We start from the raw sequence: 95610 nt of genomic DNA, 5'->3' as shown, positions 1-95610 counted from the left end.
ACATTCAATAGTCTGGCGGCGATGGCGGAGAGGCCACACCTGTTCCCATGTCGAACACAGCAGTTAAGCTCTCCAGCGCCGATGGTAGTTGGACTGACGTCCCGCAAGAGTAGGACGCTGCCAGGCTGTATATATTTTTTAGAAATAAAATTAAATAATGATTGATTTATTAATAGAAATATAAGATAATAGTATCTTACATGGAGAATTAGCTCAGCTGGGAGAGCATCTGCCTTACAAGCAGAGGGTCGGCGGTTCGAACCCGTCATTCTCCACCATGTGCCGGCCTAGCTCAATTGGTAGAGCAACTGACTTGTAATCAGTAGGTTGGGGGTTCAAGTCCTCTGGCCGGCACCATCTCTTAACTAAGAGCCATTAGCTCAGTTGGTAGAGCATCTGACTTTTAATCAGAGGGTCGCAGGTTCGAATCCTGCATGGCTCACATTCAAATATGCGGGTATGGCGGAACTGGCAGACGCACTAGACTTAGGATCTAGCGCTTCACGGCGTGGGGGTTCGACTCCCTTTACCCGCACCATTTTAAAACAGTATTTATTAATAGTATAGTCAGCGGAAGTAGTTCAGTGGTAGAACATCACCTTGCCAAGGTGGGGGTCGCGGGTTCGAATCCCGTCTTCCGCTCCAGTTTAAGCCGGGGTGGCGGAACTGGCAGACGCACAGGACTTAAAATCCTGCGATAAGTGATTATCGTACCGGTTCGATTCCGGTCCTCGGCACCATATTAAATTAAATAATGCAATGCGCCCATAGCTCAATTGGATAGAGCGTCTGACTACGGATCAGAAGGTTAGGGGTTCGACTCCTCTTGGGCGCGCTTATAGAAACGGGAAGTAGCTCAGCTTGGTAGAGCACTTGGTTTGGGACCAAGGGGTCGCAGGTTCGAATCCTGTCTTCCCGACTCTTTTAAAAAATTAAATGTTATAATGGGGGCTTAGCTCAGCTGGGAGAGCGCCTGCCTTGCACGCAGGAGGTCAGCGGTTCGATCCCGCTAGTCTCCACCATTATTTTAAAAAGTCAAAGTTATAGTGATAATCAATTTAACTCGGCGGCGTAGCTCAGCTGGCTAGAGCGTACGGTTCATACCCGTGAGGTCGGGGGTTCGATCCCCTCTGCCGCCACCATTTGATGGACCTTTAGCTCAGTTGGTCAGAGCAAACGGCTCATAACCGTTGGGTCGCAGGTTCGAGTCCTGCAAGGTCCACCATAGCTTAAACTTAATATCGCGGAGGAATACCCAAGTTCGGCTGAAGGGATCGGTCTTGAAAACCGACAGGGGCTTAACGGCTCGCGGGGGTTCGAATCCCTCTTCCTCCGCCATTTTTAATTTAATAATATTATCGCGGGATGGAGCAGTGGTAGCTCGTCGGGCTCATAACCCGGAGGTCGGAGGTTCGAATCCTTCTCCCGCAATTATTTTTATGCAAGCTTATATTAGGTCCCGTGGTGTAGCGGTTAACATGCCTGCCTGTCACGCAGGAGATCGCGGGTTCGATTCCCGTCGGGACCGCCATTTTTTATTTGATAATTTCATACATAGTGGTTTAGTAGCTCAGTTGGTAGAGCATGTGATTGAAGCTCACAGTGTCGGCGGTTCGATTCCGTCCTGAACCACCATTTAAGCCGGCCTAGCTCAATTGGTAGAGCAACTGACTTGTAATCAGTAGGTTGGGGGTTCAAGTCCTCTGGCCGGCATTCTTTACGGAAGGGTAGCGAAGTGGCTAAACGCGGCGGACTGTAAATCCGCTCCTTCGGGTTCGGCAGTTCGAATCTGCCCCCTTCCATTAGTATAGGGGTATCGTATAATGGTAATATAGAGGTCTCCAAAACCTTTGATGTGGGTTCGATTCCTACTACCCCTGCATTTTATTAAAATGGCGGTTGTGGTGAAGTGGTTAACACACCGGATTGTGGTTCCGGCATGCGTGGGTTCGATCCCCATCAGCCGCCCCATTTTTGGGCTGTAGCCAAGCGGTAAGGCAACGGGTTTTGGTCTCGTGACGCGAAGGTTCGAATCCTTCCAGCCCAGTTTTTTTATAGATTTCCTTTGGCGCCATAGCCAAGTGGTAAGGCAGAGGACTGCAAATCCTCTATCACCGGTTCAAATCCGGTTGGCGCCTTAAACTATACTTTCATGCGGAAGTAGTTTAGTGTTTAGAACATGCTTCTTCCTGAAGCAAGACATAGGTTCAAATCCTATCTTCCGCTTTATACTTTTCAACTAATTAGATGACTAATTAGTATTTTTTTTTAATGAGCCACCGTGGCGGAATTGGCAGACGCGTTGGACTCAAAATCCAATTCTCGTTAAGAGAGTGTCGGTTCGATCCCGACCGGTGGTATACTTTAGCACTGTGCTGTTGGCACAGTGCTTTTTTTAATTTTTTGTAATGAAGAGTCATGCAGGATATAATTTAAATGGCTTTTAAATACGATTTAGTGAAAATATTCTCATAAACTTCACAAATGATGTGACTTATTAACAAAAACAGTTCTATTTTGTGTTAAAATAAGTTTTTATTGCTTAAATCATATATAATTTAAAGCAGTAAAAAGTGAGTTAGGAGGATAGCAATGCATCCTAAAGAAAATGACGTTTTAAAACATATAAAAGATAACCCTTTCATATCACAAACTGAACTGGCTAAAAAAGTAGGTCTGACTAATTCTTCTGTGGCTGCGATTGTATCCGAGCTTGTGAAGAAAGAATTTATTCAGGGACAGGCATATGTACTGAATGCAGAGTATCCAATTGTCTGTATAGGCGCTGCTAACCTGGATCGCAAATTCTTCGTTCATGATCAGCTGATACACGGTACTTCGAATCCTATTCAGTCTGCACATTCAGTCGGAGGTGTTGCGCGCAATATCGGTGAGAACCTTGGACGGCTCGGAGAGAGCGTTGCTCTGATTACGACACGGGGAGATGACGGTGAATGGAAAACAATTCACGATTTAACTGCACCGTTTATCAATCTCGATTTTGCTGAGCATATTGCAGGACAGAGTACAGGTTGCTATACTGCATTAATCAGTCATGAAGGTGAGATGGAATACGGTTTTGCCGATATGAACATCTACGATTATCTGACACCGGAAGTGCTGATTAAACAGACATACATATTAAAGCGTGCGAAATGTATTATTGCAGATTTAAACACGCCGAAAGTGTCTCTTGACTTCCTGTGTGCTTATGCAGAGAAGCACGATCTTAATCTTGTGCTGATACCTGTGTCGGGTCCAAAAATGAACCGTATGCCGGATAATTTACATGCAGTCGACTGGCTGATTGTTAACAGAGACGAAACAGAAGCACACTTTAACATTAAAATTCACAGCGATGAAGATCTGCTTAAAGCAGCAGGAATGTGGAATGAAGCAGGTGTTAGTCACGTTATTGTTACAAATGGCGTCAAATCGATAGCTTACAGCGGTAAGAGCGACGGCGGTAAGATATACAGCATAATACCATCGGACAAGGTTGTCGACGTCACAGGGGCTGGAGATTCATTTTCCAGCGCTATCGTGTTCGGCTGGCTGAAGGGCTATCCAATCGATGACATCGTGAAGATGGCGATGATGAACAGCAGTAAGACAATAGAGACAGAATATACCGTACGTCAGGATTTAACAGAAAAACAACTTATTAAAGACATGGAGGAAGCAAAATGAATCATTTAATCGAACTACACCCGGATGTTAAAGAAGCGCTGGAAAGCAATAAACCGGTAATTGCACTTGAATCAACTATTATTTCTCACGGTATGCCTTACCCGCAAAACGTTGAAATGGCTAAAAAAGTAGAAGATATTGTTCGCGAAGGCGGCGCAGTTCCTGCAACAATTGCTATTATGGACGGCAAGATTAAAGTTGGTCTCGATGAAGCTTCACTTGAAAAACTTGGGAACTCTGAAGGTGTAGCGAAAGTTTCACGCCGCGACCTGGCAGAAATTATTGCGACCAAACGCATCGGTGCAACGACAGTGGCATCGACGATGATTTGTGCAGAAATGGCAGGCATTAAATTCTTCGTTACAGGCGGAATCGGCGGTGTTCACCGCGGTGTGGAAGAAACTATGGATATCTCAGCGGACCTTGACGAGTTAGGAAAAACTGATGTCGCTGTTATCTGTGCTGGAGCTAAATCAATTTTAGACCTTGATAAGACGATGGAATATCTTGAAACTAAAGGTGTACCGGTAATCGGCTATCAAACGGAAGTACTGCCGGCATTCTTCACACGCACAAGTGATATTAAATTAAACACTGTGTCTGAAACAACTGAAGACATCGCTGCAATTATTAAAGCGAAGCACGATCTTAAACTTGAAGGCGGTACAGTAATTGCGAACCCTATTTTAGAAAGCGATGAACTGCCAAAAGAGTATATCGACGGTATCGTTATGGAAGCTGTTAAAGAAGCTGAAGAAAACGGCATCGGCGGTAAAGATTCAACACCGTTCCTGCTAGGTAAAATTGTCGAAAAAACAGAAGGCAAATCTCTGGAAGCCAACATTAAATTAGTGTACAACAACGCTAAAGTCGGTACGCAGATTGCTGTAGATTACTTTAATATGCAATAATTATTAATTTAAGCCCTAATCCTTACAATTCTTTAAGGATTAGGGTATTTTTATATATAAGGATTACATAATTAAAAGAGGGTGCCGAAGTGACGGAGTTTACTAAATATCTATCATTGAAATTGGACAAAAGCGAAGAGAATTTATATGTCATCTCAGATGAGACGGGGAAACGTGAACTGCACAGCTACAATTTAAAAAATAAGAGTTATGTCAAAGTGACAAACGAGCAGGAGAACGTTAAAAACTATTGGTTTACAGACGGGGGACTGTTAACGGCAACAGATTTAAAAGGCAATGAACGCGAGCAGCTGATTTACACTAACAAAGAAGAAAAGGTGCAGCTTACGGCGGATGACGATTATTATCACCATTACGGTGTACATATGGATGGAAATTTTATCTTTTTGAGAAACCATAAAGAAGGTAAAATATTTGAGCTGATAAACTATTCGGACGGACAGCAGAAAGTTCTTAGTTCATTTGAAGAACCGTCTTCGATTATTGGGGAATTCGATGATAATCATATACTGATAAGCCAAGCTGTAAATAATTTAGATAAAAAAATCTTTCTCTTTAATATAAAAACAGGAGAATTAACAGATACAGAACTGCCGGCAGGACGGTTTGGCAATTACCGCTCACTGAACGATACGGAAGCTCTATTTACGAGCGATTATTTGGAAGGCCATTTAAATTTATATAAATTAAACAAAGAAACTTTTGAATTTAAAAAACTGACTTATTTTAAATGGGACATTCAGAAAGTAATTGTGCTTGAAGATAAAAATAATATTATTTTCGAAGTGAATAAAAAAGGCTTTTCTAAACTGTTTAAATACGATGTTCAGAATGATCTCCTCGAAACACTTGATTTTTCAAGCTGCGGAGTAGTGCACTCACTGGCTAATTCTAATGATAAGCTGTACGTCCTGTATTCGGATATGGCGACACCGCATGCGGTGTATGAATTTGATTTAACAGACAGCAGTACAGAAAAATTATTCGGCAATGAAGAAATCGATACTCAAATCAATACAACATACTCGACATACCCGTCGTTTGACGGACTCGATGTGCCGTATTATTTATATCAGCAGAACGATAAAGCACCAACCGCAATTCACGTGCACGGCGGGCCGGAATCGCAGGCGCGTCCAGAATTTAATGAATTGTATTATAAGCTCTATAAAGAAGGTTATCAGATTGCAGTACCGAATATCAGAGGATCGACGGGATATTCTAAATTTTATATCGGTCTTGATAACCAGGAAAAACGTATGGATGCAGCAAAAGATGTTGTTGAACTGCGGCAGCATTTAATTAACAAACATCAGGCTGATAAAGACAACATTTTTATTATGGGAAGAAGCTACGGCGGTTTTATGACACTTCTGCTGATTACCCAATTTCCGAAATTGTGGAAAGGTGCTGTCGATATTGTCGGCATTTCGCACTTTACAACACTGCTGTCGAACACACCTGCCTGGCGCCGGGAACAGCGTTCGTATGAGTACGGTTTTATCGGCGAGCACGATGAATTTATGCAGTGCATTGCACCGCTGAACAATACTCAGAGAATACGTTGCCCGCTTAAAATATTTCACTCGCATAACGACGTCAGAGTACCGTACTCTGAATCGGTCCAGATGTATGAAAGAATGAAAGAAGAAAAAAAAGATGTAGAGCTTACTGCATATGAAAATGAAGGACATCAATACTTATACACTGAAAATCAGGATGATATGAATACTAAAATAATTAAATTCTTTAATGAACAGACAAGTAAATAAAAATAAGCCGTTTCACTTTAATTAAAAAGATGAAGCGGCTTGTTTTAATTCATTAAATTATTAAATTTCTGAAGCAGACGGGCAAATTCATCGATATCTTCATCTTCCCATTTATCTATCATTTTTGAAAAACGCTGTTTGCGGTTTTTCCGCGTATGTGCGATAACATCCCAGCCTTTGTCGTTTATATCATATATATATGAACGGCGGTCTGTCCGGGATTGTTTTTTTTCAAGCAGCTCCTCTGTCAATAAGCCGGCAGCTTGTCTGCTGACGGTGGAAATATCGAGATGAAGCTTTTCGGCAATACTTTTGACACCCATCGGTCCGTTTCTTGAGATGAGCAGCAGGATTAAATAGCTGGCACGATTCAGTTCCTGGGCTTCATCCAAATCAACAGTGCGGCTTCGTAAAGCACGGACCATCATAGCAATTTCCAATTCCAGAATTTCTAAAGATTCTTCGTTTACCATTTATAAATTCAGCCTCCAAATTTTTCAGCTTATATAGTTGACTTAAGATATAGTTGTATTATACAATCATTAATTGTGTTATGTCTATGAAAGAAGGAAAATGAATGTCTTTAGAAAATGAAAATAATAATCAGCTCACAGGCAAAAGCAGAACGATATTAATGGCTGTGCTGTTATCGGGAGCATTTGCAGCAATCTTAAATCAGACGCTCCTCGCTACTGCGATTCCTCATATAATGACGGATTTAAATCTGGATGCGGATGTTGCCCAGTGGCTGCAGTCAGTCTTTATGCTGGTTAACGGTATTATGATACCTATTACAGCTTTTTTAATTAATAAGTTCTCAACGAGAACTTTATTCTTCACTGCAATGTCACTATTTGGCATCGGCACGCTGATTTGCGGTATTTCTCCGTCGTTTCCGGTACTTTTAACAGGACGAATTCTGCAGGCGGCAGGCGCAGGTATTGTCATGCCTCTGATGCAGACGATTCTCTTTCTGGTTTATCCGCGTGACCAGCGGGGGAAAGCGATGGGAATGTTCGGTCTTGTAATCAGTTTCGCACCGGCCATCGGACCGACATTATCAGGATGGTTTATCGATATCTATCCTTGGCGCGGTTTGTTCTACATGATTCTGCCAATTGTAGCCATCGATCTTATCGTGGCACATTTTATATTGAGAAATGTGACAGAGAAAACGAACCCGAAACTGGATATGACATCTATTATTCTGTCGACGCTCGGTTTTGGCGGACTGCTTTACGGATTCAGTGCTGCGGGCAACAGCGGCTGGCTGAGCCTTGCGGTGATACTGCCGATAATTATTGGTGCAATCGCCCTTGTACTGTTCATTAAGCGCCAGAATAGACTGGAAGAACCAATTTTAGAGTTTGGTGTATTTAAAGATAGAATATTTACCTTATCTACATCATTGGGAATGATTGTCTTTATGTCTATGATCGGCGGAGCAGTGATACTGCCTATCTTCATGCAGACGATGCTCGGTTTCAGCGCAATGGAATCCGGCATGATGCTGCTCCCTGGCGCTTTGATGATGGGAATTATGAGTCCCGTGACAGGCAGGCTGTTCGATAAGTACGGTGCAAAATGGCTGGCAATTATCGGACTCGGCATGCTTACTGTAACCACGCTGATGTTTGCGACTTTGAATACCGAAACTACATTTACTTATCTTGCCGTCGTTAATACGTTCCGTATGCTCGGTGTCGCAATGGTGATGATGCCGGTAACAACAGCTGGATTAAACAGATTGACAAACAGGCTGGTGCCGCATGGTACTGCGATGAACAATACGATGCGACAGGTTGCCGGTGCAGTAGGGACAGCTCTTCTGGTCTCTATTATGACGAATATGGCAAGACCGGAACAAGGAGTTGAAGGCATGATTCACGGAGTGAATATGTCCTTCCTGTTTGCAGGAATTCTTGCATTTATCGGTTTTATTCTCGCTTTCAGATTGAGAAAAAATGAAGATATGGATTAAATTAAAGCAGCATTCCGTGAAAGCGGAACGCTGCTTTTTTATTATGTTTCTGTATTAGATTGTTTAGATCTGACATACTGTCCGGTAATGATAATAACCAGTCCGATGAACATAAAATACTGAACGATAAACTGGGACAAGCCGTTCAGAAAATCAAAAGGATAAATCATGCGCCCCGTACTGTATATCAGCAGAACGATGAAAATTAATCTGATCGTCCATGAACTAGAAGTGAAGATAAAGTAAAGTGAAGCGGCTGCCACGATAACAAAGACTGTATAAAGCAGTGTGTCGATTAATGAAGCATCGTAAGATGCAATTTTTAACGGACTGAGCGTTTTTGAATTCATGAACAGTATCAATAAATTAGCGCTGACAAATAGAATTAAAAATAAGATACTTGATACCATCTGTTTGTTGCCGTGGCTGGACGACTGATGTTTGATGCCGTGATTCATGAATGGCACCATAGCGAGTATTAAAACAATCACGGCGGGCAGTACAAGCGAAATAACAATTTCCCCAAAGAAAAATATTGTTGCCGAGAACAGTACGGCAAAATACACACCGAGAATTGCAGCATCTGACCAGTAATTATTCCGGTGTTTAGGCAGATGCTTAGAAGCCACGCGGGCAACATCTTTCGTTTTGGCGTTATAGTATTCAACGTAATCTTTACCAGAATCGGTCATTGCAGCTGCCATTATGTACAGCTTTTCAAACTTTGCATCTTCGGTAACAAAGTTTTTATCAAACTCCTTGTTCAGCGATTGAAAAGCCAGCTGATCATCATCTGAGAGTGTGGTAAATATTTTTTGGTATTCTTTTTTATAATTCTTCATAAAAACATCCCCGTGCAATATATGTTACTCATTATTATAGCAGACAATACAAAGCATATAATATTAAATGCCGGTGTTTTCATGAACTGTTTTTGAAAGCTCCAGTTCTTCAGCAACTTTCGATACATCCTCTTTGGATTCGTCAATCACACGGCTGTTCAGAAAGGTAAAGATAATAATAATTAAAGCAGTAAAACTTATACTGTGGATAAGCCAGAAAGGAAGATAATCATATGCAAAACCGTACAGCAGAGTACCTATAGGAGCAATCGAGGAAGCGAACAGTCCGATTGCGGAAAACACTCTGCCTTTGATGTGCTGCGGTACAGTCAGCTGTACAAAAGTGAAAAGCGGTACATTAATCACCTGCAGCATAACCGCTATAGTAAAGCCCATTGCTGCAAAAAATGCAATTGAATATGTGTCAGCCATGCTTGTATACAATGGGAGTAAATACAGCGGTATGGTGAATGTCCAGAGTATCAGCGATATTTTCATCAGTCCTACAGGGTTTTTAAATTGTTTTACCGAGCCTATTACAATTCCTGCGATAAGAACTCCGAATCCGTCAAAAGCATTAATTATGCCAACAGTTTCCGGTGAGAACTTCAGTTCTGTAATCATCGCTTTTTCCGGATAAATGCCCATAAGAGAAGCAAAGAAATTAATAAAAGCAGCCATTATAAACACCCGGAGGAAGACGTATGAATTTTTAATGTATTCTATTCCCTGCCAGACATCATGTTTAAATTTTCCAAAGACTGAAGCGGTCTCGGGTTGACTTGAGTTCACTAAGACATAATTCTCAGGATCGTAATACAAATCAAATTTGATAAAGAAATCTAGCAGGGTGGAAATAGCGTAAGTAATCGTAAATATTAAAATCATGATATAAAAATCAAATAAACCGAATAGCACACCGCCTATTGCCGGACCGATAATAATTGCAGAGGACATAATAGCAGAAACATAGCCCATTACTTTTTGAATGCGCTCCTTATGAAACATCTCGGTCATCGAAGTCTGAAATGTATTTGAAACAAAAGGATTAACGAGGGCGGTTAAGAAAGAGGTAATATATATCGCAAAAATATTAAACCCGTTAAAGTAGGTGAATACCAGAAGACCCGCCATAATCAGTGTCAGAATGACTTCTCCTGATATGATGATTTTCCTTTTATTACCAAGATCACTCATAACTCCGGATAAAGGCAGCATCAGTGTCATAACTACGGAAGTGATTGCTAAATTAATCGCGAAGTAAAGAGCAGATCCTGTGAAATATAAAATGGAGTAGGAAACTGCGAACGTATAAATCAGGCTGCCTAAGTTTAAAGTCAGTCTGCTGAAAATATAAATTATAAAATTTAACTTCTCCCGAGATGGGACCTCCTTAGTAAATAACATAAACAACATCCCCTTTGTTTAATCTGATTAAACTTATCATATAATTATTTAAGATTGTAAGTCAAGAAATAGTTTAATATAATTAAACTAATGTAAATTGGAGTGAGTGATATGGCTTTAGGCGAACGTATAAAAGAATTGAGGAAAGAACAGGGGTTAACGCTTGTTGAACTAGCTGGAGAGAAGATTACCAAGGGCATGCTGTCTTTAATAGAGAATAATAAATCCAACCCGTCAATGGATACTCTTGAGTATTTAGCAGAGACACTCGGGGTCAGCATCAGTTATTTAACACAAGAAGGTGACAGCGAGTGGACAAAGAAAATGCTTGAGCGCAGTGAATTGTATAATTCTTTTGATTTTCCGACAGAGTTAATAAAAGAAGAAATACTTCCTAATATTGATAAAATTGCGCAGTCGAGCGACGGCATGTTAATTTATCATCTAATACGTGTCTACTACAGGTACACCGGCCAGAGGGAGAAAGCTGAAGAAATTACTGATTTAATCGAGCAGTTCTATAAAAATATCGGACTCGAGAATCTGGCTGTCACCGATAAAATGAACAATGCGATATCCATGCTGTACGAAAGAGATTATAAAAGTGCATATGAAACGACAAAGCAGCTGGAAGAAGATGTTGAGAAGTACAAGGAATACGACAGTAATATCTATATAAATTACTTATTCTGGAGAAGCTCGTTTGCTGCAGATTTTAATGAAAAAGATTTTCTGGAATACGGAGAACTTCACTTGCAGGAATGCTATAAAAAAGAGAACTTCAAATATTTTTATCTGCAGAATTTAATACTTGGTTTGTATTATTCACATAAAGGCGATATGGAACAGGCTGAAGTTTATCAGGAAAATTTGAGGAAGTACTTATCGTTTAACCAGTCGGACAAGTATAAATTTGAAGTAGTGGATAAAAACCGTCCGATTAATGTATTTTATCTGCTGAATCAACCTGACAATATTATTGAACTTGTTGAGAACTATCTGGCAGAAATGGAAGCAGTGATTAAAAAAGAAAACGATAATCCAATGGTCAGCAGAGATTATATCAAACAGTATCTGCCGATATTTGAGCTGGAACTGGCTTATTATAGGCAGGATTATGAGTATGTTTTAGAAAACTTTGCTTATCAAATGTATGAACGTCCGCAAGCCCAGCATCCGCTGGACCGGATTTTGTTCGCTGTCAGAAGTCTGGTGTACCCGCTCAGTCTGTTTGAAACAGGGAAAGTCGAAAAGGCGAGAGAATCTTATTCAATCATTGAAGAAACTGTCGAGGATATAAAACATTCAATATATGCTAAAGAAATGCATATGATTAAGGAAATTATATTTGAACAATAAAGAGAGTGGAATGTGCATGGGCATATTCCGCTTTTTTATATTGAAAGAGATGTCGAGTACGACGGAGCTTTGGTGTCGTACTTGAACTTTCTCCCGGATACGACGGTGCTTCGGTGTCGTACTTGAACTCGCTCCCAGATACGACGGTGTTCCCGTGTCGTACTTGAACTTGTTCCCAGATACGACGGCGCTTTCGTGTCGTACTTGAACTGGTTCCCGAGTACGACGGTGCTTTGGTGTCGTACTTGAACTTTCTCCCGGATACGACGGTGCTTCGGTGTCGTACTTGAACTTGTTCCCGAGTACGACGCCATTTCTATGTCGTACTTAAACATCGCCACGGAAACTTTTAAATAAAAAATCGAATCCAGCATCTGCTGAATCCGATTGATTTTTCTCTAATTAACTTTGACTTTTGAATACTTTCTTGGGAATCCAATTAATATCGCAATAATTCCGCTGATAATCAGCAGCATTGGATAAATGGAATACGGCATAATTTCCACAGGCGAGATACCGGCGGCGAGTCCTGAAGCTGCAAGCATTTGTCCGCCGTAAGGAATGAGACCCTGGAATCCTGCAGCGAATGTATCGAGTATACTTGCAGATTTTCTCGGGTCCACTTCATATTCTTCAGCTATGTTTTTCGCGAGAGGTCCCGTCATCATTATTGAAATTGTATTATTGGCAGTGGATACGTCAGTAACGCTGACTAAACTTGCGATACCGAGTTCGGCGCCTTTTTTCGTTTTAATTCTGCCCATAATAGTATTGAGCAGGTAGGTGATACCTCCGTAATGACTGACTAGACCAATCATACCGGCTATTAGTATTGTGATAATTGAAATTTCCTGCATACCTGCAATACCTTCACCAGCCGCTGAAAACAGCGTAAATATATCGAAAGCTCCTGTCAACAAGCCGAGAAGACTTGAAATTGCTGCTCCGCTCAGCAACACGATTATGACATCGACCCCGAGGAGTGCGATAATCAGCACAGAAAGATATGGAATGACTTCAATAAAATTAAAGTCATAATTTCCTGTCTGACTAAGTGAGATGTCGGCAGTCATTAAATATAAAGTAATTATGGTCAGAATAGCGCCCGGCAGCACAATCCAAAAGTTCACTTTGAATTTATCAATCATTTTGACACCCTGAGTACGTGTAGCGACAATGGTTGTATCAGAAATAAACGATAAGTTATCACCAAACATAGCCCCGCCAATAACAGTGGCTAAAGCGAGTGCGAGTCCGATTTCAGTCTGGTCTGCGATACCAATGGCGATCGGTGCAATTGCTACAACAGTGCCTGTGCTGGTTCCCATAGCGAGTGATACAAAACAGCAGATAATAAAAATTCCGCTTAAAAGCAGACTAGGGGGAAGAAATGTTAATCCCATATTTACTGTTGAATCCACAGCTCCCATAGCTCCTGCAATGCCGGAAAAAGCACCGGAAAGCAAGAAAATAACAACTATAAGTATGACGTTTTCCTGTGCTGCGCCTTGAAAGTAAGCAGCTAATTTATCTTTAAACGGTTCTTTAAAATATAAAAAGAAACCTGCAACTGACGCAAGAATCGCTGCTAGCGGAATCGGCATAGCACTGAAATCTCCTGCCAGAAGTCCGGTACCAATGAATAAGGCTACAAATATAACTAGGGGCAGCAAGGATACCGGGCCGCCTTTTTTATTAGACATAATATTATCCTCCTATTAAAAAATCCCCATCTTTTATTTGTAAAGATAAGAGATGGGGAAGTCCTCAGCTTATCTTTGAGCGTCTGCTCCTGGAATTAGCACAGTACCAAATAGTCTGTTGCTGAGGCTTCGACGGGCCAGTCCCTTCACCTCTCTGGATAAGAATTTATTTAATTAATGAGATTAAGGATACACGCCTAACCGATAAAGGTCAATATATTAATACAGAGTGTCAAAAAGGTTTAATTTTCAGATAATGGTAAACTACTTCAATATAGACTTAAATATACAAATATATCAAATTTAATTTATTTTAAGTTTGTTACTTGCTTTTTGTAACTAAGTATATTATCATAATTAATGTGATAGTTCGAAAGCGAAGTATTAACGAAAAACAAAACTATGGAGGATGATTTAATTATGGCTAAATTTACAGCGGACACAGCGCACTCAGAATTAGAATTTCAAGTAAAACATATGATGGTAACTAAAGTTAAAGGAACTTTCGGGGAATGGTCGATTGATGTCGAAGCTGACAATATTGAAGACTTCACAACAGCAAAAATAAAAGGTAAAGCAAATGCAGCAACTATCGACACTAAAGTTGCAGACCGTGACGCTCATTTAACTTCTGCTGATTTCTTTGATGTGGAAAACCACCCAGAAATCACATTTGAATCAACTAAAATCGAAGGATCAGGCACAAAATTTGATGTGACAGGCAACTTAACTATTAAAGACGTCACTAACGAAGTGACTATTCCTGTGGAATACAACGGCCAGGGCGTAAGTCCTTTCGGACCGACAGTTTACGGTTTCGAATCTAAATTCTCAATCAACCGTGAAGAATTTGGCTTAACTTGGAACCAGACATTAGAAACAGGCGGAGTGCTTGTATCTAAAGACGTTAAAGTCAGCCTTGAGCTGCAACTTAACCCGGCGGACGCAGAATAATTAGATTATACAGCTGAAAATGATATAGATATAAATGGGTCAATACTCCCTAATATTCTTAAATGAATATTAGGGAGTATTTTTTATGTTTATAATGAACTTAACTGCAAGAATGGGGGCATAAAATATGAGACTTAAGCAAAATGTATTAATCATTGAAGATGACAATGCGATTAATAAACTGCTGTCAGACATTGTAAAGGAAAACGGTTATATACCACACTCCGCGTATTCAGGCACAGAAGCGATGCTCTATTTCAATCACCAGCATTGGGACTTAATACTGCTTGATATGATGCTACCGGGAATGTCCGGGGAAGAAATACTGAAAAATATAACAGCTGAAGGAACATCGCCGGTCATTATTATTTCTGCCCGGGAAGAGCAGGAGGTAAAAGTCAGTTCTCTCAAACTTGGTGCCGATGATTATATAACGAAGCCATTCGATATCGAAGAAGTATCCGCGCGTATAGGCGCTGTCATGAGAAGGTTTCATCGGTCAGCTGCAGTGATTCCGGATATTCTTACACATAAAGATATTGTGCTGGATATGGATGCTAAAACTGTAAGGGTAAATGATAAAAAGCTGACATTGACTGCGCGGGAATTTACGATTCTTTATACTTTAATGAAAAATCCAGATAAAGTGTTTTCGAAAGCAAATATATTTGAAAGTGTTTGGCACGAGATTTTTCAAGGTGATGACAACACTGTCAATGTTCATATGAGCAATCTTCGCAATAAACTTGCATCTGCAAACAATAAAGCAGATTATATTGAAACTGTTTGGGGAATGGGCTATAAAATGAAAAATTAATACTTTCTTAAGGAATGTTTTAATACTTTCTTATGATTTCTCTTTTACAATCAGTTTATCGATTAAAAAGGAGATTATACTATGAGTGAATATATACTTAGAACTGATGAACTTACAAAGACATATAAAAATTATAAAGCGGTAAATAAAGTAAATATCACTGTGAAAAAAGGAGATATTTACGGTTTTATCGGGCAAAATGGTGCGGGAAAGTCAACAATGCTGCGGCTGGTCACAGGCCTCGGTTTTCCGGACAGCGGAAAAATTGAAATTTTTGGTGCGGATACTGCTAAGGAATTAAATGATGCGCAGAAAAGAATGGGGGCGATTATCGAACAGCCCGCCTTGTTTTTGAATATGACAGCTGAACAGAATTTGGAAGTTCACCGTCTGCAAAAGGGAATTCCCGGTAAACAGTGTATTACAGATACACTGAAACTAGTTGAGCTCGAAAATACAGGAAATAAGAAAGTGAAAAACTTTTCACTCGGCATGAAACAGCGTCTGGGACTTGCTGTCGCATTACTTGGAGATCCGGAATTTTTAATTTTAGACGAGCCGACGAACGGTTTGGATCCAATAGGTATAGTTGAACTGAGAGAATTAATTCAAAAATTAAACCGCGAAAAAAATCTAACTGTTTTGATTTCCAGTCATATTTTAAGCGAGCTCTATCAGCTTGCAACTACCTATGGAATTATTCACGAAGGCAGACTGATTGAAGAATTGAGTCTTCAGGAACTCGATGAAAAGTGCCGGCAACATTTGAAAATTAAAGTTGATGATCATGAAAAAGGCGTGACGGTACTCGAGAGAAAGCTGAACACGACTGATTTCGAAATCACTCCGGATGGATCAATTAATCTGTACAGTCATTTGGAAAATGTGAGAATAGTATCGGCAGCACTCACAGAAAGCGGATTAATTATTGAACACTTGTCGCAAAATGGTGACAGCCTGGAAAGTTATTTTTCAAAACTTGTGGGAGGTAGTTCGCATGAGTAATCTACTGCAGGCTGAAATATTTAAATTAAAACATAATAAATCTTTCTGGGTACTTCTTATAATATCTGCCGCTCTCAGCAGTCTGATGCATTATCTTGTAGTTTCTGAATGGTGGATGCTGACCAATACACCATTTGAAGCGGCAGGAATTCCGGAAATGAATGCCTTGTCGATGTTTATTCTGCCTTTATTTTTTAATCTGATGATAGGAACACTTGCAGCATTTTATATTTCAACAGAATTCGGCAGTACTGGTGTCATTAAAAATCAAATTATAAGCGGAAAACACAGGAGCCTGATTTACTTTGCGAAGTATGTCGTTTATACAGCAGCGGCTGTAATTCTTACGGTAATAATTCCTGTGGGTTCAGGACTTATATTAAAATTGATTATAAGCGGCAGTATATTTAATGGGGACCATCTGATATATTTACTGACTTCATTCGGCTTATTTACCCTGCAGCTGGCAGGTTATACCGCAATCATTACATTAATTGCGATTATGACCGGAGACAGCGGAAAAACGATTATATTTTCAATCGCACTTACCTTGATTATGTTTGTCATAGATCAGATTCCAATGTCTGATCTTATCAGTAAGCTCTACAATTATTCGATATTCCATCAATTCGGCACGGTCATGAATCCGGAAATGACTGCCGGAGATATCGTAACAGCAGTATCGACCGGAGTGATTTCAACAGTTGTCATGCTATTAATCGGTATGTATGTATTCGGCAAAAAAGAAATTAAATAATTTTTCAAAGGCAGGTGTTGAAGTTGATTTTTTTGCTGATAATTTCACTGGCTGGAGCAGGAATTCTCGTTCTCCGTCTATTTGTCTTGAAAAAAGAACTTAAAAATATCAGCAGTCAGCTTAAGGCCTATAACAACTTTTCGACAGGTAAAAAAATCGATATCAGTCTGATAGATAAACAGCTTGAATCCCTCGGCTTTGAAATCAACACGCTGATTGATCATTACATCAGTACAAACCGTGAGAAAATTCGTTCTGAAAATGAATTAAAAGAAAGTATTGCGAATATCTCTCATGACTTGAGAACACCTTTAACATCAATTAAAGGCTATCTTCAAATGGTGAAATCAAAAGATTTACTGGCAAAAGAGCAGCAGGAGTACTTAAATACGGCGCTGGAACGTTCGGTACATTTGGAAAAACTCGTTAATGATTTTTTTGAACTGAGTAAAATAGCTTCCGGCGATTATGTTTTAAAGCAAGAACGGATTAATATTACCCGGCTCACCAATGAAATGGTTTTATCATTTTACAGTGATTTTACGGAGAAAGGTATTGAACCTGCAATGAATATTTCGACTGGTCCGCTGTTCATTATAAATGACCTGGCGGCGGTCAGACGTGTGCTTGAAAATCTGCTGTCTAATGCACTTCAATATGCTGAAGGAGATATTGAAATCGGTGTACGGAAAAACAGGCAATCTATTATATTATGGGTGCAGAACAGTGCGGAAATTACTGCTGAAGCAAATAATCCGGAAATACTTTTTGACCGTTTTTACATTGCAGACAAATCAAGAACCGGAGAGAGCACCGGTCTTGGGCTTTCGGTGACGAAAAGCTTAATGGATAAAATGAATGGTCATATCCGCGCTGACTACGACGGGGATAAACTGACATTTACTTGTGAATGGCCGGCGGCTGACTAAGCACTTAGTTTTTATAACAGGCCGTTAATTGATATTCTTTAAAGAAAAGAGAATACCGATAAATATAATTTAAAGGATGTATTAACTATGAAATTGAGTATACTGGATCAAGCTCCCATTACTAAAGGCAACACAGCAGCAGATGCTTTAAAGAAAGCGGAAGAGCTGGCGGTGCTTGGCGATCAGCTCGGCTACGAACGAATGTGGATGGCAGAACATCATGGCACGTCCGCCTACGCAAGTTCAGCTCCTGAGATTACAGCGGCACATTTGGCAGCTAAAACAAAAAACATACGAATCGGTACCGGAGGTGTCATGATGATGCATTATTCTCCGTTAAAGCTTGCCGAAGTTTTTAAAACACTCAGCGCATTCGCTCCCGGACGTATTGATTTTGGCATGGGAAGAGCACCCGGCGGAGATCAGTTTTCCATTTACGCATTGTCCGAGGGACGTACACCAATGGTGCATAATATGTATGAGAAATTTGATACCGCGCTCCAGCTGATTAATGATGAAGTGCCTTCATCTGATTTATATAACAGAACAATTGCGACACCGTCGAATATCACTCTGCCTGAATCGTGGCTGCTCGGTTCGAGCGGCAACAGTGCGGTAGAAGCTGGCCGGAGAGGCGCGGGTTATTCATTCGCTCAGTTCTTTAACGGACAGCTGTCAAAAGAAATACTCGATGCTTATAAAAATAATTTTGAAGCATCTCCTTTTATGGAAAAATCTGAAATTAATGTATCTTATATGGTTACAGCAGCAGAAACTGCTGAAGAAGCGGAATTTGAAGCTAAACCTCAGGATATATGGCGTCTGCAGTTTATGAAAGGACGAAGCGGACAAGTTTTGACACCTGAAGAGGCACAGGACTTTCCGCTGACAGAAATGGACCGCATGAAAATTCAAGAAGGCCGTAAACTGCATTTAGTCGGTTCTGCCAAAGAAATCGCTAAACGTCTGCAGGAAGAGCAGATTCAGTATGGATTTGACGAAGCGATGATCTGCAGCATTCCTCACTCTCAAAAAGCGCGTCTCAATGTCTATAAGCTGCTGGCAGAAGAACTGTTTTAAAAACGATTCTGGAGGGTAAATATAGATTGATTAATTTTTGAAAATATTAAGGAGATGCTGCGGTTGACACATTTTGATGCAATAATAATCGGTTTCGGCAAAGCCGGTAAAACTTTGGCAGGGGACCTCGCCGGCCGTGACTGGAATGTGGCGCTAATCGAAAAAGATAAAACAATGTACGGCGGAACTTGTATTAATATCGCCTGTATTCCGACGAAGCTGTTAATGCATGATGCATTGAACGGCAGTGAATACAGAGCTGCCGTAGAACGCAAAAACGGGGTCATTGAGAGACTGCGTGATAAAAACTATCACAGTGTTGCAGACTTAAACAAGGCGACAGTATATGACGGTACTGCTGTTTTTATCAGCGACAAGGAAATTGAAGTAGAAACAGAAAACGGCAAAAAAGAAGTACTGAGTGCAGATAAAATCTTCGTTAATACTGGAGCAGAGACCAGCATACCGCCGCTCGAGGGTGATATAGACTCTGATAAAGTTTATACGAGCACAACGCTGATAGACGAAGAAATACTGCCGGATAAGCTGACGATTGTCGGCGGGGGATACATTGGTCTTGAATTCGCAACGATGTATAATGCTTTTGGTTCAGAAGTCAGTGTTATCGTGCCTGCCGATGAAATTCTAAAAGACGAAGATGAAGGTATCAGAAATGAAATTACAAAGGATATGAAAGAGAGCGGCATTAATTTTATCTTCGGTGAGCGGGCAGAAAAAGTGAAAGAAGAAAGCAGCAGTAACATTACCGTTACTTTATCAGACGGGAGAGAGCTGACATCAAATGCGATTTTATTTGCTACAGGCCGAAAACCCAATACTAAAGGACTCGGGCTGGATAACACTTCAGTTCAGCTGACTGAAAACGGCGGAATCAAAGTTGATAATCACCTTCAGACAACTGCTGATAATATTTACGCGATGGGTGATGTAAAAGACGGCTTCCAGTTTACTTACACATCTCTGGATGATTACCGTATTGTAAAAAGTCATTTATTTGATGATGGTGAGTATTCATACGATTCGCGGACAAACGTGCATTACACCATGTTTACAGATCCGCCATATTCCCGCGTGGGGCTGACCTTGCAGGAAGCAAAAGAAGAGGGCTATGAAGCGGATGAAAACAGTATGCCGATGTCGGGTCACCCGAGATCTCACATCAATAATGAACTGCGCGGTTTATTTAAAGCAGTGGTGGATACAGAAAGCGGAAAAATTCTTGGAGTGCATTTATATGGCGTGAACTCAGAAGAACTGATTAACCTGGCTAAACTCGCTATGGACCACGATATACCTTATACAGTACTTCGTGATCAGATGTACAATCACCCTGTAATGAGTGAAGCATTTAATACTTTATTTGATATATAAATAAAAATTGGGACTTGGGGTACACATGACAGTCTTTCATATCAATCCTGAGAGTCTTGGATACACATGACAGTCTGTCATGCCAACCCTAAGAGTCTGGGATACACATGAGAATCTGTCATACCAATCCTAAGAGTCTGGGATACACATGAGAATCTGTCATACCAATCCTAAGAGTCTGGGATACACATGAGAATCTGTCATACCAATCCTAAGAGTCTGGGATACACATGACAGTCTGTCATGCCAATCCTGAGAGTCTGGGATACACATGAGAATCTGTCATACCAATCCTAAGAGTCTGGGATACACGTGACAGTCTGTCATGCCAGCCCTGATGTAAAAGACGGCTTGAAATCAAAATTTTCAAGCCGTCTTTTTGTTTACTCCAAAATTTTATTTAAGCCGCAAATTTTAAAAACCGTATTTCTTTAAGGCTCTGTAGACTTTAGCAAGCGGCAGGCCGACGACCGTATTATAATCGCCTTTTATCTCTTTAACAAAAACTGCTCCAAAAGATTGAATTCCGTATCCGCCAGCCTTGTCATACGGTTCATCTGTCTGAATATATTCTTCGATTTCCTCTTCTGACAGGTCATAAAAAGTAACTTCTGTACTGTCGGAAATAATTTCTTCAAAGTCTCTTGACTTTAATATCACAGCGGAGTACACTTCATGAGTGCTTCCGGATAAAGCCCTTATCATTTGACGCGCGTCTTCAATTGTGGCCGGTTTTTCATAAATTATTTGATTATGGCTGACTACTGTATCACAGGTTAACAGTATTGAATTATCATCTGCCGTCAAAACAGATGCTTTTAATCTTGCAGTTTCGATGACTTTAGTTTCGGGGTCGCTGTCTGTAATCTGTTTTTCATCAGCATCCGGTATAAGGATTTCGTACTCCAGACCAATCTGTGAGAGTAATTCACGGCGTCTTTTAGACTGTGAGCCAAGTATAAGTTTCATAAATGATACCTCCGGTGCGTAAGTTGGGTTAAGATGTCTGATATCCATTGTTTTTAGATTAAAAAACGTTATAATAGCATTAATACAAGTAATCAAAAAAGATACATATAATATATTAAACTAATTAATTTTAATAATAAATAGGTTAAACCTAAATACTAAATAGATAGCCGTTTTAAGAGAGGAGCAATCATGAGAGTAGAATTGACGAAATACAGAGTTAAAGAAGGTAAAAATGAACTGGTAGATGAGTGGATTGAGTATATGCATAATCATATGGATGACGTTCTCATGAATCTCGAAGGCGAGAAAATGTTCGTTGAAACTATCTTCCGTGAAGCTTTTAATGATGTGGAATACTTATACTGGTACAGTGTTCAGGATGACAATCAATCTGAAGATAACATTTCCAAAGCGGACCTTGATGAAAAACATTTAGAATACTGGGAACGCTGTATTGATAAAACTTTCAGACCTGAAGATATGAAGGCTGAAATTGTTATGATACCTGAACGTATCAGACGGGCTATGAGATATAATAACGATTAAAGGCACCCTTTTTGGGATGCCTTTTTTGTATGGACTTTGCTTTTAGCTGAAAAACAACAGAGTACGCCGTTGTCAATCTAATGACTTTTCAAGTCTTTTTTCTTTTGAAGCAAACGCTCGAACTCAGCTTCGAGTTTAGGAGTGGAACCTTCCGACAGTTCACTGAGTACACGGGTAATCTGAGTTTCCAGCACGAGCAGTTCGTCTTTGGAAGAATTTCTCGGCAGGGGAGTATCAGGGTTCACCAGTCTCTGGTCCTCTATATTGTAGGAAGTTTCTGCAATACTGTCCCGGAAACGTTTATCGTGAGAGACTAAAATGATTAGTCCCGGATAACTTTTCAGCATATCCTCGAGTGCTTCAATCGAATGGACATCCAGAAAGTTCGTTGGTTCATCGAGTATCAGCACCTGACTGTTCGACATCAGCAATTTAACGAGCTGAACCTTTACACGCTCTCCGCCGCTGATCACGGAAACTGTTTTATGAACTTCATCTCCTTTAATGTTCAAGCGGGCGAGTGCGGTTCTGACAGTGGTTTCATCGTAATTGCTGCTGTTCTGAATGTTTTTGAGAATACTCGAATTTAAATCCAGAGACTCAAGCTGCTGATAAAAGTAGCCGATATCCAGATTCGAGAACTGATACTTCTCGTAGATATAATTAAGCAGAGTCGTTTTACCTGAACCGTTTTTACCGGTAATACTTACTTTATCGGTTGCTTTTAAATAAAGTGAAACATCTTTTAGAAGCTCTTTCTCCTGTCTTTTTACAGTTTCACGCTCGAGCCGGATTACAGTTTTACCGCCGAGTTTTTCAATGTCCTGAGTATAGAAAATCACCTGTTTTTCTTCTTCGGGTTTTTCTTTTTCTTCCAGCTGATTCAGTCGTGATTCCATACCTGAAGCTACCTGATCTAATTTTTTTTGTAGTTTATTGAAATAAGGCTTAGCTCCTTTTTGTCTAAAATCCGAATCTGTTTTATTTTTGGGTCTATTCGACAAAGCAGCCTGTCTGGATTTGTTCTCAACTGCTTTTTCCAGATGCTGTTTTTCCCGAATGTATTTATCATATTCGAGTTTTGCACGCTGTTTATTATGTGCTTCAATTTCTTTGTAATGCGAGTAGTTTCCCGGATACACAGCGATTTTGGTATCTTCTATCGACCATATCTCGTCTGAAATTTTATCTAGAAAATCCCGGTCGTGGGACGCGACTATTTTAAGAGCTTTCTTTTGCTTCAATTCATTCAACAGCCATGCAGCATTTGTTTCGTCCAAATGCGTTGTCGGTTCATCCAGTAAAATGACACCTGCTGAATTTTTCAGGCCTTCCTGCAGATAAACTTTAGTCGTTTCTCCGCCGCTTTTTTTAAAATCGGCGTTTTTAAGCTGGGGAATATAAATTATATTCTCATTCGTAAGCTGTTCTGCATTATTGGCAATATAATTCAGCAGAGTCGTTTTTCCACTGCCGTTACGGCCAATCAGACCGATTGTTTTGTGTTCCTGTACAGTGATGTTATCAATCGCAAGTATTGTTTCACCGTTAATCTCTAAAGTAATTTTATTAAGATTCATCATAAAAAAGAGCCTCATTTCGTTGTCGAAATAAGGCTCCACACAGTATAATACAATATATAATTATATCTCCTCTTATTATAAACAGAGAAGAGTGTAATTATATGAGGTTATATATTATAAATGAGCTGCAGAGGATTACCCTATTTCGACATAATTTTCGCATAATAAATAAACTTAAATATGTCATAAGAAAAAGGATAATCTACTTCATTGTCCTGCAGTTCACCTCGCACGTGTATTTGTTATTAATAATATAAAACACATTAGAAAATATTGCAAATAAAGGATGGGGAATTATGGACCGTCATGAGTTTAAAAAACGTGTAATTGAATATGCACATACGATTGGTATCGATGATATCGGATTTACGACGGCAGAACCGTTCACAGAGTTTAAAGCTAAGCTTATTGATTATTATAAGAATGGTTATGAGTCGGGATTTGAGACGGGTACGATTGAGGAGCGGACCAATCCGAAAGCGAGTCTCGCCAATGCAAAAAGTATAGTGTCTATTGCGGTCGGTTATCCAAATAAACTGCGCAATGCCCCGAAATCGAAACAGGGTGAACGCCGCGGTATCTTTGCGAGAGCTTCGTGGGGAATGGATTACCATACCTTGCTTCGAACGAGACTGGAGAAACTGGAAGCCTTTATTAGAGAACTTGATCCGTCTATTGATTGTAAATCAATGGTGGATACAGGTGTGCTGAGCGACAGGGAAGTGGCACGCCGGAGCGGTCTTGGATTTTCAGGAAAGAATGGTTTTATCATCAACCCGAAACTCGGAACATATTCCTACCTCGGAGAAATGATTGTAAGTTATCCATTTCCTGCGGATGAAGAGCTGCTGGATTCCTGCGGAGATTGTAATATCTGTGTAGACCGCTGTCCGACAGGGGCACTCGTCGGAAACGGGCAGGTGGATTCTAAAAAATGCATTTCATTTCTTACTCAGACGAAAGGTTTCATGCCGATGGAGTACCGTTCTAAAATAGGGAACCGGCTTTACGGCTGTGATACGTGCCAGCAGGTCTGCCCGCGGAACAAAGGCATCAATACAGAACACCATGAAGATATTGTTCTTGAACCGGAAATTTTAAAGCCTGAACTTACCAGCCTGCTGCAAATATCAAATCGTGAATTTAATAAAACGTATGGCCACCTTGCAGGTGTCTGGCGCGGCAAGAAGCCGATTCAGCGGAATGCAATCATTGCACTTGCGCACTTTAAAGAAACTGCGGCAATTGATATACTGAAACAAGTTGCTGAAACGGATGTGCGTCCGGTAATTAAAGGCACTGCCTACTGGGCAATCGGCCAGATCTCAGGAGATGAAGCTCTTGATTATATTTATGAAAGATACGGCATCGAAACCGATGACGATGTAAAAAAAGAAATGCTTATGGGCATACAAGAAGCGAGTTAGGAAGAAGGAAAAAAAGATGAACCACGTTGTGCTGTACCAGCCGGAAATACCTCAAAATACAGGGAATATTGCAAGGACATGCGTTGCTACAGGCACGCCGCTGCACCTGATCAAACCGTACGGTTTCAGTCTGGAAGACAAATACGTGAAGCGTGCAGGTCTCGATTATTGGAAAGACCTTGAACTTTACGAGTATGAAACAATTGAAGATTTTTTTGAACAGAACAAAGGAAAGTATTATATGATTTCAAAATTCGGTAAAAAGAATTTTACCGATATGGATTACAGCAGTACAGACGAGAGGCATTATTTTGTTTTCGGCCGTGAGACAAAAGGACTGCCTGACTGGCTGAAGGAAAAGTATCAGGAATCACTGATGAGAATCCCGATGACCGATAAGGTACGTTCTCTGAATTTATCGAATACCGTCGGTATACTGGTATATGAAGCATTAAGACAGCAGGAGTATCCTGGACTGAAATAGGAGGATTTTTTAAATGAATGACGTTATTAAATTATTGAATAATCACCGTTCTTTAAGAAAGTTTACAGATGAAAAATTATCTGAAGAGACAATCAGAACACTGGTCGGCGCTGCCCAGAGTGCAAGTACATCAAGCTACGTACAGGCGTATTCTATTATGGGGGTCACTGACCCTGAGAAGAAAAAAGCCCTGCGTGAAATCAGTACGCAGAGCTATGTAGAACATAACGGTCACCTGTTTGTTTTCGTGGTGGATTTTTATCGTCATAAAGAACTTGCAAAACAGGCAGGTAAAGAAATTTCATACGATAAAACAGAAAATCTGATTGTCGGTGTCGTAGATGCCAGCCTGGCTGCACAAAATCTAGCGACGGCAGCAGAAAGTATGGGACTTGGTATTTGCTATATCGGTTCACTGCGTAATGATATTAAGAAAGCGGGAGAAATTTTAGGTCTGCCGGAAGGTGCCTTTGTACTCTTCGGCATGGTGGCTGGTTACCCTGAACAGGGAGAAGACGGTTCGAAAAAAGAACGTTTGCCATTTGAAGCGGTGTATCATGAAAATACGTACCAGAAAATCGACGAAGTTCAAAATGATATCGATGCCTACGACCAGCGCATCAGCGATTATTACAGCAGCAGAACAAACGGCAAACGCGATGATAAGTGGAGCGAACAGGTGACAGAGATGCTCAGTAAAAAACAGCGTCTCGATGTAGATACAGTCTTAAAAGAAAAAGGATTCTTAGGTCAATAAAAATATTTGAGTACACATATGAGTGGTCATATGTGTACTTTTTTAATATCAATTATTAAATTATTCAGAAATTATGTAGACGAACAAAAAGCCTAGTGATATAGTATGATTTAAATACATAGCAAAGAGGTATAATATGAAAACATTTAAAACATACTTATTCACGGTACTGTTTATTTTTGCAGTGGCAGGTTGTTCGGATGACAGCGAAGTTTCATCGGAAATATCAAATGATACTGGTGAAACTGCAGAGAAACTTTCACTTACCCAGTCATTACCTGCAGATGCAGTATCACTGGATCCGCATGGAAGTAACGATTCACCTTCTGAAAAGGTAAGGTCTCATATTTATGAAGGGCTAGTCAGCCAGGACGAGAATCTGGATATCGTGCCGGAACTGTCATCAGAGTGGGAACAAATAGATGATGTAACATGGCAGTTCACTTTACGGGAAGATGTCGAATTTCATGACGGCAGTGAATTTAATGCCGAGGCAGTGAAGGCGAATTTCGACCGCCTGCTTGATTCGAGCCGGGGCTCAACAAGAGCATTCGTTCTTGAGATGATTGAAGAAGTGAATGCAGTCGATGAATATACAGTAGAGATTATTACGGAATACCCATTTTCACCTTTACTCGGTCATCTGACACATGGCGCGGGTGATATGCTATCCAAAGAACTAATCGATGAAGATTATCAGCATGCGCTTGATGAAGCTGGACTTGATATCACACTGGATGAATATTACGAAATACGTGAAGCGGGCGGCAGCGGCCATAAAGAAATTGCAGAACAAATAACTGAACATACAAGTACGGTAGTGGAACAAAATCCGGCGGGAACGGGATATTTGAAATATGACAGCAGAACACCTGGTGAACAAACAATTCTGACAGGAAATGATAATTACTGGAATGGCGACGTCAATGTTGCTGATTTAACATTAAAAGTAGTAAGCGAAGCATCCTCAAGGATTGCGGAAGCTGAGACAGGGCAGTCGGATGTTGTAGCAGATGTACCGCCAAGTGACAAAGATAGAATAACGTCTAATGATGACCTGGTTTTAAATGAAACTCAGTCCGTGGCTCTTGAGTACATAGGCTTAAACACAAGAAATGAGTATTTACAGGATAAACGCGTGCGCCAGGCACTGACACATGCCTTTAATAAGCAGGCTGTAATAGACGGTATATATAACGGCGCCGGTACTGAAGCGGTGTCTCCGCTCGCGCCTGATGTTTTCGGCTTTGCTGAGTCACTTGAACCTTTGGAATATGATATGGAAGAAGCAAAAAGGCTGCTTGAAGAAGCAGGTTATGAAGATGGATTTACATTGACGATGATGGTGAACAGCGATAATGCACAACGTGTGGATACCGCGATCTGGCTGCAGCAGTCTCTTGAAGAATTGAATATTACACTGGAAATAGAACAGCTGGAGTGGGGCACGTTCCTTGAAGCAACAGGAGACGGAGAACATGACTTATATATTATGAGCTGGGGGAACTCAACGGGAGATCCAGACAATGCGATGACACCGCTGGTTCATTCATCAAGAATTGGCAGTCCGGGAAATCGTGCTTTCTTCGAAAATGATGAGGTAGACAGACTGCTTGAAGAAGGCAGCAGAGAGTCAGATGATGCAGTAAGAGAAGAAATATACAGCGAAATCCAGACTATCTTAGTTGAAGAAGCACCGCTGATCTTTATCCTGCACCCGCAAAAATATAATGTTTACAGTTCAGCTTTAGACGGTGTAGAAATTAGTCCTTATGAAGAATTCAATTTTCAAAATGTGAAAAACAAGCAGTAAATTATAATGAAAAATCCGGGGTATCTTTGAAGATATCCCGGATTTTCATATTTATATAATAAAGTGAAATTAATTAGCGAAGAACTGCTCTTTTTGGCTTTCGTGTTTATCGAGCATAATCTGATGATTTGGAATGCCTTGTTTAAGCAGCAAATCGACATTCTGTTTCAGGAACTCATCGCTGCCGACCACATAAAATAGGGCATCCTTATCTTCTGTCAGTTTTTCTGCCTCTTCATAGTACTCATCGCGTGTACTGACGAAGTGCGCAGTCAGATTTTTATCTGCTGAAGATTGGAATATATCAGGAAATAAGTAATTTTTAGATGAATCAATATTTAACGAGTGGATTTTAGCGACATTGTCATTATCATTCAGATAATCCAGAACCAGCGGTCTAAAAGTCGCAAGGCCGACGCCTGAAGAAAGCATATAAATATTTTTACCTTCACGCTTTAAAGGTACATTTGTATGTGTTTTAAATATTGCTGCTTTATCTCCAATGGGCATTTCATTTAAAATCTGTTTAAACTTCGATGCATCTTTTCTGATGCGGGTAGTAATCCCAATCGTGTTTTCGTCTTTCAAGGTAGAAATCGACATATGTCTGATTAAGCTTCTATCCGGCTTTTCTCCAGTGTTAAAACCCTCAAAAGCAAGGTGTATGTGCGAACCTTCTTCCCAGGTATAATCTTCAGGACATTCGAAAACAAAAGTTTTCACTTCGGGTGATTCATTAACAACATCTATCAGTTTACTCCAGTAAATTTGCATAAATATATTCTCCTTAAGGCTGTTATTTATGTATATCATGTATCTGTATTATATATTAACTGATAATTATTCTCAATTAAAAGGATTTTGATGAAAGCTGAAGGGGAAGTGGATGGACAAGGACGACGGTGAATTGGTGTCGTACTCGGGATTGACTTCAATTACGACGGCGAAACGACACCGTACCCGCAAATAAAAAAACAAAAAAACTGGACGGCACGAAGCTGTCCAGTTTAAAAAATTTATTGAATAAGACTATTCTCTAATTTTTGTCTCCCCGTCATCTTTATATCCCCAGTCAGTTTCGCGTCCTGCTGTAAGGATTGAAGTCAGAAAGGCTATACAAACCATTAAAATAAGAAATGCTTTCATTATTGATTTGCCCCCAGTACTTATATTAATTACATTTATTATAAACCATTCTGCAAAGATTAAAAAGGTTTTGTTGTAAAAAAGGTATTTTCTCTTTATTATTTTCTGTTTCTTTTTATGATTACGTTATTTTAATGGCTGTTTGGGGTAAGATAAATATAATATAAGATTAAATTACAAGGCGACGATTATTGGAGGATAAAAATTATGGCAATGAATTTTAAAATATTTGAAACGAAAGAACTTGCGGACATTTTTGCTGCGGATTTGTTGCGTAAGCAGATTCACAACAATCCGGAAAGCATTTTAGCGCTGGATGTTAATGAAGATTTATCACAAGTGTATGAAAAATTTGTCGGTGAAGTGAAAAATCATCCTGCAGACTTATCTGAAATTCAGCTGTATTCAGTAGGCAGAGGCGGTTTGGGTATTTTTAAAAACCTTGATATTCCTTCATCACAACTAAATGAAGGCGGAACAGCCGATGATCTTGATGACAAAGGCAAGAAGAAAGTGAATGTCGCACTTCTCAATTTAAATTCAAATAAAAAAGTCGGCTTTAACAATGACAATGATGAATTATTTAAAGCAAAAGAGCTCTTTATCTATGCAACAGGAGGAGATAAGGAGGAGGTTGTCAGAAGTCTTTACGATGCCAATCTCGAAGGGAGCAGCACGCTCAGCAATATTAAAAACCATCGCATGGTGACTGTCGTAATCGACAAAGATGCAGCAGGCAGATTAGATCATGACATAGTAGAATATTACTCTTATAAGTTTGCATAGTTTTTTCTTAATGAATCCTTTCGCAATATAGTATAGACTAGTAATGAATACTATATTTCGGGGGGATTTTTGTATGTCATTTAGAATTGAACACGATACGATTGGTGAAATTAAGGTGCCTGCGGATAAGTACTGGGCAGCGCAAACAGAAAGAAGCCGTCAGAACTTTCCTGTAGGCAAAGAAAAAATGCCGATTGAAGTTATCGTAGCATTTGCTCACTTAAAGAAAGCGACTGCGATTGTAAACAGTGATTTAGGGAAGCTTTCTCCTGTGAAAAAAGATGCGATTGTATTTGCATGTGAAAAAATAATTAAACGCGAACTGGATGATCATTTCCCGCTTGTTGTCTGGCAGACGGGCAGCGGAACTCAAAGTAATATGAACGTTAACGAAGTAGTCAGCTATGTTGCGAACGAGTATCTTAAAGATCAGGGCAGTGATGAAATTGTTCATCCGAACGACGATGTCAACAAGTCACAAAGCTCTAATGATACATATCCTACTGCGATGTATGTGGCACTGAGCCAGGCAGTTGAACATCAGCTTCTGCCTGCACTTGAAAAACTGCATGGTACTTTTGAAGAAAAACAGGAACAATTTAAGGATATTATTAAGATTGGCCGTACGCATCTTCAGGATGCAACACCGCTTACCTTAGGGCAGGAAATCAGCGGCTGGTCATATATGTTGGAAAAATCAAAAGAAATAATTAACCAGTCTAAAAAACAGCTCAGCAACCTTGCAATTGGAGGAACTGCTGTTGGTACAGGGATTAATGCTCACCCTGAATTCGGGAACAGAGTTGCCGACCAGCTTGCAGAACAAACGGGACTGCCGTTTATTTCATCACCTAATAAATTCCATGCATTGACGTCTTACGATGAGGTAGTATATGTGCACGGTTCATTAAAAGCACTCGCTGCAGATCTGATGAAGATCGCAAACGACGTGAGATGGCTGGCTTCAGGCCCGCGTGCGGGACTTGCAGAAATTGAAATTCCGGCAAATGAACCGGGCTCATCAATTATGCCGGGGAAAGTAAATCCGACTCAGTCTGAAATGCTGACTATGGTTGTAGCTCAAGTATTCGGGAACGATACTGCTGTAGGGTTTGGAGCTTCACAGGGTAACTTCGAACTCAACGTGTTCAAGCCGGTTATTTTATATAATACGCTGCAGTCTATTTACCTGCTGGCTGACGGAATGAGTAGCTTCAATGATAACTGTGCTGCTGGAATTGAACCGATTCAGGAAAACATTGATAAGTATTTAAATAACTCTCTAATGCTTGTAACAGCATTAAACCCTCATATCGGTTATGAAAATGCTGCTAAAATTGCTAAAAACGCACATGCCAAAGGAATCACTTTAAAAGAGTCTGCGCTTGATTCAGGATTGCTGACAGAAGAACAGTATGATAAATGGATTAAACCGGAAGACATGATTCACTCTAAAGAGTAGGAGTTTTTCGATGAACAAAATAAGCTTAATAGATATCGGATCCAACACGATTCGACTTGTACTTTTTGAATACACTAAGACACACGGCTTAAAAGAAATTAGAAACATTAAAACACCTGCACGTTTAGCTCAGTATATTGATGAAGATGGCTACATGGCAGAAGAAGGGATTGCAGCTTTATTAAAAATCCTGAACAGTTTTAAACAAATTTCGGAAAAATATCATATAACTAAGATTTTCCCGGTGGCCACAGCAGCCATCAGACAATCTAAAAACCGCGAGGATATTATCGGGCGCATTAAATCAGAACTTGATTTGGATGCGGTCATTATCAGCGGCGAAGAGGAAGCAACGCTTGGATTTGAAGCGGCTGTCCACACAATCAGTTATTACGATGCCGTGACAATCGATATCGGTGGGGGAAGTACAGAGCTTACTTTTTACGAGGATAAAGAAATCATCTACCGTACGAGTTTATCGTTTGGAGTTGTTACGCTCAGTAAAATGTTTTTTGAAGGTAAAAAACATAATGACAAAGCGGCGATTAAACAGACTAAGCAATTTGTGGAAACTGAGCTGAAAAAAGTGAACTGGCTGCGTGACCGCCGTGTGCCGATTTTGGCAATCGGCGGAAGTGCGCGTAACATAGCGCGTATTCATCAGTCGATGATCAGTTATCCGATAGCTGGTGTTCACGGCTATACTATGGTGCGCAATGATTTACAGGATGTATATAAGCTGTTGAAAAATACGAACACTGAAAACCTGGATGATATCGACGGCCTGAGTAAAGACCGCGCTGATATTATTCTGCCGAGTATCATTGTTTTCAGAACACTGCTTAATATTGTAGATGCCAAGGAATTCAAGTTCAGCCGCAAGGGGCTGCGCGAAGGTATGGCTATGCGCATTTTCAGTAAGGAATATCCTGTTGCTTTTAATAAGTACAGAGTATTTGAAGATTCGATAGAACAGCTGGCCAATGACTTTAATTTGGATCCAACTGATACAGATAAAAGAACAGAAATTGTTGACCGTCTTTACCATGAACTTGAGCGCCTGAATATTTTATCGCTGTCGCGTACAAATAAAATGATTATGAAACATGCTGCTGGGATATATTATTTAGGTGACTTTATCGACCGGGATGCATCGAGTCAGCATACCTACTATTTAATTTCCAACAGCAATATTAACGGCATCGGACATCGTGACCGCGTCAGACTTGCGCTGATAGCCAGTTATAAAAATAAAACACTGCTTGACTTTTATGCGAAGGAAACCGGCTGGTTTAATGATGAAGAACTGGATGAAATTCAGGCACTCGGTTCGCTCGTTAAATTTGCGAATGCCCTGAACATTTCCAATACGGAAATTGTCGAGAATTTACAATTATCGAAATCCGGAGATGCCTTCAGATTGAACATTCAGTACAATGGAGACCCGATCGCAGAAGAATATCATGCAGTCCGTCAGAAAAAGCATATTCAAAAAATTCTCGGCGGAGATTTGTGGATAGAATTTACAGAATCTTAATATTTACACGCTATAATTATGAGAGCAGGAGGATTATAAATGGCTTATAAATTAAACGATAAATCTTATTACAATAACCGCGAACTAAGCTGGTTGCGATTTAATTACAGAGTATTAGCAGAAGCAGGCGACACGCGTAATCCTCTTCTCGAACGATTGAAATTTATAGCGATAACGAGCTCTAATCTGGATGAGTTTTTTATGGTTAGGGTAGCTGGTTTAAAAGACCAGGTTAAGATGAATTATGCCGAGCCTGATACTAAGACTGGTATGACTCCGGAAGAACAGCTGTCCGGAATCGGTGAGCTGAACCGTGAAAACTGCCGTATTCAATACGAAATGTATCACGAACTGATGGAGGAACTGGAAAAGCTGAATGTGTTCCTAAAAAGACCGCATCAGCTTCACCAGTCATTGCAGGATAAACTGGAAAAACTGTTTGATGAAGAAATATTACCGGCTTTAACACCGCTTGGAATCGATGCATATCGTCCGTTTCCTAAGCTGATGAACAAAAAAATTAACTTATTCGTAGACTTATCGAATGAACTGGGCAAACAGACTGCGATTGTGCAGCTGCCGACAGTGATAAAAAGATTTTATGAATTATCACACGAAGGCAAGACCTATTTTGTTCTGGCGGAAGATATTATTGAAGAATATGTGTATAAACTTTTTAACGGTTATCAGATTGACAGAACATTCCCGTTCAGAATTACAAGAAATGCCGACTTAACGATACATGAAGAAGGCGCTGCCGATTTATTAATCGAAATCGAGCGTTTCTTAAAAGAACGTACTAAAGGTGCCGCGGTTCGTCTTGAAATCGACCGGAGCCGTGACATTACCATTAACGGATCTTTCCTCGAGGAGCAGCTTTCACTGCATCCTGAAGATGTTTATCGTTTTGACGGACCTTTGGATTTAACGTTTCTGTTCGAAATGACGGATAAATTAAAGTACAGATTTCCAAAGCTTTTATTTAAACCGTTTTTCCCGCAGCAGCCGAAATTTTTGGGGAACCGTAATGTGTATGAAGCAGCGCTGAAAGAAGATATATTCTTTCACCATCCCTACGAATCTTTCCAGCCGATTATTGAATTTGTGCAGCAGGCAGCAACAGATAAAAACGTCTTGGCGATTAAACAGACCCTTTACCGGGTATCCAGTGATTCGCCGATTATCGAATCATTAAAATTGGCGGCTGAAAACGGCAAACAGGTTACAGTGCTTGTTGAACTGAAAGCGCGATTTGATGAAGAAAATAATGTGCACTGGGCCAAAGAACTGGAAGACGCCGGCTGTCATGTTATATACGGCATGAACTATCTGAAAACGCACAGTAAAATTACACTGGTTGTGAAGAAGGTCAATAAAAAAATTGTTAAGTTTGTTCATCTGGGAACGGGAAACTATAACGATTCCACAGCCAAACTTTATACCGATATGGGAATTATTACGACAGATCCGCGTATCGGAGATGACGCTGTAAACTTCTTTAACTATTTAAGCGGTTATTCGCTTAAACCGGAATACAAGGAACTGCATGTCGCGCCATTTGAAATCAGGGATATGTTTGCTGAACGCATTGACCTTGAAATTGAAAGTCATAAAAAATACGGCAACGGTTATATTTTTGCGAAGATGAACTCTTTAACGGATAAGAGAATAATCGATAAACTGCTGCAGGCCTCTCAGGAAGGCATAAAAGTGGATCTTGTGATTCGCGGAATATGCTGTATGAAGCCGGGGATTAAAGATGTCAGCGACAACATACGCGTTATTAGCGTTGTCGGCAGATTTTTAGAACACTCGAGAATTTATTACTTTTATCATAACGGTGATAAGAAAATGTTCTTATCGTCAGCAGATATGATGACGAGAAATATGATCAAACGTGTGGAAATTTTATTCCCCATCAACGATCCGAGAATTGTAGAAGAACTGATCGAAGTGAATGAATTATTCTTAAGAGATAACGTGAAAGCACGTGTTCAGCTGCCGGACGGCACATATGAATATGTTAAAAATGATCTGCCGCCTTTGAGTGTTCAGGATGAACTCATGAAACGCGCTGTTGAAAACAGTGAGCAGAAGAAAACTGAATTACTGCAGGAATACAGCAACATACTGGAACGAATTAAAAGCCGGTTCAGGAAATAAGTTGTTTGATTTGCGGATTGTGAATTAGTACAGCACCCATTTTGGGTGCTTTTTTTGTTTGAGTGTTGATGGTGGGAAATTGTTGGTTTGATAAAATTCATGGAGTTGTTTGTAAGTACGCTGTTGATTTGACAACGTTCATGGAGCGGTTTTCTGTATGACTTTGAACAATAAAGTTCAAACAATTGTAAACCTCTCGTCATTGATATGGGAAAGCAAACGTATTTGACTGCCCATGTAATTTTGACATGGTAAACTAAACGGCTTTGACTGCCCATGTAATTTTGACATGGTAAACCAAGCGGCTTTGACTGCCCATGTAATTTTGACATGGTAAACCAAGCGGCTTTGACTGCCCATGTGATTTCGATATGGTAAACCAAGCGGCTTTGACTGCCCATGTAATTTTGATATGGTAAACTAAGCGGCTTTGACTGCCCATGTAATTTTGACATGGTAAACCAAGCAGATTTGATTATCCATGTAATTTCGACATGGTAAACCAAGCAGATTTGAATGCCCATGCAGTTTCAACATGGTAAACTAACAGCCGTTAAATCCCCATGTCACTCCAACATGGGCAGTAAAAGCGCAAAACCACCCAAATATTCACTAACACAAAAAAGCTGTCTCACCAATTTTTTGATGAGACAGTTTTAAAATATTATACATCCAGCGTTACACTGATTTCTTCGTCTGTAATCGGATGGTTAAATGAAACTTTGTAGCCGTACAGGTGAAGATAGGGTGACGGCGGGCCGCCGTACAGTTTATCTCCGACAAGCGGGGCGTTTAAGTGTTTCATATGCGCACGGATTTGGTGTGTTCGGCCCGTTTCCAGTTCGATTGTCAGTTCTTCATATTTGTCTGTTACTTTCTTGCTAATAATATGCGTCACAGCGTCTTTGCCTGTTCTCGTGACATGGAAAATATTCGTGTGCGGCTTTTTACCAAGCGGCGCGTTAATTTTCTGTGCAGTAATTTTACTGTTTTTCTTCACGTGCCCCATGTAAATCCGTTTAATTTTATTTTCACTAAGCATATAGTCGAGCATCTTCTTCATATATGCATTTTTTGCCATCAGTACAAGTCCTGTTGTATCCACGTCCAAACGGTGAACTGGTTCAACATATTCGCTCGTAACTGTATTAATCACGTCGTTTACGAGTGTGTTGTGTTCACCGGGTTCGTTCGGATGAACTTTCTGGCCAGGCGGTTTTGATGCGACAAGCAGGTTTTCATCTTCGAAAAGAATAACTGCCTGCTTCGAGCTTTTCTTATAACTGCTCGCTTCACTGAAATCAGGCAGTGTGACTGTATCTCCTGTTTTAAGTTCAGTTTTTACCGGCTGTACTTCACCGTTAATAACGATATCTTTCGACATGCGCAGCCAGTGCATTTCCTTTTTAGGAATATGAAGTGCAATCAGAGCTTCTTCCAGAGTAAATCCATTGAATTTCTCAGGTACGGTAAATTTCATATTATTCTCCCGCAGCTGCTGTCATAAATTCTTCGAAGCCTTCAGCTGATCCCGGATTTCCTTCTAAGCGCTCAACTTCTTTGCCGTCTTCAAAGTAAATAAGTGTCGGTGTAGAGTTAATGTTCCACGTTGCCCATGCATTCTCGTATTCATAAACATTAAGCTGGGTCACTTCACCCTCAACGCTGTCCAGAGCTTCTGTCAGCATTGGTGTGGCTTCCATACAATGCGAGCATATAGGACTCCAGAAGTAAACGAACTCTCCTTCACCTGAATTCACAATTTCTTCAACTTCTGCAGGCGTCTTATTTGCCTGGTAATCTTCGTTATCCAAAAGATCGATTGTCGGACCTGTCAGCTCATCAGGTTCTTTATCAGTGTACGGATAGTATCCTGAGTCACTTAGACTTTCCGGATCCGAGGTCTGATTGTTCATGAAAATGAAAACTCCAATAAATACAACGACGATTAAACCAATAATGCCGTAAAAAATCTTGTTGCCCATAATTAATAGCTCCTATTCTTTAATCTTTTTTAATGAAAAATGATAAAATGAAAATAATGATAAATGCAGTCAGTGCAAGCAGGGGAATGGTAATAAATCCAGCCCAATTTATATATTGTACTGTACAGGATACACCCATACAAGCATTGGCGCTCTCGCCGAGGGCCGGAATTTTCTGCAGTGCGTAGTGATAGGTGGAAACCAGTATCCCAATACCGCTCATTGCACGGACGTATATTCTTACGTTAGCATCGTTTTTAATAAGGCCGATAAACGACAGCAGTACAAGCGGGTACATTAAAATACGCTGGTACCAGCACATCTCGCACGGTTCATACAATCTGATTTCACTAAAGTATAAAGAGCCCAGCATAGCAATTAATGACACGATAAAAATCATTTGCATGTACAGTTTGTTACTTTTCATATCAGCGCTTGTCCTTTCGTTTTAGTTTTGTAACTTACTTTTATATTATAAGTGTTAACAGCTGTATTAAGTGTAACAAATTTCTTACAATTTATTAAAAGGGATGATAACAGTGAAAAGTAAGTTACAGCTTTTAAAAGATATTGCTGAGTTCTTAAATACGGAAACCCACCGCCAGTCGATGATTGACGGGGCATTGAAAATGCTCATCGACCATTCAAATTTTAAAACCGGCTGGATATTTTTTATTAATGAAGACGGCAGGCATGAACTGAGCGCACATTATCAGCTACCGCCTACTTTGCAGTATAACGGTCATACATACCTGTGCAATGACAAATGCTGGTGCGTCAATAAATTTAATAAAGGAGAATTGTCGAATGCGACGAATATCGTAGCCTGTTCGAGGCTCGAAAAGGCTGCGCGGGAAATGCCTGATGAAAATAATAATATTACACATCACGCTACAGTGCCGCTGATTTCCGGTGTGGAATCTTTCGGTTTATTAAATGTGGCGACACCTTACAGTACTGAGTTTCAAAAGGATGAGCTGGATCTTCTGGAGTCGGTGGCCTTTCAGCTCGGTTCTACACTGAAACGGCTGGATTTAACGACGCGGGAAAAAGAAAATATGATTATCAAAGAACGTCAGCGGCTCGCACGCGAACTTCACGATTCGGTTAACCAGATGCTGTTTTCTATCGGTATTACATCTCATGCGGCTAAAGCTTTAAAGGACAGCGAGCAGAGCAGTCTCGCCTTTGAAAGAATAGAAAATACATCGAAATATGCAATGAAAGAGATGAAGGCGCTGATTTGGCAATTAAAACCAATCGGTCTCGAGAACGGTATAATCGAAGCGGTCAATCATTACGCTAAAATTCTCGATTTGAATATAGAAATTACAGTGAATGGTTTTTATAATATACCGGACGAGACAGAAATTGAATTGTACCGTATCGTTCAAGAGGGACTTAATAATATCAGGAAACACGCGGGGACAAAAAATGCAGAAGTACTGCTGGAATTTACTGATGAAGAGCTGAGGCTTGTAATCAGTGACAAGGGCAGGGGTTTTATTCCGGCAGAAAAAACAGGTGTCAGCCATGGGCTGACAAACATGCATGAACGCGTACATAAAATGGGCGGTTCCTTTGAAATTCAGTCCGGCCAAGGGCTCGGAACTGTGTTAATTACACGTATAAAACTTGGAGGCAATTAAATGTATAATATAATTCTTACTGACGACCATCAGGTTGTAAGAGAAGGCATGAAATTTTTATTATCAACAACATCCGACATTAATGTAGTTGAAGATTTTGACAGCGGCCGGGAGACGCTTGAATATCTGGAAGATAATCATGACAAGATTAATCTCGTGCTAATCGATCTCGTCATGCCTGAAATGGACGGGATTGAGCTGACTGCTTTATTGAAAGAAAAGTATAAACACATTAAGGTGCTGGTTCTTTCAAGCTATACGAGCGAGGAATACATTCGTCCTGTCTTCCGTGCCGGAGCGGACGGTTATATTATTAAGGAGATGGATGTGGAAGAACTGATTCAGTCGATAAAAAACGTTATAGAAGGTGACAGGGTTGTGCATCCTGACATTTTAAAAGTTATCGATAAAACAGGCAATCTGCCGCATGAACGGAATATACTGTCGAGAAGAGAGACTGAAGTGCTGAAGGAAATTGTTAAAGGCCAGTCTAACAAGGAAATCAGCGAGGCGCTATTTGTCAGCGAGAAAACTGTTAAAACCCATGTGAGTCATATCTTAAATAAACTGGAAGTGTCAGACCGGACTCAGGCTGTCATTTATGCAATAAAATTCAACATTATTGATTTTTAGTGTAAAATGATAAAAATTATTCATCCTGTGAAAACGCTTAACCATGCGTTTTAGAGCAGTTCATCCATAATCTTTACTTTAATTTTATAGACAAATATCCATTTAGCAAAGTATACTTGAATACATATTCAGAAAGTATTAGCTAAGGGGGATATACATGAAAGTAGGAAATAAACTCACACTCTATATTGTAATCGCTTTAATTGCGGGGATTGCAGTAGGGTCAATATTTAATACAATGGCGGACGCTGCATGGGTCCAATGGATTGATCAGTACATATTTAATGTGCTCGGGCAAATATTCTTAAATCTTATCTTTATGGTAGTTGTACCGGTCGTATTCATTTCGATTGTACTCGGAGTTGTAAGTGTCGGGGACCCGAAAACACTCGGACTTATCGGTATTAAAACAATGGTTTTCTACTTGATAACAACTGCAATTGCAATTTCACTGGCTATTGGAGTTGCATTGATACTTGAGCCTGGTGAGGGACAGGCAGACTTATTGAATACCGAGGAAGTGTCGGAATACCGATCGACAGAACTTGAAGGCGGCGACACACAGCTTGCGATGGAAACAACATTTGATCAGACATTAATTAATATTATTCCTGATAATTTATTTGTTGCACTGGCTGATCAGAACATGCTTCAAATTATTGCTTTTGCAATTTTTATCGGCGTCGGGTTAATTGCCGTCAAAGAGAAAGCAGGCGGAATCATTACATTATTCGAACAAGCTAACGAAGTAATAATGTGGATTGTTCTGGCAATTATGAAATACTTTGCTGCATTCGGTGCATTTGGCCTTGTAGCAACTGCATTTACACAGGCTGGCTTCGGCGCTATTCAGCAGCTCGGAATGTACTTTATCTGTGTGCTGCTGGCATTATTCATACATTTTGCCTTAGTATATGGTTCGGTAGTTCAGTTCCTCGGCAAGAAGAGCTTTGTCTGGTTTATTAAGAACTTTGCACCTGCAATGTCGGTAGCATTCAGTACTTCATCTTCAAGTGCTGTGTTGCCTGTATCACTTGAAACTGCGCAGAACAAACTTGGTATCCGCAAAAGTATCTCAAGTTTCGTACAGCCGCTTGGTGCAACTGTGAATATGGACGGTACCGCAATTATGCAGGGTGTTGCGACAGTATTTATCGCTCAGCTGTCAGGTATCGATTTAACAATCGGACAAATGGCGACTGTCGTCATTATTGCGACAATTGCAAGTATCGGAACAGCAGGAGTACCGGGTGTCGGTCTCGTAATGCTCGCGATGGTATTAACTGCAGTAGGACTTGATCCGGCAGCAATTGGTATTATTCTCGGTATCGACAGACTTCTGGATATGACGCGTACGGTAGTTAATATTACTGGTGATGCAACGATTGCGCTTGTGATCGATCATCAGCAGAATGTTAAAGAAGGCAAGTTCATTAAAGGCAAGAGTAAATATGTTGACGGTGAAATCGTCAATAAGTAATTAAAAAACAAGGAAGTATGACGAGGCAGTATCACACTGTCTCCCGTACTTCTTTTTATTTATTTAAGTAGAATGAAAAATTTTGTTCAATAGTGAATAATTAGTGAATTTTTTCATAATCTCTTTAATTTGTAATAATTATCATTTACAATGTATATCAGGTAAATTGATATACAAGCATAATGGATTAACTTTTAATCGCGGTGCTGTGAAGGGACGATTTTAATGGATAAGCAGGAATTTACAGAGATTCTACAGTCTAAGTTCAAGATAGTTCGAACGGAGGCTGGATACACCCAGGATGCTATGAGCCACACCATTGGATTATCCAAAAAAACGCTGGTACAAATAGAAAAAGAGCGAATATTACCCAACTGGACAACATGTATCTCGCTTTGTGCACTGTTTAGAGATAGTGAAGTACTGACGAATCTTTTTGGCGGAGATCCACTGGAACTTACGCAGGTCTTATCAAGAGGCTCGGCAATATACCCAAATTATGAAAAAGAAAATATTTATTGGGAAACACTTGAATCAAATAATGGCTATAAATTGGAATTCAACAAAACGAATTCAATTTACAGAGTGTTAAATGCAGATAACCAGCCGGTTCATGCATCATATATTGAAAGAGAAATAAGAACTTACTTCGAACGCAAAAGCAATCGGTAAGTTTCAGCACCCGCGAGGGTGCTTTTTCTTTTATTTCTGTAAAAAGTAATATATAGTTATTAAGTTGAATAAGGGGTGAAATAATAATGAATCCAATCATTCAGGTTATGATGATGGCGCTGATTGGTGCGCTGATCGGCGGTCTGACAAATACGATTGCAATTAAAATGCTTTTCAGGCCGTATGAAGCAAAATACCTGTTCGGCAAACGGCTGCCGTTCACACCGGGAGTAATCCCTCTCCGGCGGGATGAGGCCTCGACGAAACTTGGTGAAATTATAACAGGGCATCTGTTAACACCGGAAGTTTTCGAAGAGAAATTAAAAAGTACGGAAACTGATAAATTAATAATGCATTTTATAGACAGGCAGATAGAAACGATAGAAACCGAACGGCTGACTCCGGGTTATTTCCTGGAACGTCTGTCGTCGGGTCTGACAGAAAAAATCGTTACTTCATTTAATGAAGAAATACGTGCAAAAGTCTTTGAAGAAGGACAGAAATTGTACGTCAGAACGATAAATGATATCATGCCCGAAGATGCGCTCCATGCGATTGATAATAAAGTATCTCATCTTGCTTATGATATTAACGATAAACTCGTACAGTATATTTCTTCTGACAAAGGATTTCATGACATTTATACAATGGTTGATGAGTTTACTGAAAACAGAGGCCGTCTTGCCCGCAGTTTAAAATACGTGATGACAAAAGAATCGATGACCGAGCGCGTTCAGACTGAACTGCTGAAACTGATTCAGCAGGAGAAGATGATTAATATTGAAACACGGGTCATAGAAGATGAGTATAATAAACTGAAGCAGAGCGGATTATCTGAACTAGTGACGAGCTCAGACCTCGATAATATCTTAAATAGTATTATAGAAGTGATGCAGCAGAAAATTGATATTAGAAAAATATTAAATACACCGATTACAGACTTCAATAAAGATCTTTTTATCCGCTTTAAAGAAAAAGGCAAATACAAGCTGAAGGATAACTTTATCGAGTATTCGGGCAAGAACATGAGTAAGATAATGAATAAACTGCAGCTTGCAGAAGTTATTAAAAAACAGATTGACAGTTTTGAGCTGGCTAAACTGGAATCTCTCGTCATGGATGTTGCAAATAAAGAATTCAAAATGATTATGATGCTCGGCTACGTACTCGGTGGAATTGTCGGGATTGCCCAGGGCATATTAGTATTGTTTTTCTAAATAGTAAATTTGTGTTAATGTAACACTATCAAACTAAAAGGAGTTTTATATTAATGGCTAATGTATACGATCAGGCAAATGCACTTGAAAGTGCACTGCGCGAATCAGAAGAATTTCAGCAAATGAAGGAACTTTACAGCAAGGTTAACGAAGATGCTGAATCAAAAAAATTGTTTGATGATTTCAGAGATATTCAAATGACATTACAGCAAAAACAAATGCAGGGCGAAGAACTTTTAGAAGAAGAAATTCAAAAAGCTCAAAACTCGGCACAGGAAATTGAAAATGATGAAAACATTAAAGGTTTAATGGAAGCTGAACAGAAAATGAGCCAGCTGATCCAGGACTTAAACCGTGTTATCATGAAGCCTATCGAAGAGCTTTATGAAATTAATAATCAATAAATAGAAAAATTAGTTGAGAGGCCGTGCCGGCCTCTCTTTTTTGTTATAATGTTGAAGAATAGAGTTTTTTCTGAAGGAATGGTGAATCTAATGGTTAAATTTATCCATGCGGCAGATTTGCACCTGGACAGTCCGTTTAAATCCCGGTCCAAGATGCCGAGTAATATACTGGAAATTTTAATGACAAGTACATATAAAAGTGTCACCCGGATGATTGATTTTGCAATTAAAGAGGGTGTGGATTTCCTCCTTATCTCAGGGGATGTATTCGATCAGTCGAACCGTTCTTTGAAGTCTGAAATATTCCTTAAAAAAGAATTTAACAGATTAAAAGAAAAAGGCATCTTCGTTTATATGATCCACGGAAACCACGATCCAATTTCCTCCGGCTTTAAAACGACGTGGCCGAATAATGTGTCCGTCTTTAAAGAGAATGTTGAAACTTATGAAATGCTGAGCTCGAAGGGTGAACGGATTTATCTGCACGGTTTCAGCTATCTGCTGGACGAATCCTATGAAAACAAACTGGATGAGTACCCGACAAATACAGATAACCGGGGTATTCATATCGGTATGCTGCACGGAACATATGCAAAAACAAAGTACGATGCTAAGCGCTATACAGAATTTAATCTGGAAGCACTGAACAGCAAACTGTACCATTATTGGGCGCTCGGTCATATTCATGTCCGGTCGCAGCTGGCGGATTTACCGCAGGTTCATTATTCAGGCAACATCCAGGGGCGTCATAAAAATGAAACCGGCGAAAAGGGTTTTCTCCTTGTCGAAGGGGACGACGTTTCTTTATCGGCAAACTTTGTTCCGGTACAGGAAGTGGTTTTTGAAAATCTTGAACTGGATACAAATTCACTGAGGAAAGAAGAGCTGTATCAGCAGATTGTTGAATTCAAACAGAGTCTGAGAGAGAAGAGCAAGTACATTGTTAATCTTCAGCTGAACTATGACGGAGAAGATGAAATTTCTCAAAGCGACTATAATGAACTGATCGAACTGCTCCAGGAAGATGAAGTGAATATTTCTGAATTCGTCTGGATTGATAATATTAATGTCTCATATAATAATGAAGAGCAGATAGCATTGCTGAAAGATATTAAAACGAGTTACTCAGATAATGAAGAGTTATTCAGAAGTGCGGTTAATACGATGTATATGGATCCGAACATTAACCGTTATCTGCCGCCAATCAGTGAAGTATCGCCGGGCGAACTTCTCAAGATGGGTGAAGATCGTCTAAAAATGTTGATGAGGAAGTAGTGAAATTATGAAAATCCTATCAGTAAATATATACGGCTACGGTAAAATTATTAAACAGGAATTTAATACAAATCAGGATTTCATTCAGATATTCGGTGAAAATGAAGCCGGCAAGTCGACGATGATGTCCTTTATTCATTCTGTGCTGTTCGGTTTTCCAACGAAAAAGGAACAGGAGCCGCGCCGTGAACCTCGTATGCATAACCTTTACGGCGGCAGGCTGACAGTAAAATTTAAAGATGAACCAGAACCCGTGGAAATAGAGAGACTAAAAGGAAAAGTCCAGGGCGATGTGAAGGTGTACTTTAAAGATGGTACAACTAAGGGTGAAGAATGGCTTACTAAAAAAATGAACTATATAGACAAACGTACATACCGTTCTATATTTTCGTTCGATGTGCTCGGACTTCAGGATATTCACAAAAATATGACTGAAGACAAGCTGCAGGAATATCTGCTCCGTGCAGGAGCGCTCGGCTCCCACGAATACGATGAGATGCTGAATGCCATCGACAAAGAACTTAAAATGCTGTACAAGAGAAACGGCATTAACCCGGTTATTAATACAGAGCTTCAGGATTTGAATGATTTAAGCGAAAAAATCCGCGGGCTTGAAAAACATGAAGAAGAATATAAAATGTTTATTAATGAGCAGGTTAAAACGCTCGAAAGCTTAAATTCCAAAAAACATGCATTGAATCAGATGGAAATGATCCGCAAGCAGAAAATGAAAGAAGTCATGTATCACAAAGATATTAAAGACTGGAAGGCGCTTGAGAGCAAGCTTAATATCGAACCGGTCAACTTCCCGGAGCGCGGAATCGAACGTTACGAATCACTGCGTAACCATGTTAAACAGACGGCCAAAGATATCGGTCTCCGTCAGGAGAAACTTAAAACACTGATTGCTGAAATACAGCATGTGAAGTTCCCTGATAAAAATATAATCAGCTATCTTGAAGCACTGCAAAAAGAAGAACCCGAAATTAAACAGCAGAACATGGAAGCTGTACGTTTATCAAACTCGGCAGCAAATCTTGAAAATGAGATTTTAAATCTGCAGAAAGACATCGGCTGGCAGGAAGAGCACCCGGATGTCGACGATTCGAATATCGTTCGTGAGTCCGTGCAGTCACTGCTGTCGAAGTACGATGAAATTATGCTGGAAGAACAGTATTTAATTCGTGAGATTGATCATTTGAGAGCAGATATTAAACAGCTTGATGCCGAAATTGAAGAGTCGGAACGCAATCAGATTGACGATGGCAGAATGAAAAAGAAACGCGAAGTGCTGGATCGTGAATTCGAACTGGTTGAAAAGAAACGCATGTATCAGCTGATTGAAAAAGATTACGAACGCGAAAAACGCGAACGTGACAGAGTAAAGAACTGGCAGGCAGCGCTGATTATTACAATCAGTATTATCGCAATAGCGATCGGTGTTATGTTTATTATCAACAACAGCTACTTATACGGCGGACTTTCGCTTGCTGTGGGTGCGGCAGCGCTGTTTATACTGGTTATTACGAATAATCGCGAACAGGATACGCTGAAGACCGATTATCAGCAGGAAGTTGACACGCTGCAGGATGAAATTAATGCACTCAAAAACGAATATGATATCGACTTTGATATCGATGATGCTAAAGATCTTCGGCAGGAATTAAAAGGCCTGCGCGCGAAACGCAATTCATTTTCAGTTAAACTGGATGATCTGAAAGAAACGCTGTCAGTAAACGAAGCGAATCAGGATCATTTAAACACACAGCTTGCTGAAGTGAAACATAATTTGAAAGTGAATCCCGAACTTGACGATAAATATATCGTCGATGCAATATACACAATACGCCAGATTAAACAGAAGCGTCATCAGATTAACAGAGAACAGCAGGAACTAGATAATATTACTAAAAATCTGAATGATTTTGACACACGTGTAAGTGAAGAAGTGAGCGCGTTCGGTATTCATTACAAGCAAACTTCCATCTTCCATGAAGCAGGTCAGCTGTCGTCGAAACTCCAAAAAGATGAGGCGATGTATTACAACCTCAGAGAACAGGCGGACCTTCTGGAAAATGAAATTACAGTACTGGAAGAGCGGAATGCAGCATCGCAGCGTGAGCTGAATCAGCTTCTGGATTATGTGGAGGCGGACGACGAGGAAGAATATTACTATTACGCGAGAAAACACAGCGAGTATATAAACAATGTCAACCGCTTTAAAGAACTAAGCGACAAACTGGATGAAGAACACTTCGACTATGACCTCAGAAACGAGCTGTCGGGCCGTCTCTTAGCAGATTTGAAAGCGGATGAAGATAATATCGGTGCCCAGCTTGATAATCTGAATGAGCAGATTCAGCTGGAACAAGAGGCACTGGTTAAAATCAACAATGAAATCAAGCTTCTGGAAAGTGACGGCAAGCTGAGTGAACTGAACCACCTCTACGGTATGCGTAAAGGCGTTGTGCAGAGTCTGGCTGAAGAATATATGTCCCTGACATACATTCGTATCTTAATTGAGACGCATATTAAAGCCATCAAAGATGAGCGTCTGCCGATAGTAATAGAAGAGGCGAGGGAAACATTTGAATTTGTAACGAAAGGCCGTTATATTAATGTCATCTACAGTGACGAAGGCATTTTCGTGAAACATAAAAATGGACAGGTCTTCCATCCGCTTGAACTGTCACAGTCGACCAAGGAAATGCTGTACATCAGCTTGCGTCTAAGCCTTATCAGAGCACTAAAAGGCTACTATCAGCTGCCGATTATTATCGACGATGCATTCGTCCATTTCGACAGCGAGCGTACGAAAACGATACTTGATTACTTTAGAAGTAAGTCAGACGACCAGGTACTGTACTTTACATGTAATTTAAATACGAGTATTCCATCTGCTCAAACAATCAAACTAAAAGAAAAAACGAAGTAGGAGGGTTCAGTAATGAATAATATTTCATCATTACAGCCTGGAGATTCAGTGGATACATTCTTCTTAATTAAACGCAGCCAGCAGGGTGTCACAACTCAGGGTAAACCGTACATGACAATCGTGCTGCAGGATAAAACAGGAGAAGTCGAAGCGAAACACTGGAATGTTACGCAGAAAGATATCGATGTACTGTTGCCGGAAACACTTATTAAAGTTAAAGGTGATATTATCGATTACCGCGGCAAAAAGCAGATGAAAATTGCAAACTTCCGTCTTGCGACACCTGAGGACGGGCTGGAAGCGAAAGATTTCGTAGAAAAAGCACCGATTGACGGCGATGAACTGTACGATAAAATTTTAGACTACTGCCTGAAAATCGAAAACGGCAGTCTGCAGCGCATTACGCGCCAGCTGCTGACTAAATACCGCAAAGAATTCTCGTACTACCCGGCAGCGATGACAAACCACCACGACTTTGTGTCAGGACTCGCATATCATGTATATTATATGCTCCGTGTAGCTGATTCTTTATGCGACATTTATCCGACGCTTAACAGAAGTCTGTTATTCAGCGGAATTATTCTGCATGATATCGGCAAGGTTAAAGAATTGAGCGGCCCGATTGGTACGACATATACTAATGAAGGAAACTTGATCGGCCACATCGTGATTGCAACAGAGGAAATTACGAAAGTCGCAGATCAGCTGAACATTGAAGGCGAAGAAGTCATGATACTGAAACACTTAATTCTGAGCCATCACGGCAAACTTGAATATGGTTCGCCGAAAGTTCCGATGATTAAAGAAGCGGAAATTCTGCACTTTATCGATAACATTGACGCACGTATTATGATGATGGACAAACATATTGATAAGGCGGATAAGGGTAAATTCACAGAAAGAATCTTCCCGCTTGAATCACGCAACTTTTATCGTCCGGAAAGTTTTTAATATAATTATTACTGGTAAATCCCCGCAGAAATGCGGGGATTTTTTTGTAATTGGAGTGATTGGAGTGAGAGGTGGATTGATTGGGTGTGCTGGAACCCGACGGCGACTCGGTGTCGTACTTGAGAATATGCTGGAATACGACGGTGCTCCGGTGTCGTACTTTAAAAGATGTTGGAATACGACGGTGCTCCGGTGTCGTACTTTAAAAGATGTTGGAATACGACGGTGCTCTGGTGTCGTACTTTAAAAGATGTTGGAATACGACGGCGCTCTGGTGTTGTACTTGAACCGCTGCTTAACCTCAACGGCGGCACGACGTCGTCCTCCAACGACAAAAAAACGCAAAGCCACAGGCTTTGCGTCAAGTAATATTCAGTATTATTCAGAGTCTTCTTCAGTATCTGCTGATTCTTCACTTTCTGATTCTTCTTCAGCATTTTCTTCAGTTGGAGCGCCTTCTGATTCTTCTTCAGCTGCAGCGTCTTCCTGCTGTGCGTTTTCCAGTGCTTCATCAGCGTTCAGGAATGTTTCTTCAATGTAGGATTGTATTTCTTCGTTTTCAAACGACACGTTGTATTCCTCTAAAAGATCACGGTAACCCTGCAGTGCCTGGCTTGGATCTTCCTGGATTTTCTGGTTTACAAGCTGTGTTTTGATAGTGTCTAATTCTTCTTTAGGAGTGTCTTCAAGAGACACATCTTCGTTAAGAATGATATGGTAGCCGAATTGTGATTCGACAGGCTCTGAAATCTCGCCCGGCTCAAGTTCGAATAGTGCTGTTTCAAATTCTTCAACCATCTGTCCTTTGCTTACATAGCCGAGTTCACCATTTTGCTGCGCACTGCCTGTATCGTCTGAGTTCTCAGACGCGAGTTCACCGAAGTCAGCGCCGTCATCAAGCTGTTTTTTTAAGTCATCAGCTTTTGTTTTTGCTTCTTCTTTAGTCATTGCCGCTTCGTCCTCTTCACCTTCAGCGGATTCAGCATCTTCTTCGCCTTCTTCAGCGAAAGATACGAGGATGTGAGATGATTTTCTCACGCTATCGAATGCTTCTTCATCAGTGATTTCAAAGTAATCAGCAAAGTATAAGTCGTTTAATGCATTAGATACGCGCTGCTGCTTGTATGTATCGACAGTCATTCCCGGCTGTGATTGCTGGAGCATCATTGCGAAGTTTTCCTCGCCGCCGTACTGTTCAATTTCAGCATCGATCTGTTCATTAAGTTCATCCATATTTAGTTCTTCACTGTATTTATCAGTTAAAACTTTATCCAATACTAATTGGAAGGTCTGGTTTGCGACCTGATTTGTTCCAATCTGGTTCAGAACGTCATCAGCTGTAACATCTCCTGCGTCACTCGTAGCGAGAACGCTGCCGAATTCTACATCGCCTTCTTCTGTTGAAGCCGAATCTGTATTTTCTTCGCCATCATTGCTGCACGCAGCGAGACTTACTAAACCTAAACCTAATATAATTGGTGCTAATTTCTTCTTCATTCTCAAACTTCTCCTCCCGGTTGCATATACAAGGCATAATATATCATATAAAAAGGACGGTGCACAAACTTAAACACACCGTCCTGTAAAAATATTCTGTTTTTTTACCAGCTAGTTATTGTCGCTGTCTTCTTTTTTGTCTTCGCCTTTAGCTTCTGACATCGCAGCTTCAGCTTTATTGGAAATATTTTCGATATTGCCCTGGAGCCTTTCGATGTTCGGATTGATGTCCGCCTGGAAGTTTGAAATCATCGATTTTACCTCGTCACCAAGAGTGGAGAAGACCTCGCTTGATTCATGTTTCGTTTTAAGGAAAGAGTTTTTAATTTCTTCTCCTTCGATTTTAAGCTGGTCCATCTGCATTTTTAAATCACCGGAACCTCTTTTTAATGACTGCTGCAGTTCTTTCCCTGATTTAGGTGCATTTAAAAAGGATATGAGCATGCCGCCTGTAATTCCGACTGCGAATCCTACACCGATATTTTTAAGTTTCATATTCATTCACATCCTTTATCTCAAATATAATATACCCTGCTTTAATCTTAATTATTCATTTAATTTATTTTTAATTGCCGCTTCAAGATCGGAACGGATTTCAGGTGTGTTGTTCTCATCTTCAACACTGACCCATTTATATCCGAAGCCGTCGTGTTCTTCTTTGTAGCGCGGAATAATATGGAAGTGAAGGTGAAATACCGACTGCGAAGCATACGCGCCGTTATTCTGTACAACGTTTAAACCGGCAGGCTGAAACGCATCTCTGACTGCGGTTGAAACTTTAGTAATTACACTCATGAGTTTCGCGCCTGTTTCCTCATCAAGGTCAAAGATATTTTCAATCGGCTGTTTAGGTACGACTAATGTATGGCCTTTAACGATCGGGAAGGCATCCATAAATGCAATAACATCGTCATCTTCATATACAATGTTAGCCGGTATTTCTCTGTCGATAATTTTTTCAAAAATTGTCTTATTCATCTCAATATCCTCCATTAAAAACTTATGATATAGTTTTACTTAAGTATCAGTATACAAATAATTAGAATTATTTAAAAGGAAGTCAGACGATGGTATTAGAAATTAATCAGCTTACAGGCGGGTATTCAAAAGAGCCCGTCATTCACGATATCTCTTTTAATATAAAGTCCGGTGAAATTATCGGACTGATCGGTTTAAACGGCGCAGGCAAAAGTACGACGATTAAACACATTCTCGGCCTGCTCAGGCCGCACAGCGGCAGTATTAAGGTAATGGATACTGCGATTGAGACGGATGTTGAAGCCTACAGAAGACATATGGGCTACATTCCGGAATCTCCGATTCTCTATGAAGAACTCACACTCCGGGAACATATCAATATGACGGCCATGGCTTACGGCTTGACTCCGGAAGAAGTGGAGTCGAGAAAAGGGCCGCTCTTGAAACGCTTCCGTCTCGAGGATAAGGAAGATACTTTTCCGAGCCACTTTTCAAAAGGGATGAAGCAGAAAGTCATGCTGATTTGTGCATTTATCGTAGAACCGGATCTCTATATTATCGATGAGCCGTTCTTAGGGCTCGATCCACTCGGTATTGAATCATTGATTGAACTGATGATTTCAGAACGCGATAAAAACCGGTCCATTTTAATGAGCACACATATTCTAGCGACAGCAGAACGCTACTGTGACCGGTACATCATTATTGACCAGGGGCGTAAAATCGCAGACGGCACGCTGAATGAGCTGCGCGAGCTCACAGGGCTCCGTGAAGGGACGCTGGATGATGTGTACATCAGATTGACGGGCGGGAAGCATCATGAGCAGTAAACTGTTTAACACACGTATGGAGGAAGACGTAAAAATAAGAAGCTATTACGGTAAATTTATTTTTAACAGCCATTTTCTCGTCTTCCTGATGATTGCGGGCGGAGTGCTTCTTTATACGCTGCTTGGTTTAAGGGAAACGCTCAGTCCGAGTCTGTATATCGACACACTGTGTGCGCTCTTAATGGCAGCGGTCTTGCTGCCGAAGTACCGTACATTGCTGAAGGAGGCGGATATGCTGTTTCTGCCGCCGTATGAAAAAAGAATGACGGCCTATTTTAAGCGTGCGGATATTTACAGCCTGTCACTCGGTCTTGCCTTGCCGGCAGTTACATCAGTAGCAGTGCTGATTCTCCTTTCAATCGGTCACAATTTAACATCGATTGTCCTGTTTTTTTTAATGGCTGTTTTGTTATATTTCAGTGCCTTTAATATCAGACGTCTCTCAGTTAATACGGACTGGAAAAAGTGGGCTGTCACAGCAGCACTAATTATTATTAATTTTGTCTCGCTGATGCTGGTGCTGATTCAGCCTTACCTTATTACTTTAGGGCTTCTGTTCATCATTATATTCACCGTCATAATGAAGAAGAGTTCTTTTAAAACATTGTCTTGGCTGAATTATGTGCAATACGAAAAAGAAGCACTCCAGCAGTATTACCAGACAGTCAGTATGTTTACAAATGTTAAACGCATCGATAAGGCGTTTAAGAGAAGGCGTTTTCTCGATATACTGCTGTGGGAGCCGAAGGCGGAGAAATTCAATAAGAAATATATGTACGAATATTTATTTTACCGTTCTTTTATGCGCGACCATGATCTGCCGATGATTGTGCTACGCATCATTATATTATTCTTTATTATCATGTTCTGGATTGGCAATCTGTACGTATCGTTAATCTTCAGCTTGTTCGGTATTTATTTAATCGTGCTTCAGATGTCGCAAATATATACAGCGCAGGCTTATCTCCTGTGGCCGAAAGTATGGCCGGTATCGAGAACTTATATCCAGGACAGCTATATCAGATATTCACACAAAGTCGTATTTGTAATTACACTGCTGTTTGCTGTTATGTTTACAATCACGCATCCTGACAAATTCTACTATGTGCTGGCTTTCCCGGTTTGGGGCTATATTCTTAACCGTGTCTTATCGAAAGCCATCTATAAAAAAGAAAGAGAACTCAGCGATTAATCGCTGAGTTCTTCTTTTTCTTCTTCAGTATATTCATTGTCATCAATATTGTAGTAAGTTTTCGATGATAAAAAGTCGCCGAACAGTGATTCTTCATTGCGGAATTTCTTTAAGGCATCGGATGTTAAGTATTTTTTATAAACATCAGTATGTTTAAAGTCATTGTAGATACTCATGTCTGCCCATTTAATCAGCACGATATAATTCTCATCACTAATATTCAGACCGGTTCTGAATGAAACCACACCGTTCGCTGCTTTTAATTCTTCAGAAAGATCGCTTAGGTGACCTCTCAGGGAATAAGTACCGTCTCCTGCAGCAGGTATATAAAACATTGATAATGGGAGCTCTTCATCAAGAGAACCCTGTTCATTCAATATTTTATAAGTCATATTCGTCGAGAAAATCGATTTTTCATTACTATCTTCATAATACAAAATTGCTTCCGGACCTCTTGCACTGATAGATACATGAGGATTATTTTTCTGCAGGGAAGAAAGATAATCAAGCGTTCCCGTAGTTGCGTGTAAATACACTGTGCTTCACCTCTTGTTTTGATATGTTAATCAGTATATACCTGAAATAACAGAATGTTAAACAAATCTCAAATAGAACGATTTTTTGACAACTTGACCGTAATTAATAATTGTTCTAAAGAATATGATAAAATGTATAAATGTATGAACATATAAATATTAGGGGGTACCACTGTGTTTAATGATACACTCATTCGAGCAGCACGCGGAGAAAAGACAGAACATACACCAGTTTGGTTTATGAGACAGGTCGGGCGTTCGCAGCCGGAATATAACAAAGTTAAAGAAAAGTATTCTTTAATCGAAATTACAAAACAGCCAGAACTTACTGCTTATCTCACGGCTACACCTGTAGACAACTATAATGTCGATGCGGCAGTACTTTATAAAGATATAATTACACCGCTCGCACCAATCGGTATTGATGTAGAAATCAAGGCCGGAGTAGGACCGGTAATACATAACCCTGTCCGTACTGAAAAAGACGTTGAAAATCTTGGAGAACTGGATCCGTTTAAGGATTTAGACTATGTATACAAAGCAATTCAGATTTTAACGCAGGAAAAATTGAATGTTCCGCTTATCGGCTTCTGCGGTGCACCATTTACTGTCGCGAGCTATATGATTGAGGGCGGTCCTTCTAAAAACTACCACCGTACGAAAACAATGATGTATTCGAACCCGAAACTCTGGTTCAAATTAATGGATAAGCTTGTTGAAACGAGCATTACCTACCTGACTGCGCAAATTAAAGCAGGTGCAAGCGTGATTCAGATTTTTGATTCATGGGGCGGTGCGCTTAATAAAGCGGACTATAACTATTACCTTGCACCGGGCATGAAGAGAATTATCAGTGCAGTTAAAGCGCAAAATGTACCGGTTATTATTTTCGGTGTCGGAGCGAGCCACCTGGCAACAGAGTGGGATAAGCTCGGCAGTGACGTGCTCGGACTCGACTGGAGAATGTCGATTACTGAAGCGCGTGACTTAGGGATTACGAAAGCGCTGCAGGGTAACCTTGACCCGGCACTCCTGCTTTCGGACTGGTCAATTATAGAAGAACGCGCGAAAAAAATCGTTGAAGAAGGAAACAGAACAGGTCACATCTTTAACCTTGGTCACGGCGTCTTCCCTGAAGTCAGCCCGGACGTTTTAAAACGATTGACAGAATTAGTACACATACACAGTAAAGGATTGTGATTTTTAAATGGCAGAGAAAAAAGCACTATTAGTAATGGCATACGGTACGCCGTATAAAGAATCGGATATCGAGCCGTACTATACGCATATCAGACACGGCAGAAAGCCGAGTGAAGAAGCACTTCAGGATTTAAAAGACCGCTATGAAGCAATCGGCGGTATTTCTCCTCTGGCGGATACGACAGAACGCCAGGCGAAAGCTTTAGTTGATGCTTTAAACGAACAGAGCGATGATGAATTTGAACTGTTTATCGGTTTAAAACATATTCATCCTTTTATCGAAGACTCTGTGAAAGCAATCAGTGAAGCGGGTATTAAAGAAATATACAGCGTGGTGCTTGCACCGCATTATTCAAACTTCTCTGTCGGTTCATATAATAAACGTGCGGAAGAAGAAGCGGAAAAATACGGCCTTACAGTTAAATCTGTAGAATCATTTTATGAGCAGAAGCCGTTTATCGATTTCTGGGTTGATGCATTGGAAACAACTTTCGACCAGGAAATCCCTGCCGACGAAGCTGATAAAACTGCGATTGTAGTCAGCGCGCACAGCTTGCCGGAGAAAATTAAGGAACATAACGATCCTTACCCGGACCAGCTTGTAGAAACTAAAGATTTAATTAAAGCACGCTTTGACAAAGGCCATTATTTTGTCGGCTGGCAGTCGGAAGGCAACACACCAGATCCATGGCTTGGCCCGGATGTTCAGGACTTAACACGCGAACTGTACAACGAACATGGTTTCAAGCACTTTGTATACATTCCGCTCGGTTTTGTGTGTGAACATCTGGAAGTGTTATACGATAACGACTACGAATGTAAAGTGGTAACGGATGAAATCGGTGCGGTATATCACAGACCGGCAATGCCGAATACAGATTCACGTTTCATTCAGGCTATGGTGAACGAATTAATTAAATTGTAATAAGAGAGGCGTTAAGAGTGAAAAGAGTAGCGATAGTAGGTGCAGGAATTACAGGGTTGTCTGCCATGCATTATCTGCTGAAAGAAGGCAGCGGCATGACAGTTGATTTGTACGAAGCGTCGGACCGCGCCGGCGGCAAAGTCAATACTCATATCCGGGACGGCTATACGATAGAGCTCGGACCTGAGTCTTATTTAGCGCGTAAAGAAGTCATGACGGAACTCGCTTATGAAGTGGGGCTTGGTGACACTCTGGTCCGCAACCAGACGGGGCAGGCGTATATCTATGCAAAAAATAAACTGTCACCGGTGCCAAAAGGCACGATGCTCGGTGTACCTATGGAGCTGTCTCCGCTCTTAACGACAGATTTAGTATCCTGGACAGGGAAACTGCGGGCAGGACTCGATTTCCTAAAACCTGCCATGCCGTTATATAAAGATATTTCAGTAGGGGAATTTTTCCGTGCGCGTTTCGGGGATGATCTTCTGGAACATATGATCGAACCGCTGCTGGCAGGGGTTTACGGTACAGATATCGACAAACTCAGCTTAATGTCGACGTATCCTAACTTCAAAGAGACCGAAGAAGAATACGGCAGCCTGATGAAAGGCCTGATGGCTGAGAAAAAAGATAAGCCCGCAGCTCCGAAGAAGAAAACCGGTGCTTTTCTGCAGTTTAAAGACGGATTGCAGTCGTTTATCGACCGGCTGGTCAGCGAAAACGAAAAACGCGGCGGCCAGATTCACTTTAATTTCGATGTCACTGCGATTGAAAAAACTGAAGACGGCTACGACCTTACAGCTGACGGCGGCACGCATCATTACGATGAGGTCATCGTCACGACACCGCACTTCCAGTACAAGCGCTGGTTTAAAGATAAGGAATTTGAGTACTTCAAGCATATGGAAGCAACGAGTGTTGCGACAGTTGTGATGGCGTTTGATGCCGAACAGGTGAAAAATACGATTGAAGGTACTGGATTCGTAATCAGCCGCAATATGGATACATCGATTACTGCGTGTACATGGACGAATAAGAAGTGGGAACACTCGACACCTGAAGGCAAGGCGCTGCTGCGCGCTTATGTAGGGCGCCCCGGTGACTTTATCGTCCATGAGAAGTCGGATGAAGACATCGTCCGTCTGGCACGAGAGGACCTCGATAAAATTATGGATCTCGACGGTGAACCAGAATTCACGATTGTAACGCGGATGATGAATGCGATGCCGAATTATTTTGTCGGACATAAGTATATTATTGATGATATTCAAAAATACGCAGCAGAAAACTATCCGGGACTGCACTTAATCGGTGCCTCGCATTATGCAGTCGGACTGCCGGATTGTGTGCAGACCGCAAAAGACACTGCAGAAAAAATATTGAATAAGTAAAAGTATGATTTTAAGACCTGCTTCCATTATAATGGAGGCAGGTCTTTTATTATGTACCAGGGGGAAAATACAATGAAGTTTATTTCAAACAACGACATCAAAGATCCGATGATTAATCTGGCGATGGAGGAATATATACTAAGAGAAATTCCGACGGATGACTCTTACTTTCTGTTCTATGTAAACCAGCCGTCGATCATTATCGGAAAAAACCAGAATACAATTGAAGAAATTAACGAACCGTACATTAGAGAACACGGCATTAAAGTGGTAAGACGCGTGTCGGGCGGGGGAGCAGTATATCACGACGAAGGCAACCTGAACTTCAGCTTCATTACAGAAGACGACGGCGACAGCTTCCACAACTTTAAGAAATTCACGCAGCCGATTGTTGAAGCTTTAAAAGACATGGGTGTGGACGCTGAACTGTCGGGGCGGAACGATATTGAAATCGAAGGCGGCAAAAAAGTCTCGGGGAACGCGATGTTTACACAAAAAGGGCGTATGTTCTCGCACGGTACTTTAATGCTTGAGAGTGATATTTCAGAAGTACAGAATGCCTTGAAAGTAAATCCGAAAAAAATCCAGTCCAAAGGAATTAAATCGGTCAGTGCACGCGTAGGAAATATTAACGACTACTTAGATGAAAAAATAGATATAGAAGAATTTAAAGAAAGAATACTTGCGAATATATTTGGCGGATTGGAAAACGTTGAAGAATATAAACTGACAGATGATGACTGGGCGAAGATTAACCAGCTGTCTGAAGAAAAATATCAGACATGGGCATGGAACTACGGCAAAAACCCTAAATATAACTACGATAACTCTCACAAATACGATGCAGGCTTGCTTGACGTACGTTTAGAAGTTAAAGGCGGCCGCATCGAACATGCGAAAATCTTCGGCGACTTCTTCGGAGTAGGAGAAGTTGTGGATATCGAAAATCTGCTGATTGGTGTCGAGCACAACCGCGAGCACATTGAAGAAGCAATTAAAGATGTGGATATCAGCCACTATTTAGGACGGATTACGAGAGAAGAATTCTTAGATTTAATATCATAAGAGAGGGATTTGGAGGGACCGGCGCTGAGAAGTGCCGGTTTTTCTATTTGTAAGAACGTTGTGAAAATAACAACGTTCATAGAACGAAATATCTGTTTTTTTCTTTTTATGGTTTTTGGTTTCCCATGTAAGTTTAACAAGGTAATCTAACAGCGTTTGGTTTCCCATGTGAGTTTAACAAGGTAATCGAGCAGCGTTTGGTTTCCCATGTGAGTTTAACAAGGTAATCCAGCAGCGTTTAATTTCCCATGTGAGTTTAACAAGGTAATCTAACAGCGTTTGGTTTCCCATGTAAGTTTGACATGGTAATCTAACAGCGTTTGCTTTCCCATGTGAGTTTAACAAGGTAATCGAGCAGCGTTTAGTTTCCCATGTAAGTTTAACATGGTAATCCAGCAGCGTTTAGTTCCCCATGTAAGTTTAACATGGTAATCCAACAATGTTTGGATTACCATATGCATTTGACATGGTAAACCAAGAGAGAAACAAGTCCATATAACTAAAAGTAAATAAAAAAACACAGCTATAAACCGGCTGTGTTTCCTGTATGTACTCCATTTACAGTTCTTTTAGTAAATTAGTGTACTTTATGAATTTTTCTTCGTCTTTCTCGATGAGTGATTCTTCTATTTTTGCTCTATATAATTGTACATTAAAATGATACATGGATTCTTGCAAAACAAGATCTGCTGATAAGTCATTAATTGTGTTGATGAAGCCTCTTAATTGATTTGCAGGATAAACTGGTCTGCCCATATTGAATTACCCCTCTCGAAACTATCTTTAACCAGATTATATAACACATTCTCATTTAGGTCAATGATAATGAGAATCGTAAAATTGTTTTTTCTGATAATTAACTTTTAACATTTTATATTAAACAATAGACAACATTTAATATTAATAGTTAACATTTTAAATATTCTGTGTTATATTGATTGTAATGAAAAATACAGGGAGGGAAAGTATGAGCCGGCAGCATTATATTATTAATGATGAAACGATGTATATTGTAGCTAAGTCACATGGTCGCTATACAGAAAGTCTGATAGGGGAACTTTACGGAGAACCTATTGAATGTCTTTCTATACCTAATAAAGTTTTGGAGCACAACTGTAAATATCATTTTCAAACTTACGCATCACGTAAAGATTTAACGAGAAGTTTATCTGGTATACGTTCTAAGCATCCAATTATTTTAGACTTATTCGGTTCATATATATATTTCTGCACACATTCAGACCGAGTTAATGAAAACTGCTGGTTTAATCTACGATACATCGACAGTTATTATGATTATAATGGTAATACAAAAATTAAATTTGAAAATAATGAAGAAATGGAAATAGACATTTCCTACAGTTCTTTTAATAATCAGTATCTAAATGCAGTTAAATTACACTATAAATTTAATCTGGCTAAAGAAAAAACTTACCGCAAAGATGAGGCTTCGAAATTTTCTTATGAACAACAGCATCAGGAAATGCAGTATATTAACGAAGCTGCGAGAGAAACCTATTTAAAATACATGCGAGGTATTGATCAAATCAATAAAATCTAAGTATGATAATAGAAAAGGGATAGTTATTTATCAATGTTGTAAATTTAACTTAATAAATATTAAAATACTGTTGATTTAGTTAATATTCGTTGCTATAATGAATAATGTTCGATTGAAACATACATACTATTCCACAGTAGCTCAGTGGTAGAGCTATCGGCTGTTAACCGATCGGTCGTAGGTTCGAGTCCTACCTGTGGAGCCATATGGAGATGTACTCAAGTGGCTGAAGAGGTGCCCCTGCTAAGGGCATAGGTCGCATTGCGCGGCGCGAGAGTTCAAATCTCTCCATCTCCGTTTATATAAGCTCAATCCCAAGAGGGGTTGAGCTTTTTTGTATGAGTATTTCTAATGCTGATAAAACACATCTTAAATCGAACATAATTTAATCAATTGGATATCTAGCATTTAACTTGTCGGTATGAGCTTTAAACACTTCTTCCAGAGATATATCGTATTTATTTGCGATTACAGAAACGTTTCCGAGAACATCCCCAAGTTCTCCTATTAATTCATTTCTATTTTCGATGTATGATTCAGGTTCTTCATCGGGTCTGTCTCGACCTATTTCCAAAGCACGAATGGCTCTGGCGACCTCTCCGGTTTCCTCAGCAAGAAAACCGATTCGCACAAAAATATCTAAATCAGACCATCCTCTGCTTTTATAATATTTTTCTACCCAATCTTGGAATTCAATAGCGTTCATATATACTCCTCCTGCATAATAGTCGAGTGTTATTATATCAATAAGAAATCTCTAAAAGTATACTAAATAGGGGCACATCATGACTTGTTTTTTGACGAGCTTCATTATTCTGGTACTAATCAACGTCCGCCAAAATACATTATAACAATCCATTTCGTAGTGGATTATATATAATCGTTTTAAAAAATTCTAAAGACCAATATAAAGCAGTATTTGAAATGTTCTCCATCTCCGATTACATAAGTTCAACCCCTATAGAGATTTAGCTTTTTTAATACCTTAAATTTAAAATACATAGTATAATATTTTAAGAAGAATGGAGTGATTGAGATAAAGAAGCTGATTGAGACAGTTAAGTCAGAGCATTGGGATATTGTAGTATCGACTGAAACGACATTGACTTTCACAACAGGACGCAGTGAGTATACTATTACCAAGCGGCCGTTAAAGGGTTATAAGTTTACAGAACTGTCGACACACAGCGGTAACGAAGCTGTACATATCTTTGAAAGTCCCGAAGACTTAATTATTTATATTAATGAAAATAAAGCAGCCTGGGAAGAGAAGGTAATTCCCTTCGACCTCGGAGATGCTTAATTTTTAAGCAAGATAGAATAATGTTCTTAATTTATAAAGTGATAAATATTATTTCATAAAAACCGCCCTCTGTTTTATAAAGCAGAGGGCGGTTTTTTCTATCTATTCAGGTTCAATTGTATATCTTACTTTTTCGCTTTTTAATCTCTTGGAAGGTGAAAATTCCAGCTCAAACTCCGATGGTTCTCCCTTTATTTCAAAAGCCCGCTGACCGCTCGCGGTTTCGCCGTCTGCCACCCGGCTCATTAACTTCTCAACTGGGTATGTATTAGTTTTAACACCATCCACGTACAAGTCGATATCGACTCCGAGAGAATAGTCTTTGCCCGAATTGTTTTCAACCGTCAGATCGACGATTAATATAGCATCCGGGTTGGTGTTTGCCGAACGGTTTATTTTATCAGCGTAATATGCATCGTCCACAGTAAGAGAGATGCCGTCGATTGTTGATGTTTCTCCAATATTGAGATTTTCTTCAACTGCTTCAGCTTCAACTTCTCCTGATTCGCCGCGGTCGAATGCTCCGCATGCGGTAAGGAAGAGTAGAGCGATAATACTTCCAAACAAAATATTTTTCTTCAATAATTACACCTGCCTGTCTTTAATAGCTTCCCATACTTTTATCATGCTGTATAAGAGCTTAATCATCAACATCTCATCTTAGCTTTTTAATACTTTTATGTTTTTCTACACTATTAAAAATTGAAGTTTTGCACTTCGCATATGTAAAAATAAAAAACCGCCTGAAAGAGGCGGCTGTATATTATACATTTCTTCTGTCTGTTCTATCTGTTCTGTCTACTCGGTCTACTCTGGGTGCGTTGATTAAACCTAAGAACTTAAGGCTGTACAAGGCTGAAAGTCCTACCAGTACATACACGATTTTAGACAGCAATTCATCTTGTCCGCCGAAAATCGTTGCTACTAAATCAAACTCGAAAAGTCCAACCAGCAGCCAGTTCAATCCGCCAACGATTAAAAGGATCAGAGCAATATTATCTAATGCTTTCATAGTATCCTCCCGTATTGAGACATACTAAATAATTCCCTCGGGAAAATACTTCAAACCAAAAAATAGAAATTATTTCATATAAATGTGAAAAGTTAATTTTAGATTCATTAATTCAAATACTCGTTATTACTAAATATATTCCTGTAAATATCAAAATTACATAAGTAATATTTAAAAATACCTTCTGGGTAATCTTTTTAAATACCAGCCGCCCGAGGGCTACACCTATGAAAAGGGCCGGCAAGGCAAGGGCGGATGATATCCATATTTCCGAATTTGTTTCACCGAATGTTATCTGCATAATCAAACTGATGGTATAGACAAATAAATAGAAGTCGAGCGTTGTGCTGCGCAGCACAGTTTTGTCTATCCGCGCACCAGAAAAGTACAGGAGCAGCGGAGGTCCCGGCACACCGATGCTTGTAGTCAGAAGACCTGACAGACCGCCTGCTGCCGTATCTTTGAATCCTGTTCTCTTTACAGTAAGATTGCTGATTAAAAGCATAGTTAATATCAGTACGATAATTCCAACGCCGAATTTAATCAGTGCTGTGTCCATAAACAGGTAGACAAAAATGCCAGCAAGGAGACCTGCTGGACTGCCGTAAACAAGCCTCTTAAGCAGCGTGAAATCAATTTCATTTCTTGTGCTGTAAATCATTACAGCCGATAAACAGATTGAAAGTATGATGTTAATCTGAATTGCTTCGTGGAATGGAAACACGAGCAGCAGAAAGGGTGTGCCGACGATTGAAAATCCATATCCGGTACTCGTCTGCAGAGATGAAGCAACGATTACGATTAAAAATAAAATCAGCAGTTCTTCAGACAAAGGGAATCACCAGCCCGTTTTAAATTAGTTAATTAACTGAAATTCCAGCTCATTCCATATTAACAAAAGGTTTGCCGAAGTCGAGTTCCCCTTTAATTTTCGTAATATTAATATCTTTTCCGTGCAGCCATTGCTTAAAATCAAAAATCACCGGTTTTCTGTCCAATCCGATAACAAACAGCGCTTTTAACTCTTTCGGCAGATAGACAGACGTATGAATCGTTCCAGCGGAAGCATCGTACTTAGTTGAGGCAATGCCTTCATTAAAACTGTTCATGATTTTAAAAGCTTCATATGCGCTGTTTGTCTTTTCCTGCTTGTCTATAATATTTCTCTCACGCTGGAGGGATTCTTCCTGTCTGTAGCGGTTTTCTTCGTGTAGCATATGGAAGTGATTCGTGCAGACGTTAGACTGCCTGATAGCGACATTTCTCGGTGATGCTTCTATTACGTAAGGAATGTTTCTTTTATCCTGTACAACGTAGCTGAAGGAATGGCGATGGGGGATTTCTTTCAAGAGAGCGGCTGCCTCACTGGTATCAGCACAAGTCTCTAAAATCAGTCTAGCAATCATGCTGCACATAAAGCCGTCCCCGGATTTTTTAGTATGGGTGAAGTTATAACCGATAACGAGACCTTTTTCATTCATGCCGTCAATCCGTCCGGTTATTTGCATAGTCGGTCCCATAAAAGCATAGCCTCTGTCTGTAGGCTGATAAAAAATATATCTGCCTTCATATCCACGGGGATGGCTGTCGTAATTTCGTACGAAAAAATCATTGCCTGCAAAAATCGAACAGCCGCTCCGTGTCAGTTCCAAATAATAGCCGCCGAACTTTTTTAATGCTTCTTTTATATCGAGGGACAGGGCATCAGCGAGTCCGCGAATTTCATCCAGTATTTGGGGTGCAAACTCTTTTAAAAACTTTATAGACGTTTCAGTATTAACGATAAAGTGGCGTTTCTCTCTCGGGCGCCATTGACGTTCCCGATTTGGTAAAATAGGAGAATCTCTCAGCTGTTCTCCCTGGAAGTATCCGAAATCGTAATGACTGCCTCTGAATTGGAATACATCGCTGTAATAGGGTTTCATATAACTCTTACCCCTTTCTTCATAGTAAGATAAGTGTATTATGAAAGCTTATCCAGCTGAAAGTTTAATGCCTGAACATAATTTCTGAAATCCGTCACTACTTTTATATTAGTTTTCTGTTAAAATAATGAAGGCTTAAATTTAATTCTGTATAGAAAATATTATTTACATAAGTTTAAGAAAAAAATATAAATTTGGTGAAGAAAATGAACCATGGAAAAGGTGAAGGTAAATTGATTACATTAGCAGGAACAATTGGCGCAGGGAAGACAGAGTGGGGGAAAGTTATAGCGAGACATTTTGAAGTCGAACTGCTGGAAGAAAAAGTAGACGGCAATCCCTTTCTGGCGAAATACTACGAAGACCCGGAAAGATACAGCTTCCATCTGCAGGTATTCTTTCTGAATCACAGATTCAAAGCAATTAAGAAAGCAATGGCTCACCCCAATTCTGTTTTAGATCGTTCCATTTATGAAGATGCGATGATCTTTGCGAGACTGCAGTATGAAAACGGCTCGATGGATGAAGCGGAATATGAAACCTACCTCGATTTACACGAGAATATGATGGAAGAACTTAATGATTTATATAAACAGCAGGTGCTGTTCAAAAAATCACCGGATTTGATGGTCATGGTCCACGGTTCATTTGATGAAGTTATGAAAAGAATTAAAAGACGGGGCAGAGACTTCGAGCAGATTGAAGGCAATCCCGGTTTATATAAATATTATCAGGATCTTTACAATCTGTATGAAAATGAATTTATCACTGAATACAAAAACAAGGAAATATCTCCTGTCTATGTAATTGATATCGATAAGATGGATTTATTTAAGCCGGAAGATGTGGAAGCGGTTGTTAAAGGCATCGAAGAAACTTTGAAAAGAGACAGAGGATTCATTCATCCGGAAGAGCTGGAGTAAGTTTTAAGGATAAATAAAAAAGATTCTTATAAATAGTTGACATTTACACAAAAGCACTGTATTATATAAAAGGTAGTTCTTAATCAACAAATATTTTAATTGTTTCATTCGTTTGAAAAACTCTTAAAATTTTTACATTAACAATTGCAAATATTTAAGTGCAAAAGCACTAGGAGGTTTTTTCTATGAACGAAGGAACAGTAAAATGGTTTAACTCAGAAAAAGGATTTGGATTCATCGAACAGGAAGCTGGAGACGACGTATTCGTACACTTCTCAGCAATCCAAGCTGATGGTTACAAAACTTTAGAAGAAGGACAAAAAGTTAACTTTGAAATCGAAGAAGGACAACGTGGCCCACAAGCTACTAACGTCACTGCGATATAATATAAAACTTTCAAGAGACAGCCGAGGCTGTCTCTTTTTTTATTTACTTTGATAATCAGCATGAGGTGCACGTTTCTTCAACTCTTCTATAAATAAATCTTTGTTTTCAGGTGATATTTTCACGCTGGCGAAACCAATACTTCTCGAATGTATTTCAAGACCGTCTTTAGAAGTCATAATTCGGTAGCCGGAAATAAAATTGTCTGTCGGATGTACTTTATAAATATCTCTGTAAGGAATTTTACTGCCGAAGAATAATGACTTTGCCTGCAGATAATCATCATGAAAAATATATCTGGTATTAAAAGTCATCAGTATAAGCAGAAAAATTATTGGGATAATAACAATAAGAAGCAGAATGATGGTTGAAAAGGATGCAGATTCACCTAAAAAGAATGGAAAAGCCCCAGCTAATGCTATAACAGCAATTGATAAAAAAATCATTATACTGAAAGGCAGATCAATTTTCGATTTAAAATTCATACAAATGCCTCTTTTCTCAGTTGGTAAACATAATTGTAGCAAATAAAAATAATAAAGAAAAGCCATACCCTGGGTCTGGGTATGGCTTTTATAAATGTGTAAACATAGATTAAAGTAGCTGAAAATGATTTTTTATTAATAAGAGGGGGCCTATTAATTTCTAACTGATAATCATTTTCAATTACTAATATACAATCTTAATGAGAATGAGTCAACCCTAATTGAGAATCTCTTTCAATTATTTGTGACTATTCTGTGTCTGCATTCTGATGTGGTTGCCGGAAGGGTCCACTGTCAGTGTATAACCATCTTCTTTTTCAGCAGTAAAACCGAGGGCTTTAAGTCTTGATACTGCTTCATTCAGAGCTTCATCGGAAGGGTAGACTACAGTATAATAATCGAGACCGATACTTCCTTTTTCGGGGGCAGGAGCGCCGAGCCCATTCCAGATGTTAGCTGCGATATGGTGATGGTATTTCTCACTGCCCATAAATAGTGCCTGTCCGCCAAAGTTCAGGATGACTTCAAATCCAAGTCCTTCTGTATAAAACTCATCAGTTTTTTGAAGTTCACTGACGTGAAGATGAACGTGTCCCATTATAGTATCTTTTGGCAATCCTTTAAAGTCCTCGGGGTCCGGTCTGTTTTTAAGAAGATCTTGTGCGTTCAGCGGTTCAGTCACCATATGCACCTGGTTATCATTCCAAATCCAGTGTTCTGGCTCTCTGTCTCTATATATTTCGATTCCGTTGCCGTCCGGATCTTCCAGATAAAGTGCTTCACTCACATGATGATCTGCTGAGCCTAAAGGTATTTCCTTTGCCGCAAGATGCATTGTCATTAAGGCAAGGTCTTCTCTTTCAGGGAGAAGGAGGGCAAAGTGGTACAAGCCTGCAGAACGGGGATGGGTGCGTTCTTTGTCTGTCTGGTTTAAAATAAGCAGTACATTTTCACCGTCAGCAGTTAATTCGGCGCTTGTTTCGTTCTGGTTAAGGACTTGAAAGCCGATTGTTTCAGTGTAGAATTTTAATGAACGTTCTAAATCCTTTATATTTAATGATACTTTTTCTACATAAGTTGCATTTCCATTATGGAAGGTCATATTGTATTCTCCTTTTAGGTAACTTTATGTAACTAAGTATATATTATTCATCAAGTAATAGCAAGTAATAGATTTTACTTTTATTAGATGCTTTTTTGTGATATTATATTTTAACAAGGAGTGATATAAATGTCTCAAAATGAAATGTGCCCCCGCTTTGAAAAAGCGGTGAATATATTAAGTCAAAGATGGACTGCGCTGCTTATTTATCAGATGCTGGACGGTAATTCGAGATTCGGAGAAATTCAGGCGGCAACGGGTGTCAGCGGTAAAGTGCTGTCGGATCGTTTGAAAAGTATGGAACAAGAAGGTCTTATCAATCGCGAAGTCATTCCAGAAACGCCTGTAGTTATCAAGTATTCTTTAACGGAAAAAGGTTTGTCACTTGAACCTGTGTTAAGGGATATTGAAAAATGGTCTCAAAACTGGATTGAAACAGAAGGCAAAGTAGAAGCTTAAAAAATTAAAACTGGGAATCCGATTCGGGATTCCCAGCTTTTTTATTCTGACCAGATTCCGAGTCCTTCACTTTTAGCTTCATCTTCGGCCTCTTTCAGCAAATCTTCGTATTTGTCATTAGGCGGATGTACATACTCCGCAGTGGCGAGACCTTCCTTAACAAGAATTTCATTGACCATTTCGCCATCGGCATATACATAAGCTAAATAACGGTCATAGTGATCCTGTTTTTCTTCATCAAATTCTACAGTTATTGTATCAGCATTATCCAATAGTTCCTGTGTTCTTTCGAACGCTTCTTCTGCATAAGGTTCATCCTGTTCGCCGTTTCTTCCGATTTCCGGCGTATTGATAATTAGGTATCTGAAGCTTTCGGAATTTCCGTTGTAATTAAAACGCGTCGTATCACCGTCGATATGCTGGTCGACTGTTACCTCGTTATCTGCAGAAACTTCTTCATTATCTTCACCGGCAAAATTATCATTATATACTGTAACCCCGATAAATAGTAAAAGTATTACAATCATTCCCGGAAGGCCCAGTTTTTTCAAATGTCTCGGCCGGATAAATTTATTGTTCTTCCTGTTGTTTTCTGATGCCATTATCGCTCATCCTTTTATAGTAAATACTACTTCTATATTATAGTTTTTACCCTGTTAAAACAATTATAAAATTAGCGTTGACCTTGACGTTGTGTCATAGTTTATACTCAAATTTAAGAGGTGAGGAAATGAAAATTAAAGAACTGGCTGAGCTTTCAGGCGTGAGTGTCAGAACGCTGCATCACTACGATGCGATTGGATTGCTGACACCAGAAACTGATGCTGTGAACGGCTACCGCAACTACTCGGATGAAGATATATCAAGACTGCAGCAGATTCTATTTTTCAGGCAGCTGAATTTTAAGCTGAGGCAGATCAAAGATATACTGGACAGCCCGCACTATATTAAAAGAGAAGCGCTTCAAATGCAAAAGGATATAATCTTAAAAGAACAGGCAAGGTTAGAAAGTATTGTAAAACTGATAGACAAGACAATCAAAGAGGAAAGAGGAGAAATAACTATGACAAATGAAGAGAAATTTGAAGGTGTGGATTTTTCACAAAATCTGTATGAAGATGAGGCAAGAGAAAAGTGGGGGAGTCAATCTGTTGATGAGTCAAAAAAGAATCTCAAAAAGATGGGTGCAAAAGACGCTGAACAGAAGTTTAACAGCATCTATACTGAACTATCAAAAGTGAGACATATGAAAGCTGATTCAAAAGAAGCGCAGGCACTTATTCACGAATGGTATGAATTCTTAAATGAAATAGGGGAGTATACTCCTGAGATGTTTAAAGGGCTTGGAGATATGTATACAAAAGATGAAAGGTTTAAACAAAACATCGATAAATTTGGAGAAGGACTGGCTGATTTCATGCAGCAGGCAATGACTGTATATTATGAAAATCATAAAAAATAATCCCTGAGGAGGGATTATTTTTTATTTGTATGGTCTGATATCAGTATCCAGATTATCCGTTGCCGGTCCTTCAATCACTTTGCCTGTGTAATTAAACCTTGAGCCGTGGCAGGGACAATCCCATGTTTTATCATCATTGTTCCAGTTTAAACTGCAGCCCATGTGGGTGCATCGGTTAGATACGACATAATAAATATCGCCGTCGCGGTAGACACCTTTTTTCGCCGGGCCGTCTTTTGCAACAGTCCCTTCACCCTGATCGAGCTCGAGCGTATCGAAATCCGGATGTGATTCTGCCAAATTTTTTATTTCTGACTCCGCAACATGCACCGGATTTGTTAAGTGCTGCTTTAACTGCTGTAAAGTTCCTTTTTTACGTCCGGGGTCGAGCATTTCTTTATACATATTATTTTTACCCTCTGCCAAGTCGCTGATTATCATCGAAGACAGAACACCATTTGCCATACCGTATTTGTTAAATCCTGATGCGACAAAATAGTTTTCATTCTTTTTGTTAAAATAACCGATAAAAGGCAGGGAATCCGCGGTCATTAAATCTTGTGCTCTGTAAGCATATAAGGTTTTTTCATTTACAGTTTTCTGTCCTGCGTAATGCTCCAGTTCGTCGAGCTGCTTGGCCATATCTTTTTGCTCGTAAGAACCGTGGCTGAGACCGCCGAACAGGAGGAGAGGCAAGGCATTGTTCTTATCCACGATATTCCTGATTGACAATCCGGCGCCGTCGTAACCGCTGAGCGAGATGTTTTCCGGTATCGGAGTCGATGTTTCCGCGACGAGGCCGTAGCCGTAACTGATTTTAAAACTGTTAAAGTAGAAGTTTTCAAGATCGAGAAATGGAAAGTGAGTTGCAATAATCAGGTAATCAAAAGTTATTTTGTAATTATCAACTGTTGAAAGGGTATTGCCGTCAGCACTTTTAGCACGTGTATGTTCATATATAGTTACGTTAAGGCCCTGCAGCACTTCGATGATTCCTTTTAGAAACTTAAGAGGGTGGAATTCAGCCTGGTTTTTCATAACGAGTCTTCCCGCTGTTTCAAATGGAAGATTATTTTGGTCTTTTGATAAGTAGCCATCAATAGAAAGTTCTTTATATACTTTTTCTTCCTTTTCAAGGTCTTTCACTGATTTTTCATGTTCAGCATAAATTACGCTGTCTGTCCGTTTGAAGTCGCAATCTATGTTGTATTTCGTTACAATACGCTCAATTTCTTCGATCGCACTCATTTGTGATTCATAATATAATTGAGCAGTATCGGCGCCTTTCTGGCTTTTCAGCTGACTGTAAAGTAAACCCTGCTGTGCTGTTATTCTTGCAGTGGTATTTTTTGTAGTGCCGCTGACTAATTCATTACCTTCAATTAAAGTTACGTCATATCCTTTTACAGCGAACTGGTAAGCATTCATTAAACCGCTTATACCGCCGCCTGCAACCAGCACATTTGAATCTGTGTTCTCTTTAAGTTCGTGAAACTTCGGCAGTTCAACCGAAGCAGACCAGTACGACTGATTAACATCCTTATTCATGAGACCCCTCCTGTTAAATATTTATAATACTCTTACCCTAAAAATGGCAATTCAACTTTATGATTTCAAAAATTAAGAAAGTGTAAATTTGTTATATGAAAATGATTAAAAAGACTTGAAATATCCGGCGGAAACCTATAGTATATATAACAGACATTAAATATATGTTAAATAATATTAGCGCGGGATGGAGCAGTGGTAGCTCGTCGGGCTCATAACCCGGAGGTCGGAGGTTCGAATCCTTCTCCCGCAATTTTATATTTTTACATAAGAGTGGTCCCGTGGTGTAGCGGTTAACATGCCTGCCTGTCACGCAGGAGATCGCGGGTTCGATTCCCGTCGGGACCGCCATTCAAAATTTTATATAACACGGTTCAGTAGCTCAGTTGGTAGAGCATGTGATTGAAGCTCACAGTGTCGGCGGTTCGATTCCGTCCTGAACCATATTTACTTTATTACCTTCGCGGGTATAGTTAAATGGTATAACCTCAGCCTTCCAAGCTGATGTTGTCGGTTCGATCCCGTCTACCCGCTCCATCTTATTATTCCACAGTAGCTCAGTGGTAGAGCTATCGGCTGTTAACCGATCGGTCGTAGGTTCGAGTCCTACCTGTGGAGTCTGGCCCGTTGGTCAAGCGGTTAAGACACCGCCCTTTCACGGCGGTAACACGGGTTCGAGTCCCGTACGGGTCATACTCAGAAGTGTAATCGCACTTCTGTTTTTTTATTCTGGACAGTTGGCCGAGCGGCTGAAGGCGCACGCCTGGAACGCGTGTAAACGGCAACCCCGTTTCGAGGGTTCAAATCCCTCACTGTCCGTTACATATTATCTTAATAACAGTACAAAAACAGATACGTATTTAATACGTGTCTGTTTTTTGTTTACCTGAATTTTTCATTTTCTTCTGAAAGCAGGGGAGTAAGCAATGAAATTTAAATAAGTTGAAAATGTGAAGTGGACGGACCAATTTATGGTACTTGGCCATTTTTTTACATTAAAGTCAAGTCATAATTATTTCATATTGAAGTTATAAATTTTTTCTGAATATTTTTTGTAGAAAGACAGTAAAAAACGTTGAATTATCAATGCTATCAGTATTTACAGACTAATTAATATAAGCTGGTACTAATAGTTAGTATGAAATTATATAATGGAGAATTTTTAAAAATAATGAAATGAAACCGTTTACAAAAATTGAGCATGGTGGTACATTTGAAAAAGTGAAGGGGATAAATAAAAAAGGATCATATGTTGAAATTTTAAATGAATATAACAAGGTCGGGAGAATAGAGTATGGAGATTATTTCATATGATGATTTAAGGAATATCGTAAAAAGCGGTGATGTCATTTCCATTGCCGCTCTGTCTACAGGAAACTTGCCGATGGAAGTATTAAAGCATTTGGCAGAACAGCATGATGAGCATGGGAATCTCGATAATTTAACCTTTGTCGTCGCGAATGATATCAGCGATTTTGATGATGGTTTTGATCTCGATTCTTTTGTCTCGCGCGGCATGGTTAAAAGAATTATCACCAGTCTTATGGTCGCTTCTCCCGTTACTGTTGAAGCGGTTAAAAACAACGAGATTGAAGCTTATTTTCTGCCGCAGGGTATCATCGCGATTTCTTACCGCGATCAGGCTTTTTCTTCACCGGGGACCATTACTAAAATCGGATTAAATACGGTTGTGGATCCCAGACTTTCCGGTGGGAAAGTGAATGATGCAAGTCGTGATGACTTAGTATCCTTAATGAAGATTAATAATGAAGAGTATCTGCATTACGATTTTCCGAAGATTAACATTGTACTTTTGAGAGGGACATATGCTGACGAGGATGGCAACATTTTCATGACGCATGAGTCTCATCTAGGTGAAGGTTTCAGTGCAGCTTCAGCTGCAAAGAAAAATAACGGCAAAGTAATCGTCCAGGTGAAAGAGATAATTGCAAAGGGGAGTTTCAATCCGCGGGATGTGTTTGTTCCTTCGGAGCTTGTCGATTACGTCGTTATAAACAAAAATCCAAAATATCATAAGCAGGTGATACAGACATATTATGATCCCGCTTTATCCGGCCATCACAGAATTTCGCAAAGTAAGGAGAAGTTTTTGGAGTTCGGCGCGAGAAAAATTATTTTACGGCGTTCGGCACAGTTTTTAAAACGCGGGCATGCGGTCAGCATCGGTTACGGAATTAACAATGAGCTGTCTAATGTGCTGCGTGAAGAGCAAGCTGATCATCTTGTCAAATTGAATATTGATACCGGTATATTCGGGGGGATTATTGGAAGCAGAAATCATTTTGGCATGAACTATAATCTGGATGCAAGAATGCGTCACGATATGACTTGGGATTTTATTTTTAACGGGGGCCTCGATATTGCATTTCTAAGCTTTGCTGAAATAGATAAAGCCGGTAACGTGAACGTTTCTAAGTTTGGGGAGAGAATGAACGGCAGCGGCGGTTTTATCGATATCAGTCAGACAGTTAAAACTTTGATTTTTTCAGGAACGATGGTCGTCGGCAGTGAATCGCACTGTAAAGATAATGAACTGGTAATTGATTCAGAAGGGCATTCCAAAAAATTTGTCGATACTGTTCAGAGTCTGGATTTCAATGCGGATTATTCAAGAGAACTTGGCCAGGATGTCTATTATGTTACTGAGCGCGCTGTCTTTCAGCTGACTGATGAGGGGATGGAATTGATTGAAATTGCTCCGGGCCTCAGTCTAGAAAAAGATGTTCTTTCGCAAATGGATTTTAAGCCAAAGATATCGAAGGATTTAAAAGTAATAAAAAGCGAACTGTTTCAGGAAACCTGGGGGAAATTAGCAGAGACAATTGAAAATAATCATTAACAAAGGGGAAGATGTCAATGAATTATGATTGGATTAAAACAAGATCGGATTACGATGAAGTCAAAGCAGCAGTAATAGACCCGCAAAAAGGGACGGAATGGTCATTTCAGGATTTAAATGCACGGGCGGAAAACCTGGCAAATTATTTAACAGACCAGGGTATTAAAAAAGGAGACGTTGTCGGTATTTTTGCACCGAACGATGTATCGATATTCGACTTATTATTTGCCTGCTTTAAAACAGGAGCGGTTTATATGCCGATGAACTGGCGTTTAAAACCAAAAGAAATTCAAAGTGTCATCTCAGATTCAGGCGTAAAAATGATTTTTTATTCACTTAGACACAAGGAAAGTCTAACCGGCACGCCGGAAGGACTGCTGCATATGGATATCGATTCACCGGAATACGATAAAATCTGTGACCCGGAAAATCATAAACCATTTAAAACTGCAGATGTAAAAAGCGATGAACTGGCTGCATTAATGTATACGAGCGGAACGACAGGACTGCCTAAAGGTGTAATGTTCACCTATGATTCCTTTGTCACGAACCTAATTAATACAGCCTTAACATACAGAACGCATTCCAAACAAACGACAATTCTGTCGACACCGATGTTCCACGTGTACGGTTTAAACGACACCGCCTTACCGTTATTAATGGCAGGTGGAACGCTTGTGTTGCACCGCTACTTCGACGGTGCTGAACTCAACGATCTGATGGCGAAATACGAACCGGATTATTTATCGCTCATTCCGACGATGTATTACGCTATGCTCGTTGCGGATAACTTTAACCTTGAAAGCTTTAAAAATATCGAATATCTCATTCAGGGAGGATCAGCACCGCTGCCGGCCGTTCAGAAAAAATTTGAAAGTATGGGACACACGCTGATTAACGGTTACGGTTTAACGGAAGCGCCGCTCGCTATGGTAAATACGTCGGATAATGCCAAAGTTAAACCGATGAGTATCGGTAAACCGGTATTGTTTACAGATATAAAATTACTCGATGAAGATAAAAACGAAGTAGCACCGGGTGAAATCGGAGAACTTGCGGTCGGCGGCAAACAGGTGACTCCGGGTTACTGGAATAAACCGGATGTAACGAAAGAGTCGTTCTACGGCGATTATTTCCTGACTGGAGATCTTGCGAAGATTGACGAAGACGGAGATATATTTATAGTCAACCGTAAAAAAGAACTGATTATTACCGGCGGGGAAAATGTGCTGCCTTCAGAAGTTGAAGCGGCACTGTCAGAGCACCCGATAGTCAGAACAGCAATTGTTATCGGCTATGAGAGCCCGGAATATGGGGAGTCGGTTTCTGCAGCGATAGTGCTGGCAGAGGAAACTGAGAATTTTGAAGAAATACTGGACAAGCATATCAGAGAACGCATTGCAGGCTACAAGATTCCAAGACTTTATCTCGAGATGAAAGAAATTCCATTGAACTCAACAGCTAAACCGGACCGGCTCGAAATCCAGCGTTTAATGAACGACAAAGCTCAGGAAAACGGCATAGCCCAATAAAAATTTTAACTTTATTTGAAAGCGTTATCTTATAAAGCGGAGGGAAATATTATGACAGAAAAAGAGCAGATGCTTAAAGAATTGTATCCGGAAGATTTAATGAATGTATCGAAAGAATTGACTGAGGGAGAAGTTAAATTTTTAAAACAGCTGGACGAGCTGCTGGAATCGAAATACCGCGATTCAATCAACGATCACTGGGTGAATGCTACAGTACCCGAAGACTTTTTTGAAGAGATGGGTAAATTGAATTATTTCAGGAATCCTCTATTATTTGAAGGCCGAGAAGGAGCGAAAACACCGAGCCAGCTGTTCCAGTTCTTTATGTCCTACACAGTGGCGCGTTTCGATGTATCGCTGGTAACAGTGCTTGGTGTACATCAAGGGCTCGGCCATAACGCCTTTTTATTCGGCGGCTCAAAAGAACAGGTTGCACATTATATTCCTAAACTGCAGTCTCATGAAATGAGAACATGTTTTGCCTTGACTGAACCGGATCACGGTTCGGATGTTGCAGGAGGTCTTGAAACAACCGCTAAGCGTGAAGGTGATGAATGGGTGATTAATGGTGCAAAAAAATGGATCGGGGGCGCCAATGTTTCGGATGTCATTCCACTCTTTGCTGTAGATGTAGAAACTGGAAAGCCAAAAGGATTTATTATCAGGCCGGAACAGGAAGGCGTAGACATCGATATTATCGAGAACAAAATTGCCCTAAGAATTATTCCGAATACAAATATTCGTTTAAATAATGTAGTCGTTAAAGAAGAGGACAGATTGCAAAACATAAACAGTTTTAAAGATATTGCCAAAATACTTTATTCTACTCGTGCAGGCGTATCTTACATGGCTACGGGGGCCATGGCCGGTGCACTCCGCGCAACGCTTGACTACGTCACAGAACGCAAGCAGTTCGGCAAAGAAATCAGCAAATATCAGCTGATTCAGGAAAAACTGGCGATGATGCAGGGGAACCTGTCTCATGCGATGGCCTTGTCGGCTCAGCTTGCGCGGATGCAGGAGAACGGCGAGTACGATGAGGTGGCAACATCCACTGCGAAAATGATGAATGCCTTAAGACTGCGCGAGTCGGTGTCAATGGGGCGCGGAATTACAGGCGGAAACGGCATTCTGGCAGAGTACGATATAGCGAGATTCTTCTCCGATGCTGAAGCTGTTTACACGTATGAAGGCACACACGAAATCAATGCCCTTGTAATCGGCAGAGCCTTAACCGGTGACTCCGCATTCATTTAAGGAGTGTCCGATAAGTTAAAGATAAAATAATTTGGAGGGTTTTTCATGACGATAAGAAAAGCTACAGTGCTTGGCGGAGGGGTAATGGGCAGTCAGATTGCTGCCCTGCTCGTTAATGCAGGCTTAAAAGTAAAATTACTCGATATAGCAATAGATGAAAAAGATCCTAATAAAATTTCCAAGAAAGCTTACGAGATAATCACGGATAAAAAACGGCCGCAGCTGTTTGACTTAAATTTCGCATCGAATTTAACATACGGCAACTTCGATGAAGATCTACAAGGTGAAGATGACGCTGATATTTATATCGAAGCGGTTAAAGAAGAACTGGAAATTAAACACAGTGTCTGGAAGAAAGTAAAAGAAGTTGCAAAAGATAATGCCTTATTTGCAACAAACACATCGGGTATTCCGATTGAATATATCGCTAAAGTATTCAATGATGATGAGCGGAAAAGATTTTTCGGCATGCACTTCTTCAATCCGCCGCGTATTATGAAGCTGGTTGAAATTATTCCGCTTCAGGATACTGCAGAAGAATCGGTAAAACGAGCTCAGCTCTTTGCAGAAGACAAACTCGGCAAAGGTGTCGTGGTAGCAAACGACGTGCCCGGTTTTGTAGCAAACCGCGTCGGTACACAGACGATGAATGATATTATGCACCGGGCAGAAGAAGAAGGCATATCGATTTCCGATACGGATGCACTCACCGGGAGAAGTATTGGACGTCCAAGTACGGGCACCTACGGCTTGAGTGACCTCGTCGGTATTGATATTGCAGTGACAGTAACAAAAGGACTGCAGCAGGTGCCGGGTGAGGAGAAGTTCTTTAACGATACAAAAATAGCCGAGAAGCTTGTTGAACAGAGTGCGCTCGGAAGAAAAACAAAAAAAGGGTTTTATAAAAAAGAGAAGAATAAGATACTCGTATTTGATCCGGAAAAGAATGACTACGTTGAACAGTCAAAACCTGAATTTCCGATTCTCGGTAAATTCAGTAAAGATTTAAAAGAAAATATGGATGTTATTTTTAATGCTGATGATAAAGCCGGCTTATTTTTATGGAAAACCTTGAGAAATAACTTTTACTATTCAGCCTTAAATGTGCCAAAAGCAGCTTCGGATTACAGAGATATCGACCGGGCGCTTGTCTGGGGATTCAACTGGAAAAAAGGACCGTTCCAGCTGTGGGACCTGATGGGCTTCAGCCGGGTTAAGGATCGTATGAAAGAAGAACTTGGAGAGCTGCCTGAATGGATTGAAAAACGCACTGAGTCTTTTTATAAAGATGGAGAGACCATTGAGCGGGTAACACCGGTAAGTGATTTTATCGAGAGTGAAATCTGGAATCGGGAGGATTCCAGGCTCTCGGTAGTTAATACAGACCAGCTCTTGTTAAAACTGCAGAGCGGCAATAACATTATTTCTGACGGTTTTGCCAAAGACTTAATAGAAGCTGTCGATCTTTTAGAGAGCGAAGATTTTTCAAGTATGGTTTTATATGCTGACGGCAGAAACTTCAGTGTTGGAGCCAATCTGTATATGATGAAAAAAGCACATGAAATGAAGCAGGTTGAAGAATTAGTCGGACCAGCTATAGATACACTTCATAAAAGCTTCAACCGCATGAAATATTCACTGAAGCCGATAGTAACGGCTGTACAGGGCAAAGCCCTCGGCGGAGGCTGTGAGTTAGTGCTGCATTCCCCATTTGTTGTTGCAGCAAGTGAAACATATATCGGCATGGTTGAAGCGGGTGTCGGGCTCTTGCCGAGCGGCGGCGGACTTGCTGAAATGTCGGATCGCATATTAAGTACAAATCATAAACACGATGACAAACAGCAGTCGATGAGTGAGGTGCTGACGAATATCGGTATGGCAAAAGTTTCAACGAATGCGTATGAAGCGAAGAGATACGGTTATTTAAGAGATACCGATTCAATTATTCTTAATGTGGAGAAACGCGTGGAAGCAGCTTTAAATAAAGCACGTCTGGAATCAGAAATGAATTACATTCCTAAACCTGAAGGAAAGTATATTGCTCTCGGACGTGACTTTAAAGCGCTGGCAGAAGGAATGCTTGATGCACAGCGTCTCGGTAACTTTATTAGTGATCACGATTACGAAATTACCTTGAAGATTGCAGAAGTATTATCAGGCGGAGATATACCGCGCAACACTTATGTAAATCAGCGCTATCTGCAGAAACTGGAGAAAGAGAGATTTTTAAATCTCCTGCAGAATGAGAAAACTTACGCTCGCATCAGTCACATGCTGGAGACAGGGAAACCGCTCCGTAATTAGTAATATGTACGTACAGAGAGAGGATGAAGTTGAATGCAGGATGCATATATAGTAGCTTACGGACGATCGGCTGCCGGAAGAGCAAAAGGCGGCGCGATGTTCCACGATAGACCGGATGAAATTGCAGCACAGGTTCTTAAAGGTGTACTTGGACGCGTCGACGGTAAATTCAGTCCGGATATGGTAGAAGATGTGATTGTCGGAAACTCATTCCCGGAAGGATTGCAGGGACAGAATATTGCACGGTCAATCGCCCTGCTTGCAGGAATGCCGGATGAAGTGCCCGGACAGACGGTAAACCGTTACTGTTCATCGGGTCTGCAGACGATAGCAATCGCAGCCAATCAGATCATGGCAGAACAGGCTGATGTACTGGTTGCCGGCGGTGTGGAATTAATGAGTGCTGTACCGATGGGCGGCAATGAGCCGACAAATAGTCCAGTATTGCAGGATAAAGATTCAGGAGTGTCATATCCGATGGGGCTGACTGCTGAAATGGTGGCAGAAGAATTTAAAGTTTCGAGAGAAGAACAGGATGCTTATGCAGTACAGAGCCATCAGCGGGCACAGGCTGCGCTCGAAGCTGGGAGGTTCGAAGACGAAATTATTCCGGTTGAAGTAAATAAAGTATCGTATGACGAAAATGGGCCTGTTATAACGAAAGGTGAATTTAAAACAGATGAACATATACGTCCGGATACGAACATGGAAGGACTTGCCAAACTCAGAACGGTATTTAAAGCAGACGGTACTGTTACAGCAGGAACATCAGCACCGCTGACAGACGGTGCAGGCTTTGTTGTAGTGATGTCAGGGGACAAGGTAAAAGAGCTCGGAGTCACTCCAATTGCCCGCTTTGTCGGATTTAAAGCAGTGGGCGTAGATCCTAAGATTATGGGGATTGGCCCTGCATATGCCATTCCTGAAGTACTGGAACAGGCCGGTTTATCGGTCAAAGATATGGATTTAGTCGAGCTGAATGAAGCATTTGCTTCCCAGACAGTCGCTTCAATCAGAAAAGCGGGACTGGATATGGAGAAAACAAATGTAAACGGCGGTGCAATTTCACTCGGTCATCCGCTGGGTGCATCAGGTGCCATGCTGACTGCGAGGCTGCTTGCTGAAATGAAACGCAGACCTGACTCAAAATACGGCATGGTGACAATGTGTATCGGTGTCGGTATGGGCGCAGCAGGAATATTTGAATATGTAAGATAACAAATAACCTCTCCGGATTAAGTTTTGGAGAGGTTATTTTAGTTCAGCAGTAAAAGTAGCTGGTGTATCGTAATAAAATGTTCATTATTTTGAAGAGATATAGACTCAGAATCTTCAAAAATGTGTAGGATTTCAAAACTGTGCTGGTGATAAAATAAACCTATACTTAAGTTTTGGGGGATTATTTATATGAAGAAATTATTGTTACTTTCAGGCCTTACTCTGGCGCTTGCAGCCTGCGGCAACAGTACTGAAGAAGCCGAGGGCGAAGAGGCTCATGAACCGCATGATGAAACTGCAGAGCACCATCACGAACAGGTGCTGGATATTAATTTAACTGTGGATAATGAAGCTGATCCATCGGTCATCAGCGTTGAACTTCTGAAAGAAGATGAAGCGTATGAAGCGGATCGTGTCCGTTTTGAAGTAGAAGATACTGAGACTGAAGAAATTACATGGCTGAATGCTGAAAGTGAAGGTGAGGGCATCTATACTGCAGAAACTGCAGAAGTTGAAGCTGGAGAATACAGTATTACAGCACACATTAACGGTCCTGAAGACCTGCACGAACATACAGATGATATTTTTGATATAGAATAACTGAAGAAAAAACAGGATAAAATTTTATAAAGCGTACACGGCATCAGTCGTGTACGCTTTTTATATCAGCATATTAAAACTTTTTTCAGCGTGATACGGCGAGTAAAATAGCAATGCCCGCAATGATGAAAAGAATGAAGGCAAGACCGATACCGCTTAAGATTTCAATCATAATACCGACTCCTTAACAAGTTACTCTCAATGTAACATAATTGTTTTTACCATACATGTAATGATAAAATTATATAAATGAAATTATTAAGAGAGTTGGGAAATATATGGATCCTTTATCAGTCTGGTTAGAAGTAGTTGTACTGCTGGCTTTATTTATTGCCTCAGTTGCCGGTCTCGGTATTTACTTTTCAAGAAAACGTGCAGAAGTCATGACGACACAGCCGCTCTTGATGATAGATGAAGTCGGCTGGAGAAAAGACGACCGCGGAAAATATATGATGTTCCGTGTCGAAAATAAAAATGATAATCCATTTCAAATTGAGAAAGTTTATATTAAAGGTTATGACTTTACGACAAAATACCATTACATTAAAGAGAAAGAAGAAAATGATGTAGTGATTCTGAAATTTTATATGCAGCCCGATCAGACAATGAACTTCCGCATCCGCATTTTATACAGAGACTTCAATAATAAAGGCCATATTATGATGTCTGTGCGTATGGATATGGAAGGCGGAGAGCTGACATACGAAGCAGAGGGTACGAAGTTTATCCTCACAAAAACAAGATAAGTATTTAAGGACGCCTTACGATGAAGTAAGGTGTTTTTTGTTTCATCAAATTCCAAATCATTTTAAACAAAAAAACAACGCCGTGTCAGGGCGCTGTTTTTAGACTTATTCTTCGTTCTCAGCAGGTGCTAAATCAAGCTCGATTTCATGGTCTAGTGATTCAGTTTCTTCAAGCGGGCTTTCCCGGGCCTGCAGGTGTGTTGCGAGTTCCGGATCAAGCGGACCGTAGGCAACGACTGCCGTTGCACTTTCTCCCGGTTCCACTAATTCATTGGCAGCGGCTTTTCCGTCTGCAAATTCACCGTCGTCTTCAAGGTCCATTGTATAGTTTTCTGTCGGTGCTTCCCCTTCATCGCTCACCTGGCGGACTGCCAGGTCCAGGCTGAATGCTTCAGACGGGCTTGCTGCGCGTTCAGAAGTGTTTGAGAACTCAAACTCAACTGCCACAGCCTGAACCGTTGTGTCGTTGCCTTCAGCGTCAACAGCCGGTACTTCAACCGGTGTAAAGTTTGTGAAAGTGTAATCTCCATTAACTCCGGAGTATGATAATTCTTCCTCTGCCGCTTCATCTGTAGTTTCTTCTGCCGGTGTTTCTTCTGCTGTGCCTGCCTCATCTGTACTGTCCCCATTACACGCGGCAAGCAGAAGCATACTTGCAAATCCTCCCGCGAATAATATACGTTTTAACTGCATGATAAATCCCCCTATATTGTTTGTTTCAACTATATTATATTCTTCACAGAGCTGAAACACAATTTTCAGAAAAATTTATATGCCGGTCATTCCGTAAATAATCAAACCGATAGTTAAGAGCAGTCCCATAATTGTATTCAGTTTGCCCATAGATGCCATGGCTGGAATCAGTTCAACCGGTGTATTGCCTTTACGCATCAGCATAATTGTTTTCAGCGCAAGAGGAATAGACAAGAGCGGGATGAGCAGAAATACCGAGCCCATCGGCGTAAAGAAGGCTATGTATATTAAAAATACATAACTGAACAGGAGCAGGGCTGCAGCAGTCATTACCGCAAAGGGTTTACCGACAAGAATGACATAAGTTTTACGGCCGCTCGTCTTATCTTTTTTACGGTCGCGTATGTTATTTGCCATATTGAGTAAACCTATCGTAATTGCCGGCGGTATGGACATTAATAAAGGAAATACATGCAGTGTGCCTGTGTGAATGAAAAATGTAATCATAATAATTACAGTGCCCATAAAGAAACCTGCAAATATTTCACCAAACGGTGTCCATGATATCGGCACGGGACCGCCTGTGTAAAGATAACCGACTGCCATTGATACAGCACCAACGATAAGTATCCACCACGATGAATTTATCGTAATAATAATGCCGATTACAGCGGCGATGCCGTAAAATATAAGAGCGATTGTCAGAACGAGGCGGGGGCTCATGCCATTTCTTACAATAGCACCTGCGATACCGACGGATTCATGTGAATCCAGACCGCGTTTAAAATCGTAATATTCGTTAAACATATTGGTAGCCGACTGTATTAATACTGTAGCGATCAGCATAAGGAAAAACATTCCCCAGCGGATGTCAGCAAATAACAATACGCTTGCCGTCCCGACAAAAACAGGTACAAAACTCGCTGTCAGTGTGTGTGGACGCGTCAGCATTAAATATTTTTTAAATCCTGTATGTACTTGTGCTTCCTGCATGACTTTCTCCTTTAAAACATGATGGCTATAATTTTATCATATTTAAGTGTTGTCCATACACACGGTAGGTAAAAAATGATAAAATAAAGCTAATTATGATGAAAGTAGTGTGACTCATGAAATTACAATCGTCTCGAATATTTATAGAGAGTATCAGTCTGGATTCCGACAGGCAATATCTTACACTGCATATTCCTATGGATGAGTATAATATTGACGAAGAAAAAATATTTACATACTTTGATGAATCGAAGGGTTCACGCTATTGGTTCAAGTCAAAAGATAACACATATAATGTTGTCGGAATCAATTACATCGAAAGTATGTGGCGTGATAAGTTTCAGCCGGAATCGGCAGCGGACAGTAAGAAAACACTGTTTGCTAAACTGCAGCAGGAGAAGCTCGGTGATAATCTGAAATCGAAATTGAGCCTGTTCGGCGGAACATTATTCGATGATAAGGATACGACTGACGAGTGGAATGACTTTAAAATGATTGAATTTCATTTGCCGGAATGGCAATTTGATCTGAACAATCACGAAGTGTTTTTAACCCGCGAAAAAACAGAATTAAATATGGATGATGTGCTCGATGAAGTTGACGGAGTGCTGTCGGCGATAGAAAATACTGTAATAACCGAGAAAGAAAAACCGGTTGTTAAAAGCAAACGCGATATTTTCCCAAATGAATGGAAAATGCTCGTCGAAGAAGCAGTAAATAATTTAAACGACGAGTTTAAAAAAGTAGTGCTTGCCCGTCAGAAACTCATTACTTTTGAATCGAGAGCAAAACGGCTTTATTTAATCAGACGATTAAAAGACGAAGCGGATACGTACACGATTTATTATGAAAAAGGCAAATCGACTTTCGTTTCGAAAACACCTGAAAAATTATTTTCAATCCGAGGAGAGGAACTGGTTACGAATGCGATTGCCGGTTCAATTCAGCGCGTCGAAGACAGCCGGGAGAATGATTTGCAGAAAGACTTTTTACTGAACGATGAAAAAAATCTTTTTGAACACCGCGTTGTCAGAGAATCAATCGTCAGCGATATCGTGCCGTTTTCAGAAGGGCTGAACTACAAAAAAAATCCGCTGCTGCTCGAAAATAAATATATATATCATTTGTTCACGCCGATTCAGGCTATGCTGAAGAAGGATGCGGATGAGTTTAAAATATTAAAACGAATTCACCCGACTCCGGCAGTAGGCGGCCTGCCGAAAAAGCTGGCGAAAGATTATATTAAAGATCATGAATACGGCACAAGAGGACTGTACGCAGCGCCGCTTGGCATTATTCATGAAGACAAAGAATGTGAGTTTGCCGTCGGTCTCCGTTCCATGCTGATTTCTGCACGCAGCGCGACACTTTTTGCTGGCTGCGGCATTGTGAAAGGCTCGGATCCGGAAGCTGAATTTTTGGAAACAGAAGTTAAATTCACACCGATGCTGAACGTCTTGGAGGCGACTACTAATGAGCTATACGGAAGCACTAACGACACAAACATTTAGTATTATAGATGCACTGTACGAATACGGTATGAATGAACTGGTTATCAGCCCGGGTTCACGCTCAACGCCGCTTGCTATCGCGGCGGAGCTGCATGAAGGGATTAAAACGTACATTCATCCCGACGAACGGGGTGCAGGGTATTTCGCCGTCGGGCTGACTAAAAAAAGACGTCAGCCGGTCGGTATATTATGTACATCCGGCACAGCAGCAGCGAATTATACACCCGCTGTCAGCGAAGCAGGACTCAGTCATCTGCCGCTCATAGTGCTAACCTCGGACCGTCCGCACGAGCTTAAAAATGTCGGTGCGCCGCAGGCGATTGAGCAGCATAATATGTACAGCAATTTCGTACGCTATCAGACGGAACTGCCGATTGCTGACAGTCATGACAGTGCAGAATCATTAATTAACGATAAAGTGCTGCAGGCCAGCCAGTATTTCAACGGCATTAATATGGGGCCAGTGCATTTTAATATTCCGGTCCGCGAACCGATTATGCCGAATGTTCGCCGTCTGGACTTATTTAAGCGGGTACAGAAATCAATGACACCGGCAATAACAGTGCCGGGGGATATTGAAAAACTAAAAGGCACAGGTCTTGTTTTTATCGGTGAAACAGCAGAAGATTTAACACCGCTTGTATCTGTTTTGGAACAGGGCAATCTTATTGCTGTCTGCGATCCGCGGCAGAATCTGCGAACATTTGTTAAAGATGCCATTGTTAATCACGATATGATGTTTTCAAATTTCAGCGAAAACCATCGCCAGTATATCGAAGACAATATTGATTTTATTATCCGTATTGGTGAGCCTGTAACTTCAAAACAGACCAATGCATTCTTAAAACAAACGGCTGTGCCGCAATATTTAATCAGTGAATTTCAGGACATCAAACCCTTCCCGGTCACACCGGATGAAACATATGTCGGCACAATCAATGAAATTTTCCCAAGACTGATTGCTGATAATTTTATGAGCGATGTTAAAAAGCGCTTCACAGACTTATCAAAAGTACTTCATAAGTATATAGATGAGCATATTTCCGGCTTTGACGATGAAGGCAGATATGTCTACGACATTATCAGAGAGACCGATGCGTCCCGCACATTTTTCCTATCCAGCAGTATGCCGATCAGAGACTTTGAGCGTTACGATACACGTGTTGTCCATGATGTATTCGCGAACCGCGGTGCCAACGGTATTGACGGTGTGATTTCAAGTGCACTCGGCCTCGGCACCAAAGAGCCGGTTACTATGCTGATTGGAGACGTATCGATGAATCATGATATTAACAGTCTGCTGCTTGCAAAACTTGAAAATATCGACTTTACGATTATCGTCTTTAACAATAACGGCGGCAATATTTTCAGCTATCTGCCGCAGTATGCACATAAACCGCACTTCGAAAGATTGTTCGGCACACCGCTTGATCTCAATTTTGAGCATGCCGCGAAGCTTTATGATTACGAATATGTTCATATTGAAAATTCGAATGAATTAACAAAAGAAATGCTGAATAAAACCGGGCGTCAGATGATAGAGATTAAAACAGACAGAGAACATAATCTCGAAAGTCATAACGAGCTGAAAGCCCGGCTTAAAGAGCTGGTGGACAATGCTGAATTTTAATTATGAGCTGCTCGATAACAAGCAGGACAAAACGATTATGCTGCTGCACGGGTTTTTATCGTCTAAAGAAAGCATGAGAAGAATCGCAGAAGATTTAAGCAGCCTACGCAATGTAATTCTTGCAGATTTACCCGGTTTTGGCAGTACCTTAAGTACGCCGCATGATTACCGTATGGAAGATGTTACAGGAGGGCTTGTAAATATTGCAGACAGAGAAGGTATTAACACTTTCGATGTGCTCGGCTACTCGATGGGTGGCCGGGTCTCTCTGGCCTTAGCAGCTCACTTTCCAAAAAGAATTGATAAATGCATATTGGAAAGCGCCTCGCCCGGTATCGCTGATGAAGAAAAGCGCGCGGAACGGCTTCGAATTGACCGTGAGCGCAGCAGTTTTATAATTAGCGATTATAATGAATTTCTTCAGTTCTGGCAGGATATGCCGCTGTTTTTGAGTCAGCGTAATGCAGCCCGGTCAGTGCTGAAGGCCCAGCACGAAGAGCGACTGCAGCAGACACCGGCGGAAGCTGCAGACAGCCTGTTAAAATACGGCACGGGTGTACAGCCCTCGTACTGGGATAATTTAAGCGGGCTTGAGAGCAGTTTTTATTTACTGGCAGGCAGTGAGGACAAGAAATTTGTGGCAACAGCTGAAACGATGTCAGAACGTTTGAAAAGTGCTAAACTGAATATAGTTGAACATTGCGGTCACAATATTCATCTTGAAAATTACAAAACGTACATAAGGTTAGTACGAGAGTACCTAGAGGAGGATAACTCATGACAAGAGTTTGGGAAACAGTTAAAGAATACAGTGAAATTAAATATGAATTTTATAATGGTATTGCTAAAGTAACGATCAACCGTCCGGAAGTGCGCAATGCATTCACGCCGGATACTGTTGCAGAGATGATCGATGCATTCACGCGCGCACGGGACGATCAGCGTGTTTCGGTAATAATTTTAACTGGTGAAGGCGACCTTGCCTTCTGTTCAGGCGGAGACCAGAAAAAACGCGGACACGGCGGCTACGTAGGGACAGATGAAGTACCACGTTTGAACGTTCTTGATTTACAGCGTTTAATCCGTGTTATTCCTAAACCTGTTATCGCTATGGTTGCAGGTTATGCAATCGGCGGCGGCCACGTGCTGCACGTTGTATGTGATTTAACAATTGCTGCTGAAAACGCACGTTTCGGCCAGACTGGTCCTAGGGTCGGTTCATTTGATGCCGGTTACGGTTCAGGTTACTTAGCGCGTATCGTCGGCCACAAAAAAGCGCGTGAAATCTGGTACTTATGCCGCCAGTACGACGCACAGGAAGCACTGGACATGGGCTTAGTCAACACAGTTGTACCTTTAGAGCGTCTGGAAGACGAAACTGTCGAGTGGTGTGAAGATATTATGAAACACTCACCGACTGCACTCCGTTTCCTAAAAGCTTCGATGAATGCTGATACAGACGGCTTAGCCGGGTTACAGCAGCTTGCAGGAGATGCAACACTGCTTTATTACACTACAGATGAAGCGAAAGAAGGCCGTGACGCGTTTAAAGAAAAACGTGAACCGAACTTCGATCAATTCCCTAAATTCCCGTAAATTGCATATTTTAAAATATAACACCCGTCTATGATGGGTGTTTTTGAGGTGAAGTTAATGTCATACAAATGGCTGGAAACAGCAAGTTTTACTTATCCTGACAACCTTGCTGTGAAATACAAAGATGAATCTCTGACGTATCAGATGCTGTATATGCATGCACATTCACTCGGTACACATCTGCAAGCCCTTAAATTAAAACGAGTCGGTTTGTATATCGATAATTCATTGGACTCTGTCAAACTGATTCACGGTCTGATGATGCTCGGTGTGGAAATGGTAATGCTGAACACGCGGTTAACTCCGGGTGAACTTAAGAACCAGCTGGAGGATGTGTCAGTCACAACGGTCATTGCGACCTTGCCGGCTGAGATTCCCGGAGTGGAAGTAATTCAGTACGATGATTTGTTTCAGCTTGAAACGCAGACTTTTATCGTCAACAATCCTCAGCCGGATGATATTTTATCGATTATGTTTACGTCTGGAACAACGGGGCGCGCTAAAGCAGTGCCGCAAACATATAAAAATCATGAAGCATCTCACTTAAATTGCCGGCAGCATTTTAATTATGACAGTGACAGCACCTGGCTGATGGTTAACCCGATTTTTCATATTTCAGGACTGTCAATCCTGTTCAGAACTGTAATGACAGGCTGTACGTTAATCGTCGAAAATAAGTTCGATGAGGCGCGCGTATGGAATATTTTAAGCCGGGATAAAGTGACTCATACGAGTATGGTGCCTGTTATGCTGAAGCGCCTGATGAAAATAGAAGGCACACATCATCTCGAAGGACTGCTGCTCGGCGGCGCGAGTACAACACCGTCGCTGCTGGAAAAAGCAATGAACAAAAATCTGCCGGTGTATAACTCATTCGGCATGACTGAAACATGCTCCCAAATTGTTCAAATTTCTTATAAAGATGAAAAGATTTTAAGCGGGACCGTCGGGAATATTCAGGATTATGATATTAAAGTCGACGAAAATACAGGAGAACTGCTGATTAAAGGAGACAGTGTTGCGAACGGTTATTTAAATGCAGATATGAAGAAAGAAGACGGATACTTTAATACAGGAGATCTCGCGGAAATTGACAGCGAGGGTTATCTGTATATTTTAGACAGACGGACTGATTTGATTATCAGCGGCGGCGAGAACATTTATCCGAAAGAAATAGAGGATGCGGTATACTCGCTCAGCGGCGTCGATCGCTGTGTTGTCATTAAAAAAGACGATGAAGAGTGGGGCAGTGTGCCGGTGCTGCTGCTGGAAGAAGAAGTGGACGAGGCATTGCTGCTCAATCACTTAAGTAAGCATTTGGCAAAATACAAGCTGCCAAAGGAAATTCACTATGTCGATAAAATTATTATGACATCGACCGGGAAGATTTCACGCAGTCAGAATCAAAAAATGTTTCTCGGCCGTTAAATACAGGTATGGAGCATTAAAGAGATAATTACTGATGTTTTTTCTTTTCGTTTACAGGCACTGGATCAAAGCCGCCTTCATGAAACGGATGGCATTTTGAAATGCGCTTAGCAGCCATGAAACTGCCCTTCATTGCGCCGTGTTCAGCGAGTGCTTCCAAAGCATAATTTGAACAGGTCGGGTAAAAACGGCAGGTCGGTGGCGACATTGGAGAAATATATTTCTGGTAAAAATGAACGGAGCCGATTAATACTTTTTTCATTACAGCATCACCTTTTAAAATTAATACAACTATTGTAAGCTGATATATGCAAGAGTGCAACTGGGAGGATTCTATATGAAAACATTTACTGATTTTAAAGGCAGACGTGTTACATTGGAAAACAGTTACGTTGAAAATACGAAACATGTACTTATAATCCCTAAATTTAACGGCCAGTTTTTACTGACAAACCATAGAGAGAGGGGACTGGAATTCCCCGGAGGAAAAGTGGAAAATGGAGAAGCACTTGTCGAAGGTGCTCAGCGCGAACTCTATGAAGAAACGGGCGGTCTCGTGGGCGACATGCATTTTGTAGGTACATATACCGTTCACGATGGCGATGAGACATTCAGTAAAGCAGCATTTTGCTGTAATATTGAACGGCTGGATCAGCTGAAACACTATCATGAAACAAACGGTCCAATGCTGGTGGACCATATAGACGATATTCCTGAAGAAGATAAAAGTTTGCTTTTGAAAGACGATTGTATCGTTTATTTATATAATGAAGTCAGAGAAAACGGCTGTCAGTAGCGGCTGTTTAAATAAGAGAGCCCGGAACAGTGAAATTGTTCCGGGCTTTCGTCATTTTGAGAGGCTGTGTGTACGTTGTGAAATTGACAAAGTTCATAGAAGATGCTGTAAGTACGTTGTGAAATTGACAACGTACATGGAAGATGCTGCAAGTACGTTATGAAATCGACAAAGTACATGGAAGATGCTGCAAGTACGTTGTGAAATCGACAAAGTACATAGAACGTGCTACAAGTACCTTGTCAAATCAACAAAGTTCATAGTAAGTGTCCCTGTAGAAAATATGCAGCGAGCCTGCCGATTCCCAACAAAAAATCCCAGGATAATCAATATCCCGGGATTCTGCAATCAAATATATTTAAAATCCGCCTTTTTCAGCAATCGCAGCTGATTCTTCACCGAATTTTTTAAAGTTTTCTATGAACTTATCTTTAAGTCCTTGTGCTTTTTCATTGTATGCATCTTTGGATTCCCAAGTGTTGATTGGTGCAAGAATTTCTTCCGGCACACCAGTCACTGCTGTTGGAATTGATAAGCCGAACATTTCATCTTCAACGAATTCACCTAATTCGAGTTCACCGCTGATAGCACGGCGTACCATTGAACGGGTGTGTGCAAGGTTCATACGCTTGCCGACGCCGTATTCGCCGCCTGTCCAGCCTGTGTTTACAAGATAAACGTTAACTTCATGCTTGTCGATTAAATCTCCGAGCATGTTCGCATATACTGTCGCATGCAGCGGCAGGAATGGTGAACCGAAGCATGTTGAGAATACCGGCTGCGGTGTAGTAACGCCGCGTTCAGTTCCTGCAAGTTTAGATGTAAATCCGCTTAAGAAATGGTACATTGCCTGATCTTTGTTTAACTTGGCGATTGGAGGAAGTACTCCAAATGCATCTGCTGTTAAGAAGATGATTGTTTTTGGATGTCCTGCAACTGAAGGAATGCGCGCATTATCGATATGGTCAATCGGATAAGCTGCACGTGTATTCTCAGTCAGTGAACCGTCATCGTAATCAGGATTGCCGTCTTCATCGATAACTACGTTCTCAAGTACCGAACCAAATTTAATCGCTTCAAAGATTTCAGGTTCTTTTTCTTTTGATAAATTAATAGTTTTAGCGTAACAGCCGCCTTCGATGTTAAATACACCATCGTCATTCCAGCCGTGCTCATCGTCACCGATAAGATCGCGTTCCGGGTCTGCAGAAAGCGTCGTTTTACCTGTACCTGATAAACCGAAGAATAATGCAACATCTTTGTTTTCGCCGACGTTGGCACTGCAGTGCATGCTGAGCACGCCTTCTTCAGGAAGCAGGTAGTTCATAATTGAGAAGATTGATTTCTTCATTTCTCCGCCGTATTCAGTACCGCCGATAAGAATGATTTTCTTTTCTAATGATACAAGGACGAATACTTCAGAACCCGTACCATCGACTTCAGGGTCTGCTTTAAAAGTAGGTGCAGATACAATCGTAAATTCAGGATCGATTGCAAGTGCTTCTTCTTTTGTTTCAGGACGGATAAACATTGTTTTCGCAAACATGTTGTGCCAGCTGAACTCATTGACAACCTGAAGTTTCAGTTGTGTATGCGGGTCTGCGCCTGCATAGCCGTTAAAGACAAATAATTCTTCTTTGTCATTTAAATATGTAGTAACTTTATCGAATAAGTTATCGAAAATTTCCTGTGAAATAGGCTGGTTGACCTCGCCCCAGTCAATCTTGCTGTCGGATACGCTGTCTCTGACGATAAAACGGTCTTTCGGGCTGCGGCCTGTGTATTCTCCAGTCTGCGCGCGAAGTGCTCCTGTATTTGTAAGTACTGCCTCTTTGCGTCGTAAAGATGCTTCGACAAGTTCAGCGTTTGATAATTGTTTGTGAGTAGAAGGTTTATTAACAAGACCTTCGATTAAACTTTTATGGTTAACCATGATTCGCCTCCAAGTATTTTCATTAACGAAGTATTTAGAAATTAGTATAACACATTCGTTTTTATGTTTACACAATAACAGGATAAGGTTTTTGAATATTGAATTGTTTTTTGCAATGCTCGTTCATAAGATAAATTTATATATCATTATAAAAGTTATAAGTATATGTTTATAAAATTAAGGATTTTTCACAGCTTGCTTTTGGGTTTTATAATTTAATTATCTAAAAAGCTGCTGAAAATAAAACTTGTTAATCTTGATTTGCCCATTCCAATAATGTAAGATGAATAATAAGTTATCTCTTATCAAGAGGTGGTGGAGGGATTCAAACCCTGTGAAGCCAGAGCAACCTCCTTTTCAAGAAAGGTGCTAAAGAATGCAGAGTAATTCTGACCGATAAGAGAAAAGGGCGAGCCTTTTTCTCTGTTTATTATGGAGAAAAAGGCTTTATTTTTTGCTTTGAAGAGATGGCTAAATGAGCTTTAAGAGGAGATTTTATAAATGTCAGAACGTAAATTATTTACTTCAGAGTCAGTCACAGAAGGTCACCCGGATAAAATTGCAGACCAGATTTCAGATGCGATTCTCGATGCAATCTTAGAAGGCGACCCGTATGCGCGTGTTGCCTGTGAAACAGTAGTCAACACAGGTCTTGCGATGATTGTCGGGGAAATCAGCACAGAAACTTACGTCGATATTCCAAGAACAGTGAGAGAAACCGTTAAGGAAATCGGCTATGTCGATGCGAAGTACGGTTATGATTATAAAACAATGTCTGTCTTAACGGGAATTGATGAGCAGTCAGAGGACATCGCTGTCGGTGTAAACAACGCTTTTGAAACCCGCGAATCACAAGGAGTTTCAACAGGTGCAGGCGACCAGGGCTTAATGTTCGGTTACGCGACGAACGAAACGAAAGAGTTTATGCCGCTGCCGATTTCATTAGCGCACAAAATTTCACGCCGTTTAACAGAAGTGCGTAAAGATAATACAATTTCCTATCTGCGTCCGGACGGCAAATCACAGGTAACGGTTGAATACGATGAAAACGGCAAACCGTCAAGAGTCGATACGATTGTTATCTCTACCCAGCATCATGAAAATATTCCGGCGACACAAATCTACGATGATTTATTAGAATACGTGATTCAGGAAGTAGTTCCTGAAAATCTCATAGATGAAGAAACTAAATATTTCATCAACCCGACAGGCAGATTTGTAATTGGCGGACCGCAAGGGGATGCGGGTCTGACAGGACGTAAAATTATCGTCGATACTTACGGAGGCTACGCTCGTCACGGCGGCGGCGCCTTCAGCGGCAAAGACCCGACAAAAGTTGACCGTTCCGCAGCTTATGCAGCACGTTATATTGCAAAAAATATCGTAGCGAGCGGTGCGGCGGAAAAATGTGAAATTCAGCTGGCTTATGCCATCGGCGTATCCCAGCCGGTATCTATTGCGGTCGATACTTTTAATACAGGAAAATACGACGAAGAAAAAATTACAAAAGTCATCAGAGAACTGTTTAATTTATCACCAGATGGTATTATAGATATGCTAAACTTGAGAAGACCAATTTATAAACAGACTGCGAGTTATGGACATTTTGGTCGTACGGACATCGACTTGCCTTGGGAGAGACTGGATAAGGTCGATGCACTGAAAGATCTTCTTAGAAATAGCTAATTTAAGCAGTTGCGAAAGAGAGGAATAATATGAATACTGATATTTTTACAGATCCGATATTTATCGCGGTCGCAGCAGTGCTTCTCATCATTGCAATCTGGTTTTTAGTATATTACTTTAAACACCGCAATGAAGTGAAAACTGTGGAACAAACTTATTCGAAAGAAAAAGATTCACTCGTTGAGAAATACGAAAGTGAACATGAGGAAGAACGTTTAGAGCACAAGAAAGAAATGTCCGCTTTAAATGAAAAATATCATAATGATACGACACTTCTCGATAACAAACTTTCGAGCCTGCATCAGTTTACTGTAGATAAAGGCGAGTATTTGACAGACCTTTCTTTAATTCAGTTAAAAGACAAACTTGTTAAAGATGAAAAAATCCGTGAGACGGATATGATTATTCTGTCGAACATTTATTTACCATCAAGAAATTACACAAATACACGTAAAATCGATCATTTAGTTTTAACACGCACGGGTATTTATCTGATAGATTCTAAATACTGGAGCGGTCATATTTTACACGGTGTGAATGAAAGCCAGTTTGAAGAAGTACCGTATATTGAATCATTCTTCGATTTACTGGAACTCGATAAGCAAAAAGAACAGACTTTAATTTTTGAAAAGGCAGATGCGTCGAATGTATCGGTTAACCACTACAACGGCATTATCGATGAAACGAAAGTAACTGCTGAAAAACTTAAAAACAAATTTAAATTACAATACGACATCGTTCCGATTATTTACTTCAATCCGAAAGATAACGGCAATTATTCAATTACCAACTATTCGGAAGATCCATCGATCAGAGTAATCGTCGGTCAGGAAGACTTGGAAGCATTCTTCCTGAAGTATGTATTCCACGGCAGATTCCAGTACACAGTTAAAGATCTGGATGAGATTGCGAATGCCTTACTCGATCAAAGTCTGTAACTTTGTAAATTGAAACTAATCGTCCTATAATTATTTATAGGACGATTTTTATATTTTGGAGGGAAATTAAATGGCAGAAGAAATTATCGTAATCAATCCTGCAACTCAAAAAGAAGCGGGACGCGTAAAAAAAGACAGCAAAGACGAAATTGAGAAGAAAATTAATACTGCACATGAAAAATTTCAAAACTTTAGAAAAATGAATGCCGGGGACCGTTCGGATTTACTTTTCAAATGGTCGGAAAAAATCGATGAGAACAGACAGGAAATCGCAGAACTCGTCACGCTGGAAGGCGGCAAGCCGCTTGCTGAAGCACTCGGTGAAGTCGACTATGCCAACAGTTATATTAAATACTATGCTGAAGAAGCGAAAAGAATATACGGCCGGACAGTACCGGCGAATAATGATGACACGAGAATTGTTGTAACGAGGCATCCGATAGGGGTAGTCGCAGCGATTACGCCTTGGAACTTCCCGGTAGCAATGATGGCACGTAAAGCAGCACCGGCTGTTGCAGCAGGCAATACATTTATCGTTAAGCCGGCAAGCGCAACTCCGATGTCAGCGGTGAAATTTATCGACCTTGCAGTAGAGGCGGGCTTCGATGAAGGCGTCATTCAATATGTTAATGCCTCCGGCCGCGATGCAGGTGAAATATTTACCCAGTCTGATAAAATTATGAAACTGACATTTACCGGCTCGACCGAAGTCGGCAAGCAGCTGATGAGCGATGCCACAGTGACGGTTAAAAATGTGACGATGGAACTCGGCGGACATGCACCGCTGATTGTTAACAAGGATGCTGATATCGATAAGGCAGTTGAAGGCGCAATCGCATCGAAGTTCAGAAACTCGGGACAAACTTGCGTATGTGCCAACAGATTTTACGTGCACGAAGATGTGCTGGATGAATTCACAGAAAAATTTACTGCGAAAGTAAAAGAGCTGAAAGTCGGCAACGGTATGGATGAAGGTGTTAAAATCGGACCGTTAATCGATGAAGACGGTTATGATAAAGTGATGAAACACATTGAAGATGCCATTGAAAAAGGCGGTAAAGTTACAACCGGCGGCAAAGGAGATAAATCAGGCGGCTACTTTGTAGAACCGACTGTTATTACGGATGTAACCGACGATATGATCTGTATGAGCGAAGAAACATTCGGACCGCTGGCGCCAATTCAGAGCTTTTCTAATCTCGATGAAGCGATTAATAAAGCAAACGGAACAGAATACGGTCTTGCAGCATATTACTTTACTGAAAATTATACGACGGGAATCAGACTGACAGAAGAACTCGACTTCGGGGTGCTCGGCTGGAATAATGGTGCACCAAGTGCTGCGAACATTCCATTCGGCGGCTTAAAAGAAAGCGGCGTCGGCCGTGAAGGTGCGCCAGAAGGACTGGAACCTTATACGGAAACAAAAGTCACATCGATAAAAATATAGAACAGAACTGATTTAAAAAGGAAGCAGATTGTCATAATGAACTGTAACCCGAATAATAGACAGCTTATAAAAAGCGTCTCTTATTCGGGTTTTTCTATGCCCTAAAGATTATCTTGTTTATACTTAAATAAACTATCTGTACGGAGGGCTATCATGGCTAGACA

At 40.5% G+C, this 95610-nt stretch carries 86 protein-coding genes, 32 tRNA genes, 1 rRNA gene and 2 riboswitches; of the genes, 91 read left to right on the top strand and 28 right to left on the bottom strand.

Annotated features, from left to right (window positions below; all coding sequences use genetic code 11):
- Positions 1–11: 11 nt before the first annotated feature.
- The 27 genes from rrf to IR135_RS11750 all read left to right on the top strand — a co-directional run bounded on the left by rrf (position 12) and on the right by IR135_RS11750 (position 6394).
- Positions 12–126 (top strand): 5S ribosomal RNA (gene rrf, locus IR135_RS10080).
- A gap of 76 nt (positions 127–202) precedes the next feature.
- Positions 203–278, top strand: a tRNA-Val gene (locus tag IR135_RS10075).
- Between the two features lie 3 nt (positions 279–281).
- Positions 282–357: transfer RNA gene (locus tag IR135_RS10070), tRNA-Thr, on the top strand.
- A 12-nt stretch (positions 358–369) separates the two neighbouring features.
- Positions 370–442, top strand: a tRNA-Lys gene (locus IR135_RS10065).
- An 11-nt stretch (positions 443–453) separates the two neighbouring features.
- A tRNA-Leu gene (locus IR135_RS10060) sits at positions 454–538 on the top strand.
- A 32-nt stretch (positions 539–570) separates the two neighbouring features.
- Positions 571–645 (top strand) — tRNA-Gly (locus IR135_RS10055).
- A gap of 6 nt (positions 646–651) precedes the next feature.
- Positions 652–740, top strand: a tRNA-Leu gene (locus tag IR135_RS10050).
- 21 nt (positions 741–761) lie between these two features.
- Positions 762–835, top strand: a tRNA-Arg gene (locus IR135_RS10045).
- A 10-nt stretch (positions 836–845) separates the two neighbouring features.
- A tRNA-Pro gene (locus IR135_RS10040) sits at positions 846–919 on the top strand.
- A gap of 27 nt (positions 920–946) precedes the next feature.
- A tRNA-Ala gene (locus tag IR135_RS10035) sits at positions 947–1022 on the top strand.
- A gap of 43 nt (positions 1023–1065) precedes the next feature.
- A tRNA-Met gene (locus IR135_RS10030) sits at positions 1066–1142 on the top strand.
- 6 nt (positions 1143–1148) lie between these two features.
- Positions 1149–1225 (top strand) — tRNA-Ile (locus IR135_RS10025).
- Between the two features lie 20 nt (positions 1226–1245).
- Positions 1246–1338 (top strand) — tRNA-Ser (locus IR135_RS10020).
- 21 nt (positions 1339–1359) lie between these two features.
- A tRNA-Met gene (locus tag IR135_RS10015) sits at positions 1360–1431 on the top strand.
- A gap of 24 nt (positions 1432–1455) precedes the next feature.
- A tRNA-Asp gene (locus tag IR135_RS10010) sits at positions 1456–1531 on the top strand.
- 28 nt (positions 1532–1559) lie between these two features.
- Positions 1560–1635 (top strand) — tRNA-Phe (locus IR135_RS10005).
- A 5-nt stretch (positions 1636–1640) separates the two neighbouring features.
- Positions 1641–1713 (top strand) — tRNA-Thr (locus IR135_RS10000).
- Between the two features lie 8 nt (positions 1714–1721).
- A tRNA-Tyr gene (locus tag IR135_RS09995) sits at positions 1722–1802 on the top strand.
- 7 nt (positions 1803–1809) lie between these two features.
- Positions 1810–1880, top strand: a tRNA-Trp gene (locus IR135_RS09990).
- Between the two features lie 15 nt (positions 1881–1895).
- A tRNA-His gene (locus tag IR135_RS09985) sits at positions 1896–1971 on the top strand.
- A 4-nt stretch (positions 1972–1975) separates the two neighbouring features.
- Positions 1976–2047 (top strand) — tRNA-Gln (locus tag IR135_RS09980).
- A 20-nt stretch (positions 2048–2067) separates the two neighbouring features.
- Positions 2068–2138 (top strand) — tRNA-Cys (locus IR135_RS09975).
- Between the two features lie 16 nt (positions 2139–2154).
- A tRNA-OTHER gene (locus IR135_RS09970) sits at positions 2155–2226 on the top strand.
- A gap of 49 nt (positions 2227–2275) precedes the next feature.
- Positions 2276–2360: transfer RNA gene (locus tag IR135_RS09965), tRNA-Leu, on the top strand.
- A gap of 232 nt (positions 2361–2592) precedes the next feature.
- Positions 2593–3690 carry a carbohydrate kinase gene (locus IR135_RS09960; RefSeq protein ID WP_135099073.1) on the top strand — a complete coding sequence of 366 codons (1098 nt, stop codon included), beginning with the start codon at positions 2593–2595 and terminating at the stop codon, positions 3688–3690.
- Positions 3687–4601 (top strand): pseudouridine-5'-phosphate glycosidase, encoded by a 915-nt coding sequence (locus IR135_RS09955; protein ID WP_135099071.1) that lies wholly within the window; start codon positions 3687–3689, stop codon positions 4599–4601. The genes IR135_RS09960 and IR135_RS09955 overlap by 4 nt, the downstream gene beginning before the upstream one ends.
- Positions 4602–4690: 89 nt before the next feature.
- Positions 4691–6394 carry an alpha/beta hydrolase family protein gene (locus IR135_RS11750; RefSeq protein WP_135099069.1) on the top strand — a complete coding sequence of 568 codons (1704 nt, stop codon included), beginning with the start codon at positions 4691–4693 and terminating at the stop codon, positions 6392–6394.
- A 44-nt stretch (positions 6395–6438) separates the two neighbouring features.
- On the opposite strand, the gene IR135_RS09945 is transcribed toward IR135_RS11750, so the two are convergent.
- Positions 6439–6867, bottom strand: a complete 429-nt coding sequence (locus IR135_RS09945; protein WP_135099067.1) for a MarR family winged helix-turn-helix transcriptional regulator — start codon at positions 6865–6867, stop codon at positions 6439–6441.
- A gap of 104 nt (positions 6868–6971) precedes the next feature.
- Between IR135_RS09945 and IR135_RS09940 the strand changes: the two genes are divergently transcribed.
- Entirely contained in the window at positions 6972–8375 is a 1404-nt protein-coding gene (locus IR135_RS09940; RefSeq protein WP_135099065.1) for a DHA2 family efflux MFS transporter permease subunit, read from the top strand.
- A 41-nt stretch (positions 8376–8416) separates the two neighbouring features.
- On the opposite strand, the gene IR135_RS09935 is transcribed toward IR135_RS09940, so the two are convergent.
- Together IR135_RS09935 and IR135_RS09930 are read right to left on the bottom strand one after the other, a co-directional pair.
- Complete coding sequence (locus IR135_RS09935) at positions 8417–9217, bottom strand: hypothetical protein (protein WP_135099063.1); 801 nt, start codon at positions 9215–9217, stop codon at positions 8417–8419.
- 63 nt (positions 9218–9280) lie between these two features.
- The gene (locus IR135_RS09930) at positions 9281–10624 is read right to left on the bottom strand and encodes an MFS transporter (RefSeq protein WP_167753409.1); all 1344 of its coding nucleotides are present in this window, start codon (positions 10622–10624) and stop codon (positions 9281–9283) included.
- A gap of 111 nt (positions 10625–10735) precedes the next feature.
- On the opposite strand from IR135_RS09930, the gene IR135_RS09925 reads away from it, so the two are divergent.
- Complete coding sequence (locus IR135_RS09925) at positions 10736–11983, top strand: helix-turn-helix domain-containing protein (protein ID WP_135099059.1); 1248 nt, start codon at positions 10736–10738, stop codon at positions 11981–11983.
- Between the two features lie 398 nt (positions 11984–12381).
- Here the strand turns inward: IR135_RS09925 and IR135_RS09920 are convergent, their stop codons facing one another.
- Positions 12382–13686, bottom strand: coding sequence for a Na+/H+ antiporter NhaC family protein (locus IR135_RS09920; RefSeq protein ID WP_135099057.1), 1305 nt, complete (start codon positions 13684–13686; stop codon positions 12382–12384).
- 66 nt (positions 13687–13752) lie between these two features.
- Positions 13753–13851, bottom strand: a riboswitch (SAM riboswitch).
- 255 nt (positions 13852–14106) lie between these two features.
- Here IR135_RS09920 and IR135_RS09915 point away from each other — a divergent pair.
- The 7 genes from IR135_RS09915 (at position 14107) to IR135_RS09885 (ending at position 20620) form a co-directional block, all read left to right on the top strand.
- Entirely contained in the window at positions 14107–14640 is a 534-nt protein-coding gene (locus IR135_RS09915) for a YceI family protein (RefSeq protein ID WP_135099055.1), read from the top strand.
- A gap of 127 nt (positions 14641–14767) precedes the next feature.
- Positions 14768–15457, top strand: coding sequence for a response regulator transcription factor (locus IR135_RS09910; RefSeq protein ID WP_135099053.1), 690 nt, complete (start codon positions 14768–14770; stop codon positions 15455–15457).
- 81 nt (positions 15458–15538) lie between these two features.
- Entirely contained in the window at positions 15539–16462 is a 924-nt protein-coding gene (locus IR135_RS09905; RefSeq protein ID WP_135099051.1) for an ATP-binding cassette domain-containing protein, read from the top strand.
- Positions 16455–17219, top strand: a complete 765-nt coding sequence (locus IR135_RS09900; protein ID WP_135099049.1) for an ABC transporter permease — start codon at positions 16455–16457, stop codon at positions 17217–17219. The genes IR135_RS09905 and IR135_RS09900 overlap by 8 nt, the downstream gene beginning before the upstream one ends.
- A gap of 23 nt (positions 17220–17242) precedes the next feature.
- The gene (locus tag IR135_RS09895) at positions 17243–18148 is read left to right on the top strand and encodes a sensor histidine kinase (protein ID WP_228063487.1); all 906 of its coding nucleotides are present in this window, start codon (positions 17243–17245) and stop codon (positions 18146–18148) included.
- An 87-nt stretch (positions 18149–18235) separates the two neighbouring features.
- Positions 18236–19228: an MsnO8 family LLM class oxidoreductase gene (locus tag IR135_RS09890; RefSeq protein WP_135099045.1), complete on the top strand. Its 993-nt coding sequence runs from the start codon at positions 18236–18238 to the stop codon at positions 19226–19228.
- 63 nt (positions 19229–19291) lie between these two features.
- Entirely contained in the window at positions 19292–20620 is a 1329-nt protein-coding gene (locus tag IR135_RS09885) for an FAD-dependent oxidoreductase (protein ID WP_209307412.1), read from the top strand.
- Between the two features lie 414 nt (positions 20621–21034).
- Here IR135_RS09885 and IR135_RS09880 read toward each other — a convergent pair whose 3' ends face one another.
- On the bottom strand, positions 21035–21589 hold the full coding sequence (locus tag IR135_RS09880) for a Maf family protein (protein WP_135099041.1): 555 nt from the start codon (positions 21587–21589) through the stop codon (positions 21035–21037).
- A gap of 192 nt (positions 21590–21781) precedes the next feature.
- On the opposite strand from IR135_RS09880, the gene IR135_RS09875 reads away from it, so the two are divergent.
- The gene (locus IR135_RS09875) at positions 21782–22138 is read left to right on the top strand and encodes a DUF6176 family protein (RefSeq protein ID WP_135099039.1); all 357 of its coding nucleotides are present in this window, start codon (positions 21782–21784) and stop codon (positions 22136–22138) included.
- A 77-nt stretch (positions 22139–22215) separates the two neighbouring features.
- On the opposite strand, the gene abc-f is transcribed toward IR135_RS09875, so the two are convergent.
- Positions 22216–23721 (bottom strand): ribosomal protection-like ABC-F family protein, encoded by a 1506-nt coding sequence (gene abc-f / locus IR135_RS09870; protein ID WP_167753408.1) that lies wholly within the window; start codon positions 23719–23721, stop codon positions 22216–22218.
- Positions 23722–24017: 296 nt separating this feature from the next.
- Here abc-f and queG point away from each other — a divergent pair, with 296 nt between their 5' ends.
- From queG to IR135_RS09850, 4 genes are all read left to right on the top strand, one after another.
- Positions 24018–25148, top strand: a complete 1131-nt coding sequence (queG, locus tag IR135_RS09865; RefSeq protein WP_135099035.1) for a tRNA epoxyqueuosine(34) reductase QueG — start codon at positions 24018–24020, stop codon at positions 25146–25148.
- 16 nt (positions 25149–25164) lie between these two features.
- Positions 25165–25632 carry a tRNA (uridine(34)/cytosine(34)/5-carboxymethylaminomethyluridine(34)-2'-O)-methyltransferase TrmL gene (trmL, locus tag IR135_RS09860; protein ID WP_115883911.1) on the top strand — a complete coding sequence of 156 codons (468 nt, stop codon included), beginning with the start codon at positions 25165–25167 and terminating at the stop codon, positions 25630–25632.
- 13 nt (positions 25633–25645) lie between these two features.
- Positions 25646–26389: an oxygen-insensitive NADPH nitroreductase gene (gene nfsA / locus IR135_RS09855; RefSeq protein ID WP_135099033.1), complete on the top strand. Its 744-nt coding sequence runs from the start codon at positions 25646–25648 to the stop codon at positions 26387–26389.
- Between the two features lie 136 nt (positions 26390–26525).
- Positions 26526–28202, top strand: a complete 1677-nt coding sequence (locus IR135_RS09850; protein WP_135099031.1) for a glutathione ABC transporter substrate-binding protein — start codon at positions 26526–26528, stop codon at positions 28200–28202.
- Between the two features lie 69 nt (positions 28203–28271).
- Here the strand turns inward: IR135_RS09850 and IR135_RS09845 are convergent, their stop codons facing one another.
- Positions 28272–28976 carry a dihydropteridine reductase gene (locus IR135_RS09845; protein ID WP_135099029.1) on the bottom strand — a complete coding sequence of 235 codons (705 nt, stop codon included), beginning with the start codon at positions 28974–28976 and terminating at the stop codon, positions 28272–28274.
- A gap of 579 nt (positions 28977–29555) precedes the next feature.
- Between IR135_RS09845 and IR135_RS09840 the strand changes: the two genes are divergently transcribed.
- From IR135_RS09840 to IR135_RS09825, 4 genes are all read left to right on the top strand, one after another.
- The gene (locus tag IR135_RS09840; RefSeq protein WP_135099027.1) at positions 29556–30134 is read left to right on the top strand and encodes a hypothetical protein; all 579 of its coding nucleotides are present in this window, start codon (positions 29556–29558) and stop codon (positions 30132–30134) included.
- Between the two features lie 73 nt (positions 30135–30207).
- Positions 30208–31596 (top strand): class II fumarate hydratase, encoded by a 1389-nt coding sequence (gene fumC / locus IR135_RS09835; protein ID WP_135099026.1) that lies wholly within the window; start codon positions 30208–30210, stop codon positions 31594–31596.
- Positions 31597–31606: 10 nt separating this feature from the next.
- Positions 31607–33133: a Ppx/GppA family phosphatase gene (locus tag IR135_RS09830; protein ID WP_135099024.1), complete on the top strand. Its 1527-nt coding sequence runs from the start codon at positions 31607–31609 to the stop codon at positions 33131–33133.
- Between the two features lie 39 nt (positions 33134–33172).
- Positions 33173–35296, top strand: a complete 2124-nt coding sequence (locus IR135_RS09825) for an RNA degradosome polyphosphate kinase (RefSeq protein ID WP_135099022.1) — start codon at positions 33173–33175, stop codon at positions 35294–35296.
- Between the two features lie 664 nt (positions 35297–35960).
- Here IR135_RS09825 and IR135_RS09820 read toward each other — a convergent pair.
- Genes IR135_RS09820 through IR135_RS09810 form a run of 3 tightly spaced genes read right to left on the bottom strand, consistent with a single transcriptional unit; the run spans position 35961 to position 37708 of the window.
- The gene (locus tag IR135_RS09820) at positions 35961–36776 is read right to left on the bottom strand and encodes an RluA family pseudouridine synthase (protein WP_135099020.1); all 816 of its coding nucleotides are present in this window, start codon (positions 36774–36776) and stop codon (positions 35961–35963) included.
- A gap of 1 nt (position 36777) precedes the next feature.
- A complete protein-coding gene (locus IR135_RS09815) occupies positions 36778–37281 on the bottom strand; it encodes a thioredoxin family protein (protein ID WP_135099018.1) in 504 nt (167 codons plus the stop codon).
- 19 nt (positions 37282–37300) lie between these two features.
- The gene (locus IR135_RS09810) at positions 37301–37708 is read right to left on the bottom strand and encodes a disulfide oxidoreductase (protein ID WP_135099016.1); all 408 of its coding nucleotides are present in this window, start codon (positions 37706–37708) and stop codon (positions 37301–37303) included.
- Positions 37709–37811: 103 nt separating this feature from the next.
- Between IR135_RS09810 and IR135_RS09805 the strand changes: the two genes are divergently transcribed.
- The 9 genes from IR135_RS09805 to yhaM all read left to right on the top strand — a co-directional run bounded on the left by IR135_RS09805 (position 37812) and on the right by yhaM (position 48497).
- Positions 37812–38930, top strand: a complete 1119-nt coding sequence (locus IR135_RS09805; protein WP_228063486.1) for a GAF domain-containing sensor histidine kinase — start codon at positions 37812–37814, stop codon at positions 38928–38930.
- A complete protein-coding gene (locus IR135_RS09800) occupies positions 38931–39563 on the top strand; it encodes a response regulator transcription factor (protein WP_115883943.1) in 633 nt (210 codons plus the stop codon). It begins immediately after the preceding gene.
- A gap of 157 nt (positions 39564–39720) precedes the next feature.
- On the top strand, positions 39721–41043 hold the full coding sequence (locus tag IR135_RS09795) for a dicarboxylate/amino acid:cation symporter (RefSeq protein WP_135099012.1): 1323 nt from the start codon (positions 39721–39723) through the stop codon (positions 41041–41043).
- Positions 41044–41268: 225 nt separating this feature from the next.
- Positions 41269–41715, top strand: a complete 447-nt coding sequence (locus IR135_RS09790) for an XRE family transcriptional regulator XdrA (protein ID WP_135099010.1) — start codon at positions 41269–41271, stop codon at positions 41713–41715.
- A gap of 86 nt (positions 41716–41801) precedes the next feature.
- Positions 41802–42932, top strand: coding sequence for a DUF445 domain-containing protein (locus tag IR135_RS09785; protein WP_135099008.1), 1131 nt, complete (start codon positions 41802–41804; stop codon positions 42930–42932).
- A 53-nt stretch (positions 42933–42985) separates the two neighbouring features.
- Positions 42986–43336 carry a YlbF family regulator gene (locus tag IR135_RS09780; protein ID WP_135099006.1) on the top strand — a complete coding sequence of 117 codons (351 nt, stop codon included), beginning with the start codon at positions 42986–42988 and terminating at the stop codon, positions 43334–43336.
- A 90-nt stretch (positions 43337–43426) separates the two neighbouring features.
- Entirely contained in the window at positions 43427–44611 is a 1185-nt protein-coding gene (locus IR135_RS09775; RefSeq protein ID WP_135099004.1) for a metallophosphoesterase family protein, read from the top strand.
- A 7-nt stretch (positions 44612–44618) separates the two neighbouring features.
- Positions 44619–47546, top strand: a complete 2928-nt coding sequence (locus tag IR135_RS09770) for an AAA family ATPase (protein WP_135099002.1) — start codon at positions 44619–44621, stop codon at positions 47544–47546.
- A gap of 12 nt (positions 47547–47558) precedes the next feature.
- Complete coding sequence (gene yhaM / locus IR135_RS09765) at positions 47559–48497, top strand: 3'-5' exoribonuclease YhaM (protein WP_135099000.1); 939 nt, start codon at positions 47559–47561, stop codon at positions 48495–48497.
- A 378-nt stretch (positions 48498–48875) separates the two neighbouring features.
- Here the strand turns inward: yhaM and IR135_RS09760 are convergent, their stop codons facing one another.
- The 3 genes from IR135_RS09760 to IR135_RS09750 form a co-directional block, all read right to left on the bottom strand.
- A complete protein-coding gene (locus IR135_RS09760) occupies positions 48876–49994 on the bottom strand; it encodes a peptidylprolyl isomerase (protein WP_135098998.1) in 1119 nt (372 codons plus the stop codon).
- 111 nt (positions 49995–50105) lie between these two features.
- Positions 50106–50489 (bottom strand): YtxH domain-containing protein, encoded by a 384-nt coding sequence (locus tag IR135_RS09755; protein ID WP_135098996.1) that lies wholly within the window; start codon positions 50487–50489, stop codon positions 50106–50108.
- Between the two features lie 51 nt (positions 50490–50540).
- Complete coding sequence (locus IR135_RS09750; protein WP_115883953.1) at positions 50541–50972, bottom strand: HIT family protein; 432 nt, start codon at positions 50970–50972, stop codon at positions 50541–50543.
- An 89-nt stretch (positions 50973–51061) separates the two neighbouring features.
- Here IR135_RS09750 and IR135_RS09745 point away from each other — a divergent pair, with 89 nt between their 5' ends.
- Positions 51062–51802, top strand: a complete 741-nt coding sequence (locus IR135_RS09745) for an ABC transporter ATP-binding protein (protein WP_135098994.1) — start codon at positions 51062–51064, stop codon at positions 51800–51802.
- Entirely contained in the window at positions 51792–52994 is a 1203-nt protein-coding gene (locus IR135_RS09740; RefSeq protein ID WP_135098992.1) for an ABC transporter permease, read from the top strand. The genes IR135_RS09745 and IR135_RS09740 overlap by 11 nt, the downstream gene beginning before the upstream one ends.
- Here IR135_RS09740 and IR135_RS09735 read toward each other — a convergent pair.
- Complete coding sequence (locus IR135_RS09735; RefSeq protein ID WP_135098990.1) at positions 52991–53530, bottom strand: hypothetical protein; 540 nt, start codon at positions 53528–53530, stop codon at positions 52991–52993. The two genes, IR135_RS09740 and IR135_RS09735, sit on opposite strands and share 4 nt — an antisense overlap.
- A 174-nt stretch (positions 53531–53704) precedes the next feature.
- Here IR135_RS09735 and hemE point away from each other — a divergent pair, with 174 nt between their 5' ends.
- The 4 genes from hemE (at position 53705) to IR135_RS09715 (ending at position 58111) form a co-directional block, all read left to right on the top strand.
- Positions 53705–54730 carry a uroporphyrinogen decarboxylase gene (gene hemE, locus IR135_RS09730; protein WP_135098989.1) on the top strand — a complete coding sequence of 342 codons (1026 nt, stop codon included), beginning with the start codon at positions 53705–53707 and terminating at the stop codon, positions 54728–54730.
- Between the two features lie 7 nt (positions 54731–54737).
- A complete protein-coding gene (gene hemH, locus IR135_RS09725; protein ID WP_135098987.1) occupies positions 54738–55655 on the top strand; it encodes a ferrochelatase in 918 nt (305 codons plus the stop codon).
- Between the two features lie 17 nt (positions 55656–55672).
- Positions 55673–57046 carry a protoporphyrinogen oxidase gene (hemY, locus tag IR135_RS09720; protein ID WP_135098985.1) on the top strand — a complete coding sequence of 458 codons (1374 nt, stop codon included), beginning with the start codon at positions 55673–55675 and terminating at the stop codon, positions 57044–57046.
- A 72-nt stretch (positions 57047–57118) separates the two neighbouring features.
- Positions 57119–58111 carry a lipoate--protein ligase gene (locus tag IR135_RS09715; protein ID WP_135098983.1) on the top strand — a complete coding sequence of 331 codons (993 nt, stop codon included), beginning with the start codon at positions 57119–57121 and terminating at the stop codon, positions 58109–58111.
- Between the two features lie 558 nt (positions 58112–58669).
- Here IR135_RS09715 and IR135_RS09710 read toward each other — a convergent pair.
- Positions 58670–58867 carry an IDEAL domain-containing protein gene (locus tag IR135_RS09710; RefSeq protein ID WP_115883962.1) on the bottom strand — a complete coding sequence of 66 codons (198 nt, stop codon included), beginning with the start codon at positions 58865–58867 and terminating at the stop codon, positions 58670–58672.
- A gap of 211 nt (positions 58868–59078) precedes the next feature.
- Here IR135_RS09710 and IR135_RS09705 point away from each other — a divergent pair, with 211 nt between their 5' ends.
- The 3 genes from IR135_RS09705 to IR135_RS09695 all read left to right on the top strand — a co-directional run bounded on the left by IR135_RS09705 (position 59079) and on the right by IR135_RS09695 (position 59969).
- Entirely contained in the window at positions 59079–59672 is a 594-nt protein-coding gene (locus IR135_RS09705; protein ID WP_135098981.1) for a competence protein ComK, read from the top strand.
- Positions 59673–59802: 130 nt separating this feature from the next.
- Positions 59803–59877: transfer RNA gene (locus tag IR135_RS09700), tRNA-Asn, on the top strand.
- Between the two features lie 3 nt (positions 59878–59880).
- Positions 59881–59969: transfer RNA gene (locus tag IR135_RS09695), tRNA-Ser, on the top strand.
- Between the two features lie 88 nt (positions 59970–60057).
- On the opposite strand, the gene IR135_RS09690 is transcribed toward IR135_RS09695, so the two are convergent.
- The gene (locus tag IR135_RS09690; RefSeq protein WP_135098979.1) at positions 60058–60378 is read right to left on the bottom strand and encodes a MazG nucleotide pyrophosphohydrolase domain-containing protein; all 321 of its coding nucleotides are present in this window, start codon (positions 60376–60378) and stop codon (positions 60058–60060) included.
- 321 nt (positions 60379–60699) lie between these two features.
- On the opposite strand from IR135_RS09690, the gene IR135_RS09685 reads away from it, so the two are divergent.
- Complete coding sequence (locus tag IR135_RS09685; protein WP_135098977.1) at positions 60700–60975, top strand: hypothetical protein; 276 nt, start codon at positions 60700–60702, stop codon at positions 60973–60975.
- A gap of 102 nt (positions 60976–61077) precedes the next feature.
- On the opposite strand, the gene IR135_RS09680 is transcribed toward IR135_RS09685, so the two are convergent.
- The 4 genes from IR135_RS09680 to IR135_RS09665 form a co-directional block, all read right to left on the bottom strand.
- Positions 61078–61557, bottom strand: coding sequence for a DUF4352 domain-containing protein (locus IR135_RS09680; protein ID WP_135098975.1), 480 nt, complete (start codon positions 61555–61557; stop codon positions 61078–61080).
- A gap of 181 nt (positions 61558–61738) precedes the next feature.
- Entirely contained in the window at positions 61739–61987 is a 249-nt protein-coding gene (locus tag IR135_RS09675; RefSeq protein WP_135098973.1) for a DUF378 domain-containing protein, read from the bottom strand.
- Positions 61988–62099: 112 nt separating this feature from the next.
- Positions 62100–62819 carry a sulfite exporter TauE/SafE family protein gene (locus IR135_RS09670; protein WP_135098971.1) on the bottom strand — a complete coding sequence of 240 codons (720 nt, stop codon included), beginning with the start codon at positions 62817–62819 and terminating at the stop codon, positions 62100–62102.
- 49 nt (positions 62820–62868) lie between these two features.
- A complete protein-coding gene (locus tag IR135_RS09665; protein ID WP_135098969.1) occupies positions 62869–63912 on the bottom strand; it encodes a C45 family autoproteolytic acyltransferase/hydolase in 1044 nt (347 codons plus the stop codon).
- Positions 63913–64118: 206 nt separating this feature from the next.
- On the opposite strand from IR135_RS09665, the gene IR135_RS09660 reads away from it, so the two are divergent.
- Positions 64119–64835: a deoxynucleoside kinase gene (locus IR135_RS09660; protein WP_135098967.1), complete on the top strand. Its 717-nt coding sequence runs from the start codon at positions 64119–64121 to the stop codon at positions 64833–64835.
- A gap of 185 nt (positions 64836–65020) precedes the next feature.
- Positions 65021–65221: a cold-shock protein gene (locus IR135_RS09655; protein ID WP_115884025.1), complete on the top strand. Its 201-nt coding sequence runs from the start codon at positions 65021–65023 to the stop codon at positions 65219–65221.
- 39 nt (positions 65222–65260) lie between these two features.
- Here IR135_RS09655 and IR135_RS09650 read toward each other — a convergent pair whose 3' ends face one another.
- Together IR135_RS09650 and IR135_RS09645 are read right to left on the bottom strand one after the other, a co-directional pair.
- On the bottom strand, positions 65261–65704 hold the full coding sequence (locus tag IR135_RS09650; RefSeq protein ID WP_167753407.1) for a PH domain-containing protein: 444 nt from the start codon (positions 65702–65704) through the stop codon (positions 65261–65263).
- 238 nt (positions 65705–65942) lie between these two features.
- On the bottom strand, positions 65943–66806 hold the full coding sequence (locus tag IR135_RS09645) for a VOC family protein (RefSeq protein WP_135098963.1): 864 nt from the start codon (positions 66804–66806) through the stop codon (positions 65943–65945).
- A gap of 129 nt (positions 66807–66935) precedes the next feature.
- Here IR135_RS09645 and IR135_RS09640 point away from each other — a divergent pair, with 129 nt between their 5' ends.
- The gene (locus IR135_RS09640) at positions 66936–67265 is read left to right on the top strand and encodes a winged helix-turn-helix transcriptional regulator (RefSeq protein WP_135098961.1); all 330 of its coding nucleotides are present in this window, start codon (positions 66936–66938) and stop codon (positions 67263–67265) included.
- A gap of 41 nt (positions 67266–67306) precedes the next feature.
- On the opposite strand, the gene IR135_RS09635 is transcribed toward IR135_RS09640, so the two are convergent.
- Positions 67307–67867 (bottom strand): thermonuclease family protein, encoded by a 561-nt coding sequence (locus IR135_RS09635; protein ID WP_135098959.1) that lies wholly within the window; start codon positions 67865–67867, stop codon positions 67307–67309.
- A gap of 128 nt (positions 67868–67995) precedes the next feature.
- On the opposite strand from IR135_RS09635, the gene IR135_RS09630 reads away from it, so the two are divergent.
- Positions 67996–68727: a MerR family transcriptional regulator gene (locus IR135_RS09630; RefSeq protein WP_135098957.1), complete on the top strand. Its 732-nt coding sequence runs from the start codon at positions 67996–67998 to the stop codon at positions 68725–68727.
- Between the two features lie 21 nt (positions 68728–68748).
- Here the strand turns inward: IR135_RS09630 and IR135_RS09625 are convergent, their stop codons facing one another.
- Positions 68749–70275, bottom strand: coding sequence for an FAD-dependent oxidoreductase (locus IR135_RS09625; protein ID WP_135098955.1), 1527 nt, complete (start codon positions 70273–70275; stop codon positions 68749–68751).
- A 181-nt stretch (positions 70276–70456) separates the two neighbouring features.
- Between IR135_RS09625 and IR135_RS09620 the strand changes: the two genes are divergently transcribed.
- The 14 genes from IR135_RS09620 to IR135_RS09555 all read left to right on the top strand — a co-directional run bounded on the left by IR135_RS09620 (position 70457) and on the right by IR135_RS09555 (position 80792).
- A tRNA-Met gene (locus IR135_RS09620) sits at positions 70457–70528 on the top strand.
- Between the two features lie 22 nt (positions 70529–70550).
- Positions 70551–70626: transfer RNA gene (locus IR135_RS09615), tRNA-Asp, on the top strand.
- Between the two features lie 20 nt (positions 70627–70646).
- Positions 70647–70719 (top strand) — tRNA-Phe (locus IR135_RS09610).
- Positions 70720–70738: 19 nt separating this feature from the next.
- Positions 70739–70812: transfer RNA gene (locus IR135_RS09605), tRNA-Gly, on the top strand.
- Positions 70813–70821: 9 nt separating this feature from the next.
- Positions 70822–70893 (top strand) — tRNA-Asn (locus tag IR135_RS09600).
- Positions 70894–70896: 3 nt separating this feature from the next.
- A tRNA-Glu gene (locus IR135_RS09595) sits at positions 70897–70968 on the top strand.
- A gap of 38 nt (positions 70969–71006) precedes the next feature.
- A tRNA-Ser gene (locus tag IR135_RS09590) sits at positions 71007–71094 on the top strand.
- A gap of 475 nt (positions 71095–71569) precedes the next feature.
- Positions 71570–73135, top strand: a complete 1566-nt coding sequence (locus tag IR135_RS09585) for an acyl CoA:acetate/3-ketoacid CoA transferase (protein WP_135098953.1) — start codon at positions 71570–71572, stop codon at positions 73133–73135.
- A 17-nt stretch (positions 73136–73152) separates the two neighbouring features.
- Positions 73153–74667, top strand: coding sequence for a class I adenylate-forming enzyme family protein (locus IR135_RS09580; RefSeq protein ID WP_135098951.1), 1515 nt, complete (start codon positions 73153–73155; stop codon positions 74665–74667).
- Between the two features lie 51 nt (positions 74668–74718).
- Positions 74719–75924 carry an acyl-CoA dehydrogenase family protein gene (locus IR135_RS09575; protein ID WP_135098949.1) on the top strand — a complete coding sequence of 402 codons (1206 nt, stop codon included), beginning with the start codon at positions 74719–74721 and terminating at the stop codon, positions 75922–75924.
- Positions 75925–75969: 45 nt separating this feature from the next.
- Positions 75970–78228: a 3-hydroxyacyl-CoA dehydrogenase NAD-binding domain-containing protein gene (locus IR135_RS09570; protein WP_135098947.1), complete on the top strand. Its 2259-nt coding sequence runs from the start codon at positions 75970–75972 to the stop codon at positions 78226–78228.
- Between the two features lie 33 nt (positions 78229–78261).
- The gene (locus IR135_RS09565) at positions 78262–79446 is read left to right on the top strand and encodes a thiolase family protein (protein WP_135098945.1); all 1185 of its coding nucleotides are present in this window, start codon (positions 78262–78264) and stop codon (positions 79444–79446) included.
- Between the two features lie 189 nt (positions 79447–79635).
- A complete protein-coding gene (locus IR135_RS09560) occupies positions 79636–80046 on the top strand; it encodes a hypothetical protein (RefSeq protein ID WP_135098943.1) in 411 nt (136 codons plus the stop codon).
- A 278-nt stretch (positions 80047–80324) separates the two neighbouring features.
- Positions 80325–80792: a hypothetical protein gene (locus tag IR135_RS09555; protein WP_135098941.1), complete on the top strand. Its 468-nt coding sequence runs from the start codon at positions 80325–80327 to the stop codon at positions 80790–80792.
- A gap of 105 nt (positions 80793–80897) precedes the next feature.
- Here IR135_RS09555 and IR135_RS09550 read toward each other — a convergent pair whose 3' ends face one another.
- Together IR135_RS09550 and IR135_RS09545 are read right to left on the bottom strand one after the other, a co-directional pair.
- Entirely contained in the window at positions 80898–81485 is a 588-nt protein-coding gene (locus IR135_RS09550) for a DUF5067 domain-containing protein (RefSeq protein ID WP_135098939.1), read from the bottom strand.
- Positions 81486–81560: 75 nt separating this feature from the next.
- Complete coding sequence (locus tag IR135_RS09545; protein WP_135098937.1) at positions 81561–82478, bottom strand: 1,4-dihydroxy-2-naphthoate polyprenyltransferase; 918 nt, start codon at positions 82476–82478, stop codon at positions 81561–81563.
- Between the two features lie 116 nt (positions 82479–82594).
- Here IR135_RS09545 and IR135_RS09540 point away from each other — a divergent pair, with 116 nt between their 5' ends.
- The 5 genes from IR135_RS09540 to menE are packed head-to-tail and all read left to right on the top strand — an operon-like array spanning position 82595 to position 88643.
- Positions 82595–83989: an isochorismate synthase gene (locus IR135_RS09540; RefSeq protein ID WP_135098935.1), complete on the top strand. Its 1395-nt coding sequence runs from the start codon at positions 82595–82597 to the stop codon at positions 83987–83989.
- Positions 83952–85619: a 2-succinyl-5-enolpyruvyl-6-hydroxy-3-cyclohexene-1-carboxylic-acid synthase gene (gene menD / locus IR135_RS09535; RefSeq protein WP_135098933.1), complete on the top strand. Its 1668-nt coding sequence runs from the start codon at positions 83952–83954 to the stop codon at positions 85617–85619. Before IR135_RS09540 ends, menD begins: the two co-directional genes overlap by 38 nt.
- On the top strand, positions 85606–86400 hold the full coding sequence (gene menH, locus IR135_RS09530) for a 2-succinyl-6-hydroxy-2,4-cyclohexadiene-1-carboxylate synthase (protein ID WP_135098931.1): 795 nt from the start codon (positions 85606–85608) through the stop codon (positions 86398–86400). Before menD ends, menH begins: the two co-directional genes overlap by 14 nt.
- Positions 86397–87215: a 1,4-dihydroxy-2-naphthoyl-CoA synthase gene (gene menB / locus IR135_RS09525; protein ID WP_115884044.1), complete on the top strand. Its 819-nt coding sequence runs from the start codon at positions 86397–86399 to the stop codon at positions 87213–87215. The genes menH and menB overlap by 4 nt, the downstream gene beginning before the upstream one ends.
- 57 nt (positions 87216–87272) lie before the next feature.
- Positions 87273–88643: an o-succinylbenzoate--CoA ligase gene (menE, locus tag IR135_RS09520; protein ID WP_135098929.1), complete on the top strand. Its 1371-nt coding sequence runs from the start codon at positions 87273–87275 to the stop codon at positions 88641–88643.
- A gap of 28 nt (positions 88644–88671) precedes the next feature.
- Here menE and yidD read toward each other — a convergent pair whose 3' ends face one another.
- The gene (yidD, locus tag IR135_RS09515; RefSeq protein WP_115884046.1) at positions 88672–88905 is read right to left on the bottom strand and encodes a membrane protein insertion efficiency factor YidD; all 234 of its coding nucleotides are present in this window, start codon (positions 88903–88905) and stop codon (positions 88672–88674) included.
- A 75-nt stretch (positions 88906–88980) separates the two neighbouring features.
- Here yidD and ytkD point away from each other — a divergent pair, with 75 nt between their 5' ends.
- Complete coding sequence (gene ytkD, locus IR135_RS09510; protein WP_135098928.1) at positions 88981–89439, top strand: RNA deprotection pyrophosphohydrolase; 459 nt, start codon at positions 88981–88983, stop codon at positions 89437–89439.
- A gap of 358 nt (positions 89440–89797) precedes the next feature.
- Here the strand turns inward: ytkD and pckA are convergent, their stop codons facing one another.
- Entirely contained in the window at positions 89798–91372 is a 1575-nt protein-coding gene (pckA, locus tag IR135_RS09505) for a phosphoenolpyruvate carboxykinase (ATP) (RefSeq protein WP_135098926.1), read from the bottom strand.
- A 299-nt stretch (positions 91373–91671) separates the two neighbouring features.
- Positions 91672–91775, top strand: a riboswitch (SAM riboswitch).
- Between the two features lie 98 nt (positions 91776–91873).
- Between pckA and metK the strand changes: the two genes are divergently transcribed.
- The 3 genes from metK (at position 91874) to IR135_RS09490 (ending at position 95446) form a co-directional block, all read left to right on the top strand.
- Positions 91874–93058, top strand: a complete 1185-nt coding sequence (metK, locus tag IR135_RS09500) for a methionine adenosyltransferase (RefSeq protein WP_135098924.1) — start codon at positions 91874–91876, stop codon at positions 93056–93058.
- A 29-nt stretch (positions 93059–93087) separates the two neighbouring features.
- Positions 93088–93996, top strand: coding sequence for a nuclease-related domain-containing protein (locus IR135_RS09495; RefSeq protein WP_135098922.1), 909 nt, complete (start codon positions 93088–93090; stop codon positions 93994–93996).
- 70 nt (positions 93997–94066) lie between these two features.
- Positions 94067–95446, top strand: coding sequence for an NAD-dependent succinate-semialdehyde dehydrogenase (locus IR135_RS09490; protein ID WP_135098919.1), 1380 nt, complete (start codon positions 94067–94069; stop codon positions 95444–95446).
- Positions 95447–95610: the final 164 nt, after the last annotated feature.

It is taken from the genome of Jeotgalicoccus nanhaiensis, assembly GCF_015235105.1.
GTDB lineage: Bacteria > Bacillota > Bacilli > Staphylococcales > Salinicoccaceae > Jeotgalicoccus > Jeotgalicoccus nanhaiensis.
Note: the sequence above shows the minus strand (reverse complement) of the source record. Positions and strands in the feature narration are given on the sequence as shown.

Bases quoted from the DNA above. Each gene is read 5' to 3' on its own strand.
- IR135_RS09705 (WP_135098981.1), top strand. From the start codon at position 59,079: ATGAGCCGGCAGCATTATATTATTAATGATGAAACGATGTATATTGTA.
- menB (WP_115884044.1), top strand. From the start codon at position 86,397: ATGACAAGAGTTTGGGAAACAGTTAAAGAATACAGTGAAATTAAATAT.
- IR135_RS09905 (WP_135099051.1), top strand. From the start codon at position 15,539: ATGAGTGAATATATACTTAGAACTGATGAACTTACAAAGACATATAAA.
- IR135_RS09630 (WP_135098957.1), top strand. From the start codon at position 67,996: ATGAAAATTAAAGAACTGGCTGAGCTTTCAGGCGTGAGTGTCAGAACG.
- abc-f (WP_167753408.1), bottom strand. From the start codon at position 23,721: ATGATGAATCTTAATAAAATTACTTTAGAGATTAACGGTGAAACAATA.
- IR135_RS09825 (WP_135099022.1), top strand. From the start codon at position 33,173: ATGGCTTATAAATTAAACGATAAATCTTATTACAATAACCGCGAACTA.
- nfsA (WP_135099033.1), top strand. From the start codon at position 25,646: ATGAATGACGTTATTAAATTATTGAATAATCACCGTTCTTTAAGAAAG.
- IR135_RS09550 (WP_135098939.1), bottom strand. From the start codon at position 81,485: ATGCAGTTAAAACGTATATTATTCGCGGGAGGATTTGCAAGTATGCTT.
- menE (WP_135098929.1), top strand. From the start codon at position 87,273: ATGTCATACAAATGGCTGGAAACAGCAAGTTTTACTTATCCTGACAAC.
- trmL (WP_115883911.1), top strand. From the start codon at position 25,165: ATGAACCACGTTGTGCTGTACCAGCCGGAAATACCTCAAAATACAGGG.
- IR135_RS09785 (WP_135099008.1), top strand. From the start codon at position 41,802: ATGAATCCAATCATTCAGGTTATGATGATGGCGCTGATTGGTGCGCTG.
- IR135_RS09890 (WP_135099045.1), top strand. From the start codon at position 18,236: ATGAAATTGAGTATACTGGATCAAGCTCCCATTACTAAAGGCAACACA.
- IR135_RS09750 (WP_115883953.1), bottom strand. From the start codon at position 50,972: ATGAATAAGACAATTTTTGAAAAAATTATCGACAGAGAAATACCGGCT.
- IR135_RS09715 (WP_135098983.1), top strand. From the start codon at position 57,119: ATGAAGTTTATTTCAAACAACGACATCAAAGATCCGATGATTAATCTG.
- IR135_RS09930 (WP_167753409.1), bottom strand. From the start codon at position 10,624: ATGTTATTTACTAAGGAGGTCCCATCTCGGGAGAAGTTAAATTTTATA.
- IR135_RS09955 (WP_135099071.1), top strand. From the start codon at position 3,687: ATGAATCATTTAATCGAACTACACCCGGATGTTAAAGAAGCGCTGGAA.
- yhaM (WP_135099000.1), top strand. From the start codon at position 47,559: ATGAATAATATTTCATCATTACAGCCTGGAGATTCAGTGGATACATTC.
- IR135_RS09635 (WP_135098959.1), bottom strand. From the start codon at position 67,867: ATGGCATCAGAAAACAACAGGAAGAACAATAAATTTATCCGGCCGAGA.
- IR135_RS09960 (WP_135099073.1), top strand. From the start codon at position 2,593: ATGCATCCTAAAGAAAATGACGTTTTAAAACATATAAAAGATAACCCT.
- IR135_RS09810 (WP_135099016.1), bottom strand. From the start codon at position 37,708: ATGAAAAGTAACAAACTGTACATGCAAATGATTTTTATCGTGTCATTA.
- IR135_RS09665 (WP_135098969.1), bottom strand. From the start codon at position 63,912: ATGAAACCCTATTACAGCGATGTATTCCAATTCAGAGGCAGTCATTAC.
- IR135_RS09880 (WP_135099041.1), bottom strand. From the start codon at position 21,589: ATGAAACTTATACTTGGCTCACAGTCTAAAAGACGCCGTGAATTACTC.
- IR135_RS09640 (WP_135098961.1), top strand. From the start codon at position 66,936: ATGTCTCAAAATGAAATGTGCCCCCGCTTTGAAAAAGCGGTGAATATA.
- IR135_RS09570 (WP_135098947.1), top strand. From the start codon at position 75,970: ATGACGATAAGAAAAGCTACAGTGCTTGGCGGAGGGGTAATGGGCAGT.
- IR135_RS09690 (WP_135098979.1), bottom strand. From the start codon at position 60,378: ATGAACGCTATTGAATTCCAAGATTGGGTAGAAAAATATTATAAAAGC.
- IR135_RS09800 (WP_115883943.1), top strand. From the start codon at position 38,931: ATGTATAATATAATTCTTACTGACGACCATCAGGTTGTAAGAGAAGGC.
- IR135_RS09490 (WP_135098919.1), top strand. From the start codon at position 94,067: ATGGCAGAAGAAATTATCGTAATCAATCCTGCAACTCAAAAAGAAGCG.
- IR135_RS09580 (WP_135098951.1), top strand. From the start codon at position 73,153: ATGAATTATGATTGGATTAAAACAAGATCGGATTACGATGAAGTCAAA.
- IR135_RS09540 (WP_135098935.1), top strand. From the start codon at position 82,595: ATGAAATTACAATCGTCTCGAATATTTATAGAGAGTATCAGTCTGGAT.
- IR135_RS09840 (WP_135099027.1), top strand. From the start codon at position 29,556: ATGGCAATGAATTTTAAAATATTTGAAACGAAAGAACTTGCGGACATT.
- hemH (WP_135098987.1), top strand. From the start codon at position 54,738: ATGGCAGAGAAAAAAGCACTATTAGTAATGGCATACGGTACGCCGTAT.
- IR135_RS09495 (WP_135098922.1), top strand. From the start codon at position 93,088: ATGAATACTGATATTTTTACAGATCCGATATTTATCGCGGTCGCAGCA.
- IR135_RS09915 (WP_135099055.1), top strand. From the start codon at position 14,107: ATGGCTAAATTTACAGCGGACACAGCGCACTCAGAATTAGAATTTCAA.
- IR135_RS09770 (WP_135099002.1), top strand. From the start codon at position 44,619: ATGAAAATCCTATCAGTAAATATATACGGCTACGGTAAAATTATTAAA.
- IR135_RS09790 (WP_135099010.1), top strand. From the start codon at position 41,269: ATGGATAAGCAGGAATTTACAGAGATTCTACAGTCTAAGTTCAAGATA.
- IR135_RS09760 (WP_135098998.1), bottom strand. From the start codon at position 49,994: ATGAAGAAGAAATTAGCACCAATTATATTAGGTTTAGGTTTAGTAAGT.
- metK (WP_135098924.1), top strand. From the start codon at position 91,874: ATGTCAGAACGTAAATTATTTACTTCAGAGTCAGTCACAGAAGGTCAC.
- IR135_RS09875 (WP_135099039.1), top strand. From the start codon at position 21,782: ATGAGAGTAGAATTGACGAAATACAGAGTTAAAGAAGGTAAAAATGAA.
- IR135_RS09910 (WP_135099053.1), top strand. From the start codon at position 14,768: ATGAGACTTAAGCAAAATGTATTAATCATTGAAGATGACAATGCGATT.
- IR135_RS09650 (WP_167753407.1), bottom strand. From the start codon at position 65,704: ATGAATTTTAAATCGAAAATTGATCTGCCTTTCAGTATAATGATTTTT.
- IR135_RS09780 (WP_135099006.1), top strand. From the start codon at position 42,986: ATGGCTAATGTATACGATCAGGCAAATGCACTTGAAAGTGCACTGCGC.
- IR135_RS09545 (WP_135098937.1), bottom strand. From the start codon at position 82,478: ATGCAGGAAGCACAAGTACATACAGGATTTAAAAAATATTTAATGCTG.
- IR135_RS09585 (WP_135098953.1), top strand. From the start codon at position 71,570: ATGGAGATTATTTCATATGATGATTTAAGGAATATCGTAAAAAGCGGT.
- IR135_RS09815 (WP_135099018.1), bottom strand. From the start codon at position 37,281: ATGGGCAACAAGATTTTTTACGGCATTATTGGTTTAATCGTCGTTGTA.
- IR135_RS09820 (WP_135099020.1), bottom strand. From the start codon at position 36,776: ATGAAATTTACCGTACCTGAGAAATTCAATGGATTTACTCTGGAAGAA.
- IR135_RS09830 (WP_135099024.1), top strand. From the start codon at position 31,607: ATGAACAAAATAAGCTTAATAGATATCGGATCCAACACGATTCGACTT.
- menD (WP_135098933.1), top strand. From the start codon at position 83,952: ATGAGCTATACGGAAGCACTAACGACACAAACATTTAGTATTATAGAT.
- IR135_RS09845 (WP_135099029.1), bottom strand. From the start codon at position 28,976: ATGCAAATTTACTGGAGTAAACTGATAGATGTTGTTAATGAATCACCC.
- fumC (WP_135099026.1), top strand. From the start codon at position 30,208: ATGTCATTTAGAATTGAACACGATACGATTGGTGAAATTAAGGTGCCT.
- IR135_RS09925 (WP_135099059.1), top strand. From the start codon at position 10,736: ATGGCTTTAGGCGAACGTATAAAAGAATTGAGGAAAGAACAGGGGTTA.
- IR135_RS09565 (WP_135098945.1), top strand. From the start codon at position 78,262: ATGCAGGATGCATATATAGTAGCTTACGGACGATCGGCTGCCGGAAGA.
- IR135_RS09655 (WP_115884025.1), top strand. From the start codon at position 65,021: ATGAACGAAGGAACAGTAAAATGGTTTAACTCAGAAAAAGGATTTGGA.
- pckA (WP_135098926.1), bottom strand. From the start codon at position 91,372: ATGGTTAACCATAAAAGTTTAATCGAAGGTCTTGTTAATAAACCTTCT.
- ytkD (WP_135098928.1), top strand. From the start codon at position 88,981: ATGAAAACATTTACTGATTTTAAAGGCAGACGTGTTACATTGGAAAAC.
- IR135_RS09745 (WP_135098994.1), top strand. From the start codon at position 51,062: ATGGTATTAGAAATTAATCAGCTTACAGGCGGGTATTCAAAAGAGCCC.
- menH (WP_135098931.1), top strand. From the start codon at position 85,606: ATGCTGAATTTTAATTATGAGCTGCTCGATAACAAGCAGGACAAAACG.
- IR135_RS09755 (WP_135098996.1), bottom strand. From the start codon at position 50,489: ATGAAACTTAAAAATATCGGTGTAGGATTCGCAGTCGGAATTACAGGC.
- IR135_RS09555 (WP_135098941.1), top strand. From the start codon at position 80,325: ATGGATCCTTTATCAGTCTGGTTAGAAGTAGTTGTACTGCTGGCTTTA.
- IR135_RS09805 (WP_228063486.1), top strand. From the start codon at position 37,812: ATGATAACAGTGAAAAGTAAGTTACAGCTTTTAAAAGATATTGCTGAG.
- IR135_RS09660 (WP_135098967.1), top strand. From the start codon at position 64,119: ATGAACCATGGAAAAGGTGAAGGTAAATTGATTACATTAGCAGGAACA.
- IR135_RS09795 (WP_135099012.1), top strand. From the start codon at position 39,721: ATGAAAGTAGGAAATAAACTCACACTCTATATTGTAATCGCTTTAATT.
- IR135_RS09940 (WP_135099065.1), top strand. From the start codon at position 6,972: ATGTCTTTAGAAAATGAAAATAATAATCAGCTCACAGGCAAAAGCAGA.
- IR135_RS09675 (WP_135098973.1), bottom strand. From the start codon at position 61,987: ATGAAAGCATTAGATAATATTGCTCTGATCCTTTTAATCGTTGGCGGA.
- IR135_RS09900 (WP_135099049.1), top strand. From the start codon at position 16,455: ATGAGTAATCTACTGCAGGCTGAAATATTTAAATTAAAACATAATAAA.
- IR135_RS09560 (WP_135098943.1), top strand. From the start codon at position 79,636: ATGAAGAAATTATTGTTACTTTCAGGCCTTACTCTGGCGCTTGCAGCC.
- queG (WP_135099035.1), top strand. From the start codon at position 24,018: ATGGACCGTCATGAGTTTAAAAAACGTGTAATTGAATATGCACATACG.
- IR135_RS09850 (WP_135099031.1), top strand. From the start codon at position 26,526: ATGAAAACATTTAAAACATACTTATTCACGGTACTGTTTATTTTTGCA.
- IR135_RS09645 (WP_135098963.1), bottom strand. From the start codon at position 66,806: ATGACCTTCCATAATGGAAATGCAACTTATGTAGAAAAAGTATCATTA.
- yidD (WP_115884046.1), bottom strand. From the start codon at position 88,905: ATGAAAAAAGTATTAATCGGCTCCGTTCATTTTTACCAGAAATATATT.
- IR135_RS09775 (WP_135099004.1), top strand. From the start codon at position 43,427: ATGGTTAAATTTATCCATGCGGCAGATTTGCACCTGGACAGTCCGTTT.
- IR135_RS09710 (WP_115883962.1), bottom strand. From the start codon at position 58,867: ATGGGCAGACCAGTTTATCCTGCAAATCAATTAAGAGGCTTCATCAAC.
- IR135_RS09625 (WP_135098955.1), bottom strand. From the start codon at position 70,275: ATGAATAAGGATGTTAATCAGTCGTACTGGTCTGCTTCGGTTGAACTG.
- IR135_RS09740 (WP_135098992.1), top strand. From the start codon at position 51,792: ATGAGCAGTAAACTGTTTAACACACGTATGGAGGAAGACGTAAAAATA.
- IR135_RS09920 (WP_135099057.1), bottom strand. From the start codon at position 13,686: ATGTCTAATAAAAAAGGCGGCCCGGTATCCTTGCTGCCCCTAGTTATA.
- IR135_RS09575 (WP_135098949.1), top strand. From the start codon at position 74,719: ATGACAGAAAAAGAGCAGATGCTTAAAGAATTGTATCCGGAAGATTTA.
- IR135_RS09935 (WP_135099063.1), bottom strand. From the start codon at position 9,217: ATGAAGAATTATAAAAAAGAATACCAAAAAATATTTACCACACTCTCA.
- IR135_RS09945 (WP_135099067.1), bottom strand. From the start codon at position 6,867: ATGGTAAACGAAGAATCTTTAGAAATTCTGGAATTGGAAATTGCTATG.